Source organism: Luteimonas rhizosphaericola, assembly GCF_029888045.1.
Taxonomy (GTDB): Bacteria; Pseudomonadota; Gammaproteobacteria; order Xanthomonadales; family Xanthomonadaceae; genus Luteimonas; species Luteimonas rhizosphaericola.
On the sequence record NZ_JARXRN010000020.1, the window covers coordinates 128,283 to 240,436 of the forward strand.

Sequence of the window (112,154 nt, forward strand, 5' to 3'; positions counted from 1 at the left end):
CACGACATCCGCGCCACCCCTGTCCGCCGCCCGGCGCGGCGCGCGCGTATCGACGCGCCGTCCCGCACGCACGCCGCGCGTGACGCACCCGCGCCGGCGCGATCGCCGCGCCGGCCGGGACGTTGCATTCCGCGGCCGCCGCCGCTCGCGGCTGACGACCGCCGCACCCACGCGCCACAATGCGCGCAACGCTCGCCGTTGCTTCGCCTGATGTCCGCCCAGCCCGTCCGCGCGCTCTGCCGCTCACTCCGAATTACAGGCCGCTCGGCAGCGGGGTTCGCCCGGTGAGCGGGCGTGCGTACCGTTTCGGGGCGTTCCTGCTCGACGCGGACACGCGCGAACTGCATCTCGGCGACGCGGCGGTGGCCCTGCCGGCGCGGGTGCTCGATTGCCTGGTCTACCTGATCGAGCGCCGCGAACGCGCGGTCGGCCGCGACGAACTGATCTCGGCGGTCTACGGACGCGTCGACGTATCGGATGCGCAGCTCGGCCAGCTGATCGTGCGCGCCCGCCGCGCGGTCCACGACGACGGCCAGGAACAGCACACCATCCGGACGATCCCGCGCTTCGGGTTCCGCTGGGTGGCGCAGACGCGGGCGGTCGACGCCGACGCGAACCGGGCGCCCCCCGTGCCCGCACTCGCGCCTGCGTTCGCCCAGCCCGCGGACCTGGAAGGCAGCCGCGAGGCGGCGCCCGGACGGGAGGATCACGCGTCCGCCATGACGCCGTCCGCGACCCGGACGCCAGGTGCAATGGCGTCGGCCGATCACGCGCAGCCGATGCCTGCGGGCGATGTTCCGCAGGCCGAGGCGGTCCACGCCATCGAGGCCGCCGGTGCGGCGAACGCGGAGGACGCGCGGCCCGGCTCGCGCCCCATCGCGCCTGCGGCCACCCGGGCCGACACGCACCTGGCCACCGCACCCGCCGGCAGGCGGCGGGTGGCGTCCGGATTCCGGCGTGCGCGTCTGCTGCGGTGGGGAGCGGTCGCCGTGCTCGGGTGCGGGCTGGTGGGCCTGGCGATCTGGCACCACGCCTCGACCCAGGTTTCGATCGCGACCCTCGACACGCGCGCACCGCTGGCGGTCCTGCCGACCGACGTCAAGCCCGGCGATGAGGACTGGATGCGCCTGGGCCTGATGGAGTTCGTCGCCGACCGGCTGCGCCGCGGCGGCGTCCCCGTCGCGCCGAGCGACACCACGCTGGCGCTGTTGCCGCGGGAGGGTGCCGATGCTACGGGCGCCGACGCGCACCTGCGCCAGCGCACCGGCGCCGACCGGATCATCGCCCCCCGGCTGCGGCGCGGCGACGACGGCTGGCGCATGGAACTGTCCGCCACCGATCGCGACGGCCTCCGCCTGCAGGCGACCGCAACCGACCCCGACGTCATGGTGGCGGCGCGCCTGGCCAGCGACCGCCTGCTGGCCGCGCTCGGCCACCCGCCGCCCCTCGGCGAGGACGATCCGGGCCTGGACGAGCACCTGCAGCGGGCACAGGCGGCGATGCTCGCCAACCAGCTCGAGGCCGCGCGCGAGATCCTCGTCACCGCCACCCAGTTGCGCCAGGGCGATCCCCTGCTGCGCTACCTGCTGGTCCAGGTCGATTTCCGCGAGGGCCGCTATGCCGAGGGACTCGCGGAGCTGGACGCGCTGCTGTCCGACGCGGAGGTTGCGCGCGACCGTCTCCTGCGCGCCCGCCTGCTCAACACCCGCGGCGTGTTCGCGATCCGCATCGACCGCTATGCCCAGGCCGAGCGCGATTTCGAGGCGGCCCTGCAGCTGCTCGACCGCGAGCGCGACGCGGCCGAATGGGGCCGCGCCATGAACGGGCTGGGCATCACCAGGATGGCGCAGGGCCGCGTGGAAGAGGCCGCCGCCGACCTCGGCGACGCGCGCGAACAGCTGCTGCGCACGGGGGATGCATTGGGGCTGGGGCGGCTGGACAGCAACCTCGGACATGTCGAACGCCTGCGCGACCGCCCGGCCCAGGCCGTGGCGTATTTCGCCAAGGCCGCCGAGGACTTCGAATCGCTCGGGGCGATCAATGAGCTGATCAGCGTGCAGTCGATGCTGATCGAGATGCACCTTCAGCTGCTGCAGTACGAGCAGGCGGGGCTCGCGATGCAGCGCTACTGGGCCTGGCGGCCGCGGGTACGCGACCCGGCCCAGCTGGCGCAGATCGACCTGGCGCGCGCGAAGGTCCTGCTGCGCGCCGGCCGGCTGCGCGAGGCCGCCGGGCTGCTCGACCCGCCCCGGTCCGACACCCGTCCCACCGCGTTCCAGCTGCACCAGTACGAGCTCTACCGCGCCGAACTGGCGCTGGCCTCCGGGCAGCCGGCGCTGGCGCTGCGGCTGGCCGACAACACCTTGCGCCTGGGCGACGAGCTGGCCCAGCCCGTGCGCGACTGGCTGCAGCTGCAGCGCGAGCGCGCGGCACTCGCCGCCGACCTGCCGCACGGCTCGGCCATCGTGCTGCCGGCCGGCGCCGACGCCTCCATCCCCGCCCGCCTGGCCACCGCGATCGTCCAGGCACGCTCCGGGCAGGCCGCCGCCGCGGACGCCAGCTTCCGTGCCGCGCTGGCCCAGGCGCAGGCGAGCGGCTCGCCGGCACTGCTGGTCGAAGTGGCCAGCGACTACGGCCCCTGGCTGATCGAGCGCGGCCACACCGGGGAGGCGGCCCGACTCGCCGGCCTGGTCGCGCCCTGGTCGCGCAGCGACTACCACGCCGCCAGGGTGCTGGGCCTGATCCACCGCGCGCTGGGCCACGCGGCGTCGGCCGAGCAGGCGGCCGGGGACATGGCCCGCCTCGCGGGCGAGCGCGAACCCCGGATCCGGGACCTCCGCTAAGTTCCTGATTCGACGCGACGCGCTGCGCCGGTCATCGAAACGTCATGGAAATGGAGTGCGACGCCGGGCGCCGCGCGACGACGTTGCCCGTGCGGTCCGGCCGCCCGGCCGACGGCCCCCGCCATGACGCTGTTCCCCGTTCCCTCCTTGTCGAGACCACCATGACCCCAGAACCGATCCGATCGGAGCGCCGACAGACGGCGCCCGGCGACGTGTCCGTTTCGCGGACCCGCTGGCCCGCGCGCTGCCTCCTCTCCACGATGCTGGTCGCCGCCCTGGCCATGCCCGCCTACGCGCAGGACGCGACGCCCCCGGATGCGTCGGGCACCGGCGCAGGCGCTCCCGGCGCCGCGGACGCGCGCATGGACGACGGCGCCGCAGCCGCTCCCGATGCCGACGCTTCCGAAGACGAGGAACCGGCGCAGGCGCTGGGCCTGGATGCGGCCGAACGCTACTTCGACGGCGTCGGCGACCCCGCCGGCGGCGACGAGGCGCTTGCCCTCGGCGAATACTCGCTGGCGGTGGGTTCCAGTGCCCTGGCCCTGGGCAACGACACGATCGCCATCGGGCACCTGGCCACCGCGATCGGCGATTTCAGCACCGCCATCGGCTACGGGGTCAGCACCGGCGGCCTATCCGCGGTGGCCCTGGGCGGCGTGGCGCTGCTGCCGGACGCCAATACCCTCACCCCGACGCTGGTGGAGATGGTGACTTCCGCCAGCGGCGAGTACGCCACCGCCGTCGGTGCGGGCGCCAGCGCCGCCGGCGACGCGTCCCTCGCCATGGGTCCGGGCGCGGAAGCCACCGGGCACGTCTCGACCGCCATCGGCATGCGCTCGCAGGCGAGCGGCGGGTTCTCGGTCGCGCTCGGCGCATGGAGCGAGGCCAGCAACCTGGGGGCGACGGCGGTCGGCGTGGCCTCGGAAGCCAACGGCCGCGACTCGACCGCGCTGGGCGCGGGCGCCCTCGCCGACGGCATCGATGCTACCGCGCTCGGACAGGGCACCTATGCCAACGCCAGCAGCGTCGCGGTGGGTTCGGTGGCGCGGGCCTCGGGCGAGGTGTCGACCGCCGTCGGGCCGGGCAGCAGCGCGCTCGGCGACCTGTCGATCGCGGTGGGCGGCGCTTCGCATTCCTACGGCCACCGTTCGGTAGCCACCGGCTTCCATACCTCGGCGCGCGGCGATTTCGCGATCGCGATCGGCGACAACGCCACCACCGGCGGCTACCTGCCGGAGCCGCCGCCGGACGACGACGACGACGATCCGTGCTGGATCTGCATGCCGGGCGACGACACCGCCGCGACCGCCGACGTGCCGATGCCGCGCGATGCGGTGGGCGCGATCGCCCTGGGCCAGTTCGCGCAGGCCTACAGCGACCGCAGCCTCTCCCTGGGGGCCTACTCCCAGGCCACGGGCGAGAACAGCGTGGCGCTGGGTGCCGGATCGCTGGCCGACCGCGACAATGTCGTCTCGGTGGGCGCCTCGCACCGCTGGATCGGCATGGCCGACGAGGATGCCAACCAGTGGCGCGATCCGATCCAGCGCCAGCTGATCAACCTCGCCGCGGGTACCCAGGGCCACGACGCAGTGAACGTGGACCAGCTCGGCCAGTTCGCCCCCGTGCTCGGCGGCGGCGCGGCCCTGGTCGATGGCGTCCTGATCCAGCCGACCTACGTGATCGGCGGCCAGAGCCACTTCGACGTGGGCTCGGCATTCGCCGCGGTCGACGCGCGGCTCGACGCGCTCGACGGCGCGATCTCGGAACCGCCCCCGGGTCCGCCGGGCCCGCCCGGCCCCCCGGGCCCTCCGGGAGACCCTGGCCAGGGCGGCATCGGCTACGACGACGGCAGCGGCGACACGCTCACGCTCGAGGGCGAAGGCGGGACCCGCGTGCGCAACGTCGCCGACGGCACCGCGGCGACCGACGCGGTCAACAAGCGTCAGATGGACGCCGGCGACGCCGCCACCCTGGCCGACGCGCGCGGGTACACCGACACCGTCGCGGTACGCACGCTGGATTCCTCCAAGGCCTATACCGACCAGCGCTTCGACGTGCTCGACGACAGCTTCCGCTCGCTGGAGCGCGAAGTCGGCGCGCGCCTGGACGGACAGGACCGGCGCATCGACCGGCTCGGCGCGATGAGCACCGCGATGATGAGCATGTCGATCAACGCCGCCGGCAGCCGCAGCCCGCGCGGACGCGTCGCGGTGGGCGCGGGCTGGCAGGGCGGCGAAAGCGCGCTGTCGGTGGGCTACGCCAGATCGATCGGGCGCGCGTCGTTCAGCGTCGGCGGCGCCTTCACCAACCACGACAGTTCGGCCGGCGTCGGCTTCGGCTTCGACCTGTGACATCGTCCCCAAGGAGCGTTCCCATGAAACTGCTTCCCCTCGCCTGCAGCACGCTGGCGCTCGCGGTCGGCCTGGCCGTCGCGGCGCCCCGCCCGACCCCGCTGCCGGTGCGCGCGCACACGGGCTGGACCCCGCTCGCCGCCGCCGGCGCGCAGCGGGCGCCCGCGCAGACCCGCTTCGACCGCTTCATCGTCCAGTACCGGCCCGGTGCCGCGAGCGCGACCAGCCAGGCCAGGGTGGTCGACCATGCCGCGGCAGCGGTGAGCCGGGCCGGTCTGAAGGCCGCCGGCGGCAAAACCCTGCGCATGCGGGCGGTGCGGCGTACCGCGGCGGGCAGCCAGGTGCTCGCCAGTTCCCGTCCACTCGACGGTGCCGAGACCTCGCGCCTGCTCGCCGCGTTCGCCGCCGATCCGCAGGTGGCGTGGGTGCAGCCGGACTACATGAAGTATCCGCTCGCCGCCGTGCCCAACGATCCGCGCTATGCCGACCTGCAGTGGGACATGCACCATCCGTTCGGGGGCGTGCGCGCGCCGGCAGCCTGGGCGCTCAACGCGGGTCGCGATATGGTGGTGGCGGTCATCGATACCGGCTATGTCCCGCACCGGGACCTGTCCGCGAACCTGCTTCCCGGTTACGACTTCATCAGCTGGTACGGGCAGACGGTCGACGGCACGCTCTACCCCGACATCGCCGGCGACGGCAACGGGCGGGATTCCGATGCCCGAGACCGCGGCGACTGGACCGACGCCAGCATGGACGGCTGGTGCGGAAGCCGCACGTCCAGTTCGTGGCACGGCACCCACGTGGCCGGCACGGTGGCCGCGGTCGCCAACAACGGCATCGGCATCGCCGGGCTGGCCCATGCGGCCAAGGTCCAGCCGGTCCGCGCGCTGGGCCACTGCGGCGGCACCACGTCGGATATCGTCGATGCGATCGTCTGGGCCTCCGGCGGCAACGTGCCCGGCGTGCCGGCCAATCCCACGCCGGCCGACGTGCTCAACCTCAGCCTCGGCGCGGCCGTGCGCTGTACCCAGGACCCGGCGACCCAGGCCGCCATCGACGATGCGCTCGCGCGCGGCGTGACCGTGGTGGTGGCGGCCGGCAACGCCGGCATCGATGCCGTCTCGTTCTCGCCGGCCAGCTGCGCAGGCGTGATCACCGTCGGCGCGACCGACGTCGACGGCGGCAAGGCCGGCTACAGCAACTACGGGCAGGTCGTGGCGCTGTCGGCCCCCGGCGGTGGCGGCTTCGGTCCGGAACAGACCGGCTTCGTCTGGTCCACCGGCAACAGCGGCACCACGACCCCCGTCGCCAGTCCTGGCGGCGACGTGCTGCTGGGCATGGTCGGCACCTCGATGGCGGCCCCGCACGTGGCCGCGGTGGCCGCGATGATGCAGGCGGCGGCACTGGCCAACGGCCACGATCCGCTGACGCCCGGGCAGATGCGGGCGGTGCTAAAGGGCACGGCGCGGCCGTTTCCGTTGCCCCCCGCCGCGAGCCAGTCCATCGGCGTCGGCATCGTCGATGCGGGCGCCGCGGTCGCCGCGGCGGCGGAGGGCTACGACGAGGCCGCGATCGCCGTGCCGCTGGGCAACCGGACGCCGACGTCCGGCGTGGCCGGCGGCGCGCGCGAGGATGCGCTGTTCAAGTTCACCGTGGCCGCGGGCACGCGTCAGCTGCAGCTGCGCAGCTACGGCGGTCAAGGCAACGTCGCGCTCTATGTCGCGCGCGACCGGGTGCCGACCACGGCCAGCTACGACCGTGTCTCCAGCAATCCAGGCAATACCGAATCGGTGGCGTTCTCCAATCCGGCGCCAGGCACCTACTACCTGCGCCTGAGCAGCCCCACGCTGTACCGCAACCTGTCGGTCATCGCAGTCGCGCAGTGAGGCGACGTCCGGCCCGTCGTACCGTGAGGAGCGCCCTGCATGGGCGCTCTTCGCGTCTGCGGCGACAGGCGGCGGCGGCGCCGGCCGCGGGCCGGCCGCCGCCCGACGCTACAGCACCTGCGATGGATCGATCAGCCCGTACTGGCTCGCCAGCCGCGCCAGCGCGATCGTGTCGTCGATGTGCAGCTTGCCGAACAGGCGCGACTTGTGCGTGTTCACCGTCTTCGGGCTCAGGCTCAGGCGGCGGGCGATCTCTTCCTGTCGCAGGCCCTGCACCAGCAGCATCGCGATCTCGAGCTCCCGCGGCGTGATCTCGTCGAAGGGCGAGCGCTGCCCGTCGAGCCCCGACAGCGCCAGCTTCTGCGCGATGCCCGCGGCGAGATAGCGCTTGCCGCGCGCGACATCGCGCACCGCACGCAGCAGTTCGTCCGAATCGCCGCCCTTGCCCACGTAGCCGGATGCACCGGCCTCGATCAGCTTGCGCGGCATCGGCCCGTCCTCGAGCACCGACACCACGATCACCTTCGCGTGGCGGCCGCGCACGATGCGCTCGGTGACCTCCAGCCCGCTCACGCCGGGCAGGTGCAGGTCGCACAGCACCACGTCGGGCTTGAGCTTGCGGATCAGCGGCAGCGCGGCCTCGCCGCTCTCGGCCTCGCCGACCACCTCGATGTCGGTTTCGCCCGAAAGAATCATGCGCATCCCGGCGCGGACCAGCGCATGGTCGTCGACCATGAACACCCGGATCGTCATCCCTGTCATCCCTCGTCATGCATCCCCGCCCGGAGGCTAGCGCCATGCACCGGGCAGGCGCAACCCGCCGGCCCGCCATGGTGACCTGCGGCCCTTGCGAACTCCCGCCCGCCGGGGAAACTGCGGAGGCGCACGACACGCTGCGCGCCACCACCGGAGTCCGCGATGGAACCAGACGATGCGTTCGAGATCCGGCGCCTGGAGTCAGGGGATACGCGCCTGCTGCGCGACATGCTCACGATGATGGGCGAAGTCTTCGACGAACCCGCCACCTACACCGCCGCGCAACCGGACGACGCCTATCTGGACGGGCTGCTCGGCGGGCGCCAGTTCATCGCCATCATCGCAACCGCGGGTGGGCGCGTGGTCGGAGGGCTGGCCGCTTACGAACTGCAGAAGTTCGAGCAGGCGCGCAGCGAGATCTACATCTACGATCTCGCCGTCGACGCGGCACACCGCCGCCTGGGCATCGCCACCGGGCTGATCGACCGGCTGCGCGGCGTGGCGCGCGAGCGCGGCGCCTGGGTGATCTCCGTGCAGGCCGATCCGCCGGACGCGCCCGCCGTGGCGCTGTACACGAAACTCGGCGTGCGCGAAGAGGTGCTTCATTTCGACATCGGCGTGGGCTGAGCACCTCTCCGCCTCGCAGGCTCGCACGCAGCCTCCGCAGCGGCGCGTGCGAAAACGTCCGCCGCTCAGCGCGGCTGGAACATGATGATGCCCATGCCGAACAGCACCACCGCCACGCCGCCGACATCCCACGCGGTCGGGCGCACGCCGTCGACCAGCCACAGCCACGCCAGCGCGGTGGCCACGTAGACGCCGCCGTAGGCGGCATACACGCGCCCGGCCGCGGTGTCGTGGAAGGTCAGCAGCCAGGCGAACAGCGCCAGGCTCAGCGCGGCCGGCACCAGCAGCCAGGCCGAGCGGCCCTGCTTCAGCCACAGCCACGTGAGATAGCAGCCGATGATCTCGGCCAGCGCGGTCAGCAGGAACAGGCCGAAGGTCTTCATCCGGCAATCGCGCCGCGCACGGCAGGCGACTGGCGGAAGGGGTGTCCCCCTCCGCCATGTTTCTGGCCGTTTCTGGCGGTTTCATAGCCGCCGGCTAGCGCGATTTTCCCGGGCATTTGTTGCGTCCTGTTGTGTCTAGTCGTATCTTCCCATTGCACCCTGCCATGTGGGCCGGGATGATGGGAACGCGAGATGCCCAAGCGATCACGAGAGCTCAAGCCCGTCGAGGTGAAACAGAAGCCCGACGGCATGCACGCCGCTGGCGGCGTCACCGGACTCTATCTTCGCGTGTCCGGCGATGCGCGCAACTGGATCCTGCGCGTCGTGATCGGCGACCGCCGACGCGACATGGGGCTGGGTGGCTGGCCCGACGTGCCACTGGCCGAAGCGCGAGAGCGCGCCCGTGAGGCGAGGCGAAAGATCCAGGACGGCATCGACCCGATTGCAGAGCGCCAGGCGAAGCGCGCGGCGCTGGTCAGCGTACCGACGTTCCGCTGGTGTGCCGAGCAGACCATCGCGGCCAAGCGGCCGGAGTGGAAGAACGCCAAGCACGCTTCGCAGTGGACCAACACGCTCACGACCTACGCCTACCCAAGACTGGCGAGCGTGCCTGTCGACCAGATCGAGGTCGGGCACGTGCAGCAGGTGCTCGCCCCCATCTGGACCACGAAGACGGAAACAGCCTCGCGCGTGCGGATGCGGATCGAGGCCGTGCTCGACTGGGCCACGGCAAGCGGGTATCGCAAGGGCGACAACCCCGCGCGCTGGAAAGGCAACCTGCAGCCGCTGATGCCGGCGCCGGGCAAGGTGCGCGGCGTCAAGCATCACGCCGCCCTGCCCGTCGACGACATGCACGGATTCATGGTCGCGCTTCGTGATCGCGACGGCATGGCCGCACGCGCGCTCGAGTTCGCCATCCTGACCGCGGCGCGATCGGGAGAGGTGCGCGGCGCGCAGTGGAGCGAAATTGACCTGGATGCCGCTACGTGGACGGTGCCGGGCGAGCGCATGAAGGCCGGCAAGGATCATCGCGTGCCGCTGTCCGATCGTGCCGTCGCGCTGTTGCAGGCGCTGCCACGCATGGCGGGAACCGACCTTGTGTTCCCCGCTCCACGCGGCGGCCAGCTGTCCGACATGAGCCTGCTCGCCGTGATGAAGCGCATGAAGGTGCCAGCCGTGCCCCACGGCTTCCGCTCGACCTTCCGCGATTGGGCCAGCGAGCGCACGGCGTACCCGCACGAGATGGCCGAGATGGCGCTGGCGCACGCGATCGACAGCAAGACGGAAAAGGCCTACCGCCGCGGCGACATGCTCGCCAAGCGCGCCAGGATGATGCAGGACTGGTCCAACTTCATCGACACACCGCCGGCCACGGGCAACGTGGTCAGCCTCAACCGGAGCAAGTCGGCATGAGCAACGTCATCGCATTCCCCCGCACCCGGCCGCTGGCCGCGCACGAACTGCCGGCGCACTGGTCGCCGAGCCTGCGGATCACCTACGGCAACCTGACGGACGCGGGCTACCTGTCGCATGCCGAGGCCCTGGACCACTGCGAGCGGCTGGCGCAGACAGACGACGACGTGTGGGCGCAAGCGCGGGCCGCCATCGCGGGACTGCCGCGGGTTTGACATTGGCGGACACGGAGTGGAACGTATTGAAGCGCGGAGACATTCCGCCAACCGAGGACACCTATCTAACCCGCACCTGACAATCTGATTCGCTGAGCGGACAGGAGCACCCCCGAAGCATTGCCTTCGGAGAGGAACGCGATGGGAGCCGCTTAGGGTCGAAGGGCCGGCGCATCGAGCAGGTATCGCAGCAACCGCTGCGGTCACTCGCTTGCGCTGGCCTTTTCGTTTCCGGCGCAGGCACCCAATCGAGTGCTTCGCCATGCCCAAGACCAAACCGAGGTCTACACCCCTCCCTCTATCGGACCTGCCCGACTGCGCCCTGGTGCGCGAGCGGCAGCTGTTACCCGTGCTCCCCTTCGCGCCCGTCACCCTGTGGCGCAAGGTCAAAGCCGGCGCATTCCCCAGCCCGCATCGACTCGAAAACGGTCGCATCACCGCTTGGCGGTGGGGCGACGTTCGCCAGTGGCTCGAAGCGCAGACGCGCCAGGAGGCCGCATGAACCGTCGCCGCTTCCAGCCGCTCACCACCCGGGGCAAGTCATCCGTCGCGAAGGCACCGCAGCTGAACCTGGAGGCCTTCCAGGCGATGGCAGCGCAGCCCGGCGGCATCGAGACCCTCAAGCGTCGGCGCGAGGAACTGCGGCGCGTCCACGCCGAGCAGCAGGAACGCATGCGCGCGCAGTTCGCGGAGTCCGAGCGGATCCTGCGCGACCTGGACCTGGCGATCGATGGAGGGATCAGCGCATGACCGCCCTCGAACGCCGCCAGCGCATGCTGGAACAACTGGCCGGCCTGGACGATGCCGCCCGCCTGGACATGCTGCGCGCCGTCATCGACGACATGTGGCGCTTCGGCCTCGCGCTCACTGACGTAGGCGAGTGCATGGCCCGCAACGTCGACGACATCACCCGCGCACGACCGGGGGTGGACGGATGAGCAAGCGACCCCGCTCAAAGAAAAGCCGCCCTGGCGGGGGCGGCTTCAATCGGCACAGGAAAAAGCACGGACCCTTGGAGTTTAGGCCGCAGGAGCAAGCAGTCAACCTGGCCAGTTCAGGCTTGGTCGTCGCGACCTGGAAGCCCGGGCAGGTGGGGCCGCGGTACTGGTCAGCGCAGATGCTGCCCCAGCTGATGGCCGATCCGTCCATCCACTACATCCTGGCGCATGCGGAGAACTTCCGGCTCGCTTGCCGCGTACTGCGGAGCTCGAACGGGGAGATCGGCCTTATCCCGCTGCCCGATCGGCCGCTGCCGCCCGAGGAATTGCTGATGCATATCAGCCTCGACCGCGGGAGGCGCGCAGCATGAGCGACGCCGCGATTCTCACCGTACACGCGAGGCAGGCAGCGCGCGCCGTCCGCTCGCAGATGTTCACCGAGGAGCTAGCGCTGCAGATCCTCCTGCAGCGCCGTAATGAGGGGAAGCTCCCCTTCCTCCTGCCTGCGGACGAGATCGAGGCCGCGTTCCGCGCGGAACTCGAAGGGCTCGCCGTCGACTCACGACTGCAGGGGTTCACCTGGGGGGACGCGCTGACGTCCCCTGCCAACCTCAAACCTAGCAGCTGGGCGATACACAAGGTGCTGCCGACAGAATGCACTGGGCTGCTCTACGGGAGCTGGGGCACTTGCAAGACGTTCCTCGCGATTGACTGGGCGGGCGCCATCGCCAACGGCTCGCCGTGGCAGGGCCGCGCCACGAAGCCCGGCACCGTGTTCTACCTCGCGGGCGAGGGCGAAGGCGGCTTCGCCCGCCGGCTGCGCGCGTGGGAGATCGGAAACGGCGGCGCCATGGCCAACCTCGCGTTTCGGGAGATGCCCAACGTCCGCAACGCTCACGAACTGGCCGCCCTACTTGTCGACATTGACCAGCTCGCCGTCGAGCGTGGCGATCCTGCGTTGATCGTGCTCGACACCCTGTTCACCGCGCTCAATGGCGGCGAGGAGAACAGCGGCAAGGACATGGGGGAAGTGTTCCAGGCAATGCGTGCAATGCGCCAGCGGTTCAAGTGCGCGGTGCTCGCGGTTCACCACACCGGTCACGACGGGGATCGTGCCCGCGGCCATAGCTCCATGCCCGCCGGCGTCGACGTGCAGTTCTACATCAAGCGACTCAAGTTCGATGGTCCTGGCCACGCGCTGGAACTCACCAACCCGAAGCAGAAGGATGGCCGCGAGGGCGACCCCATCCTGCTGTGCACGGAATCGGTCCCGCTCCCTGGCCTGGTCGATGAATGTGGGAACGTCGAGTCCAGCCTCGTGATTCGATCGCCTACGCAGAAACTGGTCGAGAACATGAAGGCCAAAGCCGATGGGGCCCGGGAAGACTTGGCGGTGATGCAGGCGCGAGCGGTCGAGCTCAAGGCGCAGGGCTACACGCTCAAGCAGATCGGCGAGGAGCTTGGGCGCGACAAGGCCACGATCAGCCGATGGCTCAAGGACTGACCGCTGTTGCATGTTGCATGCATGGCCCCCTAAGGGGGGCCAGTGCAACGCAACAGCGCAACACGATGCGCAACCAATGCAACGCAACGCAACGCAACGAGCGCAACAGCGGTGCAACGGCCAGGGGGTTCCGCACCCCCATTCAGGGAGTCGGCCTGTCACTTGTGCGCCTTCGCGCCCTGCTCTCACGCTGCAAGGCGGAGGCTCTCTCCGCCACAACCCGCGGAAATGAACGCTTCCGGCGTTCGGGATTTGAGTTTCCCCACATAGCGGCCAACACTGGCCGAGACGCAACGGCGGTGTGCACTACCGCCCCAACCCGAGACCGACCCACATGCCCACCGACCACGCCATCCGCCGCGCCCTGCCCGCAAAGGCGCAACGCGCCTACGACGAGAGCGACCTGTCCCCCACCACGCTGCGCCTCAAGTTCGGCCCGCAGCTGCGCATGGACGGACCCGAGGGCACCGAGCCCTACGCCCCGCCGCCAGCCACGCAGCTGGGGCGGGAGATCGCCGAGCACGCACAGCGGTGCCAGAGCACCTGGACGCAGATCCGGGATGCGCACTTCCGCTCCCTGGCCGACAAGTCCGTCGACCACACCACGGCCTTCGTCCGCAGCGCGAAGGCGGCCAAGGCCAAGCTCGGCCAGCTGGACGCCAACTCGCAGCGCCTGATGGCCGAGCTGGACGCCCGTACGCAGCACATCGCCACCCTGCAGGCCAACGCCCGCAAGCCGCCCACCAGCGTGGGCGAGGCACAGATCGACGCCGAGGTCCGCGCGATGATCCGCGCCGAGGCCGACCCCAACAAGGCCGCGGCACTGGCCCGCGCCCACCCGCGCGCGCTCGCCACGGCGCCGGCCGTCGCCCTGGGTCTGTCCGACGACTCGCCCCTGTACCGCGAGGCGATCAACGCCCACCTGCGCGCGACCATCCCCGACGTGATGGCGGAGGCCGACGAGATCCACGCGGCGATCGACCAGTTCACCCGCGCCGACAAGGCGGTCGTCGAGCTGTCGACGTCCATCATCGACTTCGACTTGGCCGCCAACCTGGAGAGCGGGTCCAACTGGGAGGAGGCGGCATGATGCTTCGGCGAGCCATGATGGCAGGCGCATCGGGCGGCGTCACCGACCCGTATTGGGCAAATGTGGTTTCGCTGCTCCACCTGGACGGGGCGGATGGAAGCACTAGCACAACTGATCAGAAGGGGAAGAGTTGGACCTTCTTTGGTTCTGGCAGCGCGCTTGATACGGGCCATGCGGCGTTTGGGCCTTCGAGCCTGCTGCTATCGGGCGGGGGAAACTCGCGCGTCGAGGCCGCCTCCACGAGTACCGATTTCGACCTTTCGGGAAACTATTGCGCTGAGGGCTGGATTCGCCCGGCGAGCATCGGCAACAACGCGATCATCACGATCGGAACATCCAATAGCGAGCGCATCACTATCGGCGTCTCCTCCACGCTCGGCTTGTACCTGTACACGGCCAGCGGCGGTAGCGGCGCCGTGCGAATTTCAAGCGGAGCCGGAACGGTCTCGACGGGCGTGTGGCGCCATTTTGCGGCCACAAAGGACTCGGGTGTTTGGTGGCTTTTCCTGCACGGCGCATTGAGTGGCACGTCTTCGACTACCGTATACCCTTCTGGCAGCCTGAAGGCATACATTGGCGCCGGTGCAGTCTCCGACTCCCTGTTCCATGGCCACATCGACGAGGGGCGCTTCACCAAGAGTGTCGCGCGTTACACGTCGGCATTCACGGCGCCTACCGCTCCGTTCCCGAATAGCTAAGGGCGGCAGACCGGTAATGGCACGCACCGACTTCGGCAAGGCGCTGCACAAGTTCGCCGAGAAGGTGGACGGCGGCATCGCCACCGTGATGCGCAAGTCATCGATCGACCTGCTGTCGTCGATCGTGATGAAGACACCGGTCGGCAATCCGACCCTCTGGAAGTCGAAGGGGCCGCCGGGCTACGTGGGCGGTCGCCTGCGTGCGTCGTGGACGGTCGATTTCGACCAGGCCGTATTCACCGCCACGCTCAAGCCGGACCCGTCCGGCGCGCTGACGATCGCCAACGGCGCCACGAAGCTGCAGCAGTGGGAACCGGGCCTGCCCATCGTCATCTCGACCCGCCTGCCCTACGCGCCCCGCATCGAGTTTCAAGGCCATAGCGGCCAAGCACCCGCGGGCATGGTCCGCGTTTCCGTCGCCGAATGGCACAGCTTCGTCGAGCGCGCCGCGCGCTCTCTGGATTGATTCATGGACATTGCAACCCTTTCCGTCCGCGTCACTGACGACGGCGCCAAGGTCGCCACCGGCAACCTGGAAAAGCTCGCGCAGGCCGGCGACAAGGCCGCCGTCGCCACCCAGGCACAGGGCAAGGCCTACAAGCAGACGGCGCTGTCGGCGGCGCAGCTCACGGCCGCGCAGCGTCAGCTGCCCATGCAGTTCACGGACATTGCGACGGGCCTGGCCAGCGGCCAGAAGCCGCTGCAAGTTCTGCTGCAGCAAGGTGGCCAGCTGAAAGACGCCTTCGGCGGTGTGGGCGCAGCCCTGCGCGCCACTGCGAGCTACGTGGTCGGGCTGATCAACCCCTTCACCCTCGCGGCCGGCGCGGTTGGCGGCCTGGTCCTGGCGTTCACGCAGATGGAGGAACGGCAGAACTCGATCGACCGCGCGCTGATCCTCACCGGCCGCTACAGCCGCGAGGCCGCGGACGCGCTGCGCGACTACTCGCGGGAGCTGGACGGTATCGCGGGAGTCACCGCGGGCAGCGCCGCGCGTGCGATCGCGGAAGTCGCAGCGACGGGGCGCTTCACGGCCGAGCAGTTCAGGACGGTCACGACGGCCGCGGAAACATGGCGCGTTGCGACCGGCACCGCAGTCGAGGACACGGTCAAGCAGTTCGCGCGGTTGCAGGACGATCCGGTGAAGGCCGTGCTCGAACTCAACCGGACCTACAACTTCCTGACGGAATCGACCTACGACCAGATTCGTGCCCTGCAGGCGCAGGGCCGTGACGTGGACGCAGCGACCAAGGCGATCGAGGCGTATGCGAACGCGATCAACACGCGCGCGCCGCGCATCGCGGCCGAGGTCGGCGCCATTTCGTCGGCCTTCCGCGGACTCGGCCGCATCGCCGGCGAGACGTGGGACCAGGTGGTCGAGGGCATGGACAACGCGCTCGACCAGATGATCGCCAGGGCGGGCCAGTTCGGCGGCCTGCCCGGCCTGCTGCTGCAGTCGAGTGCACTCGGCCTGCAGCGTGCAGGTGGCCGGGGCGGCTCCGACCGCCCTGATTTCTCCAACGTCACCACGGGCCCGATCGTCGACAGCGCGCGCGCCATTGCTGACCAGGACTGGCAGCGCAGTGCGATTCGCTATGCGACCGAGCGCGAGAAGCTCGAGCGGGACATTGCGGAGGCGCGCCGGCAGGGCACCGCGGCCGGACGGTCGGAGGCGGAGATCCAGGCGCGCATTGCCGCCATCCAGGCGGATTACGCCCGGCGCGGTGCGCGCAGCGGCGGCCGCCAGGCCCGCGGCGCCAAGCTGCCCGACTTCTCGCGCAAGGCTGCCGAGGAACTGCGCGAGATGGTGGCTGCGACGACCGCGGCGCGCGACAGCTTCGAGGCGATGGCCGCGAGCCTGGCCGGTCCGGTAGCCGAGGCGGCGTATCGCTTCTCCGTCGACCAGGAACGGCTCAACGAACTCGCACGCAAGGGCGAGATCGCCGCTGGTGCGCTGGCGACCGCGCAAGCCAACCTGCGCCGCGAGTACGAGGCCGAGGCCGAGGCGATCGACCGCCGCTTGAATCCACAACGCGAAATCATCGCGGGACTGGAGGAGGAGGTCCGGTGGCTCCAGGCGTCGGCCGTGGAGCAATACCGCCTGACAGCTGCCCGCATGGCCGGCGCGACCGCGACCGACGCGCAGGTCGCATCGATCGCGGACCTGCTGCAGACCCGCGACCAGCTGATGGAAGCGGAGTACCGGTGGCAGCAGTTCGGCGGCACCATCTCCGATTCGCTGTTCGACATCGTGACCGGCGCCGAGTCGGCCACCGAGGCACTGCGCAACCTGTTCGACAACCTGGCCGCGCAGGTCACGCGCAACATCTCCGACGACTGGGCCGACAGCATCACCGGCTGGCTCAAGGGAGCGTCGAGCGGCGGTGGCGGCGGGTCTGGTGGCGGCTGGGTCAACGCGCTTTGGTCTCTGTTCGGCGGCGGCAACGCCGGCTGGGGCTGGTCCGAAGGCGGCTACACCGGCGACGGCGGAAAGCGCGAGGTCGCCGGGCTGGTGCACCGGGGCGAGTACGTGATCCCGGCCGACGCCACCCGGCGCCTGGGGCGCGGGATGCTCGACCAGATCGCCAACGGGCGGATGCCGGGTTACTCCGGGCCGCCGCAGGTCCACCAGGTGATCCAGGTGCAGGGGCTGATGACCAGGGAGACCCCGACGCAGATCGCGCGCAAGTCTGCGGCCGAGATGCGCACCGCGACGGCAAGGCTTGGCTAATGGCACGCGCCTGCTCAACCTGCAGCCACCCCGACCGGGCCGCGATCGAGATCGGCTTGGCGAACGGCATCGCCTGCCGCGTGCTCGGCAAGCGATACGGGCTGGATCCGTCGCAGCTGTCGCGGCACCGTTCGAATCACATGAAGCCTGAGCTCCTGACGAAGCTGGCGGTCCGCCCCAACCGCAGCGACGAGGAACTGGCCCACATCCGTGAGGTCGAGAGCAAGAGCTTGCTCGACAACCTGGTCTGGCAGCGGTCGCGCATGTACGCCAACGCCGACCAATGCGTCCGCATTGGCGACGGCGCCGGCGAGCGTGCGGCGATCGCGGAGGCGGGCCGGTGCACCGAGCGCATCGCCAAGCTGATGGGCGAGCTCGGCGCAGTCATCCGTCACGACCACCGGCACGTCCACATCGCCTCGATGCCCGAATACCACGCGCTGCGCACGGAGCTTGTGCGCGCGCTGCGGCCGTTCCCGGAGGCGCACCAGGCCGCCATCGCAGCATTCCACCGGGCCGAGACGCTGGCCGCCCAGGCGTCAACCGTGCTCGAAGGCGAGGCGCAGCGCGTGAGGCAGCAGGTCGAGTCGCGGGCCACGGAGATGGTCCCGCGTGTCTAGCCTTGCGGCCGAGTTCGAGCGCGCGCTGGATCCTGCGGCCATCTTCACCGGCGCCGGCATGGCGGCGGACCCTTGGCAGGCCGGCGTCCTGCGCAGTTCGCACCCGCGCCAGCTGCTGCTCTGCAGCCGGCAGTCGGGCAAGTCCACCACTGTCGCCTCGCTGGCGGTCCACTCGGCGTTGTACGACCCCGGCCTGGTCCTGCTGTTCGCGCCGGCGCAGCGCCAGTCGACCGAGCTGTTCAAGAAGGTGTCCGCGTTCTATCGCGCGCTGCCCGACGTCCCCACGCCGGTCGCGGTCACCGAGACGAAGATGGAGCTTCCCAACGGGAGTCGCATCATCGCCCTGCCCGGCAGCGAGGCCACGACGCGCGGCTACAGCGCGCCGCGGCTGATCCTGGTGGACGAAGCCAGCCGCACCGAGGAGGCGCTGTACGGCGCCCTGCGCCCGATGCTCGCCACCACGAGCACGCAGCTCGACCAGGGGCGGATGCTCTGCCTGTCCACGCCCTGGGGCAAGCGTGGCTGGTTCTATGAGCAGTGGGCGCACGGCGGCGACCGATGGCAGCGCACGAAGATCACGGCGCACGACTGCCCGCGCATCTCCGCGGAGTGGCTGGCCGAGGAACGCAAGCTGGTCGGCGACTTCATCTTCCGCCAGGAATATCTGTGCGAGTTCGTCGACACCGAGGAACAGCTGTTCCCCACCGAATTGATCGAGCGGGCCGTGAGGCCGGCGGGAGGCCCGTTGTGGCAATGAAGTTCCAGGAGCTCCGCGAGTTCGTGGTCGGCGTCGACTTGGGCCAGGCCCACGACCCGACCGCAATCGCAGTCATCGAGCACGTGCATTGGCGCGTGAACCCGGAGGCGCGCAAACACGCCCACTACCACGACAAGGGCCGGCGCCTGGCGCTGGAATGGGAACAGGAGCTGCGGCAGGACGAAGCCTTCCGGCAGCAGTTCAACGTCCGCCACTTGGAGCGCCTGCCGCTGGGCACGCACTACCCGGCGCAGGTAGCCCACATCGCGGACCTGGTGCGCCGTGCGCCGCTGAAAGACGCGCGCGTGTTCTACGACTGCACCGGCGTCGGCCGGGCCGTCGGCGACCTGCTGCACCAGGCGCAGATCCGCCGACTCAACCGCGTGCACCTGACCGGCGGGCAGGACTCCAAGGCCGAGGGCGCGCGCCACGCGGTGTCGAAGGTCGACCTTGTGAGCCGGCTGCAGGCGGTGCTGCACACCGGCCAGCTGGCGATCGAGGAGACGCTACCTGACGCCGCGGTGCTTGCGCGCGAGCTGGCGGACTACCGCCTGAACTTCACCGCGGCCGGCAACGCGCAGTTCAATGCCCGCAGCGGCGCCCACGATGACCTGCTGATTGCCACCGGGCTGGCGGTATACGGGTGCCAGCGACAGCCCGTGCAGGCGATCCACATGCCCTTCGCGGCTTAGGCCATTCAATGTGGGTTCAGATGTGGGGAAGCCCCTTACGATTGACGTAAAGCGTTGATTTATAAGGGCGACTGGCGGAAGGGGTGGGATTCGAACCCACGGATGCTTGCGCATCGGCGGTTTTCAAGACCGCTGCAATCGACCACTCTGCCACCCTTCCGCGTGTGGACCGCGCGCCCGCGGCATGCCTCACGCCAGCCCGCGACCCGCGGCGTCCGGCACCTACGCGCTCAGCGCATTGTCGCATGCGTTGCGGCAGGCAACGGCTTGCGTGCCGGGGCCGCGGCGCGCGCGCCGGCCGCCTCACCGTCCTTGCCGCAGTGCCTGCAGTTGAGGCTGGACTCCTCGATCAGCGGCGGCAGCTTCTCGGCCAGGAAGTCGATGAACACGCGCACCGCCGGCAGCATCCCGCGCCGCGAGGCGAATACCGCGTGGGCCACGCCCTGCGGCAGGCGCCAGTCCGGCAGCACCACCTCCAGCTCGCCGCTGCGCACCGCGTCGGCGCACATCGTCTCGGGCAGCATGGTGATGCCCAGGCCCTGCTTGGCCAGGTCCATCAGCATCGGGAAATCGAAACCCGACACGCGCGGCTTGAGCTCGACGCGGCGCACCTCGCCATCGCGCCCCTGCAGCTCCCAGCGCTGGCGGCCCTCGTCCTCGCCCATCGTCATCGAGGTGTGCGAGGCCAGGTCCTCGGGCGCGGTCGGGCGCCCGGCCTTGTCGAGATAGCGCGGGCTCGCCACCAGCAGCTCCTGGATCTGACCGAAGCTGCGCATCACCAGGCTGCCGTCGTCGTCGAACTTGGTGCGCACGCGGATCGCGATGTCGAAGCCCTCGTTGATCACGTCCACGCGCCGGTTGCTGACGTGCATCTGCACGCGCACTTCCGGGTAGCGGGCCAGGAACTCGGGCAGCAGCTTGGGCATCAGCTGCTGGGCGACGCCGACCGGCACGCTGACCTTGACCACGCCACGCGGCTCGGCGCTCAGGCGGTCGACCACCTCGCGCGCGGCGGTGGCCTCGGCCAGCATCGACTGGGCGTGGCGATGCACGCTCTGGCCGACGTCGGTGACCGCGAAGCGGCGCGTCGAGCGCTGCAGCAGGCGCACGCCGAGATCGGTCTCGAGCTGGCTGATGCGCCGGCTCAGGCGCGACTTGGGGATGCCCAGCGCGCGCTCGGCCGCGGCGAAACCGCCGTGGTCGACCACCATGGCGAAGTAGTAGAGATCGTTGAGATCCTGCACGATGGCATCCTCGATGGAACGATGCGTGGCATTTCAGCACGTTTATTCCACTATCGCAACAACCTATGGTGTCCGGGTGTCGGCGTTCCGCCGGCGAAACGGAGCCACCGCCATGAAGCTGCTGCACATCGATTCGAGCATCCTCGGCGACCAGTCGGTCAGCCGCGAACTCACCGGCGCCATCGTCGCACGCTGGCGCGACACCGCGCCGGACCTGGACGTCGTCGCCCGCGACCTGGGCAGCGAGCCCCTGGCCCACCTGTCCGGCGCGGCGCTGGCCGGCCAGGACGCCGCCGAGGCGGCGCGTGGGGAAGCGGCGCTGCGCGAGTTCCTCGATGCGGACGTCGTCGTGATCGGCGCGCCGATGTACAACTTCGCCATTCCCTCCTCGCTCAAGGCCTGGATCGACCGGATCGCGGTGCGCGGGCGCACCTTCCGCTACACCGCCGATGGTCCGGAAGGCCTGGCGCGGGACAAGCGGGTGATCGTGGTCGCCTCCGCCGGCGGCATCCACGACGGCCAGCCGAGCGACTTCGTCGAGCCGTACCTGCGCCACGTCTTCGCGTTCCTGGGCGTGGACGACATCGAGTTCGTGCGCGCCGAAGGCATCGGCCTGTCCCCCGAGCATCGCACCGCCGCCATCGGGCGCGCGCATGCGACGCTGCCGGTCCCGCTGCGCAAGGCCGCCTGAAAGTCCGGGCCCGCGACGGCGGGCCGCCAGGTCAGGCGATGCGTTCCAGCCCGCCCATGTAGGGACGCAACGCCTCGGGCACCCGCATCGAGCCGTCGGCCTGCTGGCCGTTCTCCATCACCGCGATCAGGGCGCGGCCCACCGCCACGCCCGACCCGTTGAGCGTGTGCACCGGCTCGGGCTTGCCGGTGTCCGGGTTGCGCCAGCGCGCCTGCATGCGCCTGGCCTGGAAGTCGCCGCAGTTCGAGCACGAGGAAATCTCGCGGTAGGTCTGCTGCGACGGCAGCCAGACTTCCAGATCGAAGGTCTTGCGCGCCGAGAAGCCCATGTCGCCGGAGCACAGCAGCATGCGCCGGTACGGCAGGCCGAGGCGTTCGAGCACGGTTTCCGCGCAGCGCGTCATGCGCTCGTGCTCGGCGTCGCTGTCGGCGGGCGCCGTGATCGACACCAGCTCGACCTTCTCGAACTGGTGCTGGCGGATCATGCCGCGCACGTCGCGCCCGCCGCTGCCGGCCTCGGAGCGGAAGCACAGCGAATGCGCGGCCATCCGCAGCGGCAGCCGGTCGGCCTCGAGGATCCCGTCGCGCACGGTGTTGGTCAGCGGAATCTCGGCGGTGGAAACCAGGTAGCGCCGATGCTCGCCCAGCTGGGTGGCGAACATGTCGTCCTCGAACTTCGGCAGCTGGCCGGTGCCGAGCAGACTGTCGGCATTGACGATCACCGGCACATTCGTTTCTTCGTACGCGTGTTCGCCCACGTGCAGGTCGAGCATGAACTGCGCCAGCGCGCGGTGCAGCCGCGCCAGCTGGCCACGCAGCACGGTGAAACGCGCGCCGGACAGCTTGGCCGCGGTGTCGCCATCGAGCCAGCCGTGGCGCGCGCCGAGCTCGACGTGGTCGCGGACCTCGAAATCGAAGCTGCGGGGTTCGCCCCAGCGGTGCAGCTCCACGTTGCCCGATTCGTCGCCGCCGACGGGCACGGACGCGTCGGGCAGGTTCGGCACGCCCAGCGCGATCGCCTCCAGCTCGCCGCGGATCGCGTCGAGCCGCGCCTCGCTGGCCTTGAGTTCGTCGCCCAGCCCGGCCACTTCTGCCAGCAGCGGCGCCACGTCCTCGCCCCGCGCCTTGGCCTGGCCGATCGCCTTGCTGCGCGTGTTGCGCAGGTTCTGCAGTTCCTGGGTGCGCACCTGGATCTGCTTGCGCTCGGCCTCCAGCGCCTGCAGCTGCGTCACCGGCAGCGCGAAGCCGCGCAGTTCGCGCAGCTGCGCGGCGGTGTGGTCGAGGTGCTGGCGAAACAGGCTGGGATCGAGCATGGCGGGAACGGCGCTGGAAAACGCCGATTATCGCCGAGTTGCGCGCACGCTGCCGGCGCGCGGCCCGGCGCAGGGCATGTGCCAGAATCCCGGTGTCCCTGTCGTCGCCAGGCCATCGCATGACCGCACCGCCCGCCTCCCCGTCGCCGCTGCAGCGCTTCGCCCGCTTCCTGCCCGCAGGCCGCGGCTGGTGGCTGGTGCTGGGTGCGATCGTGGCCGGACTGCTGCTGTTCGCACTGGTGCTGTCGAACAAGCGCGACGAATTCGAATTCCACCGCGCCGGCGAAGCTCCGCCCGGCGTGCCGGGGCAGGTGTTCGAACCCCTGCCGGCACCGCTGCCGGCGGGTGAGTCGGGCGCCAGCGGCATGGACGATCGTCCGCCACCGCGCGACGAGGCGCCGCGCATCGACCAGCAGGCGCAGTCGCCGGTCCCGCCGCCGTCCGCGCAGCCGCCGGCTGCGGACGCCGTGCAGGCGCCGCCGGACGCCGGACCCCGGGTGGACGCGGGTGTGCCGCGCCCGATTTCCACGCCCTCGCCCGACTATCCGTCGGCCGCCCTGCGTGCCCGCGCCTCGGGCGATGTCGTGCTGCGGATCGAGGTGGGCACGGACGGGCGCCCCAGCGATGTCACCGTGGTCGGCAGCAGCCGCAACCGCGCACTGGACCGGGCCGCGGTGCAGACCGTGCGCCGGTGGCGCTTCGAGCCGGCGCTGCGCGACGGCGTCCCGGTGCCTGCCACCGTTCAGCAGGTCATCAGATTCGAACCGCCGGGCTGACCTGCACTCACTTGCCGTTGACGCGGCGGCGACGCGCCATCGACGCGGCGCGTGGAATCGTCGGCCTCGACCCATCATGAGGACCCTCAGATGTCCGATCCGATGATCCAGCGTCCCGCTCCCACGCCCGGCCACGAGCCGCGTCCCGACGACCTCCCGCCCCGCCGCGGCGGAGGCGCCAACGCCCTGCTGTGGATCCTGCTGCTGGTGGCGATCGTCGCCACCGCCTGGTACTTCCTCGGCCGGCGCGATGCGACCGAAATGCCGCCTGCGGCCACGCCGATCGGGGAGACGACGCCCGCGCCTTCCGAGTCGCCGGTGTCCACCGAACCCGCGTCCCGCGACCAGACCGCGCGCGAGCGTGCCGCGCCCGTGGTGGCCGATCGCGTCGCGCGCCCGCTCTCGCAACCGGCGCCCGAGTATCCGGGCGCCGCGGTGCGGGCGGGCGACGAAGGCACGGTGATGCTGGAAGTCGCGGTGGGGACCGACGGCACGCCGACCGATGTGTCGATCGCCCGCCGCAGCGGCTCGCGCGAGCTGGACCGCGCGGCGCTGCAGGCCGTTCGCGGCTGGACGTTCGAACCGGCGATCCGGAACGGACAGGCCGTCGCGTCGACCGTGCAGGTTCCGGTGGATTTCCGTCTCGACACGCAGTAATCGCGCGCCGCGGCCGGCGGAGGAGGTCCCCTCGGCCCCCAGGAACGCAACGACGACGCGCGCCCCAGGGGCGCGCGTTCTTCGTTCTGGGTGTCGCGCGCCATCCCTGCATCCGACGCCCGCGACGGGGTCGCGCCACGGCGGTGACCTGAGCCGGTGTCGCGGTCGTTCGTCAGGCGCCGCGCGACGCGACGAGGCCGAAGCCTGCGCCACGTGCCAGGGAATCGAACCCCGGGAAGGACGTGGCGACGTTGTCGACGTCGCGGATGCGGACCTCGCCCGTTGCCCGCTGCGCGGCGATGGCGAAAGCCATGGCGATGCGATGGTCGCCGTGGCTCTCGATCGTGCCGCCCTGCAGCGCAGCGCCACCCTGGATGGTGGCACCGTCCGGCGCTTCGTCCACGTCGACGCCCAGCGCCCGCAGGCCGTTCGCCATCGCGGCGATCCGGTCGGACTCCTTGACCCGCAGTTCGGCGGCGCCGCTCACCACGGTGGCGCCGGTGGCGCACGCAGCGGCGACGAACAGGGCCGGGAACTCGTCGATCATGTCGGCCACATGCTCCGTCGGCACGTCGATGCCGCGCAGCGGCGCGTGGCGCACGCGCAAGTCGCTCACCGGCTCCCCGCCCTGCTCGCCCGCGGGCGTTTCCTCGATGTCAGCGCCCATCGCCCGCAGCACATGCAGCAGCCCGGTGCGCCGCGGGTTCATGCCCACGCGCTCGAGCAGCAGATCGGAGCCCGGTACCACGCTCGCGGCCACGATGAAGAACGCCGCCGAGGAGAAGTCCGCAGGCACCACGATGTCGCGCGCCGCCAGCCGGTGGCCGCCTTCCAGCCGTGCATACCCCGGCGAGAACACGATCGGCCAGCCCAGCGCCTGCAGCATGCGTTCGGTGTAGTCGCGGGTCGGATGCGGCTCGCGCACGGTGGTGGTGCCGCGGGCGTACAGCCCGGCCAGCAGCAGCGCGGACTTCACCTGCGCGCTCGCCACATCGGTCACCAGTTCGATCCCCTGCAGGGCGGATCCGCCGTGGATGTGCAGCGGCGGCATGCCGCCATCGGCGGTATCGATGCGTGCGCCCATCCGCGCCAGCGGCACCGTCACGCGCTTCATCGGGCGCCTGGACAACGATGCATCGCCGACCAGCACGCTGTCGAACGGCTGGCCCGCCAGCAGCCCAGCCAGCAGGCGCATGCCGGTGCCGGCGTTGCCGCAGTCGAGCGGGCCGTCCGGCGCGCGCAGCCCATCGATGCCGACGCCGTGCACCACGCGCTGCCCGGGGCCCGGGGCCTCGATCGAGACGCCCAGCCGCCGGAAGATCGCCTCGGTCGCCCGCGCGTCCTCGCCCTCCAGGAAGCCCTCGATCCGCGAGGTGCCATCGGCGAGCGACGCCAGCATGATCGCGCGGTGGGACACCGACTTGTCGCCCGGCACCACCAGGGTGCCGCGGAGCGGCGTGCCCTGCGATGCGATCCAGTCCGTGCCCGTGCCGCTGCTGCTCATTGCCGTCTCCCGGAAGAGTGAGGAAAGGGGGTGCGATCACGCCGGTGGCGCGTCGCGTACATGCGCAAGGTGGCGGCACCGCGGCCGCCGCGCCCGGTGCCGCGGGGTCGGATCAGGGCACCGCGACCGGGTAGGAACCCAGCACGTGCACGTCGCCGGCGAAATCGTCGATCTCCGCCAGCGCATCCTTCAGCGGCGATTCGTCGACGTGGCCCTCGACGTCGATGAAGAACGCGTACTGCCACAGGGCGCCGTGCGCGGGCCGCGACTCGATCCGGTTCATGCTGATCGCGCGCCGCGCCAGCGGCTCCAGGATCTTGTACAGCGCGCCGGGCTGGTCGCGGATCGACACCATCAGCGAGGTGCGGTCGTTGCCCGAGGGCGGGAACGACGCCCGACCCACCACCAGGAAGCGCGTGGTGTTGTCGGTGCGGTCCTCGATCGGGCCGGCGACGACCTTCATCCCGTAGACGTGGGCCGCGTTCTCGCCGGCGATGGCCGCCGCGTCGTCCGACTTCTTCGCCCGTCGCACGGCTTCGGCATTGCTCGACACCGCTTCCTTGTGCACGTCCGGCAGGTTCTGGCGCAGCCAGTTCTTGCACTGCGCCAGCGACATGCCGTGCGAATACACGCGCTCGACGTCCTCCAGGTGGCCGGTGCGCGAGAGCAGGTACTGGTGCACGCGCAGCTCCACCTCGCCGCAGATCTTCAGCGGCGAGGTCAGGAACATGTCGAGCGTGGACTGGATGGTGCCCTGGCCGGAGTTCTCCACCGGCACCACGCCGAAGTCCGCGTTGCCGGCGGCGACCTCGTCGAACACCTCCTCGATGCTCACCAGCGGCAGCCCGCGCGCGGAATGGCCGAAGTGCTTGTGCACCGCCTGCTGCGAGAACGTCCCTTCCGGGCCGAGGTAGCCGATCTTCAGCGGCTCCTGCTGCGCCAGGCAGGCCGACATGATCTCGCGGAACAGCCGCACCAGCACCTCGTCCGAGAGCGGGCCGTCGTTGCGGTCGACCACCCGCCGCAGTACCTGCGCCTCGCGCTCGGGGCGGTAGTAGTCGATCGCGGCCGCCAGCTTGCCCTTGGCCTTGCCGACCTGGTGCGCCCACAGCGCGCGCTCGGCGATCAGCGACTGGATCTCGCGGTCGATGCCGTCGATCTGCGCGCGCACCGCGGCGAGGTCGGGTTTCGCCTGCCGGGCGAATTCGACCCGGCTGCGCGCCGAGGCGTCCGCGCCGGAGACGGCCGGGTCGGCTCCGCCGGAGGCCGGCACGCTTGCGTCGGAGCGCGCGGGGACCCGCTTCGCCGCCGTCCCCCGCGACGCGCCACCGGCACGGACGCGGCTCTTCGCGGCGGCCGCCTGGGTTTTGCCGGCCCTGGCCGGCGTGCGCTTGTCAGCCATGTCGCGTCTGGAACTCCCGCATGTAGTCGACGAGGGCCTGCACTCCCTCCACCGGCATCGCGTTGTAGATCGACGCGCGCATGCCGCCGAGCACGCGATGGCCCTTGAGGCCCATCAGCCCGGCCTCGCGCGCGCCGTCGAGGAACGCGGCATCGAGCGCCGAATCGGCGAGGAAGAACGGCACGTTCATGCGCGAGCGCACGGTCGGGTCGACCTCGTTGCGGTAGAAGCCACCGGAGCCGTCGATCGCCGCGTACAGCAGGGAGGACTTGCGCGCGCTGCGGCGGTCGAACTCGGCCGTGCCGCCCTCCTCGATCATCCAGCGCACGGTCAGGCCGAGCACGTACCAGTTCCAGGTCGGCGGCGTGTTGAGCATCGACTCGTTCGCCAGCTGCGAGCGGTAATCGAAGATGTCGGCACGCGGCTGGCCGGCGCGCTCGAGCAGGTCGCGGCGCACGATCACCACGCTGATGCCGACCGGGCCGAGGTTCTTCTGCGCGCCGGCGTAGATCAGGCCGTACTTCGACACGTCGACCGGTTCGGAGGCGATGCTGGAGCTGAAATCGGCGAACAGCGGCACGCGGCCGGTGTCCGGCGGCACCTGGCCCCAGGCGGGGCGGTACTCGACCCCGTGGATGGTCTCGTTCGCGGTCACGTGGACGTAGGCCGCGTCGTCGGACAGGCGCCAGGTTTCGCGCGCGGGAATGCGACGGAAGCCGTCCGCCTCGCCGCTCGCGGCCACGTTCACCGCGACCGAGGGCACCTGCTTGAGCGCGGTCTTGCCCCAGTGGCCGCTGACCACGTAGTCCACCCGCTGGCCGGCGTCGGCGAAGTTCAGTGCGATCAGGGCCTGCTGGGTGGTGGCGCCGCCGGCGGGGAACAGCACCGCGTAGTCGTCGGGTACCGCGAGCAGGCTGCGCAGGTCGGCCTCGGCCTGGCGCGCGACCTGCAGGAACTCCGGGCCGCGATGGCTGATCTCCACGATCGACGCGCGCGCGTCGCCCCATTCGAGCATGTCCGCCTGCGCCTGGCGCAGGACCGGTTCGGGCAGAGCGGCAGGGCCGGGACTGAAATTGTAGGCGCGCGACATCGGGCTTCACGGAACCGGAGGGGAACGCATCCTAGTATGCCGCAGTGCACCAGCGATTCCCGCGGCGACGCAACTTTTTGCGCGCCGCGTGCTCCAAGATGCAGTTCCGGAGGAAACCTTCCATGTCCCTGCGCAGCGTGCTCGCCGTTCCCGATTCCGCGGTTACCGATGAAACCGTGTACCACGCACGACGGCGCCTGCTCGGCGCGTTCGCCGGCGCCTCGCTGCTGCCGCTCGCCGGATGCGCCGAGGCCGAGCCGCCACCGCCTTCGAACGCGACGGTCATGCCTGCGCAGGCGAAGTCCGGCTTCCGCACGGACGAGACGCCGACGCGCTACGAGGACATCACCAGCTATAACAACTTCTACGAGTTCGGCACCGACAAAGGGGATCCGTCGAAGGCGGCGAAGACGCTGAAGACCTCGCCCTGGAACGTCGCGGTGTCGGGCGAATGCGCGAAGCCCGGCACGCTCGCGCTCGACGACCTGCTGCGCGGGATCACGCCCACCGAGCGCATCTACCGCCTGCGCTGCGTGGAGGGCTGGTCGATGGTGATCCCCTGGCTGGGCGTGCCGCTGGCTGACGTGCTCGGGCGCTTCGAGCCCACCTCGAAGGCGAAATACGTGGCCTTCACCACCCTGGCCGACCCGGCGCAGATGCCCGGCCTGCGCTTCCGCTCGATCGATTGGCCCTACCGCGAGGGCCTGCGCATCGACGAGGCGATGCACCCGCTCACCTTCCTCGCCACCGGGCTGTACGGCAAGCCGCTGCCGCAGCAGAACGGTGCGCCGCTGCGCCTGGTGGTGCCGTGGAAGTACGGCTTCAAGAGCATCAAGTCGATCGTGGAGATCCGCTTCGTCGAGAGGATGCCGGCCACCGCCTGGAACCAGCTGCAGCCGAGCGAATACGGCTTCTACAGCAACGTCAATCCGGACGTGGACCACCCGCGCTGGAGCCAGAAGACCGAACGCCGCATCGCCGGCACCGGCAACCGCCTGTTCGCCGACCGCATCCCCACCCTGCCCTTCAACGGCTATGGCGAACAGGTCGCGGCGCTCTACAGCGGCATGGACCTGAGGAAGTGGTACTGACCGCCGGTCGCTTCGCGTCACTGCCCGGCTCCACGTCTTCCGCCCCTTCCCCGGATCGCCCGCCTTGCCGTCCACGTCCAAGTCCCTGATCGCGGCCAAGGCCGTCGTCCATACCCTCGCGCTCACGCCGCTGGCGCTGCTGGCCTGGAAGTTCTGGCAGGTATTCAGCGAACGCGACATCGACGCCCTCGGCGCCGACCCGGTCGCCGCGATCGAACACGAGCTGGGGCTGTGGGCGCTGCGCCTGCTGCTGCTGACCCTGGCGATCACGCCGCTGCGGCAGCTCACCGGCAAGCCGGCGCTGCTGCAGTTCCGGCGCATGCTGGGCCTGTATGCGTTCGCCTACGCCAGCCTGCATTTCGCGGCCTGGCTGGGACTGGACCTGCGCGGCTACTGGTCCACGCTGTTCGAGGAGATCGTCAAGCGCCCCTACATCACCGTGGGCTTCGCCGCCTGGTTGCTGCTGGTGCCGCTGGCGGTGACCTCGACCCGCGGCTGGATGCGGCGGCTGGGCCGCAACTGGGGGCGGCTGCACAAGCTCGTCTACCCGGTCGCGGCGCTCGCGGTACTGCACTTCTGGTGGATCGTGAAGTCCGACTATCGCGAACCGCTGCTCTACGCCGCGATCCTGGCCGTGCTGCTGGGCTGGCGGGTGTGGAAGCGGTTCGGCCGGCGGCCCTCGCCGCGCGCGCCCTCAGCCTGAGCCGAACAGCAGCAGCGCCGCGAGCAGCGCGGCGATGCCCAGGGCCGCGAGCAGCAGCCAGGGCAGCCGCGAGACGTGGCCGCGGTGGCCGGCGTCCGGCGACAGGGCCACCGGCAGGGGCGCTTCGGCGGCGGCAGCCGCGTCGGCTGCGGCCGGCCTGCGTCGCGGGGCCTCGACCACGAACCGGTGGTGGCCGTCGAACACCACCTGGTCGCCGGCCGAGAGCAGCGCATCGCGCACGTGCTCGCCGTTGACCACGCTGCCCTCGGCCGAGCCCAGGTCGCGCAGCACGACCTGGTCGCCCGCGAGCTCGAGGCGCGCATGGCGGTCGGCGAAGGCCGGATCGTCGATCCGGATGTCGGCCTCGGCGTGACGGCCCACCAGGCGAGGCCGCTCGAGCGTGAAGCAGCGGCCGTGGAAGCGGCCGCCCACGCCCCGCAACACCACCCGCAGGTCGGGCGGCTCGTCGGCCGCGGGCGCAGGCAGGTCGGCGGGCAGCGCCTCGACCGGAGTCGCGGACACCAGCCGCAGTTCGACCCCGTCGACATAGATCGCATCGCCCACGCGCAGCATCGCCATGCGCCGCACCTGGCGGCCGTTCACGTGCACCCCGGGGCCGCCCTCGTCGACGTTCAGCCAGACGCCGCGCCGGTCCACGCACAGGCGCACGGCTTCCCCGCCGCCCTCGACCAGGTCCAGCACACCGCCCGCGCCGCGGCCGAGGCCGTGCACGCCGATGGCCAGCGGACGGTCCTCGCGCCCCTGTCCGGCGAATCGCAGTCTGACGGAGTCCATAGGCGCGGCAATCTATCACGCACGCCTCACGCACCGCGTCGCGGCTTCCCGCAAAATGGCGCCCTTCCCGCTTCCAGGCCACGCCATGTCCGCGATCGACATCCGCCACGCGCACACCCTGCCCATGGACGAAGCGCGCCAGTCGGTCGAACAGGTGGCCGGCACGCTGTCCGAACGTTTCGGCGTCACCTGCGACTGGCAGGGCGACACCCTGCACTTCGCCCGCTCGGGGGTCGACGGCCGGATCGCGCTGGAACCCAACCAGCTGCACGTGACCGCGAGCCTGGGCTTCCTGCTGTCGGCGATGAAGGGGCCGATCGAGAGCGAGATCCGCCGGGTACTGGCCGAGAAGTTCTAGCCGCCGGCGCGATACGGGTCCGGATCGCCCCCGAACACGCGGCGCGAGGCCCGCAGTTCATCGCGTTCGATCTCGGCGACGAACGCGTCCGCGTCGTCCAGCGCCGCGAACGCGGCGTGGCCGCGCTGCAGGAATCCCTGCAGCTCGCTCAGCCCGGCCAGCCGCGCGGGGCCTCGCGAGAACGCCAGCAGCGCCGACACGCCAGGCAGGTGCAGCGCATTGCCGAAGCCCCGGCCCACCTGCGCGACCAGCGCGATCTGCCGGCGTCGCTGGCCCGGCCGCCCGACCGCGCGGTAGGCCTTGGCGTAGAGCGGCAGGTCGAGCCGGCGACGCCGCGGCGCCAGGTCGTGCAGACGCTCGGCCATGTCCAGATCGAGCGCCTGGGTGAGCACGCCCAGCTCGATGGCGTCGGCCACGGTGACCAGCAGGCGCTCGGGCAGCAGGCGCCGCATCACCGGCACCACGCGCGCGATGTCGGCGTTGCGGCGGGTGAAATCGCGGTCCCCGTACACGTCGCCGAGGAAGAATTCCGCCGCCGGCGCGCGGCGCGGGTCGTCCAGGAAGTGGCGAAAGCTCTCCTCCAGGCGCGCCGCCTGCCAGCGCCGCAGTTCGGGCAGCCAGCGCAGCGCGTTGCGCGGCTCGCTGGCGGGATCGTGCAGCGCCTGGTGGCGGGCCAGCTGCTGGCCGAGCCGGTCCATCTCGTCCGACGTCATGCCGCCATCGTGCGGCGCATGCCAACGCGGGGCAAGCCTCGACCGGGGTCTGGCGCGCCAGCCGTGTGTAAGCGATGCGGCGATCGATGCACGCGGCACGTGCGCCGCCGCGGCCGCGCCGCTCCCGGCGACGGGACACGCAACGCCGTCGCGGCCCTGCCCGCATCCTGCACTGGCGCGAGGACTGCGTTTGCCCACGGCGCCGCACCCGTCATCCCACCGGCGCCGTCGCGTCCGGTCCACATCGACGGTGGTGTGATTGCTCTAGCGGGCGTTGCCACGCTCGATCGCCCACCCCGCAACGGAGCATGTATGGCCAGGTCCAAGCCGTCCGCGAAACGCCCCGCGTCCGCGCGCAAGTCCGATGCGCAGGCCCGGGCCGAACAGCTGTCGAAGTCGCTCAGCGAATCCGCGCAGCAGATCTGGCTGGCGGGCGTGGGCGCCTTCGGACGCGCCCAGGCCGAAGGCAGCCGCCTGTTCGACAGCCTGGTGAAGGAAGGCGCGAGCCTGGAAGACACCGCGCGCCGCTTCGCCGGCCAGGGCGAGGCGGTGCGCGAGGCCGTCGAACAGCGCGTCGGACAGGCGCGGGAGCGCGCCAGCGACACCTGGAACCGCCTGGAGAAGGGGTTCGAGACGCGCGTGCACCAGGCGCTGGCATCGATGGGCGTCCCGGGGCGCGACGAACTGCACGAACTGTCGCAGCGGGTGGACGAACTGACGGCCGAACTGCGTCGCGAGCGTGGCGCCGCGTCCCGCAGCCGGGCGAAGGCAAAGCCGGCGGCGACGGCGGCCAAGCCGCGTGCCGCGCGTGCGAAGGCGGCGCCCGCGGCGCCGAAGGCGACTAGGGCACCGCGCAAGACCGCGACGCGCAAGGCGACGAAGCCGCCCGCACGCTGACGCCCGGGCCATCCGCACGCGCCCGCGCGGCCGCCGGGTGCCGTCCGGCGCGCACGCGCCGCGCCTGGCGGCCGCGCCGGCTGCACACCGTGGGTCGACGGCGATTCCGCTATGCTTTGCCGCCCTCCGCACCCTGGTTTCCGATGTCGAACTGGCTCATCGCGATCGGCGTGACGCTGCTGATCGGCGGCCTCGCGACGTTCTATTTCCGCACCGTGCAGCTGCACCGCGACGAGACTCGGGCCGGAATCGCGGCGCTGTCGGGGGTGTCTTGGCGTTCGTTCATCCACATGGTGCTCGATGCGCTGGCCCGACGCGGGTTCACGCGCCTGGTCGACAGCAACAACGCCGCCGACGACACCGACTACGTGCTCGAGCGCAACGGCGAGCACTGGCTGCTCTCGTGCAAGCACGGCAGCGCCTTCGTGCTCGGCCGCCTGACCGTGAACGAGCTGGCGCGCGCGATCGGCGTCAAGGGCGCCGCGGGCGGCTTCCTGCTGACCCAGGGCCGGATCACCGAGGACGCGCGCCCGGTCGCCGCGCTGCAGCGGATCGAACTGCTCGACGGCCCGACGCTGTGGCCGCAGCTGCGCGACTTCCTGCCCGCTGAGCAGCGCGCAGGCATCCGTGCCGGCGCCTCGCAGCTGGCGCGCCAGCGCGTGCTTGCCTCGTGGCTGTTCGCGCTGCTGGCGGGCGTCGCGGTGTGGCTGGCGCTGCCCGCGCCGCCCGCGTCGTCTGCGCCGGCCCCGCGCCCCGCAGCGATAGTGGAGCCGCAGCCCGCCCCGCCGACGCCCGTGACCGGCACTCCGGCGCCCACGCCGGCGGACACGGCGCCGGCCCCGTCGACGCCCGCGCAACCGGTGGCACCGTCCGCGCCATCGACAGCGGCCGCACCGGAGGCGCCCGCCGCCGCCGACGTTCCCGCCGGTTCGCTGCCGATCGAACGCCAGCGCGCCGACGTCGCCGCCGCCATCTCCACCCTGCCCGACGTGAACCGCGCGGTCTGGTCCAGCGAATCGACCCTGCAGGTGATCCTGTCGACCATCGACGGCGATGCGTTCGTGCGTATCTGCCCGCTGATCGAGCGCTACGACGACCTGGCCTCGTCGCGGATCCAGCTCACGCCACCGCCCGACAGCGGCCGCAGCGTGCGTTTCCGCCAGTGTCGGTCCTACTGACCGCGCACGTCTGAGCTCTGCGGAAACCTCGTCCGTTGGCGCCGCCGGCGCCGTGGAATGCCGTGTCGGCACCGGTCATGCGCGCCGGATCGCGCGGAAGCGCGTGACCGCACGGGAGATGTTCCGCATCGATGACAGCGCCCGTCGCGCGCGAGCGGCAGCGCGTGTCGATGCGCGCGCAGCGCACCGCCCGCCGCCGTATTGACCGCTTCCGGAGCGCGTGCTGTCATGTCCATGGACCCGAGGGGAGGCAGACGATGCCCACGTCCGACATGAGTTTCGAGCAGGCCGCCCGGGACGTGCAGTCGCTGCCCGAGCGCCCCGACAACGAGACGCTGCTGCAGCTGTACGCGCTCTACAAGCAGGGATCGGAGGGCGACGTGAGCGGCGACAAGCCCGGGTTCTTCGATTTCGTCGGCACCGCCAAGTTCGAAGCCTGGACCCGGCTCAAGGGCATGCCGCGCGACACCGCGCGCCAGCAGTACGTCGAACTGGTGCGGCGGCTCAAGGGCTGAGCGGCCCGCGGTTCGCCCATGGCCCGCGACACGCGCCAGCGCATCCTCGACTGCGCGCTCGCCATGTTCAACGCGCAGGGCGAGCCCACCGTCACCACCAACCACATCGCCGACGAGCTGGGGATCAGCCCCGGCAACCTGTACTACCACTTCCGCAACAAGGACGACATCATCGAGCAGCTGTTCACGCGCTACGAGACGCGCATGGACGCGGCGCTCGCGCCGCCCGATGGCCGCCTGCCCGGCCTGGAGGACATCTGGCTGCAGCTGCACGGGGTGTTCGAGTGCATCTGGGACTACCGCTTCCTCTACCGCGACCTGCTCGAGATTCTCAGCCGCAGCCGGCGCCTGCGCATCCGCTTTGCCCGCATCCTCGGCCGGGCCGACGATCGCGCGCACGTGGTGCTGCGCGGCCTGGCGCAGGCCGACGTGATCCGGGCCACGCCCGCGGAGATCGACGCCGCCGCCACCAGCCTGCTGGTGCTGGCCACGTTCTGGCTCAACTACGCCACCCTGCGCGGCGACCGCGACGAACGCCGCGCGATCCACGAGGGCATCGTGCAGGTGATGATGCTGATCGCCCCGTTCCTGCGCGACGCCGAGCGCGTGCACCTGAACCAGCTGATCCGCGCGTATACCGGCTGAGCCCTGCGGCCTGCGGGCCGGCCGCGCCACTGGGGCCTCACGCTGGCGGCCACGGCATGCGTCATACGTCCGAGCCCGCGCACTGCCGGCGCCGGGGCCCGGCGGCCCGCCTCGCCGTGCCGGCCGGAGCCGCAAGCGCCTGCGGGCTTGCCGTGCCACCGCCCGAATGCGTAGAATTCGCGTCCCGTTTCCGCCCCTGCACCTGCAGCTCCGCGGCGGCGGCGCCTCCCCGGACCCGACTCCGGTGGCGAGACCGGGCGGTTAGCTCAGCGGTAGAGCATTGCCTTCACACGGCAAGGGTCGCAGGTTCGAACCCTGCACCGCCCACCACACAAGACCTTGAAATTGTTCGAAACGATGATGAACCGGCCCGGCGCCGGTTTTTTCATGCCTGCACGGCGCTGGCTGATCCAGTGGCCGGAACGTGCGGATGTCGCGCCGCCGGCACCCTGGCCCACCTCGACCTCGTCGCGCCCACTGCGGCCGTGCACCACGCACGCCCGCTGCATCCGACCGCCTGCGCGCCCTGCCCCCACCTCGACCTGCAGCGCGTGGCAGGGGCGGCGCGACGGAAGTGGCGCCGCAGCTGGATGCGTGGAAGAAGGGCGTCGGAGGCACTGAATACGTTGCGGTGGTTGCGGGGTGAACCCGTGGCGGACCATCCCGTCCGCCACCGGCCGAAGCGGGACGGCTAGTCCCCCATCGTGATCAGGCTCTTGCCGCGCGTGCGGCCCTGTTCCAGGAATTCGATGGCCTGGGGGACCTGTTCCAGGGGGAAGCGGCGGTCGATGACCGGGCGCACGCGACCGCTTTCGAGCATGGTGCGCAGCACGGCCAGGTCGTCCCTGTTGGCGCTGGCGAACAGCGTCACCTGGGTCTGGCTGGCGAAGGATGCGGTCAGCCGGGTGGCCAGCATGCGGCCCAGTGGACCGATCCATGGGTTGTTCTTCGGCCCGGTCACCATGACCAGGATGCCTTCCGGCTGCAGGGCAGCCCGCAGGGCCGAGACCGGATGGTTGCCGACGTTGTCGATCACCAGGTCGTAGCGCGGGCCGCCGCGAGTGAAGTCCTCCTGCGCGTAATCGATGGTGTGGTCGGCGCCGAGCGAGCTCACCAGTTCCGTGTTGCGCGCGCTGCTGACGCCGGTCACCTCGGCGCCGAGGGCCTTGGCGATCTGCACCGCGAAGGTGCCGACGCCGCCGGAGGCGCCATTGACGAGGACCTTCTGCCCGGGCTGCAGCTGGCCGGCATCGCGCAGCGCCTGCAGCGCGGTGATCGCCGCGATCGGAACGGCGGCGGCCTGTTCGAAATCGATGTTGTCGGGCATGTGCACCACGGTCCGGCTTGCGCCCACCACGACATACTCGGCAAACGCGCCGCTGGCGACCCCGAAGACCCGGTCGCCGGGCCTGAAGCCGTCCACGGCAGCCCCCACCGCTTCGACCGTGCCGGCGAAATCCACGCCCGCGCGCGGATCCTCCGGCCGGCCGAGGCCCGTGGACAGCCGCATCACGTACGGCTTGCCGTGCAGGTAATGCCAGTCCAGGGGGTTCACGCCGGCTGCGCGCACGCGCACCAGCAGTTCGTCCGCGGCCGGAACCGGCCGCGGCACGTGCTCGAGCCTCATCACCTCGGCGCCGCCATAGCAATGCACGCGGATCGCCCGCATCGAGTCGCCGGTCTGCGGAAGTGCGGCAGGAGGCGGGCAGGCCGCATCGCGACTGAGGGCCACGGCGAACACCGCGCCCGCGGCGATCAGCATGCCAGCGAGCCCCAGCAGCACCTTGTTGCGTCGACGCATGTTGATTCCCCGGGATCAGCCCCCTTGGCACCCAAAGTGCGCCGCTGGCCGCGCGCCCGCACGTGCCGATGGTCCACGTGCCAATCGTCATTGCGTTGCAGAGTCACGGCGACGACGTCGACGTGTTCGCGAAGGCAACAACAATCGCCCTGCGCGACGGCACCAACCCTCCACTGCCCTCGTCGCTAGGCGCATGAGAAGGGGTACAACAAGCTGTTCAAGAGCGCTGCGATCCGCAATCTGTCCAACGAGGACACGGCAATACGGGGGCCGGCTGGACGCGGTGGCTATCTGCGCGAGGCCGGCGGCGAAGGTATCGAAGGAGGTCGCGCCGCAGCTGAAAGTGTTTGAAGAATGGGACGGCGGAGAAGCTAAAGATCTGCGAGAGTTGTTGGGTTGAGTCAGCTGCCTCTATGGAAACTCGACTCTGACCCATTTTTTTTCGGCGATTGGGGCTGGTGGCAAGCTTAACCTGCCGCTTAGCCCAAGCGACGATGCAACGTCGGTTGCAACGACTCGGTTAGGCGCCGGCCTCCGGAAGTCGTCCGCCATTCTCTACGAGGAAGACGAGTCGGTTATGAAGTCGCACAAGCTCATCGGACAACGACTGCACCTCAAACTCCTCGCCGAGAATCTTAAAAACACCTGAGTCAATGAAGTACGCGCGGAAGAAGTGTGCCTCGACCTTCCCCTTGTAGCTGGGGCCGAACCACTCCGGCATGATTACGCCGACTATGCCGCCAGACAGATGCTTATCCAATCGCTCATCGAAGTGCTCTGATGCGTCTCTCAGCACACGGGCTCTGAGCGGAGAGTCATCGTTGATCCTCAGCGCTCTCTTTAAAAAATCACCGCGAGCCTGGTGAGCCTTCCTGACTGGCCAAAAGTATCGCGACAGTGCACCCGCGGCGAGGACCATTCTCTGCAGGTTATCGAGTGCCATGGAGCAGTCAAACTCGGGAGTCTTTCCAGCTTCCATTTCCGAGTCGATCTTCTTGATCAGCTCGCAAACGTACTCAATTGAGGAGCACGCTTGCCGCGTGTGAAACAGCATGCTCTCAATGTAAAATACTTCATGCTGCGGCCAGATTGGCAGCGACTCTTCCATATGCGCCTAACGCTTAAATTAGTCCGTGCCGCGGAGCGGCATCGGCTTGAACGAATTGCGGGCCTACAATGCTGCTATGGCGTCATTAGGCTTGACATCTTTTCCAGCGGAGTCTTTCAGGCCATATACTTTTTCGCAGCTATTGCAGAAATAGCCCAACTGACCGTAGTTCCACTCACCATAGTCCAGGCCGGCGTTCTTGCAGATCGGGCAATGTGGATTTTTCTCGCTATCCCAGAGGATTCCGTATTTCAACTTTAGGGCTTGAAGCTTTGGAGAAAGGCGCCAGATTGCTACCGCAAAGCCGACATTGACAATGAGGGAAAGTGCGAGGATGGCAAGCACGACCCTTACGGGAAGCGCTGATTCCACCGCTGGCGCAACAATCGGTGCCGCCTCGAGCGCAAGCCAGCCGATCAGGCCGGTAACAACGAGCGCTGCTGCCGTCCCGATATGACCGAAAAACCCTTCCTGAATTTTCTCAATTGGCGACATTCTTCACCTGTAGGCCTAAAGCCTTACTCAAGCCGGAACGCTGCGCGGCACGGCATGATGGCACATGCAACTAGTTGAGGCGAGCCGCGAAGCGGTCTCGGCTTGAGCGATCTATTAACCGTCAAACGATGACTGTGTCCACATGCTCCACTACGCGCCGCGCATAATCAAAATGGCGAAGTACGTCAGAAATGCTTAGCGTGGGGCTTCCACCGTGTGCGAATTCATTTCGCGCATCCACCAGAGATTGAAGTGATACAAGAAGTTTTTGTTTATCCGGGTCTGCTTTCAAGTTGGCTTTGAATTTTTTGCTCCATGCCTCGTCGAACGCATGCAAGGTATTCATAATGTTCTGTTGCGAGGGGTTGGCGGAACCCTTTCTAACTCTCAAGTGAATAAATCGTTTAACCTGTGCTTTGCTTCTCTTTGAGCAGAAGTCAGCTATCAATGCCTTGAACGAGACTTCAATTGAGCCACATGCCCTTATAACTGCGTATTTTGTAAGGTACGGAACCATTGGTGACATGATGCCAACCGTAGCAATAGTCGCTTCTACATGGACGAGCTCAGACCGGCATTGCGTAAGTTGAGAATCAACGTCTGCATTATTCATAGTCCACACCAAAAAGATGCCTGCTTGCGAGTTGAATGCGCAAGTTGATGTTGGATTTCCGCATAGTCTCTTGAGCAATCGCGGAGCGATAGGCGTCGTTCTGAAGAAGTGCAGATTTATTTCCACCTGGATCCTGCGAGGGGGCGATGCCACGCCTAGTCGCGCTATCTATGGCTATTAGAATGGAGTCGAAGATTGTTGGGCTAAATTTTGGGACGTACTTCTTGTTGTTTGATGGCGAAATATTGTGGAACGCATTGACACCAAACATTTCATGGGCCAAGCGGATCGCGGCAATGAACCTCTGCGCCATTTCCCCAGCGGTTGTGTCATTGATACTGGAATGATTTTTCATGTACAGATCAAGCAGACGCTTGAGTGACAAACTTTCTTGTTTGATCTGCTTAAACTGTTCAGAACTTAGGGCAAAGAACCTGAGAATAAATTCCATGTCTCTCATTCGAGGCTCTGCAGATTCAAGCCCAAACAAGATTCGCCAGACAACATCCTCATTCAGCCGGAATAGCAATGTATTCAATGCGCCTTGCGCGACGCAGTTCCGGATCTCTTGAGCGGTCAGCGTTCTGCCCGATGTATTGATGCGTTCGAAGACTTGAAAAAGGCTTGTGTCGTCGCTCTCGGGTTCCTTCTGCTGTGCGAACACGATTGCGTGAATCGTAGTGTTCTTGATTCTGCGTTGCTCAGTGTCAGTCAACTCAGCAAACTGCTTGCCGCGCCAGCGCTTATTGATCTTATCAGTACGTGAGAGCGCGAAGCTCTTCTGATCTTTGCTGAATATACCACGCACGTAATCTCGAACGGTCATGATTCGTTGGAAGCCATCAATGATCAGGAGTTTTTCATTCCGCGTCTGAGCAAGAAATATGCTGGGTACTGGAAGTCCTAGCAACAGGGAATCGATGAAGCGTGACGCCTCGCGTCTGTCCCACACGTAGTTTCTCTGGAGTTCCGGTTTAACGAGTTCATCTTCGTCGTACCGTTCAATCAATTCTCGAAAGGAAAGGTCAGCGCCCCAGGGTTTGATGTTGAAGAGACTATCGTCAGAGTAGCCATCTTCTTGCTCAGACTTGATGCTCTGGATTATGGAAGTCGAAGTAGCCATGAACTCTCCTAGGGACGACTAACACCAAGTAGACCCCACATCCGGGGCTTTTGTAGCCAGATGTTCGCGCACAGCGGTGAGATAGGAATATCCCCTTGCTTTTGCCGACATGCAAGGCACAGTAGCGGACGCTCTTTTTCCTCCCTCCACTGCCGCCCAATCTCTGGCAAACTCACCCCGCACCCGCCGCCGGCCCTGCCGGCGCGCAGATCGTTCACGCCACAGGGAAGCGGCGGGGCGGTGCCGATGGGCTTGCAGGCACGCAGGGCGTGCCGGCCCCGGCATCCCACATGGAAGGCAAAGGAGAATGCAGTGACCCAGGATCTGATCAACCTCACCCTGTCCGAGGCGCAGTTGGCCGCCGTGGACAATGCCGTGTTGGAGCTGGAAACGCAGCTGTCGGGCCTGATCGCGATGAGCGTGCAGCAGCGGCGCAAGCTGATGCGGATGGGCGACAAGTCCGAATCGTTCTGCCGGCAGACGCTGAGCGTACCGGCGCGAAACCCGCCGATGGTGCCGCTCCGCGTGCCGCTGGCCGCCGCGCAGATCTGACCAGGCTGGACGGAGGCCCCTACTCCTCGCCAGCCGGCGGCCCACGCCTGACCGCCCGGGCGCCGCGAAGCGCGTCGAGCTTCTCTTTCAGCTTGAGCTCCATCCCGCGCGCCACCGGCTGGTAGTACACGCGCTCGCCCATGGCGTCGGGGAAGCCGGTCTGGTCCAGGGCCACGCCGCCTTCGCTGTCGTGGTCGTACTGGTAGCCCTTCGAGTAGCCGAGTTCCTTCATCAGCTTGGTCGGTGCGTTGCGCAGGTGCATCGGGACGTCCTGGGTGCCGTACTCGCCGACGTCCCGCTTGGCCGCCTTGAAGGCGACGTAGCCCGCGTTCGACTTCGCGGTGCTGGCGAGGTAGATCACCAGCTGCGCCAGCGCGAGGTCGCCTTCGGGGCTGCCGAGGCGGTCGTAGGTGTCCCAGGTGTCGATCGCCATCTGCAGGGCGCGCGGGTCGGCCAGGCCGATGTCCTCCACCGCCATGCGCGTCATCCGCCGCGCCAGGTAGCCCGGGTCGCAGCCGCCGTCGAGCATGCGCGCGAACCAGTACAGCGCGGCATCGGGATTGGAGCTGCGCACCGACTTGTGCAGTGCCGAGATCTGGTCGTAGAACTGTTCGCCGCCCTTGTCGAAGCGGCGGGTGCGGTCGGCCAGCACCTGTTCGAGCATCGCGTCGGTGACGGTGCCGCCCTCGCCCGCCAGCTCGGCGGCGATCTCCAGCAGGGTCAGGCCGCGGCGCACGTCGCCATCGGCGGCGACCGCGATCAGGTGCAGCTGTGGCTGGCCGATCTGCAGGCCGCGCCCGCCCAGGCCGCGCTCGCTGTCGTCCAGTGCCTGCCTCAGCGCGCCTTCGATGTCCTCGGGCGACACCGCTTCGAGCACGTGCACGCGGCAGCGCGAGAGCAGCGCGGAATTGAGTTCGAACGAGGGGTTCTCGGTGGTGGCGCCGACGAACACGATGGTGCCGCGCTCGATGTGCGGCAGGAACGCATCCTGCTGCGCCTTGTTGAAGCGGTGCACCTCGTCGACGAACAGCACCGTGCGGCGCCCTTCTGCGAAGCGATGCCCGGCTTCGGCCAGCACCTGGCGCACTTCGGGCAGCCCGGAGAGCACCGCCGAGACCGAGCGGAAATCCGCGTCCGCGTAGCGCGCCAGCAGCAGCGCCAGGGTAGTCTTGCCGCAGCCCGGCGGCCCCCACAGCACCATCGAGTGCACGCTGCCGGCCTCGATCGCCTTGCGCAGGGCCGAATCGGGCGACACCAGGCGGCGCTGCCCCACCATCTCCTCGAGCGTGCGCGGGCGCATGCGCTCGGCCAGCGGCCGCAACGCGGTGCGGTCGGTGCTCAGCAGGTCGCCGCGGTCGTCGGGCGGGGAGGCTTTGGCGCGGGGCACGGGGCTCGGGGACTGGCCGGAAAACGGGCGGCCACCATACCAAGGCGGAGGCGCAGGCCGTGAGAAGGCGGACCGCCCGCGGATCGGAACGCGGGGCGCGGTCGCGCGCCCGGGACAGGGCTCAGCGTGCGGCGACGCCCAGTTCGTAGTTCACCCGCTGCCAGGCGTTGGCCACCTGGTCGTACAGCGCCTCGATCCGCACCGGGGTATTGCCGTTGCGGCCGAAGTCGGCGATGCCGGCGGCGCTGATGCGCAGCAGGCGCGCGCCGCCCTGGACGGTGCTGATGTCGTCGAGCTGCAGGCGCGAGGAGTCGGCGCCGAACTGGCGGTCGAGTTCCACCGCCACGCGGTCTTCCAGCTGCTGCACCAGGCCGGCGTCGTTGGGCACTTCGCGTTCGCTGGCCGCCACCCCGCCGATGGTCAGCCGCGGATAGCCGGCGCTGGAGAAGCTGGTGTCGTACGGCACGCTGTAGCGGAAGCCGATCCATTCGGCGTCGTCGCCCACGCGCAGGCGGCCGGTGCCGCTGACGGTGCGGTCGCGCACGCTGGCGATGGCGACGTCGAACGAGTCGATGTTGACCGCGATGGTCGCGGTATTCAGCTGTTCCGAGAGCGCCGCCACGACGACCGCGGCGACGGCGTTGTCCATGGTCTCGTCGCCGCTGGTGGCGGCACCCTGGCGCGGCTCGCTCGTCGCCGGCGTTCCCGGCGGCGTGGCCACCGGGGCGGACTGCGCCAGCACGGGCACCGCCCCCAGGCACGCCGCCAGCAGCAGCGCGCGGGCGCGGGCGGCGGTGTGGCGGGAGGTCGTGGAAGCGGGCGCGTGCATGGCGGTGGATCCTTGTGAGGCCGTGGAGCCGACGGGTCAGCCTTCGCCGACCACGTCGACACCGGGCGGCGGCGTGAAGGTGAACGTGGCGCGGGAAAACTCCGGATTGCGCTTCCACTCGGTGAAGCGGATCTCGGTGCGCTGGCCCAGCGCGTCGACGATTTCCATCCGCGCCAGGCCGGAGCCCGACAGCCCCAGGCGGGCGGACTGGAACGCGGCGTCGTCGCCGCCCTGCTTGGGCTTGAGCAGCAGCCACTGCAGGCCGTCGGCGGAGCCGGCGTCCTCGACGATGAAGTCGCGGTCGAGCTTGCCTGGGTCGATCAGGGCGGCCAGCGGGCTGTCCTGCTCGGCACCGCCCTGCGGGCGGCGGCTGACCTGGTCGAGGTCGGGATCGTGCACCCACACGGTTTTGCCGTCGGCCACGATCAGCTGCGGGTAGGGCTTCTCGTACTCCCAGCGGAACAGGCGCGGGGCCGACAGCGCCACGCGGCCGCTGGACGACTCGCGCACGCGGCCGTTGTCGTCGAACACCTGCTGGGTGAAGCGGCCGTCCAGGCCCTTGAGGCCACGGGTGAAACCGTCGAGCTGGTCGCGGGCACCAGCCTGCGCCAGGCCGGCGACGGCCAGGGCGACGAGGGCGAACAACCAGCGGGAGTGGCGGATCATCGGAAATCGGTCCTTGGGCGGATGGGGCGGCCAGTCTGCAAAGGCTAGGCTGAACACGTGCCGTGCCATCCCTGCCCTGTTGAACGGCAAGCGGGCGGCGAAGCGGACGGCCATGGGCGAGCGGGGGCACCGTTCAGTGCGAGGGCGCACCTTCCGTTCACGCAGCAAGGTCGGAAGGGCCGGGATGCGGGCTGTTCACGCGTCTGCGGGGCGCCCGCATCCGCCTTCGGCACCTGCTCCCCATGCAATGGACCGAGGTCCCGCAAGCGGGAGAAGAATAAGCACGCGGCGCGGCTTGTGGCTTCATCTCCCGCGAACCGGGAGAGCGTCGGGAGGCGGGGAAGCCGCGAAGCTTCCACGCCCCTGCTGCGGAACTACTTCGGCGGGGGCGGGGCCAGGACGCTGCGGTCGCCGTTGTGTTCGGGCGCGGAGACCACGCCAGCAGCCTCCATCGCCTCGACCAGGCGCGCGGCGCGGTTGTAGCCGATCTTGAGCCGGCGCTGGACGCCGGAGATCGAGGCGCGGCGGGTTTCGGTGACGATCTTCACCGCCTCGTCGTACAGCGGGTCGGACTCGTCGCCGGCGCCGCCGCCGGCCTCGGGCAGGCCGGTCGCGCCGACGGTGGTGCCGTCGTACATGGTCTGCGATTCGTCCAGCACGCCCTCGATGTAGTCCGGGCCGCCGCCGCTCTGCTTGAGATGTTCGACCACGCGGTGCACCTCCTCGTCGGACACGAACGCGCCGTGCACGCGCTCGGGCAGCGCGGTGCCCGGCGGCAGGTAGAGCATGTCGCCGTGGCCGAGCAGGGTTTCCGCGCCGGACTGGTCGAGGATGGTGCGCGAGTCGATCTTGGAACTGACCTGGAACGCGATGCGGGTGGGGATGTTGGCCTTGATCAGGCCGGTGATCACGTCCACCGACGGGCGCTGCGTGGCCAGGATCAGGTGGATGCCGGCGGCGCGCGCCTTCTGCGCCAGGCGGGCGATCAGCTCCTCCACCTTCTTGCCGACGATCATCATCATGTCGGCGAATTCGTCGATGAAGATGACGATGAACGGCAGCGTCTCCAGCGGCTCGGCGACCTCGCTGGACTCGGGGTTCGGGCGGAACAGCGGGTCGAGCAGCGGCTGCCCGGCCTCCTGCGCGTCGCGCACCTTCTTATTGAAGCCGGCGAGGTTGCGCACGCCTACCGCGCTCATCAGCTTGTAGCGGCGCTCCATCTCGGCCACGCACCAGCGCAGGCCGTTGGCGGCCTCCTTCATGTCGGTGACCACCGGCGCGAGCAGGTGCGGAATGCCCTGGTAGACGCTGAGCTCGAGCATCTTCGGGTCGATCATCAGCATCCGCAGGTCCTTCGCGGAGGCCTTGTACAGCAGGCTGAGCACCATCGCGTTCACGGCCACCGACTTGCCCGAGCCGGTGGTGCCCGCGACCAGCAGGTGCGGCATGCGCGCGAGGTCGGCCACGGTCGGGCGGCCGGCGATGTCCTTGCCCAGCGCCAGGGTCAGCGGGCTGGTGGACTTGTCGTATTCCTTCGAGCGCAGCAGTTCGGACAGGTAGATCATCTCCCGGTGCGTGTTCGGCGTTTCCAGGCCGATCACCGACTTGCCCGGGATCACGTCGACCACGCGCACCGATTTCACGCTCAGGCCGCGGGCGATGTCCTTGTCCAGCGTGCTGATCTGGCTGACCTTGATGCCCGGCGCGGGCTCGATCTCGAAGCGGGTGATCACCGGCCCGGGATAGGCGCCCACCACCTGGGCCTCGATGCGGAAGTCCTTGAGCTTGAACTCGATCTGGCGCGAGAGCGTCTCCAGCGTGTCCTCGTCGTACCCCTTGGGCTGCGGCTTGGGGTCGTCGAGCAGGGCCAGCGGCGGCACGCCGCTGCCGTCGGCGACATGGAACAGCGGGATCTGCTGCTCGCGCTTGGCGCGCTCGCTCTTCTCCACCGTGGGCGCCGGCGGGGGCTCGATCTTGACCTTCTCGCGCTTGGCGCGCAGGCCCAGGTCGACCTTGCGCGTTTCCTCGCGCTCGACCCGCATCTCGCGCGCCTCCATCCGCTCCACCGCCTGCTTGCGGCCGCGCCGCAGCAGCGCGGGCAGCAGCAGCACCCAGCCGCCGATGCGGTCGGCGACCGCCAGCCACGACAGGCCGGTGGCCAGGGTCACCGACACCAGCAGCAGCGCCAGCAGGAACAGGTTGCCGCCGAGCGCGCCGAAACCGCGGTCGAGCGAATTGCCCACCAGCCGCCCCAGCACGCCGCCGCCACCGGCGGGCATGTTCTCCACCGCCGCCATGCGCAGGTACAGCAGGCCGGTGGCCGAGACCAGGAAGCCGACGATCCCGACCAGCCGCAGCGCGGGGCCGAAATCGACCCGGCCGTCGCCGTCCGAATCCATGCCGAACAGCGCGATCCACGCCACCGCGCCGAGGACCAGCGGCAGCAGGTAGGCCACGAAGCCCGTCAGGTACAACAGCACGTCGGCGATCCAGGCGCCGACCGGCCCGCCGGCGTTGTTGAGTTCGGCGGTGATGCCGCCCGAGGCGGTCGACCAGCCGGGGTCGTCCGGCGAATAGGTGGCCAGGCACACCAGCAGGTACAGCAGTAGCGGCGCGATCAGGATCATCGCGATATCGCGCAGCAGCCGCTGGCGGCGCGGATCCGGCGGCGCGGCCTCCCGGGCCGTCGCGCGCTGCCGCTTGCCGCGTTCAGGAACCGCCCGAGCCACCGTCATGCACTGCCTTAGGAAACCGACCCAATGCCTTGATCTTAATTCAAAGGTTCATCGATTGCAGGGCCGGATGCACCAGCGCCCCGCCCTCGACGTTGATCCCGCGCACCAGCGGCGCGTGGTGGCGCCAGTCGCCGGACGCCAGCCGGTCCACCCAGGGCAGGATGGCCGCGCAGATCGCCTGCGACGAGGTCTGCGGCACCGCGCCGGGCATGTTGGTCACGCAGAAGTGGGTCACGCCCTCCTCCACGTAGGTGGGCTCCTTCCAGGTCGTCGGGCGCGAGGTCTCGAAACAGCCGCCCTGGTCGATCGAGATGTCGACCAGCACGCTGCCATCCTCCATCGATTCCATCATCGCGCGCGTGACCACGTGCGGCGCCACCGCGCCGGTGACCAGCACCGCGCCGATCACCAGGTCGGCCGACGCGACCTCGCGCGCGACCACGTCGTCGTACGGGTACAGCGTGGTGACGTTGTGCCCCAGCCGCATCATCTCGTCCATGCGGTCGATGCGCTTTTCGAACACCACCACCCGCGAGCCGCCGGCCGCGGCCAGGGCCGCCGCCGCGCCGCCCGCCTGGCCCGCGCCGAACACCACCACCTTGCCGCGCGTGGTCGACGGCAGGCCGCCGAGCAGCTTGCCCTTGCCGCCCAGCGGCTGGTGCAGGTAGTGGGTGCCGACCTGGACCGCAATCTTGCCGGCGATCACCGACATCGGCGCCAGCAGCGGGAGTTCGCCGTCGTCGAGTTCCACCGTCTCGAAGGCGATCCCGGTGAGGCCGATGTCCAGCAGCCGGCGGGTGAGCGCGGGCTCGGGCGCCAGGTGCAGGTAGCAGAACAGCAGGTGGTCCTCGCGCAGCAGCGCGAGGTCGCCCTCGATCGGTTCCTTGACCTTGACGATCAGTTCGCCGCGCGCGTACAGCGCCGCGGCGCCTTCGGCGATGCGCACGCCGAGGCGTTCGTAGTCGGCATCGGCGAAGCCCGAGCGCAGCCCGGCCCCCTGCTCGACCCACACTTCGTGCCCGCGCGCGACCAGGTCGCCGGCGGCAGCGGGCACCAGCGCGACGCGCCCTTCCAGGGTCTTGGTTTCCTTCGGTACGCCGATGCGCATTCGGAGCTCCTCGCAGGTCAGGTGCGGCGCCGGCGCTGCATGAAAAAACCCGTGCAGTGCCTGCACGGGTTGGACCGGAACCGCGGGCCCGCCATCGCGGGCCGTGGATGCAGCGTTCCGCGGCGAAGGGCCGCGCGCGCCTTGTGTTGCCGCCGTCGCGCCGCCAAGCTATGGGCCTCGATACGCCGCAACTTCATGACCCGCGAGTATACATGACGCCTTCTTCGCCCCGGCACATCCGCCTGATCATCCTCGGCTCCGGCCCCGCGGGCTGGACCGCCGCCGTGTACGCCGCGCGCGCCAACCTCAAGCCCGTGGTCATCACCGGCCTGCAGATGGGCGGCCAGCTGATGACCACCACCGAGGTCGACAACTGGCCGGGCGACGCGCACGGGCTGCTGGGCCCGGACCTGATGGCGCGGATGCAGGCGCATGCCGAACGCTTCGAGACCGAAGTGGTGTTCGACCACATCCATACCGCCGACCTTTCCCAGCGCCCGTTCCGGCTCAAGGGCGACAGCGGCGAGTACACCGCCGACGCGATCGTGATCGCCACCGGCGCGACGGCGAAGTACCTCGGCATCCCGTCGGAGGAAGCGTTCAAGGGCCGCGGCGTATCCGCGTGCGCGACCTGCGACGGCTTCTTCTACAAGGACCAGGACGTTGCGGTGGTCGGCGGCGGCAACACCGCGGTGGAGGAGGCGCTGTACCTGTCCAACATCGCGCGCAAGGTCTACCTGGTGCATCGCCGCGACACCCTGCGCGCGGAGAAGATCATGCAGGACAAGCTGTTCGCCAAGATCGCGGCCGGCAAGATCGAGCCGGTGTGGCACCACGTGGTCGACGAGGTGCTCGGCAACGAGGCGGGCGTCACCGGCATGCGGCTGAAGTCGGTGCAGGACGGGTCGACGCGCGAGATCGGCGTGCACGGCTTCTTCGTCGCCATCGGCCACACGCCCAACACCACGCTGTTCGAAGGGCAGCTGGCGATGAACAACGGCTACCTCGAGATCCGCTCGGGCCTGGGCGGCAACGCCACCGAGACCTCGGTGCCCGGCGTGTTCGCCGCCGGCGACGTCGCCGACCAGCACTATCGCCAGGCGATCACCTCGGCCGGCTTCGGCTGCATGGCCGCGCTCGATGCCGAGCGCTTCCTCGACAAGGGCCAGTAGCCGCTGGCGGGCTGCCCGATCGGCAGTCCGCGCGGCGGCCGGCACCTGACCGCGGATCACGGGGCCGCACATCCCGGAGCCGGTCCGGCCGCACCAGGGCAGGCGCGGCCACGGGTCCAGCCGGACCATCGACCCTTCGCATGACCAGCCTGCCCTCACCGCTTCCGTAACGGTTCGTCGATCTCGCGGAGGAAAACTGCATGGACCTCCGCATACACCGTGGGCTCTCCGGGATCCCGGCCGAATGCTGGGACGCGCTGCACGACGGACACCCGTTCGTGTCGCACGCGTTCCTGCACGGCCTGGAAGCGCATGGCTGCCTGCGGCCGGACTGGGGCTGGACGCCGCACCACCTCGGCCTGTGGGATGGCGCGCGGCTGCTGGCCGCGGCGCCCGCCTACCTGAAGACCAATTCCCACGGCGAGTTCGTGTTCGACCACGCCTGGGCGCACGCCTATGCGCGCCACGGGCTGGACTATTTCCCCAAGCTGCTGTGCGCGGTGCCCTACTCGCCGGTCACGGGACCGCGCCTGCTCGCGCCGACGCCGGAATTGCGCCACGCGCTGGCCGACGCGCTGGCGACCGAAGCGGCGCGCGCCGGGCTGTCGTCGGCGCACGTGAACTTCCACGCGGCCGATGACGATGCCGCCTTCGACGCGCGCTGGCTGCAGCGGATCGACCTGCAGTACCACTGGCGCAACGACGCCGGCTGGGCCACGTTCGAGGATTACCTCGGCGCGATGGACCACAAGCACCGCAAGAACATCCGCCAGGAGCGGGCGAAGGTCGCGCGCGCGGGCGTGCGCGTCCGCGTCGTGCACGGCGACGAGGCCAGTGCCGACGACCTGGCCACCATGCACCGCTTCTACCTGCAGACCTTCGCCGAATACGGCAACTCGCCGGCGCTGACGCTGCCGTTCCTGGCCCACCTGGCGCGCGCGCTGCCGCGCGCGCTGGTGCTGGTCCTGGCCGAACACGACGGCGAGCCGGTCGCCGGCGCCCTGTGCCTGCGCGGGCCGGACACGCTGTACGGCCGCTACTGGGGCGCGTCGGTCGCCCTGCCCGGCCTGCACTTCGAGACGTGCTACTACCAGGGCATCGACTACTGCCTGCGCGAAGGCCTGCGCGTGTTCGAACCGGGCGCGCAGGGCGAGCACAAGATCGCGCGCGGTTTCCTGCCCAGGTACGTGCGCAGCCGCCACCACGTGACCGACCCGCGCTTCGCCGAAGCCCTGGAACCGTGGTGCGCCGAGGAGCGCCGGGTGGTGCGTGGCAATCACGCCTGGCTGCAGCAACGCTCCCCGTTCCGCGCCGACGTGGCGCCCGAGGGCGGCTAGAGGATCGGAACCGGGGATCACATCGACCCGTCGACCCGGCCGCGCTTGGACGATCGCGACCCTACAATGCCGCCGTGAGCCTGCAGGTGCCCCGCCTGGACGACGACCCGGACGCGCCCTTTCCGCATCCGGACGCCAGCCTGCGCCTGCCGGACGGTCTGGTGGCGCTCGGGGGCGATCTTTCCCCCGCCAGGCTGCTGAACGCCTATCGCCACGGCATCTTCCCCTGGTATTCCGAAGGCCAGCCGATCCTGTGGTGGTCGCCGGATCCGCGCACCGTGTTCCGCACCGACGGCATACGCCTGTCGTCGCGCTTCCGCCGCAGCCTGCGCGCCTCGCCCTGGGTCGCGCGGGCCGACACCGCCTTCGTGCACGTGGTCGAACGCTGTGCCCGTGCCCCGCGGCCGGGCCAGCGTGGAACCTGGATCACGCCGGCGATGCAGGCAGCCTACGCCCGCATGCATGCCCTCGGGCACGCGCACAGCGTCGAGATCTTCGCCGGACCTGAGGACGACGCGGCCCTGGTGGGCGGCATCTACGGGATCGCGCTGGGGCGGATGTTCTTCGGCGAAAGCATGTTCAGCGCCGTCTCCGGGGGCTCGAAGGTCGCCCTCGCCGCCCTGGGCGGCTGGCTGCATGCGCGCGGCTGGCCATGGATCGACGCGCAGCTGGAGAACCCGCACCTGGTCTCGCTCGGCGCGGTGACCATGCCCCGTCCCGCGTTCCAGGCGATCCTGGGGACGCTGGTCGAGGCGCCGGAGCCGCCCGGCGCGTGGACGGCCGACTTCGGTGTGCAGCCGGTCCGCGCACTGGCCGGATGAACCCGCTGACTGCGCGGCCTTTTTGCATCGATCGGGCCCGCGTGCCAGAATGGCGCGCTTTTTCGCGGCAATGACGCCGCTCCCGCAACCACCGGCAACAGGACGAATGGCGAAAGACGACGTCATCGAATTCGAAGGCACGATCTCCGAGACCCTCCCGAACACCATGTTCCGGGTGAAGCTGGAGAACGGCCACGAAATCATTGCGCACATCTCCGGACGGATGCGCAAGAACTACATCCGCATCCTGACCGGCGACCGGGTCAAGGTCGAGATGACCCCCTACGACCTCACCAAGGGTCGCATCACCTACCGCATGAAGTAGCGCGGCGCGCCCGGCGCCCCGCCCTGCCGGCCCAGCGGCCGGACCGCATGTGCTGATCCGCACATGCACGAGCCCCGCAACGGACCTATGCTTCGGACACCACCTTGTCCGGAGTCGTTCCGATGCGCCTGCCCGTTGCCGCCCGCACGCTCGCCCTGTCCATCGCGTTCGCCCTGTCGGGCGGCGCGGCGTCCGCCCAGGACGCGCCCGCCAGCCCCGTCGCCGCCGCCGCGCCCGCGGGCCAGGCCGATGTCCAGGCCCGCCTGGACGCCTGGTTCGCCGAGAAGTACCAGGAGCAGCTGCGCTTCAGCCCGATCTCGCTGACCTTCCTCGGCCGCAAGGAGCTGTACGACCAGCTCGACGACATGTCCTACGAGGCCGCCGACCGCCAGCTGGCCTGGCAGAAGGCCACGGTCGACGAGCTGGAGCGCGAGTTCGACCGCGACGCGCTCGATCCCGAGGCGCAGCTGTCCTACGACCTGTGGAAGCTGCAGTACGAGAACGCGCGCGACGCGATGCGCTTCCGCGACAACGTCTATGTGTTCAACCAGATGCAGGGCGCGCAGTCGTTCCTGCCGACGTTCCTGATCAATTTCCACAAGGTCGAGGACGAGTCCGACTATCTCGCCTACCTCAAGCGGATCGAGGCGGTGCCGCGCGCGTTCGGCCAGATGCTGGACCGCGCGAAGCGCAACGCCGAAGCCGGCTACCGCATGCCGCGCTTCGCCTACGACGGCGTCCTGACCGAGGCCCGCAAGGTGGTCAGCGGCGCGCCGTTCGGCGAGGGCGAGGATTCGGCGCTGTGGGCCGACCTGCAGGCCAAGGCCGATGCACTGGTCAAGGCCGGCAAGATCGACGCCGCGCGCGCCGACGAGCTCAAGTCGCAGGCCCGCGCCGCGCTGGTGGCGCACGTGCAGCCGCCCTACGCCGAACTGATCGCCTGGGCCGAGGCGGACCGCGCCAATGCCGCCGAGAACCCCAGCGGCGTCGGCAGCACCCAGCCCAATGGCGGCGAGTACTACCGCCACCAGCTGCGCATGCACACCACCACCGACCTGACCGCCGAGCAGGTGCACCAGATCGGCCTGGACGAGGTGAAGCGCATCCACGGCGAGATGGAGGCGCTCAAGGACAAGGTCGGTTTCGACGGCGACCTGCAGGCGTTCTTCAAGCACATCGGCACCGATCCGCAGTTCAAGTTCCCCGACACCGATGCCGGCCGCCAGGCCTACATCGACGAGGCCACGGCCGCGATCGCCAACATCAAGCGGGTGCTGCCGCAGTACTTCGGCCTGCTGCCGAAGGCGGACCTGGTGGTGAAGCGGGTCGAGCCGTTCCGCGAGCAGCCGGGCGCCGCGCAGCACTACTTCCCCGGCACGCCGGACGGCTCGCGTCCGGGCGTGTACTACGCGCACCTGTCGGACATGAACGCGATGCCGAAGCCGGAACTGGAGGTCATCGCCTATCACGAGGGCCTCCCGGGGCACCACATGCAGATCTCGATCGCGCAGGAACTCACCGGCGTGCCCGAGTTCCGCACCCAGGCGCGTTCGACGGCGTATTCCGAGGGCTGGGGCCTGTACTCGGAATGGCTGGCCAAGGAGATGCCGGGCACCTACCAGGACCCCTATTCCGAATACGGCCGCCTGAGTTCCGAGCTGTGGCGAGCGGTGCGGCTGGTGGTCGACACCGGCCTGCACGCCAAGGGCTGGACCGAGCAGCAGGCGGTGGACTACTTCAAGGCCAACACGGCGATCCCCGACGCGTCGGTGCGTTCGGAAGTCCAGCGCTACATCACCTGGCCCGGCCAGGCCACCGCCTACAAGATCGGCATGATCCGGATCCAGGAACTGCGCCGGAAGGCCGAGGAGCAGCTGGGCGAGCGCTTCGACATCCGCGGTTTCCACGACGCGGTGCTCGGCGGCGGCGCCCTGCCGATGACCCTGCTGGAGCGCCGCGTGGACCAGTGGATCGAGTCGCGCAAGCAGGTCTGAGGCATCGATGCCCCCGGGCCATTCCCGGGGATCGATTGGAACCAAATGCCCGATGACGCGGAGACGTGCCTGTCGGGCTCCGGAGGGACGCCTGCTCGCGCCGGCGGCAGGCCGCTTCTCCCTCGGTCAGGGCATCCTGCCCTGACTCGGGCGCGCGCCATCCATGGCGCGCTGGTCGCGGCCCACCGCCGGCGCAAGCAGGCTCGTCCGACTCCGGTTTTCGAGTCTTCGTCGAACAGCAAAGCGCTGCGGCGTTTCCTCCCCGCGCGCACCTGACGCGGAGCAGCGCGGAAGAAGCGGTCGTTGCGATGAGGCGCCGAACCGAAGACCGGACACCGTCCGCCGCGCGCCGCGGGGACCCGGCCGGGGATTGCGCAAGCGGCACAGGGATGTGCCGCGGCCGCGAGTGCGGGCATGGACGTCTGCCCGAGCGGTGCGCGATCCCCGGTCGGGGCACCGCGGCCCTCCCGGAGGCGTGCGCCGAAGCCCGTATGCACCGGTAAAAAAAGGGCGGCCATGGGCCGCCCTTCGTTCAACACGCGCAGTCGCGGGTTACTCGACCGTCGCCGGCAGCAGCTTCTCAGGCTCGGCCGAGGCCTCCACCACCAGCTCGTCGTCGCGCACGTCGATGCTGACGCGGCCGCCGTTGACCAGCTTGCCGAACAGCAGCTCGTCGGCCAGCGGACGCTTCACCTTGTCCTGGATCACCCGCGCCATCGGCCGCGCGCCCATCAGCGGATCGAAGCCGTGCGAGGCGAGCCAGTCGCGCGCCGCCGGGGTGGCGGCCAGGCTCACGTTCTTCTCGTGCAGCTGCGCCTCCAGCTCGATCAGGAACTTGTCCACCACGCGCAGGATGTGGTCCATCCCCAGCGCCTGGAACTGCACGATCGCGTCCAGCCGGTTGCGGAATTCCGGGGTGAAACCCTTGCGGATCACCTCCATCGCGTCGGTGCTGTGGTCCTGGCGGGTGAAGCCGATCGAGCGCCGCGACGCCTGCGCCGCGCCCGCGTTCGTGGTCATCACCAGGATCACGTTGCGGAAGTTCGCCTCGCGGCCGTTGGTGTCGGTGAGCACGCCACGGTCCATGACCTGCAGCAGGATGTTGAAGATGTCCGGATGCGCCTTTTCGACCTCGTCCAGCAGCAGCACGCAGTGCGGCGTCTTGACGATCTTCTCGGTCAGCAGGCCGCCCTGGTCGAAGCCGACGTAGCCCGGGGGCGCGCCGATCAGGCGCGACACCGAATGCGGCTCCATGTACTCGGACATGTCGAAGCGCACCAGCTCGATGCCCAGCTGCAGCGCGAGTTGCTTGGTGACCTCGGTCTTGCCCACGCCGGTGGGGCCGGCGAACAGGAAGTTGCCGATCGGCTTGTCGGGATTGGCCAGACCCGAGCGCGCGAGCTTGATCGCCGACGTCAGCGTCTCGATCGCAGGATCCTGGCCGAAGATGACCATCTTCAGATTGCGCTCCAGGTGCTCGAGCACGTCCTTGTCCGACGCGCTGACCTGCTTGGTCGGAATGCGCGCCATCTTGGCCACGATCGCCTCGACCTCCTCGACGTCGATCAGCGTCTTGCGCACGTCGTCGGGCAGCAGGCGCTGGCGCGCGCCGGCCTCGTCGATCACGTCGATCGCTTTGTCGGGCAGCAGCCGGTCGCCGATGTGCTTGACCGACAGGTCCACCGCGGCCCGCAGTGCGTCGTCCTCGTAGAGCACGGCGTGGTGCTCCTCGTACTTGCCCTTCAGCCCGCGCAGGATCTCGTAGGCCTCGCCCACCGTCGGTTCGACGATGTCGATCTTCTGGAAGCGCCGCGCCAACGCGCGGTCCTTCTCGAAGATGCCGCGGTATTCCTGGAACGTGGTCGAGCCGATGCAGCGCAGGTCGCCCGAGGCGAGCGCCGGCTTGATCAGGTTCGAGGCGTCCATCGTGCCGCCCGACGCCGAGCCGGCGCCGATGATGGTGTGGATCTCGTCGATGAACAGGATCGCGCCGGGATGCTTCTTGATCGCGCCCAGCACCGCCTTGAGCCGCTTCTCGAAATCGCCGCGGTACTTGGTGCCAGCGACCAGCGCGCCTAGGTCGAGCGAATAGATCGTCGCGTCGGCGAGCACCTCGGGCACCTGGCCGTCGACGATGCGCCGCGCCAGGCCTTCGGCGATCGCGGTCTTGCCCACGCCCGCCTCGCCCACGTACAGCGGGTTGTTCTTGCGTCGGCGGCACAGCACCTGGATCGTGCGTTCGATCTCCTCGGCGCGGCCGACCAGCGGATCGATGCGGCCTTCCATCGCCATCGCGTTGAGGTCGGTGGCGAACTCGGCCAGGGCATCGCCCTTGCCCTCGCCCGCCTCGCCGCCCTCGGCGCGCGCGGCGGCATCCTCGGCGGCGTGCGTGGCATCCTCGCCGCCGGTCTTGGCGATGCCGTGCGACATGTAGTTGACCACGTCGAGCCGGGTGACGTCCTGCTGGTTGAGGAAGTACACCGCGTGCGAATCCTTCTCGCCGAAGATCGCCACCAGCACGTTGGCGCCGGTCACCTCCTTCTTGCCCGAGGACTGGACGTGGTAGACCGCCCGCTGCAGCACGCGCTGGAACCCGAGCGTGGGCTGGGTGTCGCGGCCGTCGTCGTCGGGCAGCTTCGAGACCGAGGTCAGGATGGCCTGCTCGAGGTCGCTGCGCAGGCGGTGGAAGTCGGCGCCGGTGGCCTTGAGCACGGCCTCGGCGGAGGGGTTGTCGAGCAGTGCAAGCAGCAGGTGCTCGACCGTCATGTACTCGTCGCGCGCCTCGCGGGCGCGCTTGTAGCACTGGCCGATGCTGTACTCGAGATCCTTGCTGAACATGGGGCTGAAGCCTCCGGGGAACTGCTGCCTGTATGGGGCCGCGATTCCGGCTTTTCCATGCCCCGGCCTTGGCCCCTTTTAGGCCTTTTCCATGGTGCAGAGCAAGGGGTGCTGGTTGAGCCGGGCGTATTCGTTCACCTGCGCCACCTTGGACTCGGCCACCTCGCGGCTGTACACCCCGCAGACCCCGCGGCCGCGGGTGTGGACGTGCAGCATGACCTGGGTGGCCTTCTCCAGGTCCATGGCGAAAAAACGCACCAGCACGTCGATCACGAAGTCCATCGGCGTGTAGTCGTCGTTCAGCAGCAGGACGGAGTACAGCGGCGGGCGCGCCAGTTCGGGCTTGCCGGTCTCCACCACGGTGCCGTGCTCGTGGTCGGGCGCGTGCTTTCGGGTCATCGCCCCATTATACGAAGCCGCGGTGAGTCTCCGGTCCACGCCGGCGTGGACGGCCCGGCGCCCGCCGCGAGACAATCCGGGGTTCCACACCTTCGGAACCCCGCCGATGCCGTTCCACGCCCGCCTGGCGCTGTGCGCCGCCCTGATGCTCTCCACCCTGCCCGCGGCCCGGGCCGTGGCCGAGGATGCGGCGGTCGCCTCCCGGCTCGACGCGCGGGGGATCAAGTACGAGGTCGACGAGGACGGGGACTACCGGGTGACCTACAACTACGCCGAGGAAGGCAGGACGCAGCTGGTATTCGTCTCGGGCCGGACCGAATCCATCGGCGGCTTCCGCGTGCGCGAGGTGTTCGCGCCGGCGGCGTGGGTGGACAAGGACCGGGTGGACGGCGCGCGTGCGCTGGCGCTGCTGGAGGACAGCCGGCGGCAGAAGATCGGCGCCTGGGAGATCGGCGGCGATGCGCTGTACTTCGTGATCAAGCTGCCGGACAACGTCGACGCCGCGCAGCTGGAGGCGGCGATGGACATCGCGGCCGAGGTCGCCGACAACAAGGAAATCGAGTTGAGCGGCGACCGCGACGAGCTGTGATCCGGACTCCCGACCCATGAGCTACCGCGAAGGCCGGTTCTGGCAGCCCGACGTCACCGTGGCCACGGTGGTGGTCGACGGCGGCCGCCTGCTGTGCGTGGAGGAGCACGTCCAGGGCCGGCTGGTGCTCAACCAGCCCGCCGGCCACCTGGAGCCCGACGAGACCCTGCTCGACGCCGCCCTGCGCGAGACCCGCGAGGAAACCGGCTGGGACGTCCGCCTGACCGCCTTCGTCGGCGCCTACCAGTGGAAGGCGCCGGAAACCGGCCGCCACTACCTCCGGTTCGCCTTCGCTGCCGAGCCGGTGGCCCACGACCCGGCCCGGCCGCTCGACGAGGGGATCGTCCGGGCGCTGTGGATGACGCCCTCGGAGCTGCGCGCGGCCAGCGACCGCCATCGCAGCCCGCTGGTGTGGCAGGTCGTGGCCGACCACCTCGCCGGACGGCGGCATCCGCTGTCGCTGGTCTCGCAGCTGGGATGAATGCCCCGCGGACCATCGTGGGCATGTCCGGCGGCGTCGATTCCTCGGTCGCGGCCCTGCTGCTGCGCGACGCCGGCGAGTCGATCGCCGGCCTGTTCATGCAGAACTGGAACGAGGACGACGACGGCGAGTGCCGGGCCGAGGACGATCGCCGTGACGCGGTCGCGGTCTGCGGCCGTCTCGGGATCCCGATCCATTTCCGCGACTTCTCCCGGGAATACTGGAGCGGCGTGTTCGAGCATTTCATCGCCGAATATGCCGCCGGCCGCACGCCCAACCCGGATGTGCTCTGCAACCGCGAGATCAAGTTCAGGCATTTCCTCGATGCCGCGCATGCGCTCGGCGCCGAACGCATCGCCACCGGCCACTATGCCCGCGTGGCGATGGCCGGCGACCGCTGGCGACTGCTGCGCGCCGCGGACCGCGGCAAGGACCAGAGCTATTTCCTGCACCAGCTCGGCCAGGCGCAGCTGGCGGCCACGGTGTTCCCGCTCGGCGAGCTGGCCAAGACCCGCGTGCGCGAGCTGGCGCGCGAGGCCGGCCTGCCGACCGCGGCCAAGAAGGATTCGACCGGCATCTGCTTCATCGGCGAACGCGATTTCCGCGGTTTCCTGGCGCGCTTCCTGCCGGCGCGCGAAGGCGAGATGCAGACCCCCGACGGCCGCGTGGTCGGACGTCACCCGGGCGTGTTCTATTTCACCCTGGGCCAGCGCGAAGGCCTGCAGATCGGCGGCGTGCGCGGATTCGACGCCGCGCCCTGGTACGTGGTGGGCAAGGACGTCGCGCGCAACGTGCTGCTGGTTGACCAGGGCGCCGACAGCCCCTATCTCCATTCGACCCGTCTGTGGAGCGAACCGGCACACTGGGTCGACGGCGCGCCGCCGGCCGGGCGCTTCGACTGCACGGCCCAGACCCGTTACCGGCAACAGGAGGAACCCTGCCAGGTGAGCATCGACCAAACCAGTGGACAGCTCGAGATCGCATTCCCTCGTCCGCAGCGCGCGGTGACGCCCGGCCAGTCCGTGGTCCTGTACGCCGGCGACGTGTGCCTGGGTGGCGCGGTGATCGCCGCCACCGACGCGCCGCTGGAACGGCAGCTGCGCGGGGCGGCGGCATGAGCGACGACCGCGTCCTCGCCCTGGCCGGCCTGGTGCAGGCGCTCAAGCAGGTGCGCCGCATCGCCGAGACCGGCCAGGCCGATGCAGCCGTGCTGGGCACCTGCCTGGACAGCGTGTTCCGGATCGACGCCGCCTCGCCCGAGGACGTCTACGGCGGCGCCCACAACCTGCGTCCCGGGCTGCTGCTGCTGCGCGACTACCTGGCCAGCCAGGGCGACGACCCGCAACTGCCCAAGCTGGCGCTTGCCGTGACCCAGCTCGAACGCCGCTTCGTCTCCAACGACGCAGTCGCCGAGCGCGTGCACGAGGGCATCCTGGCGTTGAAGCCGAAGGCCGATGCGCTGGGCAGCATCCACCCCGACGTACTGGCCGCACTGGGGACCCTGTACGCGGACACCGTGAGCCACCTTCGCCCGAAGGTCATGGTGCAGGGCAACCCGCACTACCTCGGACAGGCAGGCGTGGTGGCCGAGATCCGCGCGATCCTGCTCGCGTCGCTGCGCTCGGCGGTGCTGTGGCGCCAGCTGGGCGGGAGCATCTGGGACCTGTTCCTGCGCAAGCGCGGCATGCAGCAGTCGATCGAGAGCTGGCTCGACTGAAGCGCCGGCCAGGCGTATCCGGCGTCAGCGGGCCGACAGCAGCCCGCGGCGCCGGAACCAGACCTCCACCGGCAGCGTCGCCAGCGGCGGCACTGCCGCCACCAGCGCCACCAGCAGCGCCCACAGCGGCCAGCGCAGGCGCACGCCAGCGCCCACCGCGACCACCACGTACAGCAGGAACGCCGCCCCGTGCAGGCGGCCGAACAGCCACACCCCCAGGTCCGTGGTCCCGGTGCCGTACTTGAGCAACATCCCGATCAGCAGGCCGGCCCAGGTGGCCGCCTCGATGAAGGCGACGATGGCGAACACCCGTCCGGCGGGGGCGAGTCGGTCGAAACGGGTCATGTGGTCGGGGTTCCCGGCATGCGCCACTCCCGGTCGGTCGGCGGCGCGCTCGTCATGGTGACGACGGGCGCGGCCCAGGGTCCGGCGCCCGTCACAAGGTCGACACGCCCGCCGCAGGGCGGCGGGTCGGGTCCTGGTCTCAGGCCGCGACGCCCGCGGCCGTCTCCCGGTACTCGTCGATCTGGTCGAAGTTCATGTAGCGGTAGATCTCCGCGCCCTGATCGTTGATCACGCCGATGTCGGCCATGTACTCCTCGCGTGTCGGGATACGACCCAGGCGCGAGCAGATCGCCGCCAGTTCCGCCGAGCCGAGGAACACGTTGGAGTTGCGGCCCAGGCGATTGGGGAAGTTGCGCGTGGAGGTGGAGAACACCGTCGCGCCCTCGCGCACCTGTGCCTGGTTGCCCATGCACAGCGAGCAGCCCGGCATTTCCATGCGCGCACCGGCGGTGCCGAAGGTGCCGTACACGCCTTCCTTGGTGAGTTCGGAGGCATCCATCTTGGTCGGCGGCGCGACCCACAGGCGGGTCGGGATATCGCGCTTGCCTTCCAGCAGCTTGGCCGCGGCGCGGAAGTGGCCGATGTTGGTCATGCACGACCCGATGAAGACCTCGTCGATCGCGGTGCCGGCCACGTCCGAGAGCGACTTCACGTCGTCGGGATCGTTCGGGCAGGCCAGCAGCGGCTCGTGCACCTGCGCCAGGTCGATCTCGATCACCGCGGCGTACTCGGCGTCGGCGTCGGGTTCGAGCAGCTGCGGGTCGGCCAGCCACGCTTCCATCTTCGCGATGCGGCGCGCCAGCGAGCGGGCGTCCGCATAACCTTCCGCGATCATCCACTTCAGCAGCGTGATGTTGCTGGTGAGGTACTCGATGATCGGCTCCTTGTTGAGCCGCACCGTGCAGCCGGCCGCCGAACGCTCGGCCGAGGCGTCGGACAGCTCGAACGCCTGCTCCACCTTCAGCTCCGGCAGTCCCTCGATCTCGAGGATGCGGCCGGAGAAGATGTTCTTCTTGCCCTGCTTGGCCACCGTCAGCAGGCCCTGCTTGATGGCGTAGTACGGGATCGCGTTGACCAGGTCGCGCAGTGTGACGCCCGGCTGCATCTGGCCCTTGAAACGCACCAGCACCGACTCGGGCATGTCCAGCGGCATCACCCCGGTGGCCGCCGCGAACGCGACCAGGCCGGAGCCGGCCGGGAACGAGATGCCCACCGGGAAGCGCGTGTGCGAGTCGCCGCCGGTGCCCACCGTGTCGGGCAGCAGCATGCGGTTGAGCCAGCTGTGGATCACGCCATCGCCCGGGCGCAGCGAGATACCGCCGCGGGTGGAGATGAACTCCGGCAGGGTGTGATGAGTCTTCACGTCCACCGGCTTCGGATACGCGGCGGTGTGGCAGAACGACTGCATCACCAGGTCGGCGGAGAAGCCCAGGCAGGCCAGGTCCTTCAGCTCGTCGCGGGTCATCGGGCCGGTGGTGTCCTGTGAGCCGACCGAGGTCATCTTCGGCTCGCAGTAGGTGCCCGGGCGCACGCCTTGGCCTTCCGGCAGGCCGCAGGCGCGGCCAACCATCTTCTGCGCCAGCGAATAGCCCCTGCCAGTGTCGGCCGGCTGCTGCGGCTGGCGGAACAGGTCGGTCGCCGGCAGGCCCAGCGACTCGCGCGCCTTGGCGGTCAGACCGCGACCGATGATCAGCGGGATGCGGCCACCGGCGCGCACCTCGTCGAAGAGCACCTCGGACTTGACCTGGAACTCGGCAATCACGAGCCCGTCCTTCAGCGCCTTGCCGGCGTAGGGGCGCAGCTCGACCACGTCGCCGTGGTGCATCTGAGAGACGTCGAGCTCGATCGGCAGCGCGCCGGCGTCCTCCATGGTGTTGTAGAAGATGGGCGCGATCTTGCTGCCCAGGCACACGCCGCCGGCGCGCTTGTTGGGGATGTACGGGATGTCGTCGCCGGTCCACCACAGCACCGAGTTGGTCGCCGACTTGCGGCTCGAACCGGTGCCGACCACGTCGCCGACGTAGGCGACCAGGTGACCCTTGTCCTTGAGCGCGAGGATCTCCTGGATCGGACCGCGCCTGCCGTCCTCCTCCGGCACGAACGGGGCGTCGGGACGCCGGTTCTTCAGCATCGCCAGCGCGTGCATCGGAATGTCCGGGCGGGTGGTGGCATCCGGCGCCGGCGACAGGTCGTCGGTGTTGGTCTCGCCGGGCACCTTGAACACGGTGATGGTGAGCGACTGCGGCACTTCGGGCTTGCTGGTGAACCACTCGGCGTCGGCCCAGCTCTGCAGCACGGCCCTGGCGTTGGCGTTGCCGGCCCTGGCCTTCTCCTCCACGTCGTGGAAGGCGTCGAACACCAGCAGGGTCTTCTTCAAGCCCTCGGCGGCGATCGTTCCCATCGCAGCATCGTCGAGCAGGTCGACCAGCGGCGCGACGTTGTAGCCGCCGAGCATGGTTCCCAGCAGTTCAGTGGCGCGCTCGCGCGTGATCAGTGGCGTCGACTCGGTGCCGAACGCCACGGCAGCCAGATAGGAGGCCTTGACCTTGGCGGCGTCGTCGACGCCGGCCGGAACGCGGTGGCTGATCAGGTCGACGAGGAAGGACTCCTCGCCGGCCGGGGGCTGCTTGATCAGTTCGATCACGTCCCCAGTCTGCTGCGCGCTCAGCGGCAGCGGCGGGATGCCTAGCGCTGCGCGCTCGGCGACGTGGTGGCGGTAGGCGTCCAGCATCGGGGTCTCCGGGAATGGTGTGGAATGGAGTGGAACCGGTCAGGCCTTGGGCACGATGAGCTTCAGGCCCTTGAAATAGTCGCGGTGGAAGGCGGCGTCGAAGGTCACCAGCCCGTCGCACTGCAGCAACGCATGCGCACCCACGAGGAAATCGGCGAGCGGCCTGGGTTCGCCTCCGCGCTGGCGGAGCCGGCGCAGCATCTCCCCCGCGCGCAATGCGGACTTGGACTCGACCGCGCTGAAATGCACGCCCATCTCCTCCAGCGCCGCCAGCGCCTCGGCGCCGTTGCGCAGCGCGGCGCTCACCTGCGCCAGTGCCGCGTCGCAGACCACCACGCGCCCGCCGCCCAGGCACTGGCGCAGGCTGGTCTCGACCGCATCGGCGCGCGGGCCGTCGGCCAGCAGCTCGACCAGGACCGGGGCGTCGACCGCGATCATCCCTTCGCCTTGGCCGGCTCGCTGCCCGCATCGAGCGCGAACTTGCCGCGCACGCGGGAGATCGCGTCGTCCACGTGCTTGCTCAGGACGATGCGGCTGCCCTCCAGTTCGACCTTGAGCACGCTGCCCTTGGTCAGCCCGAGCGCATCGCGCACCGCCTTGGGCAAGGTGATCTGGCCGCGTTCGGCAACGGTGGCTTCCATCGCATGCTCCACGGACGTGGCGGTATGGACAGATTATACATACTTCATGCTCCATACTGACGCGCCCATACCCGGTTTCGCCCCCGGGTCGCGTCGCCGGCCCGACACACCGACCGGCGTAGACTCGGGCCCAGCCTGAAGCCCGCAGCCACAGGAGCCCCCCGTCATGGCCGATTCCTTCTCCACCCGCCGCACGCTCGAAATCGGCGGACAGTCCTATGCCTACGCCAGCCTGCCCGCGCTGGGCGAGCGCTTCGACATCGCCCGCCTGCCCTACTCGCTGAAGATCCTGCTGGAGAACCTGCTGCGGCACGAGGACGGCGTGACCGTCCTGCCCCAGCACGTCGAGGCGCTGGCGCGCTGGAACCCGGACGCCGCGCCCGACACCGAAATCGCCTTCATGCCCGCGCGCGTGGTGCTGCAGGACTTCACCGGCGTGCCCTGCGTGGTCGACCTGGCCGCGATGCGCGACGCCGTGGTCAGGCTGGGCGGTCGCCCGGAACAGATCAACCCGCAGATCCCGTCCGAACTGGTCATCGACCACTCGGTGCAGGTCGACGTGTTCGGCCGGCGGGACGCGCTGGACCTCAACGGCAAGATCGAGTTCGAGCGCAACAAGGAACGCTACGGCTTCCTGCGCTGGGGCCAGAAGGCCTTCGACAATTTCAAGGTGGTGCCGCCCAACACCGGCATCGTCCACCAGGTGAATCTCGAGCATCTCGCCCGCGTGGTGATGGTCGCCGAGCGCGAGGACGGCGTGCAGTGGGCGTATCCGGACACCGTCTTCGGTACCGATTCGCACACCACGATGATCAACGGCATTGGCGTGCTGGGCTGGGGCGTGGGCGGGATCGAAGCCGAGGCCGCCATGCTCGGCCAGCCCTCCTCGATGCTGATTCCGCAGGTCGTCGGCTTCGAGCTGACCGGCCGCATGCCAGAGGGCGCGACCGCGACCGACCTGGTGCTCACGGTCACCGAGATGCTGCGCAAGCACGGCGTGGTCGGCAAGTTCGTCGAGTTCTTCGGCGACGGCCTGCAGCACCTGCCGCTGGCCGACCGCGCGACGATCGGCAACATGGCGCCCGAGTACGGCGCCACCTGCGGCATCTTCCCGATCGACCGGGAGTCGCTGAACTACCTGCGCCTGTCGGGTCGCAGCGAAGCGCAGATCGCGCTCGTCGAGGCGTATGCGAAGGCACAGCAGCTGTGGCACGAACCCGGTGCGCCCGCGGCGCGCTATAGCAGCGTGCTGACGCTGGACATGGGCGAGGTCCGTCCTTCGCTGGCCGGCCCCAAGCGCCCTCAGGACCGGGTGCTGCTGGAGCACGTACAGCAGAACTTCCGCGACAACGTCGGTGCGCTGACCGCGCGCCGCGACGCCACCAGCGACCCGCAGATCGACCGCTTCGAGAAGGAAGGCGGCGACCAGCCCCAAGCCGAACGCCTGGCGGCCAGACCGGTCTCGCGGATCACCCTCGACGACGGCGAGCACGAACTGACCGACGGTTCGGTGGTGATCGCCGCGATCACCTCGTGCACCAACACCTCGAATCCGGCGGTGATGCTCGGCGCCGGCCTGCTCGCGCGCAATGCCGCGGCCAAGGGGCTGAAGGCCGCGCCGTGGGTCAAGACCTCACTCGGCCCGGGCTCGCTGGTGGTCACCGACTACCTCGAGAAGGCGGGCGTGATGGACGATCTGGAGAAGCTGGGCTTCTACGTCGTCGGCTACGGCTGCACGACGTGCATCGGCAACTCGGGGCCGCTGCCCGAAGCCGTGTCGAAGGGCATCGTCGCGAACGACCTGGCCGTGGCCTCGGTGCTGTCGGGCAACCGCAACTTCGAAGGACGCATCCACGGCGAGGTCAAGATGAACTACCTCGCCTCGCCGCCCCTGGTGGTCGCCTACGCGATCGCCGGCACCGTCGACATCGACCTGACGAACGATCCGCTGGGCAAGGATACCGACGGCAACCCGGTCTACCTGCGCGACATCTGGCCCTCGAACAAGGAGATCGGCGACTTCATCGCCCGGACCATCGGCCCGGAGATGTTCGCCAAGAACTACGCCGACGTGTTCAAGGGCGACACCCGCTGGAACACGATCGCATCGCCCGACGGCGATCTGTATGCATGGGACGAAGCCTCGACGTACATCAAGAATCCGCCCTACTTCGACGGCATGACGATGGAGCTCGGCAGCATCGACGACATCCATGGTGCGCGCGTCATGGGGCTGTTCGGCGACTCGATCACCACCGACCACATCAGCCCCGCCGGCAACATCAAGAAGGACTCGCCGGCCGGCCGCTTCCTGCAGGCGCGCGGCGTGCAGCCGGCGGACTTCAACAGCTACGGCTCGCGCCGCGGCAACGACGACGTCATGGTGCGCGGCACGTTCGCCAACATCCGCATCAAGAACCTGTTCTTCGGTGGCGAGGAAGGCGGCAACACGCTGTACTTCGGACCGCCCGGCAGCACCGCCGCGCCCGAGAAGATGCCGATCTACGACGCGGCGATGAAGTACATCGAGGCCGGCGTGCCGACCGTGGTGTTCGCCGGCAAGGAGTACGGCACCGGGTCGTCGCGCGACTGGGCGGCCAAGGGCACCAACCTGCTGGGCATCCGCGCGGTCGTCGCGCAGAGCTTCGAGCGCATCCATCGCGCCAACCTGGTCGGCATGGGCGTGCTGCCGCTGCAGTTCCGCGACGGCGAGAGCGCGGCCGGCCATGGCCTGGACGGCTCCGAGGTGATCGAGATCACCGGACTGGACGACGGCAAGGCGAAGACCGCGACCGTGCAGGCGACCCGCGCCGATGGAACGCAGGTGCGCTTCGAGGTCCACGTGCTGCTGCTGACGCCGAAGGAAGTGGAGTACTTCCGCCACGGCGGCCTGCTGCACTATGTCTTGCGCCAGCTCGCGGCGCGCCGGTAACGGCCCGTCGCATCACCGGCGCAGGCCCCGCCCGGCGCAGCGCGCCGGGCGTTCGGACATGGCACGCGTCAGCGTGGCGGACAGCTAAAGTCGCGGGGTCCAGCGGGCGCTGGTGAGCAGCCACTCGCCTTCGTCCCGCCGCCAGCCGGTTTCGACTTCGTAGATGCGCGCGCTCTCCGGCAGCAGGCCTCCGGATCCACCGCGCAATGCCGCGGTGAATCGGACGATGGCACTCGTCTCCTCGATGTCCACCTGCAGCGGCCCGGTGTCGATCGCCAGATCGCGGTAGCGCAGGCGGATCGCGGCGGCCAGTCGCCGCGCACCATCGCGGTCGAGGCCGTCGTTGCCGATGAAGTCTTCCGCCAGGTGCTGCTGCATCGCAGCAGGATCGTGCTCTTCGATCGCGGCGTGCAGCTCGGCCACCGTCGCGCGCAGGGCCTGTTCCGGATCGGTACGCGCACAGCCAGACGCCAGCACCAGGCACCACGCGCACGCGAGCCATGCCCAGCGCAGCCCGTACCTGCGTGGTGCTTCCATGCGACACGCGCCTTGCTTGCGGTCTGGATGACCTGCCATGCGATGTTCTCCTCTGTCCTCGCAAATGTACGGCAATGCGGTACCCGCCCGCCCCCGATCGCGCGTCCCGCAAGCATGTGCGGGGCGCCTTGCCAGCCTCTGGAGCCTATGCTCCAATCGATACCCAACGGTATCGCACGAGTGCCGGCCAACAGTTCCGTGGAGGGGATGGAATGACGATCGAACGCCCGTGGCTCGCGCAGTATCCCGCCGGTGTCCCCGCGGAAATCGACGTCGACGAATTCCCGTCCATCCCCGCCGTGATGGAGCAGTCGATCCGCCAGTTCGGCGATCGACCGGCCTTCTCCAGCATGGGCAAGGTGCTCACCTATTCCGAGGTGGATGCGCTGAGCCGCCGCTTCGCGGCGTACCTGCTCGGCGAACTCAGGCTCAAGAAGGGTGATCGCGTCGCGATCATGATGCCCAACTGCCTGCAGTACCCGATCGCCACCTTCGGCATCCTGCGCGCCGGGCTCACGGTGGTGAACGTCAATCCGATGTACACCCCGCGCGAGCTGCGCCACCAGATGGTCGACTCCGGCGCCAGCGTGATCCTGGTGCTCGACAACTTCGCCCGCGTGGTGCAGGACGTGCTGCCCGACACCGCCATCCGCCAGGTGATCACCACCGGGCTGGGCGACATGCTCGGCTTCCCCAAGGGCGCGATCGTCAACTTCGTGCTGCGCAACGTGAAGAAGATGGTGCCGGACTTCGACATCCCGTCGGCGATCCGCTTCCGCGCCGCGCTCGAGGCCGGCGACCGCCACGCGCTGCCCGAGGTCGCGATCACCCACGAGGACATCGCCTTCCTGCAGTACACCGGCGGGACCACCGGCGTGGCCAAGGGCGCGATGCTGACCCACCGCAACCTGGTGGCCAACATGCAGCAGGCCTCGGCCTGGATCGGGACCAACGTCCGCCTGGGCGAGGAAGTCATCGTCACCGCGTTGCCGCTGTACCACATCTTCGCGCTGACCGCCAACGGCCTGGTCTTCATGAAGTACGGCGCGAAGAACATCCTGATCACCAATCCGCGCGACATGCCCGGGTTCGTGAAGGAGCTCAAGCGCGAACCGTTCACCGCGATCACCGGCGTCAACACCCTGTTCAACGGGCTCCTCAACACGCCCGGTTTCGACACGATCGATTTCTCGAAGCTGCACCTCACCCTGGGCGGCGGCATGGCCGTGCAGCGCGCGGTGGCCGACCGCTGGAAGAAGGTCACCGGCGTCACCCTGGTCGAAGCCTACGGCCTGACCGAGACCTCGCCGGCCGCGTGCATCAATCCGATGGACCTGGCCGACTACAACGGCGCGATCGGGTTGCCCGTGCCGTCCACCGACGTGTGCGTGAAGGATGAGGACGGGCGCATGCTGCCCGCCGGCGAAGTGGGCGAACTGTGCGTCAAGGGCCCGCAGGTGATGAAGGGCTACTGGAACCGCCCGGAGGAGACGGCCGCCGCCATCGACGCGGACGGCTGGCTGCACACCGGGGACATGGCGAAGATGGACGAGAAGGGCTTCTTCTACATCGTCGACCGCAAGAAGGACATGATCCTGGTCTCGGGTTTCAACGTGTACCCGAACGAGATCGAGGACGTGATCGCGATGATGCCCGGGGTGCTGGAGGTCGCCGCGGTGGGGGTGCCGGACGAGCGCTCGGGCGAGGCGGTCAAACTGGTCATCGTGCGCAAGGACCCCGCGCTGACCGCCGACCAGGTCAAGGCCCACGCCCGCGAGAACCTGACCGGCTACAAGCAGCCCCGGACCGTTGAATTCCGTGACGAACTGCCCAAAACCAATGTGGGTAAGATCCTGCGCCGGGCGCTGCGCGACGAATCGGCGTGAAAACCGGGTGAGGCCCTCCCGCCCGCGAGGCAGGTTCTGCCGCAGAGGGGCAGATAGCGCTTGCAAGCGGCGCCAAATGGGCGCATAGAATCGTGCGGTCGGACGTACTTCACATTTCCGGCCGCCATCCACCCCCGGTCCGACGTGACCCTGGCGGCCCCCCAGGGGACCCTCATGACCAACGTCGAGCTGCTGCACCGCGACCATTCCTTCAATACCATCCGGGTCGAACACGACCCGTCCAACGACAGCCTGTGGTGCTTCATGCACGCCCAGCAGGCGTTCGCGGACCCGACCTACAGGGCCTGCTTCTCGCCGAAGATGTTGCGCGAGCTGCGCCTGTTCGCCCGCCATGCGATCGACACCATCGACCGCTCCGCGAAGGAATCGCCGACGCATCTCGCCCACGTGGTCCTGGGCTCCGATACCCACGTCTTCAACCTCGGCGGTGACCTGGGGCTGTTCCTCAAGCTGATCCGGGCGCGCGATGCCGACGGCCTGCTGCACTATGCCAGCGAGTGCGTGGACAGCATCCACCTGCTGCACAGCCGCATCCATCCCAACGCGCATACCATCGGCCTGGTCGAGGGCGACGCCCTGGGTGGCGGGCTCGAGCTCGCCCTCGCCTGCCAGACCATCGTCGCCGAAAAGGGCGTGCAGATGGGCTTCCCCGAAGTCCTGTTCGGCCTGTTCCCGGGCATGGGCGCCTATTCCCTGCTCACCCAGCGCGTCAGCCCCCGGGTCGCCGAGGAGATGATGCTGTCCGGAACGATGTACAGCAGCGACGAACTGCACCGCATGGGCCTGGTCGACGTGCTGGTCCCCAAGGGCGAAGGGGTGCGCGCGGTGCACGAGCTGATCCGGCAGAACCGGCGCTCGGCCGGGGCCCGGCTGGCCCTGCACCGGGTCCGCGAGGGCGCCCATCCGGTCAGCCACGACGAATTGATGCGGATTACCCGGATCTGGGTCGATACCGCGCTGCAGCTCGGCGACCGCCAGCTGCGGACCATGGAGCGCCTGGTGCGCGCCCAGCTCAAGCGGCCCGCGGACGACGAAGCCGCGACCGGCAGCGACATCGTCGGCGGCCACGCCCAGCGCTGACCCGGCGTCGCCACCGGCGGCGTGGCTCAGGCGTCGGCGTCCGCTTCGGTGGGCACCAGGTCGCCCTGCTCGCGCAGGGCGGCCAGCGCCTGCTCCAGCTGCTGGCGCAGGCGGTTGCTCAATCCAGCCCAGTCGCGGGACAGCTGGTCCACGGGCATGCGCATGCCGGCAGATGCGGTCTCGCTCATGCGCATCGCGCCCATGTTGGCGGCGGTGCCCTTGAGCGCGTGGCAGACGTCGCGGAACTCCTCCCAGCGCGCGGCATTCCCCGCGAGCTCGATGTCGGCGATGCATTTGCGCGCATCGCGCGCGCACTCGCCGAGGAAGCGCTGCACGAATTCTTCGCCCAGGCCCATCTCGCGCAGTTCGTCGAGGATGTGCTTCGAGACCACGTTTTCCTGCGCCGCGGCGCCCGGCGCCGACGCCGGGGCCACCGCCGCAACCGACGCGTCCGCCTGTCCTTCGGCGATGTCCGCCAGCTTCTGCAGCAGCCGGTCGACCGCGATCGGCTTGGTCAGGTAGGCGAACGCGCCCGCGCGCTCGCACTCGGCCTGGGCCTCGCTGGTGGCGTCGGCGCTGAGCACGATGAAGGGCGTGCGCTTGCGTCCCGCCTCCATGAAGCGCGCCTGCTTGATCACTTCGAGGCCGCTGATCCCGGGCATGTGCAGGTCGGTGATGACGGCATCGAACTGCTGGTTCTCGATCGCGTCGAGGATGTCCTCGCCCGCATTGACGATGTAGGCCCGGTGGCCGGCCTTCTCCAGCAGCTTGCGCATCACCATCAGGTTCGCGGCCTGGTCGTCGCCGACCAGAATCCGCAGCGAACGCACGCGCGCGCGGTGGCGGACGAAGGGGTCAGAGAATGCGATGACGTTGTCGTGCGGGCGGGATTCCGGCGCCAGCTGCACGTCGGCCAGCCGCATCGGCAGTTCGACGTGGAAGTGCGACCCGGCCCCGACCGTGCTCTCGGCCCTGATCGTGCCGCCGAGCAGTTCGGTCAGGGCCTTGGCGATCGTGGTGCCCAGGCCGGTGCCGCCGAAGCGGCGGCCGCGGCCCGACTCGACCTGCTCGAACGCGTCGAAGATCCGCTCCAACGCCGACGCCGGGATCCCGATGCCGGTGTCGTGCACCGAGAACCGCAGCAGCGCGTTGCGCGCGTCCGCGTCCCCGGCCAGCGACACGTCGAGCGTGACCTGCCCTTCCTCGGTGAACTTGATCGCGTTCGACAGCAGGTTGATCAGGATCTGGCGCAGGTGGTTGGCGTCGCTGTGCAGCAGGTCGGGCACGTCGGCGCCGATGTTCAGCTCGAGCGCCAGCCCCCTCGCCTGCGCGCCCGGGAGCAGCATCAGGTGGATCGACTTGAGCTGCTCGCGCAGCGAGAAGTCGGTATCGATGCGGTTGAAGCGCCCGGCCTCGATCGCCGAGAGGTTCAGCACGTCGTCGACCAGCAGCTGCAGCGAGCGCGCCGAGGTCTGGATGACCTGCGCGCTGTCGCGCTGGTCCACGTCCAGCTTCGAGGACATCAGCAGCTCGGACATGCCGACGATGCCGTTGAGCGGGGTGCGGAACTCGTGGCTCATGTTGGCCAGGAACCGGCTCTTCGCCTCGCTCGCCGCCTTCGCGGCGTTGGTCGCTTCGATCAGCGCGCGCAGCAGCGAGATCAGGTACAGCGGCACCGCCACCAGGCCGATCACCAGGCCCCAGCCGAGCCACGAATTGGCCTGCCAGTACGGCGTGTACATCACCACGGTGGAGAACGTCACCGCGGCGAAGCCGATCGCGCCGTACAGGTAGCGCGGGCCGAAGCGCAGGCCGTTGCCGATCGTCACCCACAGCAGGATCACGTACATCGGCGCGAGCTTCTCGCCCAGCAGGTACATGCCCGTGCCCATCAGCACGTTGTCGATCACCATGCCCAGGACGCGACGCGGGTGCGAGATGCCGGGCCGCGCGACGATCCAGGCCAAGATGCCGAAGGCGACCACGAAATCGATGGTCAGGATCGTGCGCGAGGCGAACAGCGGCCCGACCAGCGACGGATCGCCTTCGAACGCGAAGTAGAGATACAGGTACACGACCGCGAGCATCACCAGCCGCACGATCGCCTGGCCGTGCTCGCTGTCCGGGCGGTTGGACAGCCGCGCGCGCACGAGATCGAACAGCGGGACGGCCACGCGGCTCAACGCCGGGCGCCCTCCGCGGCGGGATAGCGGCGGCAGATGTCCTCGATGCGGTCACGGCTCCTGAGCAGGGCGGCCGCGCAGGTCGGGTCGAACAGCTTGCCCGACTGCTCCTCGATGTAGGCCAGCGCCTCGTCGATGCTCCAGGCCCGCTTGTAGGGCCGCTGCGAGACCAGCGCGTCGAACACGTCGGCCACGGCCACGATGCGGGCTTCGAGCGGGATCTGGTCGCCGGCCAGGCCGTCGGGATAGCCGCTGCCGTCGAAACGCTCCTGGTGGCGCAGCGCGATCGTGGCGCCCATCTGGATGAAGCGGTTCTGGCTGCCGGTGAGCAGTTCGTGGCCGATGCGCGGGTGCTCGCGCATCACAGCGGTCTCGGCGTCGTCCAGCGGGCCGGGCTTGAGCAGCACCGAATCGGGGATCGCGATCTTGCCGATGTCGTGCAGCGGCGCGGCCAGCTCGATCATCCGCACCTCGTCCTCGAACATCCCCAGCTGCTCGGCGATCAGGCCGGCGATCGCCGCCAGCCGGGCGAGGTTGGCGCTGGTGCCGGCATCGCGGTACTCGATCGCTCGGGCGAGCCGGTGCAGGGTCTCGCGCTCGCGCTCCTCGACCTCGTGCATGCTCGACAGCAGCCGCTGTTCCAGCGACAGCGCGCGCTGCTTGATCGATTCGGACTGCTGGCGCAGCTGCAGCAGGTTGCGGCAGCGCGCGCGCAGCTCGCGCGGACGCACCGGCTTGACCAGGAAATCGATGACGCCGGCGTCCAGGGCGGCCTGGCGGATCGGCTCGTCGCCGACCACGGTCACCAGCACGATCGGCACGTCGCGGTGCAGCAGCGGCTTGCGGAACCGGCGCGCGAACTCGAGACCGTCGATCACCGGCATCCGGTAATCGAGCAGCAGCAGGTCGGGGCGGTTCTCCTCGCACCAGCGCAGCGCCTGCTGGGGGTCGCCGAAGTCGAGCACCTCCAGCTCGGGACTGATGTCCTCGAGGATGTGCCGCAGCATGGTGCGTGCTGAGGTCTGGTCGTCGACGATGACGATGTTCATATGCGCGGCAGGTCCCCGGGGCGACGGGTCGGTGCGTCCGCGTTCGGACCGCCGCCTGACGTAATCGTAAGCAAGTCCTGTGCCCAAGCCGGATCCCTCCATAATGCGACCTGGTTCACGAAACCAACGGGAATCCGCCCGTCCGCAGGTCAGAAGCTGACCGAATCATGCCCTAAATCCACCACTCGTGCGTCGGCCCACCCCGCCCTGTCCCGGGCTGGCCAGGTGCCGCGGCGGAAGTCCGGCGCGCCCGCAGCCCGCTCAGTGGCCGGCTTCGGGCCGCATGTAGGGGAACAGGAGCACGTCGCGGATCGAGGCCGAATCCGTGAACAGCATCACAAGCCGGTCGATCCCTACGCCCAGCCCGCCGGTCGGCGGCAGCCCGACTTCCAGCGCCCGGATGTAGTCGGCGTCGTAGTGCATGGCTTCGTCGTCGCCGCCGGCCTTGGCCTCCAACTGGGCGCGGAAACGCGCCGCCTGGTCCTCGGGATCGTTGAGCTCGCTGAAGCCGTTGGCGATCTCGCGGCCACCGACGAACAGCTCGAAGCGGTCGGTGATGCCCGGTTCGGTGTCGGACTCCCGCGCCAGCGGCGAGACCTCCACCGGGTAGTGGGTGATGAAGGTCGGCTGCACCAGCCCGCCCTCGACGGTCTTCTCGAAGATCTCCAGCAGCAGCTTGCCCCAGCCCCAGGACGGCCTGACCGGGACCTTCAGCGCCGCGCAGTGGCGCGCGAGCGCCTCGCGGTCGCGGCAGTCGGCCTGGCTGATCTGCGGGTTGAGCTCGCGCACCGCCTCTTCCAGCTTCCAGCGCCGGAACGCGGGGCCGAGGTCGATCGCGTTGCCTTCCCACTGCAGGGCGGTGGTGCCCAGGGTCTCCTGCGCCACGTCGCGGATCAGGCCCTCGGTGAGGTCCATGACCTCCTCGTAGGCGACGTAGGCCTCGTACAGCTCCAGCATCGTGAACTCGGGGTTGTGCCGGGTGCTGACGCCCTCGTTGCGGAAGTTGCGGTTGATCTCGTACACGCGCTCGAAGCCGCCGACCACCAGCCGCTTGAGGTACAGCTCCGGCGCCACGCGCAGGTAGAGCTCGAGGTCGAGCGCGTTGTGGTGGGTCACGAACGGACGGGCCGCGGCGCCACCGGCGATGTAGTGCATCATCGGCGTCTCGACCTCCAGGAACCGGCGCGCGTCCAGCCAGCGCCGGATCGCGGCGATGATGCGCGAGCGCTTGACGAACACCTCGCGCGCCTCCGGCGTCACCACCAGGTCGACGTAGCGCTGGCGGTAGCGCTGCTCCACGTCCGCCAGGCCGTGCCACTTGTCGGGCAGCGGGCGCAGCGACTTGGTCAGCAGGTGCAGGGTTTCGGCCTTGACCGACAGCTCGCCGGTCTTCGTCCGCATCAGGGTGCCTTCCACGGCCACGATGTCGCCCACGTCCCAGGTCTTGAACGCGTCGTAGGTCGCGCCCAGCGTGGTGGACTGCAGGAACAGCTGGATCCGCCCGCCCACGTCCTGCAGCTGCGCGAACGCGGCCTTGCCCATCACCCGCTTGGCGAGCATGCGTCCGGCCAGCGACACGCGCCGGCCCTCGGCCTCGAGCGCCTCGCCGGTCCATTGCGCGGCATCGGCGTACTGCGCCTGCAGGTCGCCGGCCTCGTGATGGCGGCGGAAGTCGTTCGGGAACGCGATCCCCTGCCCCCGCAGCGCGGCCAGCTTGGCGCGGCGCTCGGCGATCAGGGCGTTGTCGTCGACGGGCGCGGGAGGGGCGGACGCGGAATCGGTCATGGTGTGGTCGGGATCTGGAGGGCGGGAATCGGTGAATCTGTCGACAGGCCTCGGCAGCGGGGGCCGAATGTCACGGCGCCGGGCGAACCGGTCGTGCGGCAGGCACCGGGTGGAACGCGGGCGTGGCAAGCCTAGCGCGTGCGGCACGCCCGCTGCAGCGGATCAGCGGGTTGCGGATGGAACCGGACGCGGAACGTGCCGGGCGAGCACCGGGCCGGCACGGCGCCGCGACCCACTCACACTGCATCGGAGCGTTTCGACCCGGCCTCCAGCCCCGCCTTCAGGCTGCCCTCGACGAACTCGTCCAGGTCGCCGTCGAGCACCTTCTGGGTGTCGCTGCGTTCGATCCCGGTGCGCAGGTCCTTGATCCGGCTCTGGTCGAGCACGTAATTGCGGATCTGGCTGCCCCAGCCGATGTCGGACTTGGTCGCCTCCACCGCGTCGCGCTCGGCGTTGCGCTTCTGGACTTCCAGCTCGTAGAGCTTGGCGGCCAGCATCTTCATCGCGTTGTCGCGGTTCTGGTGCTGGCTGCGCCCGGTCTGGCAGGCCACCACGATCCCCGTGGGCACGTGGGTGATGCGTACCGCCGACTCGGTCTTGTTGACGTGCTGGCCGCCGGCGCCGGACGAGCGGTACACGTCGGTCTTCAGGTCGGCCGGGTTGATCTCGATGTCGATGTTGTCGTCGACCTCCGGAGACACGAACACCGAGGTGAAGCTGGTGTGGCGGCGGTTGTCGGAATCGAACGGCGACTTGCGCACCAGCCGGTGCACGCCGGTCTCGGTCTTGAGCCAGCCGTAGGCGTAGTCGCCCTCGACCCGCAGCGTGGCCGACTTGATGCCGGCGACGTCGCCGCCGCTGGCCTCCATCAGCTCGGTCTTCCAGCCACGCGACTCGCACCAGCGCATGTACATGCGCAGCAGCATCTCGGCCCAGTCCTGCGCCTCGGTGCCGCCGGCGCCGGCCTGGATGTCGACGAAGGCGTTCGCCGTATCCATCTTGCCGGAGAACATGCGCTGGAATTCCAGCTGCTCCACGCCCTTCTGGAAGCCGTCGACATCGGCCACCACCGCGACCGCGGTGTCCTCGTCGTCCTCGGCCTCGGCCAGGTCGAGCAGTTCGCCGGCGCCCGCCAGGCCCTCGCTCAGGCCGCGGATGCCGTTGACGGTCTTGTCGAGCAGCGAGCGCTCGCGGCCCAGCGCCTGCGCGCGCTCGGGATCGTTCCAGACGTCGGGGTGTTCGAGTTCGCGCTCGACTTCCTCGAGGCGTTCGCGCTTGGCGTCGTAGTCAAAGAAACCCCCTCAGCGCATCCAGCCGACCGGCGAGGTCGGCGATGCGCTGGCGGACGGGATTGAGTTCGATCATGGCGGGGGCAATCGGCTCGCGAAAACGTGGGATTCTATCAATCTTCCATCGAGCCTCGCCGACACAGGAGTCCCCGTTGCCGACGACATCGCACCGGCGCCCAGCCTCCCTCGCCACCTGCTGCCTGCTGTTCGCCCTGGTGCTGCTGCCGCCGCAGATCGCGGCGCAGGCCGGCGAATGGACCCTGCATCCCGACGCCCTGCGCTGCTACCAGTTGCGCCACAGCGACCCCGAGGCGGCGGCGACGCTGGCCGCGCAGCGCCTGCGCGAGGGCGGGCTGCAGCCGCCGGATGCGCTCGTGTTCGAAGCCTGCCAGGCCGCCTCGCGCGCGCTGATGGGCGAAGCGGACGCGGCCCGGGCCGGGGTGGAGCGAGTGGAGGCCCTGCTCGCTGCGCATCCCATGCCCCCCGGCTACCGGCTGCGTGCGCTGTCCAACGCCGGCCTGACGCTGCAGCTGGCCGGTGACATCCCGGGCGCGCTGGCCGCCTACGACCGTGCGCTTCGCGCCGCGGAGCAGGCCGATGCCTGGGAGGCACAGGTCACCACCCTGGTGAACATCGCCCTGGTCCACAGCGAGGAACTGGCGGCCTACGCCGAGGCCGAGGCGTTGTTCGAGCAGGCGGCGCGGGTCAATGCCGCCCATGGGGCGCCGATGGCGGTGCTCGGCTACAACCGTGGCCTGAACGTTCTGCGCATGGGCCGCCTGGACGAGGCCCGGGATCACTTCGAAGGCGCGCTGGCCGCGGCACGCGGCGCAGACCAGGGCGTCGTGTTGGATCGCGTGGAGGCCGAACTGGCAGCGCTCGACGGCGGCCCGACGGCCCGGCAAAGGCTCGAGCGCGTGTTCGCGCGCCAGCGCGACGGCGGCGACGCGTCCGGGGCCGCGCGCACCGCCCTGCTGCAGGCGCAGCTGGCCCTGGCGGCCGATGCACCGGCGCAGGCGTCGGCTGACGTGCAGCGCGCGCTGTCGCAGCTTCCGGCCAGCGGCTTCCATGCCGAACGCGACCTGGCGCTGCGGCTGCGCGCGGACGCACTGGCGGCCGACGGCGATTGGCGCGCCGCCTTCGCGGCCAGCCGCGACGCCTACGAAGGCCAGCTGGCGCGTTTGCGCACCAGCCAGCTCGACGGCCTGGCGCGGGTACAGGCCAGGCTGATGGATGCCGACAACCGCGAGGCCCTGGTCCTGGCGCGCAAGGAAAATGAACTCGGCAGCCTGCGCGCCTCGCACGAGCGCCGCCAGCGCAACCTCGCGGTCGTGGCGCTGGCGGTGCTGCTGCTGCTGGCCCTGGGCTTCTTCGCGTACCAGCGCAGGGTGACGCGGCGCCTGCGCAACCTCAGCACCCGCGACAGCCTGACCCGACTGCTCAACCGCCACGCCGCCGGCAAGCGCCTGGGCGCGATGGTGCCCGCGCGGGTCGACGCCGGGGACGCGCGGACGGTGGTGTTCCTGATCGACATCGACCATTTCAAGGCGATCAACGACCGCCACGGCCACGGCGTCGGCGACGCGGCGCTGGTGACGGTGGCCCGCGCGCTGACCGAGGCCTGCGGCGACAACGCGGTGGTCGCACGCTGGGGCGGCGAGGAATTCCTGGTCGGCCGGCGCGAACTCGACCTGGCCGGCGCATGCACCGTGGCGGCGCGCCTGCGCGACGCGGTCGCGGCGGCGACGGTCGGCGGCGGCGTGGGCACGGTCGCGGTGTCGATCGGCTTCGCCGCGGTGCCCGTGTTTCCGCCGCGTGCCGGTGGCGTGGCCGGCGCCGAATCCGGCCACTGGCCGGATGCGGTGATCCTGGCCGACCGCGCGCTCTACGCCGCCAAGCGCAGTGGCCGCGACACCTGGGTGGGCCTGTGGGGCCGCGCCGGCGCCGGCGCCGCGATCGACGACGTGCTGGACGATCCGGGCGCGGCCATCGCCGCCGGCGATCTCGAGGTGGCGGCCGCGCGCGAGGGGTTCGCATGGCCGGAGGCGCCATCGCGCTGACGGCCGGGGCCACGACGCGCGCCACCGGCCCCCAGGCGTCTCCGGCACCGGCGGCGCGGCGCCGACGCGCGGACTGCCCGCAGGCCTTCGCCTGGTCGCTGGAGCGCGCCGTGCCCAGTCCAGGAGCCTCGGCGCACGCCGTCGCGGCGGTCAGGCCTCGCCCAGCCGCTCGCGCAGCTCGCCGCGATAGCGACGGCTGGCCGGCAGCACGGTGCCATCGTGCAGGTGCACGCGCGCATCGCCGGTGTCGAGCGGCTCGATCGACGCCAGCCGGTCGAGGTTGACGATGTAGCTGCGGTGGATGCGCAGGAAGCGGCCCGGGTCGAGCCGCTCCTCGATGCCGGAGATCGTGCTGCGCAGCGGATAGTCGTGGCCGCGCACCCGCAGGTTGACGTAGTTGCCGGCGGCCTGCAGCCACTCGATGTCGTTGGCGGCGACCAGGAACTCGCGCCCGAGCTTGCGCACCAGGAAGCGGTCGGGGCGCTCGCCCGGGTCCGCCGGCGGCGCGTCGTCGGGCGCGGCGAGGAAGCTCGCCTCGCCCTGCAGCCGCCGCAGCAGCAGCCGGTAGACCTCGACGATGACCACGATCGAGGCATAGGACCGCACGTCCTTGAGGTACTCGTACAGCAGTTCGCGCGGCCACGGCCCGAATCCGTAGTCCAGCCCCTGCCAGCGGTAGGCCAGCACGCGCAGGCCGATCATCCCGGCCACGTGGAGCAGGCACACCACGGCGCTCGCGAGCAGGTGCAGCGGCAGCCGCTGGCGCCAGTTGTCCCAGTGGGTCGGCCAACGCCGGGTGAGCCAGGCGATCGCCGGGATCAGCAGCGCCCACATCGCGGCGCTGCTGGCCTCCCAGACCACCGGCTCCCACAGCGCCACCGGAGATGGTCCGCCCCGGTTGAGTTCGATCCAGGTGGTGAGGCTGTTCCCCACCACGTTCGACAGCAGCAGCGCCGCGACGAAGCCGGCTTCGGCCCAGTGACGCCACGGCAGGTAGCGTTCGTAGGCGGTGGGCGCGGCGGACATCGCCGCATTCTAGCGGCCGGGTGGCCCCCGGCCGTCCCTGCCCTCCCGCGGTCCGTCACCGGGACGCCGCGATCCGCCCCTTCGCGCTGGCTGCGCCGGGCGCGCGCGGCCCATGCTCCGCCATCGTCCACGCCCGGAGCCCGTCCCGATGCAGCGCCGCCACGACCTCGACTGGGTCCGCACCTGTGCCTTCGCCCTGCTGGTGCTGTACCACGTGGGCATGTACTACGTGACCTGGGAATGGCACGTCGACAGCCCCCGCGCGAGTCCCGCGCTCGAGCCGTTCATGATGCTCAGCTCACCGTGGCGGCTGGGCCTGCTGTTCCTCGTGTCCGGGGTGGCGACCGCCTTCCTGCTGGGCAAGGCGCGCGCGGCGGCGGCCCGCGACGACGGCCGCGTGCGCTTCCTGGGTCCGCGCTCGTGGCGGCTGCTGGTGCCGCTGGCGTTCGGCATGCTCGTGATCGTGCCGCCGCAGTCGTACTTCGAGGTGGTCGACAAGCTGCCCGGCGGCTACCACGACGGCTACCTCGCCTTCTGGGGCCGCTACCTGGCCGCCGACGACAGCTTCTGCCGCGGCGACGACTGCCTCATCCTGCCGACCTGGAACCACCTGTGGTTCGTGGCCTACCTGTGGGTCTACACGGTGGCGCTGTGGGCGCTGGTGCGGTTCGCGCCGCGCGCGCTGGAGCGGGTCGGAACGCGCCTGGCCGCCGCGCTGTCCACGCCGGCGGGGATCGTGCTGTGGCCGGCGGCCTGGTTCGCGCTGGCGCGCATGAGCCTGGTGGGGGTGTTCGAATCGACCCACGCCCTGGTCGACGACTGGTACAACCACGTCCAGTACCTGGCGCTGTTCCTGCTCGGCTTCGCGATCGCGCGCGCCGACGGCGTATGGGACGCCATGGTCCGCCAGCGACGGGTGGCGCTGGCGCTGTGGCTCGCGAGCTGGGTGGCGATCGTGGCCTATTTCTACCACTTCGCCCAGCCCGAGCCACCGCAGGGCCTGCGGCTGGCGATGCGCGCGGCCTGGGGCCTGAACCAGTGGTGCGCGATCGTCGCCATCCTCGGCTTCGCCCGCCGCTGGTCGCCCGGCGACAGCCCCGCACTGCGCTACCTGTCGCAGGCGATCTTCCCGGTCTACATCCTGCACCAGACCATCATCATCCTGCTTGCGGTCGGCCTGCGCCCGCTGGCGCTGCCGCCGCTGCTGGAGGGGCCGCTGCTGGTGGTGGCGACGTTCGCGCTGTGCTTCGCGGTCTATGAACTGGTGCGGCGCATCCCGCTGGCGCGGCCGCTGTTCGGACTCGCCGGCCGGCGCGCCGCGCCCGCGGGCGCCCCCGCCCCCGCCGCGTGAGCGGTCAGGCAGCGGCGAGGTGCTCGACGATCAGCTGCACCGCCTGCGGCCCGCGGTAGTCGTCGGCCGCCAGCCGGAAGCACAGGTGGCAGCGCGTGGCGGGGGCCTCGCCGGTCCAGCCGCCGAAGTGGATCGCATTGAGCGGCGCGGGCACGCCGCCGATCCGCAGCGACAGGCGCAGATGGCGCTCGCCCACCACACGCCAGCCGGCCACGTCGAAGACGTCGTCGAACAGCGGCTCGGCGAAGCCCTGGCCCCAGGGCCCGCCGTCGCGCAGCGCATCGGCGTGGCGGCGGTCGAACTCGTGCGGCGACAGCGGGCCGTCGCTGAGGATCTCCGCGGCCAGCAGCGCCGGGTCCAGCATCTGCCGCACCGCATCGGCGAACGCGCGCTCGAACGCGGGCAGGTGCGCACGCGGCAGGCTCAGGCCGGCGGCCATCGCATGGCCGCCGAACCGGTCGATGAGCCCGGGATGCGCACGGACCACCGCGGCCAGCACGTCGCGGATGTGCAGCCCCGGGATCGAGCGCGCCGAGCCGCGCAGCGACTCGCCACCGGGTTCCGACGGGGCAAACGCGACTGTCGGCCGGTGCAGGCGTTCCTTCGTCTTCGACGCGACCAAGCCGACCACGCCGGCGTGCCAGTCGGGGTGGAACAGGCACACGGCCGCGTCGCCGCCACCGGCCGGGTCGCCGTCCAGCGCCGCGAGCGCGGTCTCGGCATCGGCCAGCATCGCCTGCTGCACGCCGCGGCGTTCGGCGTTGATCGCGTGCAGGCGTCCGGCCAGGCCGCGCGCGACGGCGGGATCGTCGCTGAGCAGGCACTCGATCCCCAGCGACATGTCCTCCAGCCGCCCGGCCGCGTTGAGCCGCGGCGCGACCGCGAAGGCGATGTCGGCCGCGGCCAGGCACGCCGCGTCGCGCCCGGCCACCTCCACCAGCGCCTGCAGCCCCGCGCAGCCCTGCCCGGCGCGCAGCCGCCGCAGCCCGGCGGCCACCAGCGCGCGGTTGTTGGCGTCCAGCGGCACCAGGTCGGCCACGGTGCCGACGGCGACCAGGTCCAGCAGGGCCGACAGGTCGGGCACCGCGGCATCGGCGAATGCGCCACCCCGCCGCAATCGCGCGCGCAGGGCGAGCAGCACGTAGAAGATCACGCCCACCCCGGCCAGGCACTTGCTGGGAAACGCGTCCCCGGCGAGGTTCGGGTTGACGATCGCGTCCGCCGGCGGCAGCGCCGGTCCGGGCAGGTGGTGGTCGGTGACCAGCATGCGCCAGCCGCGCGCCCTGGCCGCGGCGACGCCGGCATGGCAGGCGATGCCGTGGTCGACGGTGACCAGCAGCGGCGGCGGCGCGGCTCCGTCGGGGAGATGCACGGCAAGATCCTCGACCAGCGCCGGCGACAGCCCGTAGCCATGCACCTGCCGGTTCGGCACCGCGTGCCGCACGTCGCGCGCACCCAGCATCCGCAGTCCGCGCACCGCGGTCGCGCACGCGGTGGCACCGTCGGCGTCGAAATCCCCGACCACCAGGATGCGTGAGCCGCGCGCGATCGCATCGGACAGCAGATCGAGCGCGGCCTCCAGCCCACCGAGCGCGTCGGGCGGCAGCAGCTGCGCCAGACGCGGCTGCGCGAGCGCCGGCTCGGTGATGCCGCGCGCGGCGTACACGCGGCGCAGCAGCGGCGGCACGTGCTCGGGCCACGCGCCCGCGACCTCGGCGGCGCGGCGACGGATGCGCAGCGTCATGCGCTGGCGAAGCCGCTGGCGGGGCGGCGCCAGAACCGCCAGCGCTGGCCACGCGTCAGGGTGCGGACGCTGCCGTCGGCGAAATCCAGGTGCAGGGCGTCGAGCGCGCGCGCACGCACCGCGTCCAGCGCGGGCAGGAGCCAGTCGCGTTCGAGCGTCGCCGCGTCGCGCAGCGCCACCAGGTCGAACAGGAGGTCCCCGCCGCCGGCGTCGAAGCGGGCGGGCAGCGGCCGCGCGACACCGGCCGCCGAGGCGAGCGCGCCGGCGACATCCTCGTCGCTGCAGACCTGCGCGTGGTCCGAGCCGACATGGTCGGGCAGCACGCCGCCGCCCCAGAACCACAGCGAATTGATCGCCGGCCGCCCCGCCTCCTGACGCCGCGCGTTCCAGGGATGGTTGTGCAGCACCACCTGCGCTTCGCTCAGCAGGCTGCGCCAGCGTCGACCCTCGGGACCTTGCGCGAGATGCTCGAACAGGTCGGCGCCAAGCGCGTCGTCGGGTTCGGTGAAGGCCGGCAGGCTCGAGGACGGCGGCAGGCGCAGGTACCAGCGCGTGGGCACCGGGGCGTCGATCGGCATGCCGGCATCGCCGAACAGCGGCTTCAGGGCCGGCAGCAGCTGCGCCGCGTCCTGCGCATCGAGGCCGAGCCCCTCGCCGACCGCGAGCAGGCGCGCGCCGTTGATGTCGGGCTGCACCCGGCAGGGATCGGCGCGCAGCCATGCGGCGCCCGCGGCATCGCCGGCGTCGCGCTGGCGCGTGAGCGCCGCCACCGGCCAGTGCTGCGGAACCGGATGCAGGTGCCGAAGCAGCTGCGCCCGGCGTCCCGCATCGAGCCCGATGCGAAGGTCGCCCCGGCCGAGCGCGGTGGCCACCGGCGCGGACGGCGCCGCGGCACCGAGGCGCCGCACGGACGGAAGCAGCAGCGTCGCGACGCCGGCCGGCACGCGGCTCAGCCGCCGTAGCTCACGTCGACGATCTCGTACTCGCGCGCGCCCGCGGGCGCCTCGATCGTGACGCTGTCGCCCTCGTGCTTGCCGATCAGCGCGCGCGCCACGGGCGAGGAGATCGCGATCAGGCCGAGCTTGATGTCGGCTTCGAGGTCGCCGACGATCTGGTAGCGCTTCTCCTCGTCGGTCTCGACGTCGGCGATCGTCACCGTGGCGCCGAACACGACCTTGTCGCCGGCATCGAGCCTGGCCACGTCGATGATGTCGGCGTGCGAGAGTTCGCCCTCGAGCTGCTTGATCCGGCCTTCGATGAAGCCCTGCTGCTCGCGCGCGGCGTGGTATTCCGCGTTCTCCTTCAGGTCGCCGTGCGCGCGCGCTTCGGCGATCGCGTTGATCACCGCCGGGCGCTTGACCGACTTGAGTTCCTCGAGTTCGGCGCGCAGGCGTTGCGCCCCGGCCATGGTCATGGGTGCTCTCATGTGACGGCTCCTCAGGCGTCCTTGCGCAGTTCTTCGTGCAGTTCCTGCAGCGCCCACACCGGGCCGCTGCCGCGATAGTCCAGAGAATGCAGCAGGGCCCGCGCGCCGGCAACCGTGGTCGAGTAGGTCACGCGCTGCTGTAGCGCCTCGCGGCGGATCGAGAACGAGTCGGCGATCGCCTGCCGCCCTTCGGTGGTGTTGACGATGTAGGCGATCTCGCCGTTCTTGATCAGGTCGACGATGTGCGGACGACCCTCGAGCACCTTGTTCACCTGCTCGCACTCGATGCCGTTCTCGCGCAGCCACTTCGCGGTGCCCGTGGTGGCGACGATCGCGTAGCCGCGCGCGACCAGGTCGCGCGCCACCGGCAGCACCCGCTGCTTGTCGGGATCGCGCACCGAGACGAACGCCTTGCCGGTGGCCGGCGGCGCCTTGATGCTGGCCGCTTCCTGCGCGCGCGCGAACGCCGCGCCGAAGTTGCGGCCCACGCCCATCACCTCGCCGGTGGAGCGCATCTCCGGGCCCAGGATCGGGTCCACGCCCTGGAACTTGGCGAACGGGAAGATCGCTTCCTTGACCGAGAAGTAGGCCGGCACGATCTCCTTCGTCGCCCCCTGCTCGGCCAGGGTGCGGCCGGCCATGCAGCGCGCGGAGATCTTCGCCAGCGCCAGGCCGGTGGCCTTGGACACGAACGGCACCGTGCGCGAGGCGCGCGGGTTCACCTCCAGCAGGAAGATGGTGTGGCTGCCGTCGTCCTCGGTCTGCACCGCGAACTGGGTGTTCATCAGGCCGATCACGTTCAGCGCGCGCGCCAGCGCCACCACCTGTTCGCGCAGGCGGTCCTGGACCTCGGCCGGCAGCGAGTACGGCGGCAGCGAGCAGGACGAATCGCCCGAGTGCACGCCGGCCTCCTCGATGTGCTCCATCACGCCGCCGATCAGCACGTTCCCGTCCTTGTCGGCGATCACGTCGACGTCGACCTCGACCGCGTTGTCGAGGAAGCGGTCGAGCAGCACCGGCGAATCGTTCGACACCTTCACCGCGTCGCGCATGTAGCGCGCGAGGTCGGCGTCGGCGTGCACCACCTCCATCGCGCGGCCGCCGAGCACGTAGCTCGGGCGCACCACCAGCGGGTAGCCGATCTCGCGCGCCAGCACCAGCGCCTCCTCGGCGCTGCGCGCGGTGCGGTTGGGCGGCTGCTTCAGGCCCAGGCGGTCGACCAGCTGCTGGAAGCGCTCGCGGTCCTCGGCCAGGTCGATCGAGTCCGGCGAGGTGCCGATGATCGGCACGCCGTTGGCCTCCAGCGCCCGGGCCAGCTTGAGCGGGGTCTGGCCGCCGTATTGCACGATCACGCCGCGCGGCTTCTCCAATTCGACGATCTCCAGCACGTCCTCGAGCGTGAGCGGCTCGAAGTACAGGCGGTCGGAGGTGTCGAAGTCGGTCGAAACCGTCTCCGGGTTGCAGTTGACCATGATGGTCTCGTAGCCGTCCTCGCGCAGCGCGAGCGCGGCATGCACGCAGCAGTAGTCGAACTCGATGCCCTGCCCGATCCGGTTCGGGCCGCCGCCCAGCACCATGATCTTCTCGCGGTCGGTCGGCTCGGCCTCGCACTCGTCCTCGTAGGTCGAGTACAGGTAGGCGGTGGTGGTCGCGAACTCGGCGGCGCAGGAGTCCACCCGCTTGTACACCGGACGTACGCCGTGGGCGCGGCGCAGCGCGCGAACCGCCTGCTCGTCGCTGCCCACCAGCTGCGCCAGGCGCGCGTCGGCGAAGCCCATGCGCTTGAGCGCGCGCAGGCGGCGGGCGTCGAGCGCATCGATGCCCGCGGCCGCGACCTCGCGCTCGGCGGCGACGATGTCCTCGATCTGGTCCAGGAACCACGGGTCGACGAACGACAGCGCGTGCACGTCCTCGACCGACATCCCGGCGCGGAACGCATCGGCCAGGTAGAACAGCCGCTCCGGACCGGCTTCCTTGACCTCGCGGCGCAGGGTGGCCAGGTCGGCCTCGTCGGACAGGTCCAGGCCGGTCGGGTCGAACCCGACCTTGCCGGTCTCCAGCCCGCGCAGCGCCTTGTGCACCGACTCGGAGAAGGTGCGGCCCATCGCCATCACCTCGCCGACCGACTTCATCTGCGTGGTCAGGCGCGCGTCGGCCTGGGGGAACTTCTCGAACGCGAACCGCGGGATCTTGGTCACCACGTAGTCGATCGAGGGCTCGAACGAGGCCGGGGTCTTGCCGCCGGTGATCTCGTTGCGCAGCTCGTCGAGCGTGTAGCCCACCGCCAGCTTGGCCGCGACCTTGGCGATCGGGAAGCCCGTCGCCTTCGACGCCAGCGCCGAGGAGCGCGACACGCGCGGATTCATCTCGATCACCACCACGCGCCCGGTCTGGGCGTTGATGCCGAACTGCACGTTCGAGCCGCCGGTGTCGACGCCGATCTTGCGCAGCACCGCGATCGAGGCGTCGCGCAGGCGCTGGTATTCCTTGTCGGTCAGGGTCTGCGCCGGGGCGACGGTGATCGAGTCGCCCGTGTGCACGCCCATCGGGTCGAGGTTCTCGATCGAGCAGACGATGATGCAGTTGTCCGCGGTGTCGCGGACCACCTCCATCTCGAACTCCTTCCAGCCCAGCACCGACTCCTCGACCAGCACCTCGCTGGTCGGCGAAAGCTCCAGGCCGCGCTTGACGATGTCCTCGAACTCCTCGCGGTTGTAGGCGATGCCGCCGCCGCTGCCGCCGAGGGTGAAGCTGGGCCGGATGATGGTCGGGTAGCCGACCGTGGCCTGGATCTCCACCGCCTCGTCGAAGGTCTTCGCGACCGCGGCCTTCGGGCATTCCAGGCCGATCTCGCCCATCGCCACGCGGAACAGCTCGCGGTCCTCCGCCATGCGGATCGCCTCGCGCTTGGCGCCGATCAGTTCGACGCCGTACTTCTCGAGCACGCCGTGGTCGGCGAGGTCGAGCGCGCAGTTGAGCGCGGTCTGGCCGCCCATGGTCGGCAGCAATGCGTCGGGCTTCTCCTTGGCGATGATCTTCTCGACCGTCTGCCAGTTGATCGGCTCGATGTAGACCGCGTCCGCCATCTCGGGGTCGGTCATGATCGTGGCGGGGTTGCTGTTGACCAGCACCACGCGGTATCCCTCCTCGCGCAGCGCCTTGCACGCCTGCGCCCCGGAATAGTCGAACTCGCAGGCCTGGCCGATGACGATCGGGCCGGCGCCGATGATGAGGATGGTCTGGATGTCGGTGCGCTTGGGCATCAGTGCTTCCCGGCGTGCTGGTTCGACATGGACGCCACGAAGCGGTCGAACAGGGGTGAGACGTCGTGCGGGCCCGGCGAGGCTTCCGGATGGCCCTGGAACGAGAAGGCGGGCGCGTCGGTGAGCTCGATGCCCTGGTTGGTGCCGTCGAACAGCGAGCGGTGGATCACGCGCACGTTGGCCGGCAGCGTGGTCTCGTCGACCGCGAAGCCGTGGTTCTGCGAAGTGATCATCACCCGTCCCGTGTCGAGGTCCTGCACCGGGTGGTTGGCGCCGTGGTGGCCGTTGGCCATCTTCACCGTCTTCGCGCCGGCGGCCAGCGCCAGCAGCTGGTGGCCGAGGCAGATGCCGAACAGCGGCACCTTCGCGGCGATGAACTCGCGGATCGCGGCGATCGCGTAGTCGCAGGGCTCCGGATCGCCCGGGCCGTTGGACAGGAACACGCCGTCCGGCTGCATGGCCAGCACCTCGGACGCCGGGGTCTGCGCCGGCACCACCGTCAGCGCGCAGCCGCGCTCGGCCAGCATCCGCAGGATGTTGGTCTTGACGCCGTAGTCGTAGGCCACCACGCGGCAGGTCGACGGCGCGCTGGCGAACGCGTTGGCGTCCAGGTCCAGCGAGCCTTCCGTCCAGGCGTACGCCTCGGTGGTGCTGACCACCTTCGCCAGGTCCATGCCCTTGAGGCCGGGGAACTTGCGCGCGGCTTCCAGCGCCTGGTCGGCGTCGACCGCGCCGGCCATCAGCGCGCCGTTCTGGGCGCCGCGTTCGCGCAGCAGGCGGGTGAGCCTGCGGGTGTCGATGCCGGCGATGGCGACGATGCCGCGTGCGCGCAGCCATTCGGGCAGCGCCACCTGGCTGCGCCAGTTGCTTGGACGGCGCGGCACGTCGCGCACGATCAACCCCGCCGACCAGACCTTCGCGGCCTCGTCGTCCTGGTCGGTGCAGCCGGTGTTGCCGATGTGCGGATAGGTCAGCGTCACCAGCTGGCGCGCGTACGACGGGTCGGTGAGCACTTCCTGGTAGCCGGTCATGGCGGTGTTGAACACCACCTCGCCGACCGAAAGGCCGGTCGCGCCCACGGAAACGCCCTCGAATACGGTGCCGTCTTCGAGGACGAGGATTGCGGTTTCGGTCACTGGCTTCGCCTACGTGAGGTTGCAAAAAACCGCCGGAGCGGCGGAGAACCGGTCCGGAGGCAAGTGGAATCAGGCGAGCGGGAATGATACCGGGGGACGCCCCAAAAGGAAAATCCGCTGTACAAGCCCCGGGTTGCGGGACTAAGTTTGGCGACAGGGGGATTCCATGCGCCTGGGGGGGCCATGAACGAGACCACGGTGTATGCCAAGACGCCGGCCGGCCATGAGGAAATCGGCGCGCGCAAGGCCGGGCTCGACGTCCGCCAGCGGCGCCTCCTGATCCTGGTCGACGGCCAGCGCAGCGTTGCCGACCTCCGCGGCGTGTCGGGGCTGCCCGACGCGCTCGCCATGCTCGAACACCTGCAGTCCCGTGGACTGGTGGCCGCGACCGGCGCGTACAGCGCCGCCGCAGCGGCCGTCGCCGCCGCCCGCTCGCCTGCGCCCGCGGCCAGCCCGGTGGCCGCCGCGACGCCCGCCGGCGCCGATGTCCGCGAGCGCGGCCGGCGCGCCGCCCATGCCATCACCGAACTGCTCGGTCCGATGGGGGAGGATTTCGCGCTGAAACTGGAGAGCGTCAAGTCCGGCGAGGCGCTGGACGAGCTGCTCGCCCGCTGCCGGCGGATGCTCGGCGAAGTACGCGGCAAGTCGGCGCTGGAGCGCTTCGAACGCCTGCTCGAGGAACGCTGAGCGCGGCTCAGCCGAACAGCAGCTGGCGCAGCCCGTAGCGACCAGGCGCCCGCCGCGCCAGGCGCACCGCGGCCTCCAGCGCACCCTGGGCGAAGATGTCGCGGTTGCCGGCGCGGTGCACCAGCTCGATCCGCTCGCCCGCAGTGGTGAACTGCACCAGGTGCTCGCCGACGATGTCGCCCGCGCGCAGGCTGGCGTAGCGCGGCTCCGCACCGCCCCGCGATGCCGATTCGCCCAGCGCCAGCGCGGTGCCCGAGGGCGCGTCGCGCTTGTGCACGTGGTGGGATTCGACGATGTCGCAGTCCCAACCCGGCAGCGCGAACGCGGCGCGTTCGACCAGTTCGTCCAGCACCGCCACGCCGACGCTGAAATTGGCCTGCCAGAGCACCGGGATCGCGCTGGCGGCCGCGTCGAGCGCGGCCCGCTGCGCATCGGCCAGCCCGGTGGTGCCCGAGACCAGCGCCGCGCCACGCCCGCGGCACAGGGCGAGCACCGGGTCGAAGCCTTCGGGCAGGCTGAAGTCGACCGCAGCGTCGAACGCGGGCGTACCCGCAAGCTCCGACGCGGTGAAATGCGGGATGCCGTCGACCACGCGCTGGCCGACGCTGCGCTGGACAGCGGCCACCACGGCGACGTCGTCGCGTTCGGCGGCCAGTCGCAGCAGTGCACGCCCCATGCGGCCGGAGGCGCCGTGAACCAGCAGTCGGATGGGTGTGGGCATGGCCGCAGGCTATCCGCGCGCCCGGGTGCCCGGCAAGCCCGGCGCGCGGCACCGCGCTGCGCGTCAGGAGGTCATGCGTTCCCAGAAGCCGCGCACGCCGTCGACGAAGGTGCTCGACTTGGGCGAATGGCGGCGGGCGCCCTCGCCCACGAACGTCGCGTCGAAACGGTCCAGCAGGTCGCGCTGCTCCGGGGTGAGGTTGACCGGCGTTTCCACCACCACCTTGCAGTACAGGTCGCCCGGGGCGCGGCTGCGCACCGAGCGCACGCCCTTGTCGCGCAGGCGGAACACCTTGCCGGTCTGGGTTTCGGCGGGGATGCGGATCTCGGCCTCGCCGCCCAGGGTGGGCACGCGCACCGTATCGCCGAGCGCGGCCTGGGAAATGCGGATCGGCACCTCGCAGTGCAGGTCGTCGCCATCGCGCTCGAAGATCGGATGCGGCCGCACCCGGATCTCGACATAGAGGTCGCCATGCGGCGCGCCGGCGGGGCCGACCTCGCCCTCGCCCGCCAGGCGGATGCGGTCGCCGTTGTCCACGCCGGCCGGCACCTTCACCGACAGCACCTTCTGCTCCTCGACGCGCCCGTTGCCGTGGCAGGTCTTGCACGGCCGGGTGATCGTCTGCCCGCGACCGTGGCAATGCGGACACGGCTGCTGCATGGAGAAGATGCCGCGCTGGAACCGCACCTGTCCGCGGCCGTGGCAGGTGGCGCAGGTCTCGAGCTTGCGGTCTTCCGAACCGGTGCCGTCGCAGTCGCCGCACTCGGCCAGGGTCGGGATCTCGATGCGCTTTTCCAGCCCCGAGACGGCCTCCTCGAGGTCGAGTTCCATCACGTAGCCGACGTCGGCGCCGCGCCGCGGGCCGCCGCGCGCGCCGCCGCCGAAGATGTTGCCGAAGATGTCGCCGAAGATGTCGCCCATGTCGGCGCCGCCGAACCCGCCGGGCCCGGCATTGCCGCCGCCCATGCCGTGTTCGAACGCGGCGTGGCCGTGCTGGTCGTACATGCGGCGCTTTCCGCCGTCCGACAGCACCTCGTAGGCCTCCTTGCTCTCCTTGAAGCGCACCTCGGCCTCGTGGTCGCCCGGGTTGCGGTCCGGGTGGAACTTCATCGCGCAGCGGCGGTAGGCCTTCTTGAGGTCTTCCTCGCTGGCGTCGCGCGCGACGCCGAGGACTTCGTAGTAATCGCGTTTCATGGGCAGGGCGCTGGGATTCCGCTTGGGATGGACCGGAGGGGCAGGAGGCGCGCGGCAGGAGATCGCGATCGCGGGACGGGCGGCATCGCGGTGCCGCCCGTCCCCGTCGCGGACGTTCCGTCAGCGCAGGCCGACGGTCCGGCCGCGGGCCGTCACTGCTTCTTCTCGTCGTCGCGGACTTCCGTGAACTCGGCGTCCACCACGTCATCCTGCTTCGGCGCGCCGCCGGCGCCCGGCTCCCCGCCACCCGGACCCTGCTGCCCGGCCGAGGCGGCCGCGAACAGCGCCTGCGCGGCTTCCTCGAGCGCCTTGGTCTTGGCCTCGATCTGGGCCTTGTCGTCGCCCTTCATCGCGGTCTCGACCTCGGCGATCGCGCCTTCCACGCGACCGATGACGTCGCCCGGCACCTTGTCGCCGTTGTCCTTGATCGCGCTGCGCGCCGAGTGCACCAGCGCGTCGGCCTGGTTGCGTGCGCCCACCAGTTCGTGGAACTTGCGGTCGTCCTCGCGGTGCGCCTCGGCGTCGGCGACCATCCGCTGGATCTCCTCGTCCGACAGGCCCGAGCCGGCCTTGATCTCGACCTTCTGCTCCTTGCCGGTCTTCTTGTCCTTGGCGGTCACGTGCACGATGCCGTTGGCGTCGATGTCGAACGACACCTCCACCTGCGGCATGCCGCGCGGCGCGGCCTCGATGCCGGTCAGGTCGAAGCGGGCCAGCGACTTGTTGTAGCGGGCCTGCTCGCGCTCGCCCTGCAGCACGTGCACGGTCACGGCGGACTGGTTGTCCTCGGCGGTGGAGAAGGTCTGCGAGGCCTTGGTCGGCACCGTGGTGTTCTTCTCGATGATCTTGGTGAACACGCCGCCCAGGGTCTCGATGCCGAGCGACAGCGGGGTCACGTCGAGCAGCAGCACGTCCTTGACGTCGCCGGCCAGCACGCCGCCCTGCACCGCCGCGCCGATGGCCACGGCCTCGTCGGGGTTGACGTCCTTCTTCGGCTCCTTGCCGAAGAACTCGCTGACCGCCGCCTGCACCTTGGGCATGCGGGTCTGGCCGCCGACCAGGATCACCTCGGCGATGTCGCCCGCGCGCAGGCCGGCGTCGTTGAGCGCCACCTTGCACGGCTCGATCGTCTTCTTCACCAGGTCGTCCACCAGCGCCTCGAGCTTGGCCCGGGTCAGCTTGATGTTCAGGTGCTTCGGCCCGGAAGCGTCGGCCGTCACGTACGGCAGGTTGACCTCGGTCTGCTGCGAGCTCGACAGTTCGATCTTCGCGCGCTCGGCCGCGTCCTTCAGGCGCTGCAGGGCGAGCGGATCCTTGCGCAGGTCGATGCCCTGGTCCTTGTTGAACTCGTCGACCAGGTAGTCGATGACGCGCTTGTCGAAGTCCTCGCCGCCGAGGAAGGTGTCGCCGTTGGTGGCCAGCACCTCGAACTGCTTCTCGCCGTCGACTTCCGCGATCTCGATGATCGACACGTCGAAGGTGCCGCCGCCGAGGTCGTAGACCACGATCTTGCGGTCGCCGCCGGCCTTGTCCAGGCCGTAGGCCAGGGCCGCCGCGGTGGGCTCGTTGATGATGCGCTTGACGTCGAGGCCGGCGATGCGGCCGGCGTCCTTGGTCGCCTGGCGCTGGCTGTCGTTGAAGTAGGCCGGCACCGTGATCACCGCTTCGGTGACCTTCTCGCCCAGGTAGTCCTCGGCGGTCTTCTTCATCTTCTCGAGGATGCGCGCGGACACTTCCTGCGGCGAGAGCTTCCTGCCGTCGTTGGTCTGCACCCACGCATCGCCGTTGTCGTGCGCGACGATGCCGTAGGGCACCAGATCGAGGTCCTTCTTGACCTCTGCGTCGCCGAACTTGCGGCCGATCAGGCGCTTGACGGCGTAGAAGGTGTTCTTGGGATTGGTGACGGCCTGGCGCTTGGCGCTCGCGCCGACCAGCACTTCGCCGTCCTTGGTGTAGGCCACGATCGACGGCGTGGTGCGGTCGCCCTCGCTGTTCTCGATGACCTTGGCCTTGCCGCCGTCCATGATGGCCACGCACGAATTGGTCGTGCCCAGGTCGATGCCGATGATCTTTGCCATGGTGGGTTCCCTCTGGAATTCAGTCTGTGTGGCAGCCGGGCCGCCGATGCCGGTGATGTGTGGACGCGGGGGGTGGATTCAAGGGCGAGGCAGCGGACGCGGGGACGGACAGCGGCCGCCCGCGACACCCACCCGACGCCGGGTCCGGCCCCTGCCGCGCGTCAGTCGTGCTTGGCCACCGCGACCAGCGCGGGGCGCAGCAGCTGTTCGTTGAGCACGTAGCCCTTCTGGAACACCTGGACCACGGCGCCGGGGGGCACCTGGTCGGTCTCCACCGCGCTCATGGCCTGGTGGCGCTCGGGGTCGAAGCCTTCGCCCTGGCTGGGCGCGACCTCGACCAGGCCGTTGTTCTCGCACACGCGGGTGAGCTCGCGCAGGGTCAGCACCACGCCGTCGCGCAGCGGATCCTCGGCGGGCGCGTTGACCAGCGCCGCCTCGAGGCTGTCGAAGACGGGCAGCAGGTCGCCCAGCAGCTGCTTGTTGGCGAAGCGGCAGGCGTTGCGCACGTCGCGCTCCATCCGCTTGCGCTGGTTCTCCAGGTCCGCGCGGTCGACCAGCGACTGCGCGCGGAGCTGTTCGAGTTCGGCCTCCAGGGCCTGGATCCGCGCCTCGGGCGCGAGCGTGTCCTCGGCCGCCGGGGCGGCATCGTGCATGGGTTCGGTCGTCATGTCCTGGCTGGCTGGGGCGGTCGCGAGGCCGCCGACCCGCCAGCTATGGGGCCGGCGGGTCGGGATTCAAGGCGGCGCCCAGCAGGTCGGCGGTGGCCTGCACCACCGGGATCACGCGGTCGTAGGCCATGCGCGTGGGGCCGATCACCCCCAGCACGCCCAGGACCTTGCCCGGGGCGCCGTAGGGCGCGGTCACCAGCGACACCCCTTCCAGCGGCGCGAGCCCGGTTTCTTCGCCGATGAAGATGCGCACGCCCGGGGCGCGGATGGTGCGCTCGAGCAGCTGCAGAATCTCGCGCTTGCGGGCGAAGGCCTCGAACAGGTCCCGCAGGCGATCGAGGTCGGACAGGTCCTGGACGCCGATCAGCCGGGTTTGGCCGGCCACCAGCATGTCGTCGCTGTCGGCCGGGGCCAGCGCCTGCTCGGCCAGCTCGACGGTGTGCGAGAGCAGCGCCTCCATCTCGTCGCGCGCGGCCTGCAGTTCGCGCACCAGGGTGCTGCGGATCTCGGCGACCGGCCGGCCGGCGAAATGCGCGTTCAGGTAATTGGCCACGCGCTCCAGTTCGCCCGACTCGAAGGGCCGCCGGGTCTGGATGATGCGGTTCTGCACGTCGTTGTCGGCGAACACCAGGATCGCCATCACCCGCGCCCCGTCCAGCGGCACGAAGTCGATGTGGCGGAAGGCGAACTGCTCCCGACGCGGCACCGAGACAACGCCGACGAAATGGGTCATCGCCGAGACCAGCTCCGAGGCGCTGCCGAGCAGCGCCTGGGTGGTGCCGGCGCCGGCGCCGGCCAGTTCGCCGCGCAGCCGCACCAGCTCCGCGCTGGGCAGTGGTTGCACCTGCAGCAGGGAATCGACGAACACCCGATAGCCCTGCGCGGTCGGGATCCGGCCGGCCGAGGTGTGCGGCGCCGCGAGCAGGCCCTGCTCTTCCAGGTCGGCGAGGATGTTGCGGATCGTCGCCGCGCTCACGTCGAGCCCCGAATGCCGGGCCAGGGTCTGCGAGCCGACCGGCTCGCCGTCGCGGATGTGGCGCGCGATCAGGGTCCGCAGCAGCTGGCGGGCGCGTGGATCGAGGGTACCGGCGGGCGGGCGTGCGGCCATCGTCCCGATTAGACCGCCTGAGCTCGGCGGGCCGCAAGCTCGGCGGCCGCGGCGCGAAGTCGAGGCGCCGCACGCGGGCCGTCCGACGACGGCAATGCGGCCCGTGGCGGTCGCGCCCCCGCCGCGGGGCCGTCAGTCCTGCTCCCGTGCGATGCGAAAGACGCGCATTGCGTCTCGGCTGTTGCGATGGCGGCGACTACACTGTGCGGCCATGCTCAGGCGCCTGACCCTCCGCGATTTCGCCGTCGTCTCGGCCTCCGAACTCGAATTCGGCCCGGGCATGACCGTCATTTCCGGCGAAACCGGCGCCGGCAAGTCGCTGCTGGTGGATGCCTTGGGCTTCCTGTCAGGGCTGCGCGCCGATGCCGGGATGGTGCGCCACGGCGCCCCCCGCGCCGAGCTGCACGCCGAATTCGACCCCGTCGACGCTCCCGCCGCGCTCGAGTGGCTGCGCGAGCAGGAGTTCGACGACGGCCAGGCCTGCACCCTGCGCCGCACCCTGCGCGCCGACGGCGGCTCGCGGGCCTGGATCAACGGCCGCCCGGCGACGCTCGCACAGCTCTCGCAGCTGGCCGGACTGCTGGTGGAGATCCATGGCCAGCATGAGCACCAGGCGCTGCTGGAGCGTTCGAGCCAGCTGGCGCTGCTGGATGCCTTCGGCGGCCACGAGGTCGAACTGGCGGCGGTGGGCGCGGCCGCGGCGCAGTGGAACGCGCTGCTGCGCGAACGCGAGTCGCTGTCGCGCACGGGCGACGTCTCCGAGCGCATCGACTGGCTGGGCCACCAGATCGCCGAACTCGAGCGCGAGGACCTGCGCCCCGGGGCGATCGACGCACTGGTGGCCGGCCATCGCCGTCAGGCCCATGCCGCCGGACTGATCGCCGCCTGCGACACTGCGCTGGCCACGCTGGCGGGTGACGACGGGCCGTCGCTGGTGCACGGGCTCGAACAGCTGCGCGGCGGCCTCTCCCGCGAGCGCGCGCACGAGCCGCGGCTGGACGAAGTCGACGCGATGCTCGACTCCGCCGCGATCCAGGTCGGCGAGGCCGCGCTCCTTCTGCAGCGCATCCGCGACGACCTCGACGTGGACCCGGCCCAGTTCGATATCCTCGACGCCACCCTCGCCCGCCTGCACGAACTGGCGCGCAAGCACCGCGTCGCGCCCGCCGAACTGGGCGAGCGGCAGGCGGCCTTCGTTCGCGAACTGGAATCGCTGCGCGACGCCGGCACCCGCCTGCAGGGCCTCGATGGCGAGATCGCCGCCGCCTCCGCCCGCTGGCGGGACGCGGCCGACGCGCTGGGCAAGGCGCGTGGCGCCGCCGCGTCACGGCTGTCGCAGGCGACCACCGCCCTGATCGCTGAGCTCGGGATGGGCGGCGGCCGCTTCGAGGTGGCGCTGGAACCGGTCGAACAGCAGCGCCCCGATCCGCAGGGCGGCGAACGGGTGGAATTCCTGGTGTCGGCCAACGCCGGCCAGCCGCCGAGGCCACTGCGCCGGGTGGCGTCGGGCGGCGAGCTGTCGCGGATCTCGCTGGCGATCGAGGTCGCGGCGCTCGGTTCGGACGCGGTGCCGACGATGGTGTTCGACGAGGTCGATTCGGGCATCGGCGGCGCGGTGGCCGAGATCGTCGGCCAGAAGCTGCGGGCGCTGGGCGCCAGCCGCCAGGTGCTGTGCGTGACCCACCTGCCGCAGGTCGCGGCGCAGGGCCACGCGCATTACCGCGTCAGCAAGGCCGACCGCGACGGGCTGACCCACAGCGCGGTCGAGCGCCTGGACCAGAAGCAGCGCCAGGAGGAACTGGCGCGCATGCTCGGGGGAATCGAAGTGTCGAAGGAAGCGCGGGCGGCGGCGCGCCGACTGCTGGGCGCCGCAGGCTGAGCCGCGGCACCGGGGGCGCGGAGCTCAGCGCTTGCGGCGGACGTAGAGCACCAGCGAATGCTCGTCGAGCACGTAGCCGTGCTCGCCCGCGATCTTGTTCAGCAGCGCCACGATTTCCGGGCTCTCGAACTCGGTGATCTGGCCGCTGCTCATGTCGACCATGTGGTAGTGGTGGTCGCCGCGGTCAAGTTCGTACAGCGCGTGCCCGCCCTCGAAGTTGTGCTTGGTCACCAGGCCCGCGGCCTCGAACTGGGTCAGCACGCGGTACACCGTCGCCAGGCCGATCTCGTCGCCCTGCTCAAGCAGCTGGCGGTAGATGTCCTCGGCGGTCATGTGCTGCCGGGGGGTCTTGAGCTCCAGCAGTTCGAGGATGCGCATCCGCGGATGCGTCACCTTCAGGCCGGCCTTGCGCAGATCCATCGATTCCATGGGGTCTCCCGTTCACAGGCGGTTTAGCGCCAGCTGCCTGGGTGCCGGTCGCGATGCGGCCGGGAGTGTATCATCGCGCCACTCCAGCCGACCCTTGAGCAGGCCCGCGTTCCATGCCCATGTCCCGCTTCGCGCTCGTCGCCCTGATCGCCGTGGCCACCGCCGGCTGCGGCCTGCTGTACAAGCAGCCGATCTACCAGGGCAACCTGATCGAACAGTCGGCCATCGAACAACTCCAGGTCGGCATGGACAAGCAGCAGGTGCTCACCCTGCTCGGCTCGCCCTCGATCGCCGATCCGTTCCACCACCAGCGCTGGGACTACACCGCCACCGAGCGCACCGACCGCCGCGGCCGCACCGAGGTCAAGAACATGACCCTGTGGTTCGAGAACGACCAGCTGGCGCGATGGGAAGGCGAGTATTTCGCCGAGCAGGACAAGGAACTGTCCGAGCGCATGCGCCGCTTCGGCAACCTGCCGCGCGAAAAGGGCAACCAGCGCCGCTAACGGCGCGTCCGGCCGGCCTGCGCCTGGGCGCGGCGGCGGCGGGCATCCTTCGGGTCGGCGAGCAGCGGCCCCAGCAATTCCAGTCGATCCCCGTCCCGCAGCGGCGCGTCCGGCTGCACGCGCTCGCCGTACACCGCGGTGCCCGCCACGCCGGCCTGCGCGATGCGCGTGGCGGCCAGCGCGTCGGCGACGGTCGCGCCCTCGGGCAGGGACAGATCCTCGGTGTCGAAACGGTCCGGCCAGGCGCGGACCACCTGCACCCGCACGCCGGCCACCACGCCTCAGGCCTCGGCGTCGGCCACGCGCACGAAATCGTCGACCATGCGGTCGGCCAGCCCGCGCAGGCCCAGCGACAGCACCGGCAGCATCAGGCTGCTCTGCGGCTCGAACTCGAGCGACAGCGAGACCTTGCACGCGCTTTCGTCCAGGGCGTGGAACCGCCACCGTCCCTGCAGGCGCCGGAACGGGCCGTCGCGCAGCGCCATGTCGATGTGGTGCGGCGGCGAAAGCGTGTTCTCGGTGGTGAACCAGGTGCGAAAGCCGCCGATCCCCAGTTCCAGCCGCGCCAGCATCCGGGTTTCGTCGGCTTCGAGCAGTTCCGCCTGCTCGCACCAGTCGAAGCGGCGCGGGTAGGCGGGGATGTCGTTGACCAGCTCGAACATCCGGGATGCGGAGTGTTCCACCAGCGCGCTGCGTTCGATCGTGGGCATGTGGCTCGCGTACGTGGCCGGCTTCGGGGACAATGGCCGGATGGCAAAGAAGGGCAAGGATAAGGCAAACGGCGACCGGACCATCGCGCTGAACAAGCGCGCGCGCCACGACTACCACCTCGAGCAGCGGTTCGAGGCGGGCATGGCGCTGCAGGGCTGGGAACTGAAGGCGATCCGCGCCGGCCGCGCCAACATCGGCGAAAGCTACGCCGTGGTCCGCGACGGCGAACTGTATCTGTTCGGCGCCCAGATCACGCCGCTGATCCAGGCCTCCACCCACGTGGTCGCCGACGCCTACCGCACCCGCAAGCTGCTGCTGCACCGGCGCGAGATCGACACCCTGATCGGCCGCGTGCAGCGCGACGGCTACACCCTGGTCCCCATCGCGCTCTACTGGAAGGGCAACAAGGTCAAGGCCGAACTGGCGCTGGCCAAGGGCAAGCAGGCGCACGACAAGCGCCAGACCTCGAAGGACCGCGACTGGGCGCGCGACCGCCAGCGGGTGATGCGCGCGCACAACCGCGACGCCTGATCCCGCGCCGGGTCGTCGCGGTGCGGCCTAGCAGTGGCCGTCCGATCCGGGCGCCGGCAGGGTGAAGCGGAACGTGGCGCCCTGCCCCACCACGCCTTCGGCTCGGATCGTGCCGCCGTGGCGTTCGACGATCCGCTTCACCGTGGCCAGGCCGATGCCGTGGCCTTCGTACTCGTCGGCGCCGTGCAGGCGCTGGAACGGGCGGAACAGCTTGGACGCATACGCCGGCTCGAAGCCGGCGCCGTTGTCGCGCACCAGCAGCGCGACGCGCCCGGGCGCGACCTCCGCATGCGGATCGGCATCGAACTCGATCCATGCGTCCGCGCGCGCGCCGGTGAACTTCCACGCGTTGCCGAGCAGGTTCTGCAGCAGGTTGCGCAGCAGCGCCGGATCGCCGCACGCGTGCAGGCCGGGGGCGATGCGCACCTCCACCACGCGCCCGGGATCGGCCTGGCGGAGGTCGGCGATCACGTCCCCTGCGAGCCGGGAGAGGTCGACATCGGCGTGCTGCAGCGGATCGCGCGTGATCCGCGACATCTTCAGCAGTGCATCGATCAGCGCATCCATGCGGTTGGCCGCGTTGCGCACGCGCGCCAGGTAGTCCTGGCCGTCGGGGCCGATCGATGCGGCGAAGCGCTCGCCCAGCAGCCGGCTGAAACCCTCCACGGTGCGCAGCGGCGCGCGCAGGTCGTGCGAGACGCTGTAGGCGAACGACTCCAGTTCGTGGTTGGCGAGCGTCAGCTCGCGCGTGCGCTGCTCGACCCGCGCCTCCAGCGTCCGGTTGAGCAGGCGTACCTCCTGTTCGGCGCGCAGGCGGTCGGTGACGTCGTCCACCTGCACCAGCGCGGCCACGTCGCTGCCGATGTCGCCGGGGACCGCGGTGTGCACCAGCTCCACCAGCCGGATGTCGCCGTCGCTGCGACGCAGCTGCAGGGTGGTCGGTCCCGCCTGCTCCCCGCCCAGTGCCACCTCCACCGCCGGGTCGACGAAGCTGTCGGCAAACGCGGTGCCCGGCAGCGCCTGGGGCGGCGCCCCGACGATGCGCGCCAGCGCCGGATTCGCTTCGACGATGCGCCCTGCCCCGTCCAGCAGCGCGATCCCGCTGCCCGAATACAGCATCGCGTGGCGGAACCGCTGCTCGCTGCGCCGGTAGGATTCGCTCATCGCTTCGGCCAGCCGCTCGGCACGCGACTGCGTATGCGCCAGCGCCAGCACCACCGCGAAAAGCAGCAGCGACACGACCACTCCCGCGGCGACGGTCGTCTGCAGGTCCGACGAGTACCCTCCGACCGCGGCGCCGTCGCCCACCACGGGCGACTGGAAGTCCACCCGCCAGCGCCGGCCGTACACGTCCAGGGTGTCGCTGTGGCGCAGCACCCCCGCCTCCGGCCCGTCGGTGAAGCCGGGGGCGGCATAGACGACCATGCCGGCCTCGCCCTCGCCGATGTCCACGATCCGCAGCGCCTCGCCCGCCCCCAGTTGCGCCAGCGCGCCGTCGATGAAGGTGCGGGCGTGGAACGGGGCGTAGATCCAGCCCGAGATCGCCGCCCGGCGCGCCGCCAGGTTCGAGGGCTGGATGCCGTTGGCGTAGATCGGCGCGTACATCAGCAGACCGTTGCGGCGGCCATCGCGGCCGCGCTGGATCAGGTCCACCGGGGCGCTGAGCCGCACCTCGCCGCTGTCGCGCGCGGCGGCCATCGCCTCGTGGCGCGTGGCCTCGGCGAACATGTCGAAGCCGATCGCGCTGCGGTTGCCGATCGTCTGCGGTTCGAGCATGAGGATCGGGCCGTAGGCCTCGCGCGCGCCATGCGGGCGGATCTGGAACAGTCCCTGCCCCTCCTCGCGCATCGCCAGCTGCAGCGCTTCCAGGTCGCTGCGCCGCAGGTATGGGACGTAGCCCAGCCCCAGCAGGCCGTCGAACTGCCGTTCGATGTCGAGCCCGCCGACGTAGTCCCGCCATTGCCGCGGGGTCGGCCGCGACACGGACCAGTACAGCGAGACGCCGCCGCGCAGAGCCAGCTCGTAGTGCAACAGGCGCTGGCGCAGCAGCATCGCGATCTCGTTGGTCTGGGCGACGAACTCGGCCTGGCGCACGCGCTGCTCGCGCTCGCCGGCCGCCTGTGCGTACAGCCAGACCATCAGCAGCGCGCCGATCAGCACCAGCGCCGCCAGCACGTAGCCGCGTCGCGGCGCCGGGCGGGCGGCGTCCGTCCTGGGCGTGTTCCTGGGCTCCCCGGGCATCCGACGCGGCATCGCGACAGCATACCGGCCCGGAGGCCCGGTCCGCCCGCGCCGGTCGCTGCGGCCCGGCGCAGGTGCGCAGCGAACGGTCGACGCGGCGCATGCCGGCGCGCGCCGGCGGCCCATCTGAACGCAGCGAGGCATTCCCCGGCCGCACCCTTGCACCGCCCCCGGCCGGCCCTATACTCACTGCGTCAGCGTGATGACGTCCCCGGGGGTGCACTGGCTTCGACGGGGGTCGCGAAATCATCTGGTGCATGCCGAGGGGGCAGCTTTCCTCGTAAATCCAGCGGCAAACTCATAGTTGCCAACGACGACAACTACGCTCTCGCCGCTTAAGGCGTAAGCCCCGAACCCACTTGTGCCCGTGCTCGTGGATGTAGGGTCACTATCACGGGAACCAGCCGCGACGGTTGCCTGTCTGCCGCGGTTGAACTCACAGGCTGGTTCCGGGATGCGCTCTGCGCGCCGTGCTGTCCCGGAGCGAGATCCAACGACGCGATAAGCATGTAGAACCGGGGATGGAGTGCCTTCGGACGCGGGTTCAATTCCCGCCACCTCCACCAACACCGAACCCCAGCCGCGGCCCGGCTGGGGTTTTTTGTGTCCGCGTCGCTCGTGCGCGCGCTTCGCCCCGGGACATGGCGGGCCGACCGCCGACCGGCAGCGCGGCTACCGCTTCGGCACCGTCCACAGGTAGATGGTGCTGCTGTCGACCTGGCGCACCTGCTCGGGCGGCCAGTCCTCGCCCATGTCGAAGGCATGGCTGACGATGCGGGTGCCGGGCCGCAGCTCGGCCAGCAGCTTCGGACGCAGCTTCCGGTTCAGGCTCTGCAGCAGGTACAGCGTGACCACCGAGGCTTCGCTGAAGTCGGCTTCGAACAGGTCCTCCTGGCGGAAGGTCACCAGGTCGGTCACGCCGGCGGCGCGCGCGTTGGCGTTCGCTTCGCGGATGCGCACCGGCTCGATGTCGATGCCGACCGCGCGGATGCCGAACCGGCGCGCGGCGGTGATCGGGATGCGGCCGTCGCCCGAGCCCAGGTCGTACAGCAGGTCGCTGCCATCGACGCCCGCGAGTTCGAGCATGGCGTCGACCACCGGCTGCGGGGTGGGCACGTAGATCACGTCAGGTTCGCGGTAGCCGGGCGGGCGCGCCTCGCGGGTGTACGAATCCCGGTAGACCATGCCGGGTGCCTCGCTGGCATCGCCGTCCGTTGCAGGGGGCGCGGACGACTCCGCCCGTGCGGAGGACGCCGCCGGCACCTCCGGCTCCGGCGGCGCATCGGCGCAGGCGCCCAGCAGCGGCAGGCACAGCAGCAGGAGGGCGAATGTCCGGCGGACGGTCATGGCGAAGACTCCCTTGGATGCGGCGACGGATGGAGCAACGGTAGCAGCAGCGCGCCGGCGGCAAGCACAGCCACGCCCACCAGCGCGCCGAACCCGGTGTAGGCCAGGCTCGCGTACAGCAGGTATGCGCTGGTGGCGCAGAACAGCAGCGGCAGCGCCGGATACAGCGGCACGCGGAAGGGACGCCTGGCACCGGGGTCGCGCCGGCGCAGCACGAACAGCGCCACGCCGACCAGCAGGAAGAACAGCCAGAACACCGGCGCGGTGTACTCGACCGCCATGCGGAAGCCGTCCAGCGCGGTGGCGGCCAGGCCCACCAGCGCCAGCGACAGCCCGCCCTGCACCAGCACCGCACCCCGCGGCGACCCGTGGCGGCCGTTCCAGTCGCCGATCATTCCCAGCGCGGGGAAATCCCGCCCGACCGCATACACCCCGCGCGCGCCGGTGATCAGCGTGGCGTTGGCCGAGGTGAGCGCGGCCACCACCACGATCGCGCTCATGACGCTCGCGCCGGTGCCGCCGAAGACCGCGCGCATCATGTCCGCCGCGACCGCGTCCGACGCCGCCATCCCGCCCAGCCCCAGCACCCGCAGGTACGCCAGGTTCGCCAGCACGTACAGCGCGGCGATCGCGATCAGGCTCAGGGTGAGGATCCGCGGCATCCAGCGGCGCGCGTCGCGCACCTCCGCGGTCAGGTACACCGCCTCGTTCCAGCCGCCGTAGGTCAGCAACACGAACACCAGCACCAGCCCGAGCGACCCGTCGCTGGCCTCGGCCGGGCGCGGCAGCGCGCTCGCGTCCGGAGCGAACAGCAGGCCGGCGGCGATCACCAGGCACAGGCCCAGCACTTCGACCGCGGTCAGCACGTTCTGCAATCCCGCGCCCTGGCGCACGCCCCACCAGTTGCACAGCGTCAGCATCGCCACCGTGACCGCGGCATAGATCGACGACGACCATGGCCCGAGATCGAGCAACTGGCGCATGTAGTCGCCTACCACGTAGGCCAGCAGCACGATCGAACCGGTCTGGATCACCGTCAACCGGGCCCATGCATACAGGAATGCGGGGCGCAGGCCGTAGGCGCGCCGCAGGTAGGCGTAGTCGCCTCCCGGCCCGGGATAGGTGGTGGCGAGTTCCGCGTAGCACAGCGCGCCGACCAGCGAGAGCAGGCCCCCGCCGACCCAGGCCAGCAGCATCGCGACCTCGTCCGGCGCCGCGCCAGCCACCAGCGAAGGGGTGCGGAAGATGCCGGCGCCGACCACGATACCGATCGTGACCGCGAATGCCTCGCGCCTGCCGAGGACCGGTCGCGGGCGCGCGGGAGCGGCGGATGACGGGGTCGATCCTGCGGATTGCATGCTCGTCGGACGGGCGCGACGCGCGGCGCGCGTCGCATCCGTTCCGATTGGAGCAAGCGCTCCATTCGCGGAACGTGAATGCCGCCTCGAGCTCCCTTGCGCGCCGGGAAGTGCGAGCGCAGTCGCGGCAATGGCCCCTCAAAAAAAGAGGGCCGCACTAGCGGCCCTCCTACGTTCTAATCGAGACGACGCGCGACGGCGTCGATCCGCTTACGACTGCAGCGGCACGATCCGGATCTCGACCCGACGATTGAGCGCGCGACCCTGCTCGGTGGCATTGTCGGCCACCGGGTAGCGGTAGCCGAAGCCCGCCACCTCGAAGCGCTCGCGCTGCAGGCCCTGGCCGATCAGGTAGGTGGCGACGTTCTGCGCGCGCTGCTCGGAGATGCGCTGGTTCACCGCCTCGCCGCCGACGTTGTCGGTGTGGCCGCTGACCTCGACGATGGTCTGGTTGTACTGGCGCAGCGTCGTGGCGACGTTGTTGAGCGCCGGGTAGAACTGCGGCTTGAGCTCGGTGCGGTTGAAGTCGAAGGTCACGCCATCGGGCAGGTTGAGCTTGATGGTGTCGCCCTCGCGGTCGACCTGGATGCCGGTGCCCGCGGTCTGGCGGCGCAGTTCGGCTTCCTGGCGATCCTGGTAGGCGCCGATCGCACCGCCGGCCAGGCCACCGACGCCGGCGCCGACCATCGCGCGCTGGCGGCGCTCGGTGGCGTCGCCGCCGCTGAGCAGGCCGGCCACAGCGCCGATGCCGGCACCGATCAGGGCGTTGTTCCGGGTGCGGTTGGGATCGTCGGGGGCGTTGGTCTGACCGGTGTAGGTCGCGCAGCTGGTGAGCAGCATCGAGCCGGCGAGGATGGCCGAGGCGGCGATCGCGTTCTTCTGGCGCATGGGTGCGGTCTCCTGGGCGCGGGCGGCGCCCGCGTCGATGTGAAGGGGTCGCCATCACACCACGGCGTCCGCCAACGGCGGGTGACGGGAATCGCCCCGGATCCGCGCCGCACTGTCGCTGTTCAGGAAACCCGTTCGCGCCGTCATCGCGCGACCTGCCGGCGATCGCGCCGGCCGGCGTCGCGGCAACTGTGGATGTTCGGATGGAGCGCGCCAGGGTACGCCGCCAGGACACTCCGCAGGCGCTGCGGATGCGGGTCGGGAACGATCGCTGCCCATCACGGGGCGCAGGGGAGCGACGCGTCGCTCGATGCGCGGCGAACCCGCGGCAGGCGTCAGCCGCCCGCCCCGTCCTTCAGTGCGCGGTAGGCCGCCAGCGCCGCCTCCCGTCCGGCGGCGAGATCCGCGATCGGATGCGGCGGATAATCCGGCGCGTGGCGGCGCAGCTTGCCCGGGTCCGTCCAGGGCGCGTGCCGCAGCGACACCGGCAGCCCGGCCAGTTCCGGCACCCAGCGGGCGACGTAGCGTCCGTCCGGGTCGAACTTGGACGATTGCGTCACGGGATTGAAAACGCGGAAGTACGGAGACGCGTCGGCGCCGGTGCCGGCCACCCACTGCCAGCCGAGGGTATTGTTCGCCAGGTCGGCATCCACCAGCGTGTCCCAGAACCAGCGCGCGCCCTCGCGCCAGTGCTGGCGCATGTGTTTGCACAGGTAGCTGGCCACGATCATGCGCACGCGGTTGTGCATCCAGCCGGTGTGCCACAGCTCCCGCAGCCCGGCATCGACGATCGGCACGCCGGTACGGCCGGTGCGCCAGGCCTCCAGCGTACGGCCGTCGCGCTTCGCCCATGCGAAGTCGTCGAAGCGCGGATTGAAATTACCCTCGGGGGTGTGCGGGAAATGGTGCAGCAGGTGGTGGGCGAACTCGCGCCAGCCCAGTTCGCGGACGTAGGCGCCGTTGGCGGCCGTGCGAACCTCCTCCAGCGCGGACACGACGCGCCACGGCGCGATCTCGCCGAAATGCAGGTGCGGCGACAGGCGCGAGGTGCCGACCTGGTCGGGCCGGTCGCGGCCCTCGCGATAGCCGCGCAGCGCACCGTCGACGAAGACGTCCAGCGCCTCGTGGGCGCCGGCCTCGCCAGGGATCCAGTGGTCCCAGAACGTCGCGTCCCAGCCGCGTGCCGGGCGCAGCTTCAGCTGCTCGAGCGCGATGCCGTCCGGATCCCCGTCGAGGTCGGGCAGCGAACGCGGCGCGTCGATCGTCGCGGGCATGTGCCAGTTCGCCAGCGCCGAGCGCCAGAACGGGGTGAACACGCGGTACGGATCCCCCTGCTTGGTCGCGCGCTGCCAGGGTTCGAACATCAGCGCGCCGTTGAAGCTCTCGGCGCGCAGTCCCTGCTCGCGCAGCGCCCGCTTGATGGTCGCGTCGCGACGTTCGACGGCCGGCTCGTAGCGACGGGTCCAGTACACGGCCTCGGCATCGCACGCGGCCGCCAGCGCCTCGAGCACCGCCCGGCTCGGTCCGCGGAAGATCCGCAGGCGCGAACCGCGCTCGCGCAGGTCGGCATCCAGCGCGGCCAGCGAATGGTGGCGCCACGCGTCCGAGGCCGCGCCGGGCGCCCAGTCGCCCTCCTCCTCCGGCTCGTGGATGTAGATGCACACGGGCACCTGTCCGGCGGCCAGGGCCGCGGCCAGCGCAGGCTGATCCGACAGGCGCAGGTCGTTGCGGAACCAGACGAGGGCATTGGCCATGGCGCAGTATCGGCGGGCGCGGTCGAGGCCGCGTCAATCCGAGGCCGGTCCGGGCGCGGCCCCGACACGATACTCGCGCGGGATGCGTTCGTTGAGCTGCACCAGGATCTCGTACGGAATCGTTCCCGCGTCCACGGCCACCTCCTCCACCCGGATTGCCTCGCCTTCCTGCCCGCCCACCAGGACCACCTCGTCCTCGTTGAAGGCGCTGGCATCGCCGATGTCGACCATGAACTGGTCCATGCATACCCGGCCCGCGATGGGATGCCGCCGCCCGTGCACCAGCACCTGCCCGCGCGAGGACAGCGCCCGCGGCCAGCCGTCGCCGTAGCCGATCGGCACGGTGATCACGCGGGTGTCGCGCGGCGCAGTCCAGGTGGCGCCATAGCTGACCGTCGAACCTGCGCGCACCACCTTGAAGTACACCACCTGCGAGACCAGCGACAGCGCCGGCCGCACCGCGACCGCCGCCCGCGCCGCGGCGTCGGGCAGCACGCCGTAGAGCAGGATGCCCGGCCGCACCATGTCCAGGTGCGTCTGCGGGAAGTGCAGGATCCCGCCGGAGTTGGCGAGGTGGCGCGCCGGCATCGGCGCCCCGATGCGGTCGAAGTGCGCACAGGCCTCGAGGAAGCGTTCGAGCTGCAGCGCGGTCATCGGCGAGGCGGGATCGTCGGCGCACGCCAGGTGTGAATAGACTCCGACGACCTCGCACCAGCGCGAACCCGCCGCCGCCTCGACGAATGGCCCGGCATTGGCGTGCTGCACGCCGATCCGGCCCATGCCGGTGTCGATCTTGAGGTGGATCGCCGCGCGACGCCCCATCGCCTCCGCGAGCTGCTCGACCTGGCGCAGCTTGGACAGCGACGACACCGTGATCTCCAGGCCATAGCGCAGGAACAGTTCGACCTGCGGCCCGAAGATCCCGCCGAGCACCAGGATGGGCAATCCGACACCGGCCTCGCGCAGCGCGATCGCCTCCTCCACGAACGCCACCCCGAATCGGGTCGCGCCATGCGCCTGCAGGTGCCGCGCCACCGGTACCAGCCCGTGGCCGTAGGCGTTCGCCTTGACGATCGGCATGACCGGCACGCCCGCATGGGCACCGATCGCCCGCAGGTTGCCGGCGATCGCGTCGAGGTCGACCACGATGCGGGTGGGCCGCCGGGTGAAGGTCGTGCTCAAGCTGGCATGTCCTGACGTCGAGTCGTCCGCGGCGCCGCCGCGCACCCGGATTCTAGCCGCCGCACGCCCGTCGACTCGGCACCGGGCGGCCTCGGCGCGCTGCCCCGCCGTTCCCGACCGCGACCAGCGCCTGCCGCCGCCCGGCGATCACCCGCGTCGCCTGCGCGCAGCGTCGCTCGGCGGGTCCGCGGCCGCGTCGCCCGGCCGGCTACTCGAAGCTTCCGATCGAGTCGTGCGCCAGGTTGTCGAAGCGGGTGTACTCGCCGAAGAACTTGAGCTTGAGCGAGCCGGTCGGGCCGTTACGCTGCTTGCCGATGATCACTTCGGCCAGGCCTTTATCCGGCGAGTTTTCCTTGTTGTAGTACTCGTCGCGGTAGATGAAGATGATCACGTCCGCGTCCTGCTCGATGGCGCCGGATTCGCGCAGGTCGGCCATCACCGGGCGCTTGTCGGTGCGCGTTTCCAGCGAGCGGTTGAGCTGCGACAGCGCGATCACCGGCACGTTGAGCTCCTTGGCCAGTGCCTTGAGCGAGCGGCTGATCTCGGAGATCTCGGTGGCGCGGTTCTCGCTGTTGCCGGGGACCTGCATCAGCTGCAGATAGTCGATCACGATCAGGCCCAGGTCGTGCTCGCGCTTGAGCCGGCGCGCCTTGGCGCGCAGCACGTCGGGCGAGAGCGCGGGCGTGTCGTCGATGAAGATGCGCGCGTCCTTGATCAGGCGGATCGCGCTGGTCACGCGGCTCCAGTCCTCGTCCTCGAGCTGTCCGGTGCGCAGGCGGGTCGCGTTCACGCGTCCGACCGACGAGATCAGGCGCAGCGCCAGCTGGCTGGCCGACATTTCCATCGAGAACACGGCGACCGCCTTCTTGGTCTTCATCGCCGCGTACTCGGCCATGTTCAGCGCCAGCGTGGTCTTGCCCATCGACGGACGCGCGGCCAGGATCAGCAGGTCGGTCGGCTGCAGGCCCGCGGTCATCTCGTCGAACTCGGTGTAGCCGGTGGGCATACCGGTGATGCCGCCGCCGTTGGCGTGGCGCGTCTGCAGGATGTCGAACGCCTCGCGCATGGCGTCGTTGACGGCGGTGAAGTCCTGGCGCCCGCGCGCGCCGAGTTCGGCGATCGCGAACACCTCCTGCTCGGCCTTGGCCAGCAGTTCGCTGCTGTCGCGGCCTTCGGGCTGGAAGCCGTCGTTGACGATGCCGGTGCCGACCTCGATCAGCTGGCGCAGGATCGCCTTGTCGCGCACGATCTCGGCGTAGGCCTTGATGTTGGCCGCCGACGGCGTGGTGCTGGCCAGCTCCACCAGGTACGCGCCGCCCGCCACCTGTTCGGCCAGGCCCTGCGATTCGAACCACTCGCCCAGGGTGACGGCGTCGAACGGCTTGTTCTTCTCGGCCAGTTCGCGGATCGCGCGATAGATCAGCTGGTGGTCGCGACGGTAGAAATCGACGTCGGCCAGCAGGTCGGCGATGCGGTCGAACGCCTCGGGCGCGAGCATCAGCCCGCCGAGGACGGCCTGTTCGGCTTCCACCGACTGCGGCGGAATGCGCAACTGTTCGATACGGCTGTCTTGACGGGCTTCCTGACGGAAGCCGGGGCGTGCGGACATCAGCGGGGTGACTCCCGGCGGCGGACCTTGGAAGCGGTCCTGTTGTTGTTCTGAAGCGGTCATCGTAGCGGCGGCGGCTGTGGAGTCGCGACGGAACAAGCTGTGGATAACACTTCTATCGTCGTTGCGTCGCAGCAGGCGAGATCGTCCGCGCCAGCGAGACCCCGGCTCTGCCGACTGCAACGAGCCGGTCGTCTCGCCCAGGCGCGCCGACTTCGGACGGACGCCACATCCTGCCGGCGGCACGCCGCTCTTCCCTCGGTCAGGGCTCCTGCCCTGACTCGGGCGCGCGCCATCCATGGCGCGCTGGGCCGCGACCCACCGCCGCCAGGATGCGGCTCATCGAGTCGTCCAGCGCTTGGTATCGACAGGCCGCACTCCAGCAAAGCATGGTCCGCCCTCCGTAGCCCGTAGCCCGTAGCCCGTAGCCCGTAGCCCGTAGCCCGGATAAGCGAAGCGCATCCGGGAAGCGTGTCCTCCACAGCGCACCAGCACGTGGCCGGGCACCGCGATCGGCAGCGAGCTTTGCGCAGCGGCTCGTTCATGAACTCGCTCGTCACGCTTACTCCACGCGATCGGAGCGACGTCATCCAATACCGTCGTAGCCGCGTTCCGAAGCCCGCATCCTGCTTTCAGCGAGCCAGAAACGCGAAAGGCGCCCCGGAAGGCGCCTTCGCGTACGGCCTGGAGGGCGGTTCAAGCCGCTTCGGGCTCCACCACCACCTTGACCGTCGCTTCGGCGTCGGCGTGCAGGTGGATGGTGATCTCGAACTCGCCGGTGTTGCGCAGCGGGCCTTCGCCCAGCACCACTTCCGACTTGTTGACCGGCGTGCCGGCCTTGGTCAGGGCTTCGGCGATGTCGCGCGGGCCGACCGAGCCGTACAGCTTGCCCTCGGTGGACGCGTTGGCGTAGATAGTCACGCTCGCGCCTTCCAGCTTCGCCAGGCGCGACTGCGCCTCGTCGGCGATCGCCTGGGCCTTGGCCTCGTAGTCGGCGCGCTTGGCCTCGAACTCGGCCAGGTTGGCGGCGGTGGCCGGCACGGCCTTGCCCTGGGGCACGAGGAAGTTGCGGCCGTAGCCCGGCTTCACGCTGACCTTGTCGCCAAGGTTGCCGAGGTTGGTCACGCGCTGGAGCAGGATCAGATCCATGGGGTGTCTCCGTATTCGTTAGCGACGCCTCGCGCCGCAACGGTTGCTGTCCGAATCGGACGGATAGGGTCGAATCGACGTCTTGCGCGACGCCCTGCCCGACCGGGCGGGACGTCGCGAAGCGCCTCCCTCGGGAGGCGACCGGTCAGACGTTGTGGTTGTCGGTGTACGGGATCAGCGCGAGGAAACGCGCGCGCTTGACCGCGAGCGCCAGCTGGCGCTGGTAGCGCGACTTCGTGCCGGTGATGCGGCTGGGCACGATCTTGCCGTTCTCGGTGAGGTTCTGGCGCAGGGTATTGAGATCCTTGTAGTCGATCTCCTTGACACCCTCGGCGGTGAACTTGCAGAACTTGCGGCGGCGGAAGAACTTGGACATGTGCGTGCTCCTCAGGCGGCTTCGGCGTTGTCGGCCTTGTCGCCGTCGTTGTCTTTGTCGTTGGAGGACGACGGGGATTCCTCGTCGTCACGGCGGCGGCGGTCGCCGCGCTCGGGCTTGTCGCCCTTCTCGTCCTTGTTCTTCATGATCAGCGACTGCTCGGTGTCGGCCTCGTCGCGGCGCATGACCAGATGGCGCAGCACGGCGTCGTTGAAGCGGAAGCCCTCGACGAGCTCGTTGAGCACGTCCTGGCCGGCCTCGATGTTGAACAGCACGTAGTGGGCTTTGACCAGGTTGTTGATCGGATAGGCCAGCTGGCGGCGGCCCCAGTCCTCGAGCCGGTGGATCTTGCCTTCGCCGCCTTCGATGAGCGACTTGTAGCGCTCGATCATGGCCGGCACCTGCTCGCTCTGGTCCGGGTGGACCAGGAACACGATTTCATAGTGGCGCATCGGTTTTCCTTTCGGGTATCGGGCGCCCTCGCGGGCCGCCCTGGACAGCCCCCCGACGCCCGGACGGGCGCGGTGGAGCAAGGGCTCCCGGCGGCCGGGCCGCAGGGAGCCGCGCATTATGGCGGATCAATGACTTGCGGGCAAGCCAGCCCGGAAGACGGCCACCCCATGGGGCGAGCGCCCCGGCCCTCAGGCGGCCTTGTCGGCGTCGGTGGTGAAGCTCTCGCCGCAGCCGCATTCGGCCGCGGCATTGGGGTTGGCGAACACGAACTCGTGGTTCAGGCCCCGGCGGACGAAGTCGATGGTGGTGCCGTCGACCATCGGCAGGCTGGTCGCATCGACGTAGATGCGCACGCCGTCCTGCTCGCTCACGCGGTCGCCCTCGCGGGTGTCGCGGGCCAGGTCCACCGCGTACCCCCAGCCCGAGCACCCGGTGCGCTGCACGCCGAAGCGCAGGCCGAGCGCATCGGGCTCGCCCGCGAGGAACTGGCGGACGCGGTCGAAGGCGGCGGGCGTGAGCTGGATGGCCATGCGGGGATTCTATCGTGGGGCCGCTGAAACCGGCATGAGGACGCGCGGGGCCGCGCTAGACTGTGCCATCCGAACATCGGGTCCCTCCTCCAGGATTCAAGGCATGACGGTTTCCAGCGTCGAACACGCGCTCGCGGGCAGGATCCCCGCCGGCGGCGAAGTCACGGTCCGCGGCTGGGTGCGCACCCGGCGCGATTCCAAGGCCGGGCTGAGCTTCGTCAACGTCAGCGACGGCTCGTGCTTCGCGCCCATCCAGGTGGTGGCGCCGGTGACCCTGGCCAACTACGAATCGGAAGTGAAGCGCCTGACCGCCGGTTGCGCCGTGATCGCGCGCGGCACCCTGGTGCCCTCGCAGGGCCAGGGCCAGAGCTTCGAGATCCAGGCCGACGCGATCGAGGTCGTGGGCTGGGTGGAGGATCCGGAGACCTATCCGATCCAGCCCAAGGCGCATTCGCTGGAATTCCTGCGCGAGGTGGCGCACCTGCGCCCGCGCACCAACCTGTTCGGCGCCGTCACCCGCATCCGCCACTGCCTGGCGCAGGCGGCGCACCGGTATTTCCACGAGAACGGCTACTGCTGGATCAACACCCCGGTCATCACCACGTCCGACGCCGAAGGCGCCGGGCAGATGTTCCGGGTCTCGACGCTGGATCTGGCCAACCTGCCGCGCGGGGAACGTGGCGAGGTCGACTTCTCGCGCGATTTCTTCGGCAAAGAGGTGTTCCTGTCGGTGTCGGGCCAGCTCAACGTCGAGGCCTTCGCGCTGTCGATGAGCAAGGTGTACACGTTCGGGCCGACGTTCCGCGCGGAGAACAGCAACACCACGCGCCACCTGGCCGAGTTCTGGATGATCGAGCCGGAAATCGCCTTCGCCGACCTGGCCGAGGACGCGCGGGTGGCCGAGGAATTCCTGAAGTACCTGTTCCGCGCGGTGCTCGACGAGCGCGGCGACGACATGGCCTTCATCGCCGAGCGCGTGCAGAAGGACGCGATCACGCGGCTGGAGCGCTTCATCAATGCGCCGTTCGAGCGGATCGAATACACCGACGCGGTGGCGCTGCTGCAGAACTCGGGGCAGAAGTTCGACTTCCCGGTCGAATGGGGC

General features: G+C 70.1%; 103 protein-coding genes, 2 tRNA genes and 1 other RNA gene (1 of these 106 only partly in view). 50 read left to right on the forward strand and 56 right to left on the reverse strand.

The window, feature by feature from the left end:
- The first annotated feature begins 284 nt into the window (after positions 1–284).
- The 3 genes from QFW80_RS04515 (at position 285) to QFW80_RS04525 (ending at position 7,083) form a co-directional block, all read left to right on the forward strand.
- A complete protein-coding gene (locus tag QFW80_RS04515; protein WP_280600133.1) occupies positions 285–2,843 on the forward strand; it encodes a winged helix-turn-helix domain-containing protein in 2,559 nt (852 codons plus the stop codon).
- Positions 2,844–3,103: 260 nt separating this feature from the next.
- Positions 3,104–5,194 (forward strand): hypothetical protein, encoded by a 2,091-nt coding sequence (locus QFW80_RS04520; protein WP_280600135.1) that lies wholly within the window; start codon positions 3,104–3,106, stop codon positions 5,192–5,194.
- 23 nt (positions 5,195–5,217) lie between these two features.
- Positions 5,218–7,083, forward strand: coding sequence for a S8 family serine peptidase (locus QFW80_RS04525; RefSeq protein ID WP_280600137.1), 1,866 nt, complete (start codon positions 5,218–5,220; stop codon positions 7,081–7,083).
- 108 nt (positions 7,084–7,191) lie between these two features.
- On the opposite strand, the gene QFW80_RS04530 is transcribed toward QFW80_RS04525, so the two are convergent.
- Positions 7,192–7,836, reverse strand: coding sequence for a response regulator (locus tag QFW80_RS04530; protein WP_280600139.1), 645 nt, complete (start codon positions 7,834–7,836; stop codon positions 7,192–7,194).
- A gap of 165 nt (positions 7,837–8,001) precedes the next feature.
- Here QFW80_RS04530 and QFW80_RS04535 point away from each other — a divergent pair, with 165 nt between their 5' ends.
- Positions 8,002–8,466, forward strand: coding sequence for an AAC(3)-I family aminoglycoside N-acetyltransferase (locus QFW80_RS04535; RefSeq protein ID WP_280600140.1), 465 nt, complete (start codon positions 8,002–8,004; stop codon positions 8,464–8,466).
- Positions 8,467–8,531: 65 nt separating this feature from the next.
- Here QFW80_RS04535 and QFW80_RS04540 read toward each other — a convergent pair whose 3' ends face one another.
- Complete coding sequence (locus QFW80_RS04540; RefSeq protein WP_280600141.1) at positions 8,532–8,849, reverse strand: YnfA family protein; 318 nt, start codon at positions 8,847–8,849, stop codon at positions 8,532–8,534.
- Positions 8,850–9,041: 192 nt separating this feature from the next.
- On the opposite strand from QFW80_RS04540, the gene QFW80_RS04545 reads away from it, so the two are divergent.
- From QFW80_RS04545 to QFW80_RS04610, 14 genes are all read left to right on the forward strand, one after another.
- Complete coding sequence (locus QFW80_RS04545) at positions 9,042–10,262, forward strand: tyrosine-type recombinase/integrase (RefSeq protein WP_280600142.1); 1,221 nt, start codon at positions 9,042–9,044, stop codon at positions 10,260–10,262.
- Complete coding sequence (locus tag QFW80_RS04550) at positions 10,259–10,477, forward strand: hypothetical protein (RefSeq protein WP_280600143.1); 219 nt, start codon at positions 10,259–10,261, stop codon at positions 10,475–10,477. Before QFW80_RS04545 ends, QFW80_RS04550 begins: the two co-directional genes overlap by 4 nt.
- A 262-nt stretch (positions 10,478–10,739) precedes the next feature.
- The gene (locus tag QFW80_RS04555; RefSeq protein ID WP_280600144.1) at positions 10,740–10,979 is read left to right on the forward strand and encodes a helix-turn-helix transcriptional regulator; all 240 of its coding nucleotides are present in this window, start codon (positions 10,740–10,742) and stop codon (positions 10,977–10,979) included.
- The gene (locus QFW80_RS04560; RefSeq protein WP_280600146.1) at positions 10,976–11,227 is read left to right on the forward strand and encodes a hypothetical protein; all 252 of its coding nucleotides are present in this window, start codon (positions 10,976–10,978) and stop codon (positions 11,225–11,227) included. Before QFW80_RS04555 ends, QFW80_RS04560 begins: the two co-directional genes overlap by 4 nt.
- Positions 11,224–11,415 (forward strand): hypothetical protein, encoded by a 192-nt coding sequence (locus QFW80_RS04565; RefSeq protein WP_280600148.1) that lies wholly within the window; start codon positions 11,224–11,226, stop codon positions 11,413–11,415. Before QFW80_RS04560 ends, QFW80_RS04565 begins: the two co-directional genes overlap by 4 nt.
- 179 nt (positions 11,416–11,594) lie before the next feature.
- Complete coding sequence (locus QFW80_RS04570) at positions 11,595–11,786, forward strand: hypothetical protein (RefSeq protein ID WP_280600149.1); 192 nt, start codon at positions 11,595–11,597, stop codon at positions 11,784–11,786.
- Positions 11,783–12,919, forward strand: coding sequence for an AAA family ATPase (locus QFW80_RS04575; protein ID WP_280600150.1), 1,137 nt, complete (start codon positions 11,783–11,785; stop codon positions 12,917–12,919). Before QFW80_RS04570 ends, QFW80_RS04575 begins: the two co-directional genes overlap by 4 nt.
- 334 nt (positions 12,920–13,253) lie before the next feature.
- The gene (locus QFW80_RS04580; protein WP_280600151.1) at positions 13,254–14,009 is read left to right on the forward strand and encodes a hypothetical protein; all 756 of its coding nucleotides are present in this window, start codon (positions 13,254–13,256) and stop codon (positions 14,007–14,009) included.
- Positions 14,006–14,707, forward strand: coding sequence for a LamG domain-containing protein (locus tag QFW80_RS04585; protein WP_280600152.1), 702 nt, complete (start codon positions 14,006–14,008; stop codon positions 14,705–14,707). Before QFW80_RS04580 ends, QFW80_RS04585 begins: the two co-directional genes overlap by 4 nt.
- Before the next feature lie 16 nt (positions 14,708–14,723).
- Entirely contained in the window at positions 14,724–15,173 is a 450-nt protein-coding gene (locus QFW80_RS04590) for a hypothetical protein (RefSeq protein WP_280600153.1), read from the forward strand.
- A gap of 3 nt (positions 15,174–15,176) precedes the next feature.
- Entirely contained in the window at positions 15,177–17,435 is a 2,259-nt protein-coding gene (locus QFW80_RS04595) for a phage tail length tape measure family protein (protein ID WP_280600154.1), read from the forward strand.
- Complete coding sequence (locus QFW80_RS04600; protein WP_280600156.1) at positions 17,435–18,055, forward strand: hypothetical protein; 621 nt, start codon at positions 17,435–17,437, stop codon at positions 18,053–18,055. The genes QFW80_RS04595 and QFW80_RS04600 overlap by 1 nt, the downstream gene beginning before the upstream one ends.
- Positions 18,048–18,812, forward strand: a complete 765-nt coding sequence (locus tag QFW80_RS04605) for a phage terminase large subunit (protein ID WP_280600157.1) — start codon at positions 18,048–18,050, stop codon at positions 18,810–18,812. Before QFW80_RS04600 ends, QFW80_RS04605 begins: the two co-directional genes overlap by 8 nt.
- Entirely contained in the window at positions 18,803–19,504 is a 702-nt protein-coding gene (locus QFW80_RS04610; protein WP_280600159.1) for a hypothetical protein, read from the forward strand. The genes QFW80_RS04605 and QFW80_RS04610 overlap by 10 nt, the downstream gene beginning before the upstream one ends.
- Before the next feature lie 72 nt (positions 19,505–19,576).
- Here the strand turns inward: QFW80_RS04610 and QFW80_RS04615 are convergent.
- A tRNA-Ser gene (locus tag QFW80_RS04615) sits at positions 19,577–19,664 on the reverse strand.
- A 70-nt stretch (positions 19,665–19,734) separates the two neighbouring features.
- Positions 19,735–20,748 carry a LysR substrate-binding domain-containing protein gene (locus tag QFW80_RS04620; protein WP_280600161.1) on the reverse strand — a complete coding sequence of 338 codons (1,014 nt, stop codon included), beginning with the start codon at positions 20,746–20,748 and terminating at the stop codon, positions 19,735–19,737.
- Positions 20,749–20,860: 112 nt separating this feature from the next.
- Between QFW80_RS04620 and QFW80_RS04625 the strand changes: the two genes are divergently transcribed.
- Positions 20,861–21,439 carry an FMN-dependent NADH-azoreductase gene (locus QFW80_RS04625; protein WP_280600162.1) on the forward strand — a complete coding sequence of 193 codons (579 nt, stop codon included), beginning with the start codon at positions 20,861–20,863 and terminating at the stop codon, positions 21,437–21,439.
- Between the two features lie 31 nt (positions 21,440–21,470).
- On the opposite strand, the gene serS is transcribed toward QFW80_RS04625, so the two are convergent.
- Positions 21,471–22,751 carry a serine--tRNA ligase gene (gene serS, locus QFW80_RS04630; protein WP_280600163.1) on the reverse strand — a complete coding sequence of 427 codons (1,281 nt, stop codon included), beginning with the start codon at positions 22,749–22,751 and terminating at the stop codon, positions 21,471–21,473.
- A gap of 119 nt (positions 22,752–22,870) precedes the next feature.
- On the opposite strand from serS, the gene QFW80_RS04635 reads away from it, so the two are divergent.
- Both QFW80_RS04635 and QFW80_RS04640 read left to right on the forward strand, forming a co-directional pair.
- Positions 22,871–23,527: an energy transducer TonB gene (locus QFW80_RS04635; protein ID WP_280600165.1), complete on the forward strand. Its 657-nt coding sequence runs from the start codon at positions 22,871–22,873 to the stop codon at positions 23,525–23,527.
- A 90-nt stretch (positions 23,528–23,617) separates the two neighbouring features.
- Positions 23,618–24,184: an energy transducer TonB gene (locus QFW80_RS04640; RefSeq protein ID WP_280600166.1), complete on the forward strand. Its 567-nt coding sequence runs from the start codon at positions 23,618–23,620 to the stop codon at positions 24,182–24,184.
- Between the two features lie 172 nt (positions 24,185–24,356).
- Here QFW80_RS04640 and aroA read toward each other — a convergent pair whose 3' ends face one another.
- The 3 genes from aroA to serC form a co-directional block, all read right to left on the reverse strand.
- The gene (aroA, locus tag QFW80_RS04645; RefSeq protein WP_280600167.1) at positions 24,357–25,688 is read right to left on the reverse strand and encodes a 3-phosphoshikimate 1-carboxyvinyltransferase; all 1,332 of its coding nucleotides are present in this window, start codon (positions 25,686–25,688) and stop codon (positions 24,357–24,359) included.
- A 112-nt stretch (positions 25,689–25,800) separates the two neighbouring features.
- Positions 25,801–26,961 (reverse strand): prephenate dehydratase, encoded by a 1,161-nt coding sequence (gene pheA / locus QFW80_RS04650; protein WP_280600169.1) that lies wholly within the window; start codon positions 26,959–26,961, stop codon positions 25,801–25,803.
- A gap of 121 nt (positions 26,962–27,082) precedes the next feature.
- Positions 27,083–28,180 carry a phosphoserine transaminase gene (gene serC, locus QFW80_RS04655; protein ID WP_280600170.1) on the reverse strand — a complete coding sequence of 366 codons (1,098 nt, stop codon included), beginning with the start codon at positions 28,178–28,180 and terminating at the stop codon, positions 27,083–27,085.
- 122 nt (positions 28,181–28,302) lie between these two features.
- Here serC and msrP point away from each other — a divergent pair, with 122 nt between their 5' ends.
- Positions 28,303–29,271 (forward strand): protein-methionine-sulfoxide reductase catalytic subunit MsrP, encoded by a 969-nt coding sequence (gene msrP / locus QFW80_RS04660; RefSeq protein ID WP_280600172.1) that lies wholly within the window; start codon positions 28,303–28,305, stop codon positions 29,269–29,271.
- Between the two features lie 64 nt (positions 29,272–29,335).
- Positions 29,336–29,974, forward strand: a complete 639-nt coding sequence (msrQ, locus tag QFW80_RS04665; RefSeq protein ID WP_280600174.1) for a protein-methionine-sulfoxide reductase heme-binding subunit MsrQ — start codon at positions 29,336–29,338, stop codon at positions 29,972–29,974.
- Here the strand turns inward: msrQ and QFW80_RS04670 are convergent.
- Positions 29,966–30,769, reverse strand: coding sequence for an FHA domain-containing protein (locus QFW80_RS04670; protein WP_280600175.1), 804 nt, complete (start codon positions 30,767–30,769; stop codon positions 29,966–29,968). The genes msrQ and QFW80_RS04670 overlap by 9 nt on opposite strands.
- Positions 30,770–30,854: 85 nt before the next feature.
- Here QFW80_RS04670 and QFW80_RS04675 point away from each other — a divergent pair, with 85 nt between their 5' ends.
- A complete protein-coding gene (locus QFW80_RS04675) occupies positions 30,855–31,127 on the forward strand; it encodes a polyhydroxyalkanoic acid system family protein (RefSeq protein ID WP_280600176.1) in 273 nt (90 codons plus the stop codon).
- Here QFW80_RS04675 and QFW80_RS04680 read toward each other — a convergent pair.
- Positions 31,124–31,840 carry a DUF8198 family protein gene (locus tag QFW80_RS04680; protein WP_280600177.1) on the reverse strand — a complete coding sequence of 239 codons (717 nt, stop codon included), beginning with the start codon at positions 31,838–31,840 and terminating at the stop codon, positions 31,124–31,126. The genes QFW80_RS04675 and QFW80_RS04680 overlap by 4 nt on opposite strands.
- Before the next feature lie 312 nt (positions 31,841–32,152).
- On the opposite strand from QFW80_RS04680, the gene QFW80_RS04685 reads away from it, so the two are divergent.
- The 5 genes from QFW80_RS04685 to QFW80_RS04705 all read left to right on the forward strand — a co-directional run bounded on the left by QFW80_RS04685 (position 32,153) and on the right by QFW80_RS04705 (position 35,405).
- Complete coding sequence (locus QFW80_RS04685) at positions 32,153–32,737, forward strand: phasin family protein (RefSeq protein ID WP_280600178.1); 585 nt, start codon at positions 32,153–32,155, stop codon at positions 32,735–32,737.
- Between the two features lie 143 nt (positions 32,738–32,880).
- Positions 32,881–33,915 (forward strand): restriction endonuclease, encoded by a 1,035-nt coding sequence (locus QFW80_RS04690; protein WP_280600180.1) that lies wholly within the window; start codon positions 32,881–32,883, stop codon positions 33,913–33,915.
- Positions 33,916–34,172: 257 nt separating this feature from the next.
- Entirely contained in the window at positions 34,173–34,430 is a 258-nt protein-coding gene (locus QFW80_RS04695; RefSeq protein ID WP_280600182.1) for an acyl-CoA-binding protein, read from the forward strand.
- Between the two features lie 18 nt (positions 34,431–34,448).
- Positions 34,449–35,075, forward strand: a complete 627-nt coding sequence (locus tag QFW80_RS04700; protein WP_280600184.1) for a TetR/AcrR family transcriptional regulator — start codon at positions 34,449–34,451, stop codon at positions 35,073–35,075.
- A gap of 255 nt (positions 35,076–35,330) precedes the next feature.
- A tRNA-Val gene (locus QFW80_RS04705) sits at positions 35,331–35,405 on the forward strand.
- 361 nt (positions 35,406–35,766) lie between these two features.
- Here QFW80_RS04705 and QFW80_RS04710 read toward each other — a convergent pair.
- The 5 genes from QFW80_RS04710 to QFW80_RS04730 form a co-directional block, all read right to left on the reverse strand.
- Positions 35,767–36,876, reverse strand: a complete 1,110-nt coding sequence (locus QFW80_RS04710; RefSeq protein ID WP_280600186.1) for an NAD(P)-dependent alcohol dehydrogenase — start codon at positions 36,874–36,876, stop codon at positions 35,767–35,769.
- 520 nt (positions 36,877–37,396) lie between these two features.
- Positions 37,397–37,984: a hypothetical protein gene (locus tag QFW80_RS04715; RefSeq protein WP_280600188.1), complete on the reverse strand. Its 588-nt coding sequence runs from the start codon at positions 37,982–37,984 to the stop codon at positions 37,397–37,399.
- A 63-nt stretch (positions 37,985–38,047) separates the two neighbouring features.
- Complete coding sequence (locus tag QFW80_RS04720) at positions 38,048–38,479, reverse strand: hypothetical protein (RefSeq protein WP_280600189.1); 432 nt, start codon at positions 38,477–38,479, stop codon at positions 38,048–38,050.
- Positions 38,480–38,600: 121 nt separating this feature from the next.
- Positions 38,601–39,092: a HEPN domain-containing protein gene (locus QFW80_RS04725; protein ID WP_280600191.1), complete on the reverse strand. Its 492-nt coding sequence runs from the start codon at positions 39,090–39,092 to the stop codon at positions 38,601–38,603.
- The gene (locus tag QFW80_RS04730) at positions 39,085–40,215 is read right to left on the reverse strand and encodes a GmrSD restriction endonuclease domain-containing protein (RefSeq protein ID WP_280600193.1); all 1,131 of its coding nucleotides are present in this window, start codon (positions 40,213–40,215) and stop codon (positions 39,085–39,087) included. Before QFW80_RS04730 ends, QFW80_RS04725 begins: the two co-directional genes overlap by 8 nt.
- Before the next feature lie 312 nt (positions 40,216–40,527).
- On the opposite strand from QFW80_RS04730, the gene QFW80_RS04735 reads away from it, so the two are divergent.
- On the forward strand, positions 40,528–40,767 hold the full coding sequence (locus tag QFW80_RS04735; RefSeq protein ID WP_280600195.1) for a hypothetical protein: 240 nt from the start codon (positions 40,528–40,530) through the stop codon (positions 40,765–40,767).
- 19 nt (positions 40,768–40,786) lie between these two features.
- Here QFW80_RS04735 and QFW80_RS04740 read toward each other — a convergent pair whose 3' ends face one another.
- From QFW80_RS04740 to QFW80_RS04760, 5 genes are all read right to left on the reverse strand, one after another.
- Positions 40,787–42,154, reverse strand: coding sequence for an AAA family ATPase (locus QFW80_RS04740; protein WP_280600198.1), 1,368 nt, complete (start codon positions 42,152–42,154; stop codon positions 40,787–40,789).
- A 121-nt stretch (positions 42,155–42,275) separates the two neighbouring features.
- Positions 42,276–42,983, reverse strand: a complete 708-nt coding sequence (locus tag QFW80_RS04745) for a hypothetical protein (RefSeq protein ID WP_280600200.1) — start codon at positions 42,981–42,983, stop codon at positions 42,276–42,278.
- 36 nt (positions 42,984–43,019) lie between these two features.
- Positions 43,020–43,649 (reverse strand): outer membrane lipoprotein periplasmic chaperone LolA, encoded by a 630-nt coding sequence (gene lolA / locus QFW80_RS04750; protein ID WP_280600202.1) that lies wholly within the window; start codon positions 43,647–43,649, stop codon positions 43,020–43,022.
- Between the two features lie 374 nt (positions 43,650–44,023).
- On the reverse strand, positions 44,024–46,378 hold the full coding sequence (locus QFW80_RS04755) for a DNA translocase FtsK (RefSeq protein ID WP_280600619.1): 2,355 nt from the start codon (positions 46,376–46,378) through the stop codon (positions 44,024–44,026).
- Positions 46,379–46,424: 46 nt separating this feature from the next.
- Positions 46,425–47,492 (reverse strand): alanine dehydrogenase, encoded by a 1,068-nt coding sequence (locus QFW80_RS04760; RefSeq protein WP_280600203.1) that lies wholly within the window; start codon positions 47,490–47,492, stop codon positions 46,425–46,427.
- Between the two features lie 212 nt (positions 47,493–47,704).
- Between QFW80_RS04760 and trxB the strand changes: the two genes are divergently transcribed.
- From trxB to QFW80_RS04785, 5 genes are all read left to right on the forward strand, one after another.
- Positions 47,705–48,664: a thioredoxin-disulfide reductase gene (gene trxB, locus QFW80_RS04765; RefSeq protein WP_280600205.1), complete on the forward strand. Its 960-nt coding sequence runs from the start codon at positions 47,705–47,707 to the stop codon at positions 48,662–48,664.
- 200 nt (positions 48,665–48,864) lie between these two features.
- Entirely contained in the window at positions 48,865–50,001 is a 1,137-nt protein-coding gene (locus tag QFW80_RS04770) for a GNAT family N-acetyltransferase (RefSeq protein ID WP_280600206.1), read from the forward strand.
- Positions 50,002–50,075: 74 nt separating this feature from the next.
- Entirely contained in the window at positions 50,076–50,822 is a 747-nt protein-coding gene (aat, locus tag QFW80_RS04775; protein WP_280600208.1) for a leucyl/phenylalanyl-tRNA--protein transferase, read from the forward strand.
- Between the two features lie 106 nt (positions 50,823–50,928).
- Entirely contained in the window at positions 50,929–51,147 is a 219-nt protein-coding gene (gene infA, locus QFW80_RS04780) for a translation initiation factor IF-1 (protein ID WP_133322078.1), read from the forward strand.
- Positions 51,148–51,269: 122 nt separating this feature from the next.
- A complete protein-coding gene (locus QFW80_RS04785) occupies positions 51,270–53,141 on the forward strand; it encodes a DUF885 domain-containing protein (protein WP_280600210.1) in 1,872 nt (623 codons plus the stop codon).
- 552 nt (positions 53,142–53,693) lie between these two features.
- Here the strand turns inward: QFW80_RS04785 and clpA are convergent.
- Positions 53,694–55,979 (reverse strand): ATP-dependent Clp protease ATP-binding subunit ClpA, encoded by a 2,286-nt coding sequence (gene clpA / locus QFW80_RS04790; RefSeq protein WP_280600211.1) that lies wholly within the window; start codon positions 55,977–55,979, stop codon positions 53,694–53,696.
- Between the two features lie 78 nt (positions 55,980–56,057).
- A complete protein-coding gene (gene clpS / locus QFW80_RS04795) occupies positions 56,058–56,378 on the reverse strand; it encodes an ATP-dependent Clp protease adapter ClpS (RefSeq protein ID WP_280600213.1) in 321 nt (106 codons plus the stop codon).
- Between the two features lie 106 nt (positions 56,379–56,484).
- Here clpS and QFW80_RS04800 point away from each other — a divergent pair, with 106 nt between their 5' ends.
- Genes QFW80_RS04800 through hflD form a run of 4 tightly spaced genes read left to right on the forward strand, consistent with a single transcriptional unit; the run spans position 56,485 to position 59,165 of the window.
- Complete coding sequence (locus QFW80_RS04800) at positions 56,485–56,967, forward strand: hypothetical protein (protein ID WP_280600215.1); 483 nt, start codon at positions 56,485–56,487, stop codon at positions 56,965–56,967.
- Positions 56,968–56,983: 16 nt separating this feature from the next.
- Complete coding sequence (locus tag QFW80_RS04805; protein WP_280600217.1) at positions 56,984–57,448, forward strand: NUDIX hydrolase; 465 nt, start codon at positions 56,984–56,986, stop codon at positions 57,446–57,448.
- Positions 57,445–58,566 carry a tRNA 2-thiouridine(34) synthase MnmA gene (gene mnmA / locus QFW80_RS04810; protein WP_280600218.1) on the forward strand — a complete coding sequence of 374 codons (1,122 nt, stop codon included), beginning with the start codon at positions 57,445–57,447 and terminating at the stop codon, positions 58,564–58,566. The genes QFW80_RS04805 and mnmA overlap by 4 nt, the downstream gene beginning before the upstream one ends.
- Entirely contained in the window at positions 58,563–59,165 is a 603-nt protein-coding gene (hflD, locus tag QFW80_RS04815) for a high frequency lysogenization protein HflD (RefSeq protein ID WP_280600220.1), read from the forward strand. Before mnmA ends, hflD begins: the two co-directional genes overlap by 4 nt.
- A gap of 24 nt (positions 59,166–59,189) precedes the next feature.
- On the opposite strand, the gene QFW80_RS04820 is transcribed toward hflD, so the two are convergent.
- From QFW80_RS04820 to QFW80_RS04835, 4 genes are all read right to left on the reverse strand, one after another.
- The gene (locus QFW80_RS04820; RefSeq protein WP_280600221.1) at positions 59,190–59,510 is read right to left on the reverse strand and encodes a DUF3817 domain-containing protein; all 321 of its coding nucleotides are present in this window, start codon (positions 59,508–59,510) and stop codon (positions 59,190–59,192) included.
- Positions 59,511–59,649: 139 nt separating this feature from the next.
- Entirely contained in the window at positions 59,650–62,241 is a 2,592-nt protein-coding gene (acnB, locus tag QFW80_RS04825) for a bifunctional aconitate hydratase 2/2-methylisocitrate dehydratase (protein ID WP_280600223.1), read from the reverse strand.
- Between the two features lie 39 nt (positions 62,242–62,280).
- Positions 62,281–62,679, reverse strand: a complete 399-nt coding sequence (locus QFW80_RS04830) for a type II toxin-antitoxin system VapC family toxin (RefSeq protein WP_280600225.1) — start codon at positions 62,677–62,679, stop codon at positions 62,281–62,283.
- Positions 62,676–62,882: an AbrB/MazE/SpoVT family DNA-binding domain-containing protein gene (locus tag QFW80_RS04835; RefSeq protein WP_280600226.1), complete on the reverse strand. Its 207-nt coding sequence runs from the start codon at positions 62,880–62,882 to the stop codon at positions 62,676–62,678. The genes QFW80_RS04830 and QFW80_RS04835 overlap by 4 nt, the downstream gene beginning before the upstream one ends.
- 166 nt (positions 62,883–63,048) lie before the next feature.
- On the opposite strand from QFW80_RS04835, the gene acnA reads away from it, so the two are divergent.
- The gene (gene acnA, locus QFW80_RS04840) at positions 63,049–65,814 is read left to right on the forward strand and encodes an aconitate hydratase AcnA (RefSeq protein ID WP_280600227.1); all 2,766 of its coding nucleotides are present in this window, start codon (positions 63,049–63,051) and stop codon (positions 65,812–65,814) included.
- Positions 65,815–65,898: 84 nt separating this feature from the next.
- Here the strand turns inward: acnA and QFW80_RS04845 are convergent, their stop codons facing one another.
- Entirely contained in the window at positions 65,899–66,351 is a 453-nt protein-coding gene (locus QFW80_RS04845; RefSeq protein ID WP_280600228.1) for a nuclear transport factor 2 family protein, read from the reverse strand.
- Between the two features lie 212 nt (positions 66,352–66,563).
- Here QFW80_RS04845 and QFW80_RS04850 point away from each other — a divergent pair, with 212 nt between their 5' ends.
- Both QFW80_RS04850 and QFW80_RS04855 read left to right on the forward strand, forming a co-directional pair.
- A complete protein-coding gene (locus QFW80_RS04850; protein WP_280600230.1) occupies positions 66,564–68,237 on the forward strand; it encodes a long-chain fatty acid--CoA ligase in 1,674 nt (557 codons plus the stop codon).
- Positions 68,238–68,411: 174 nt separating this feature from the next.
- The gene (locus QFW80_RS04855) at positions 68,412–69,338 is read left to right on the forward strand and encodes a crotonase/enoyl-CoA hydratase family protein (protein ID WP_280600232.1); all 927 of its coding nucleotides are present in this window, start codon (positions 68,412–68,414) and stop codon (positions 69,336–69,338) included.
- Positions 69,339–69,364: 26 nt separating this feature from the next.
- On the opposite strand, the gene QFW80_RS04860 is transcribed toward QFW80_RS04855, so the two are convergent.
- From QFW80_RS04860 to prfB, 4 genes are all read right to left on the reverse strand, one after another.
- On the reverse strand, positions 69,365–71,512 hold the full coding sequence (locus QFW80_RS04860; RefSeq protein ID WP_280600621.1) for an ATP-binding protein: 2,148 nt from the start codon (positions 71,510–71,512) through the stop codon (positions 69,365–69,367).
- Positions 71,513–71,517: 5 nt separating this feature from the next.
- Positions 71,518–72,570 carry a two-component system response regulator gene (locus tag QFW80_RS04865; RefSeq protein ID WP_280600234.1) on the reverse strand — a complete coding sequence of 351 codons (1,053 nt, stop codon included), beginning with the start codon at positions 72,568–72,570 and terminating at the stop codon, positions 71,518–71,520.
- A 261-nt stretch (positions 72,571–72,831) separates the two neighbouring features.
- On the reverse strand, positions 72,832–74,355 hold the full coding sequence (lysS, locus tag QFW80_RS04870; protein WP_280600235.1) for a lysine--tRNA ligase: 1,524 nt from the start codon (positions 74,353–74,355) through the stop codon (positions 72,832–72,834).
- 236 nt (positions 74,356–74,591) lie between these two features.
- A protein-coding gene (prfB, locus tag QFW80_RS04875; RefSeq protein WP_280600236.1) for a peptide chain release factor 2 occupies positions 74,592–75,720 on the reverse strand; the annotation gives its coding sequence in 2 pieces (ribosomal slippage) (positions 74,592–75,644 and positions 75,646–75,720; 1,128 coding nt in all).
- A gap of 76 nt (positions 75,721–75,796) precedes the next feature.
- Between prfB and QFW80_RS04880 the strand changes: the two genes are divergently transcribed.
- Positions 75,797–77,704 carry a GGDEF domain-containing protein gene (locus QFW80_RS04880; protein ID WP_280600237.1) on the forward strand — a complete coding sequence of 636 codons (1,908 nt, stop codon included), beginning with the start codon at positions 75,797–75,799 and terminating at the stop codon, positions 77,702–77,704.
- Positions 77,705–77,854: 150 nt separating this feature from the next.
- On the opposite strand, the gene QFW80_RS04885 is transcribed toward QFW80_RS04880, so the two are convergent.
- The gene (locus tag QFW80_RS04885) at positions 77,855–78,730 is read right to left on the reverse strand and encodes a LytTR family DNA-binding domain-containing protein (protein WP_280600238.1); all 876 of its coding nucleotides are present in this window, start codon (positions 78,728–78,730) and stop codon (positions 77,855–77,857) included.
- Positions 78,731–78,878: 148 nt separating this feature from the next.
- Between QFW80_RS04885 and QFW80_RS04890 the strand changes: the two genes are divergently transcribed.
- Positions 78,879–80,081 (forward strand): acyltransferase family protein, encoded by a 1,203-nt coding sequence (locus tag QFW80_RS04890; RefSeq protein WP_280600240.1) that lies wholly within the window; start codon positions 78,879–78,881, stop codon positions 80,079–80,081.
- Positions 80,082–80,085: 4 nt separating this feature from the next.
- On the opposite strand, the gene recJ is transcribed toward QFW80_RS04890, so the two are convergent.
- From recJ to carA, 5 genes are read right to left on the reverse strand one after another with little or no spacing between them, the layout of a single operon-like run.
- Positions 80,086–81,825, reverse strand: a complete 1,740-nt coding sequence (gene recJ, locus QFW80_RS04895; protein ID WP_280600242.1) for a single-stranded-DNA-specific exonuclease RecJ — start codon at positions 81,823–81,825, stop codon at positions 80,086–80,088.
- On the reverse strand, positions 81,822–82,769 hold the full coding sequence (locus QFW80_RS04900) for a phosphoglycerate mutase (RefSeq protein ID WP_425603498.1): 948 nt from the start codon (positions 82,767–82,769) through the stop codon (positions 81,822–81,824). The genes recJ and QFW80_RS04900 overlap by 4 nt, the downstream gene beginning before the upstream one ends.
- 5 nt (positions 82,770–82,774) lie before the next feature.
- Positions 82,775–83,239, reverse strand: a complete 465-nt coding sequence (gene greA, locus QFW80_RS04905; protein WP_280600623.1) for a transcription elongation factor GreA — start codon at positions 83,237–83,239, stop codon at positions 82,775–82,777.
- Positions 83,240–83,262: 23 nt separating this feature from the next.
- Positions 83,263–86,514, reverse strand: coding sequence for a carbamoyl-phosphate synthase large subunit (gene carB, locus QFW80_RS04910; RefSeq protein ID WP_280600244.1), 3,252 nt, complete (start codon positions 86,512–86,514; stop codon positions 83,263–83,265).
- The gene (gene carA, locus QFW80_RS04915) at positions 86,514–87,650 is read right to left on the reverse strand and encodes a glutamine-hydrolyzing carbamoyl-phosphate synthase small subunit (RefSeq protein WP_280600245.1); all 1,137 of its coding nucleotides are present in this window, start codon (positions 87,648–87,650) and stop codon (positions 86,514–86,516) included. The genes carB and carA overlap by 1 nt, the downstream gene beginning before the upstream one ends.
- Positions 87,651–87,833: 183 nt before the next feature.
- Here carA and QFW80_RS04920 point away from each other — a divergent pair, with 183 nt between their 5' ends.
- A complete protein-coding gene (locus QFW80_RS04920) occupies positions 87,834–88,337 on the forward strand; it encodes a hypothetical protein (protein WP_280600246.1) in 504 nt (167 codons plus the stop codon).
- Between the two features lie 7 nt (positions 88,338–88,344).
- On the opposite strand, the gene dapB is transcribed toward QFW80_RS04920, so the two are convergent.
- The 5 genes from dapB to hrcA form a co-directional block, all read right to left on the reverse strand.
- Positions 88,345–89,058, reverse strand: coding sequence for a 4-hydroxy-tetrahydrodipicolinate reductase (gene dapB / locus QFW80_RS04925; protein ID WP_280600247.1), 714 nt, complete (start codon positions 89,056–89,058; stop codon positions 88,345–88,347).
- A 63-nt stretch (positions 89,059–89,121) separates the two neighbouring features.
- Entirely contained in the window at positions 89,122–90,252 is a 1,131-nt protein-coding gene (gene dnaJ / locus QFW80_RS04930; protein WP_280600248.1) for a molecular chaperone DnaJ, read from the reverse strand.
- Between the two features lie 152 nt (positions 90,253–90,404).
- Positions 90,405–92,330 (reverse strand): molecular chaperone DnaK, encoded by a 1,926-nt coding sequence (gene dnaK / locus QFW80_RS04935; protein WP_280600249.1) that lies wholly within the window; start codon positions 92,328–92,330, stop codon positions 90,405–90,407.
- A gap of 161 nt (positions 92,331–92,491) precedes the next feature.
- The gene (grpE, locus tag QFW80_RS04940) at positions 92,492–92,998 is read right to left on the reverse strand and encodes a nucleotide exchange factor GrpE (protein WP_280600250.1); all 507 of its coding nucleotides are present in this window, start codon (positions 92,996–92,998) and stop codon (positions 92,492–92,494) included.
- 43 nt (positions 92,999–93,041) lie between these two features.
- Complete coding sequence (gene hrcA, locus QFW80_RS04945; RefSeq protein WP_280600251.1) at positions 93,042–94,106, reverse strand: heat-inducible transcriptional repressor HrcA; 1,065 nt, start codon at positions 94,104–94,106, stop codon at positions 93,042–93,044.
- Between the two features lie 211 nt (positions 94,107–94,317).
- Here hrcA and recN point away from each other — a divergent pair, with 211 nt between their 5' ends.
- Positions 94,318–95,985: a DNA repair protein RecN gene (recN, locus tag QFW80_RS04950; RefSeq protein ID WP_280600252.1), complete on the forward strand. Its 1,668-nt coding sequence runs from the start codon at positions 94,318–94,320 to the stop codon at positions 95,983–95,985.
- A gap of 24 nt (positions 95,986–96,009) precedes the next feature.
- Here the strand turns inward: recN and QFW80_RS04955 are convergent, their stop codons facing one another.
- Positions 96,010–96,414 (reverse strand): Fur family transcriptional regulator, encoded by a 405-nt coding sequence (locus QFW80_RS04955; protein ID WP_280600253.1) that lies wholly within the window; start codon positions 96,412–96,414, stop codon positions 96,010–96,012.
- 119 nt (positions 96,415–96,533) lie between these two features.
- On the opposite strand from QFW80_RS04955, the gene QFW80_RS04960 reads away from it, so the two are divergent.
- Positions 96,534–96,920: an outer membrane protein assembly factor BamE gene (locus QFW80_RS04960; protein ID WP_280600624.1), complete on the forward strand. Its 387-nt coding sequence runs from the start codon at positions 96,534–96,536 to the stop codon at positions 96,918–96,920.
- Here QFW80_RS04960 and QFW80_RS04965 read toward each other — a convergent pair.
- Both QFW80_RS04965 and QFW80_RS04970 read right to left on the reverse strand, forming a co-directional pair.
- The gene (locus QFW80_RS04965; protein WP_425603499.1) at positions 96,917–97,195 is read right to left on the reverse strand and encodes an RnfH family protein; all 279 of its coding nucleotides are present in this window, start codon (positions 97,193–97,195) and stop codon (positions 96,917–96,919) included. The genes QFW80_RS04960 and QFW80_RS04965 overlap by 4 nt on opposite strands.
- Before the next feature lie 6 nt (positions 97,196–97,201).
- A complete protein-coding gene (locus QFW80_RS04970) occupies positions 97,202–97,630 on the reverse strand; it encodes a type II toxin-antitoxin system RatA family toxin (protein WP_280600255.1) in 429 nt (142 codons plus the stop codon).
- 40 nt (positions 97,631–97,670) lie between these two features.
- Between QFW80_RS04970 and smpB the strand changes: the two genes are divergently transcribed.
- Positions 97,671–98,162 carry an SsrA-binding protein SmpB gene (smpB, locus tag QFW80_RS04975; RefSeq protein ID WP_280600256.1) on the forward strand — a complete coding sequence of 164 codons (492 nt, stop codon included), beginning with the start codon at positions 97,671–97,673 and terminating at the stop codon, positions 98,160–98,162.
- Positions 98,163–98,189: 27 nt separating this feature from the next.
- Here the strand turns inward: smpB and QFW80_RS04980 are convergent, their stop codons facing one another.
- The gene (locus QFW80_RS04980) at positions 98,190–100,415 is read right to left on the reverse strand and encodes a CHASE domain-containing protein (protein WP_280600257.1); all 2,226 of its coding nucleotides are present in this window, start codon (positions 100,413–100,415) and stop codon (positions 98,190–98,192) included.
- Positions 100,416–100,616: 201 nt separating this feature from the next.
- On the opposite strand from QFW80_RS04980, the gene ssrA reads away from it, so the two are divergent.
- Positions 100,617–100,969: a transfer-messenger RNA gene (gene ssrA / locus QFW80_RS04985) on the forward strand.
- Between the two features lie 106 nt (positions 100,970–101,075).
- Here the strand turns inward: ssrA and QFW80_RS04990 are convergent.
- The 10 genes from QFW80_RS04990 to QFW80_RS05035 form a co-directional block, all read right to left on the reverse strand.
- The gene (locus tag QFW80_RS04990) at positions 101,076–101,750 is read right to left on the reverse strand and encodes an SAM-dependent methyltransferase (RefSeq protein ID WP_280600258.1); all 675 of its coding nucleotides are present in this window, start codon (positions 101,748–101,750) and stop codon (positions 101,076–101,078) included.
- Entirely contained in the window at positions 101,747–103,108 is a 1,362-nt protein-coding gene (locus tag QFW80_RS04995) for an APC family permease (RefSeq protein WP_280600259.1), read from the reverse strand. Before QFW80_RS04995 ends, QFW80_RS04990 begins: the two co-directional genes overlap by 4 nt.
- A 210-nt stretch (positions 103,109–103,318) precedes the next feature.
- Positions 103,319–103,996 (reverse strand): YiaD family glycine zipper/OmpA-like lipoprotein, encoded by a 678-nt coding sequence (locus tag QFW80_RS05000; protein WP_425603500.1) that lies wholly within the window; start codon positions 103,994–103,996, stop codon positions 103,319–103,321.
- Positions 103,997–104,331: 335 nt separating this feature from the next.
- A complete protein-coding gene (locus QFW80_RS05005; protein ID WP_280600260.1) occupies positions 104,332–105,750 on the reverse strand; it encodes a cryptochrome/photolyase family protein in 1,419 nt (472 codons plus the stop codon).
- Positions 105,751–105,783: 33 nt separating this feature from the next.
- Positions 105,784–106,932 (reverse strand): alanine racemase, encoded by a 1,149-nt coding sequence (gene alr / locus QFW80_RS05010; protein ID WP_280600261.1) that lies wholly within the window; start codon positions 106,930–106,932, stop codon positions 105,784–105,786.
- A gap of 208 nt (positions 106,933–107,140) precedes the next feature.
- The gene (locus tag QFW80_RS05015; RefSeq protein ID WP_280600262.1) at positions 107,141–108,541 is read right to left on the reverse strand and encodes a replicative DNA helicase; all 1,401 of its coding nucleotides are present in this window, start codon (positions 108,539–108,541) and stop codon (positions 107,141–107,143) included.
- 696 nt (positions 108,542–109,237) lie between these two features.
- Complete coding sequence (rplI, locus tag QFW80_RS05020) at positions 109,238–109,690, reverse strand: 50S ribosomal protein L9 (protein ID WP_280600263.1); 453 nt, start codon at positions 109,688–109,690, stop codon at positions 109,238–109,240.
- A 145-nt stretch (positions 109,691–109,835) separates the two neighbouring features.
- Positions 109,836–110,066, reverse strand: coding sequence for a 30S ribosomal protein S18 (gene rpsR, locus QFW80_RS05025; RefSeq protein ID WP_146385085.1), 231 nt, complete (start codon positions 110,064–110,066; stop codon positions 109,836–109,838).
- Positions 110,067–110,077: 11 nt separating this feature from the next.
- On the reverse strand, positions 110,078–110,518 hold the full coding sequence (gene rpsF, locus QFW80_RS05030) for a 30S ribosomal protein S6 (protein WP_280600264.1): 441 nt from the start codon (positions 110,516–110,518) through the stop codon (positions 110,078–110,080).
- Between the two features lie 189 nt (positions 110,519–110,707).
- On the reverse strand, positions 110,708–111,049 hold the full coding sequence (locus QFW80_RS05035; protein ID WP_280600265.1) for a HesB/IscA family protein: 342 nt from the start codon (positions 111,047–111,049) through the stop codon (positions 110,708–110,710).
- A 103-nt stretch (positions 111,050–111,152) separates the two neighbouring features.
- On the opposite strand from QFW80_RS05035, the gene asnS reads away from it, so the two are divergent.
- Positions 111,153–112,154: the 5' portion of an asparagine--tRNA ligase gene (gene asnS, locus QFW80_RS05040; RefSeq protein ID WP_280600266.1), read on the forward strand. Its footprint extends 399 nt past the window's final position; the window shows 1,002 of its 1,401 coding nt (coding positions 1–1,002); it begins with the start codon at positions 111,153–111,155; its stop codon lies beyond the right edge, outside the window.

What these genes read in the sequence shown, in the direction of transcription:
- QFW80_RS04555 (WP_280600144.1), top strand. Translation starts at nt 10,740, where the DNA reads ATGCCCAAGACCAAACCGAGGTCTACACCCCTCCCTCTATCGGACCTG.
- QFW80_RS04530 (WP_280600139.1), bottom strand. Translation starts at nt 7,836, where the DNA reads ATGACGATCCGGGTGTTCATGGTCGACGACCATGCGCTGGTCCGCGCC.
- QFW80_RS04540 (WP_280600141.1), bottom strand. Translation starts at nt 8,849, where the DNA reads ATGAAGACCTTCGGCCTGTTCCTGCTGACCGCGCTGGCCGAGATCATC.
- QFW80_RS04570 (WP_280600149.1), top strand. Translation starts at nt 11,595, where the DNA reads ATGCTGCCCCAGCTGATGGCCGATCCGTCCATCCACTACATCCTGGCG.
- hrcA (WP_280600251.1), bottom strand. Translation starts at nt 94,106, where the DNA reads ATGGCCGCACGCCCGCCCGCCGGTACCCTCGATCCACGCGCCCGCCAG.
- QFW80_RS04745 (WP_280600200.1), bottom strand. Translation starts at nt 42,983, where the DNA reads ATGCACGCGCCCGCTTCCACGACCTCCCGCCACACCGCCGCCCGCGCC.
- QFW80_RS04520 (WP_280600135.1), top strand. Translation starts at nt 3,104, where the DNA reads ATGCTGGTCGCCGCCCTGGCCATGCCCGCCTACGCGCAGGACGCGACG.
- QFW80_RS04575 (WP_280600150.1), top strand. Translation starts at nt 11,783, where the DNA reads ATGAGCGACGCCGCGATTCTCACCGTACACGCGAGGCAGGCAGCGCGC.
- QFW80_RS04845 (WP_280600228.1), bottom strand. Translation starts at nt 66,351, where the DNA reads ATGGAAGCACCACGCAGGTACGGGCTGCGCTGGGCATGGCTCGCGTGC.
- QFW80_RS04970 (WP_280600255.1), bottom strand. Translation starts at nt 97,630, where the DNA reads ATGCCCACGATCGAACGCAGCGCGCTGGTGGAACACTCCGCATCCCGG.
- QFW80_RS04635 (WP_280600165.1), top strand. Translation starts at nt 22,871, where the DNA reads ATGACCGCACCGCCCGCCTCCCCGTCGCCGCTGCAGCGCTTCGCCCGC.
- msrP (WP_280600172.1), top strand. Translation starts at nt 28,303, where the DNA reads ATGTCCCTGCGCAGCGTGCTCGCCGTTCCCGATTCCGCGGTTACCGAT.
- QFW80_RS04850 (WP_280600230.1), top strand. Translation starts at nt 66,564, where the DNA reads ATGACGATCGAACGCCCGTGGCTCGCGCAGTATCCCGCCGGTGTCCCC.
- QFW80_RS04595 (WP_280600154.1), top strand. Translation starts at nt 15,177, where the DNA reads ATGGACATTGCAACCCTTTCCGTCCGCGTCACTGACGACGGCGCCAAG.
- QFW80_RS04565 (WP_280600148.1), top strand. Translation starts at nt 11,224, where the DNA reads ATGACCGCCCTCGAACGCCGCCAGCGCATGCTGGAACAACTGGCCGGC.
- clpS (WP_280600213.1), bottom strand. Translation starts at nt 56,378, where the DNA reads ATGACCCGAAAGCACGCGCCCGACCACGAGCACGGCACCGTGGTGGAG.
- QFW80_RS04680 (WP_280600177.1), bottom strand. Translation starts at nt 31,840, where the DNA reads ATGACGTCGGACGAGATGGACCGGCTCGGCCAGCAGCTGGCCCGCCAC.
- greA (WP_280600623.1), bottom strand. Translation starts at nt 83,239, where the DNA reads ATGACCATGGCCGGGGCGCAACGCCTGCGCGCCGAACTCGAGGAACTC.
- serC (WP_280600170.1), bottom strand. Translation starts at nt 28,180, where the DNA reads ATGTCGCGCGCCTACAATTTCAGTCCCGGCCCTGCCGCTCTGCCCGAA.
- QFW80_RS04550 (WP_280600143.1), top strand. Translation starts at nt 10,259, where the DNA reads ATGAGCAACGTCATCGCATTCCCCCGCACCCGGCCGCTGGCCGCGCAC.
- QFW80_RS04785 (WP_280600210.1), top strand. Translation starts at nt 51,270, where the DNA reads ATGCGCCTGCCCGTTGCCGCCCGCACGCTCGCCCTGTCCATCGCGTTC.
- QFW80_RS04715 (WP_280600188.1), bottom strand. Translation starts at nt 37,984, where the DNA reads ATGGAAGAGTCGCTGCCAATCTGGCCGCAGCATGAAGTATTTTACATT.
- recN (WP_280600252.1), top strand. Translation starts at nt 94,318, where the DNA reads ATGCTCAGGCGCCTGACCCTCCGCGATTTCGCCGTCGTCTCGGCCTCC.
- QFW80_RS04855 (WP_280600232.1), top strand. Translation starts at nt 68,412, where the DNA reads ATGACCAACGTCGAGCTGCTGCACCGCGACCATTCCTTCAATACCATC.
- QFW80_RS04670 (WP_280600175.1), bottom strand. Translation starts at nt 30,769, where the DNA reads ATGGACTCCGTCAGACTGCGATTCGCCGGACAGGGGCGCGAGGACCGT.
- QFW80_RS04580 (WP_280600151.1), top strand. Translation starts at nt 13,254, where the DNA reads ATGCCCACCGACCACGCCATCCGCCGCGCCCTGCCCGCAAAGGCGCAA.
- QFW80_RS04720 (WP_280600189.1), bottom strand. Translation starts at nt 38,479, where the DNA reads ATGTCGCCAATTGAGAAAATTCAGGAAGGGTTTTTCGGTCATATCGGG.
- QFW80_RS04690 (WP_280600180.1), top strand. Translation starts at nt 32,881, where the DNA reads ATGTCGAACTGGCTCATCGCGATCGGCGTGACGCTGCTGATCGGCGGC.
- QFW80_RS04820 (WP_280600221.1), bottom strand. Translation starts at nt 59,510, where the DNA reads ATGACCCGTTTCGACCGACTCGCCCCCGCCGGACGGGTGTTCGCCATC.
- infA (WP_133322078.1), top strand. Translation starts at nt 50,929, where the DNA reads ATGGCGAAAGACGACGTCATCGAATTCGAAGGCACGATCTCCGAGACC.
- QFW80_RS04625 (WP_280600162.1), top strand. Translation starts at nt 20,861, where the DNA reads ATGAAGCTGCTGCACATCGATTCGAGCATCCTCGGCGACCAGTCGGTC.
- QFW80_RS04920 (WP_280600246.1), top strand. Translation starts at nt 87,834, where the DNA reads ATGAACGAGACCACGGTGTATGCCAAGACGCCGGCCGGCCATGAGGAA.
- QFW80_RS04725 (WP_280600191.1), bottom strand. Translation starts at nt 39,092, where the DNA reads ATGAATAATGCAGACGTTGATTCTCAACTTACGCAATGCCGGTCTGAG.
- QFW80_RS04830 (WP_280600225.1), bottom strand. Translation starts at nt 62,679, where the DNA reads ATGATCGCGGTCGACGCCCCGGTCCTGGTCGAGCTGCTGGCCGACGGC.
- QFW80_RS04545 (WP_280600142.1), top strand. Translation starts at nt 9,042, where the DNA reads ATGCCCAAGCGATCACGAGAGCTCAAGCCCGTCGAGGTGAAACAGAAG.
- QFW80_RS04590 (WP_280600153.1), top strand. Translation starts at nt 14,724, where the DNA reads ATGGCACGCACCGACTTCGGCAAGGCGCTGCACAAGTTCGCCGAGAAG.
- QFW80_RS04800 (WP_280600215.1), top strand. Translation starts at nt 56,485, where the DNA reads ATGCCGTTCCACGCCCGCCTGGCGCTGTGCGCCGCCCTGATGCTCTCC.
- QFW80_RS04675 (WP_280600176.1), top strand. Translation starts at nt 30,855, where the DNA reads ATGTCCGCGATCGACATCCGCCACGCGCACACCCTGCCCATGGACGAA.
- QFW80_RS04525 (WP_280600137.1), top strand. Translation starts at nt 5,218, where the DNA reads ATGAAACTGCTTCCCCTCGCCTGCAGCACGCTGGCGCTCGCGGTCGGC.
- QFW80_RS04710 (WP_280600186.1), bottom strand. Translation starts at nt 36,876, where the DNA reads ATGCGTCGACGCAACAAGGTGCTGCTGGGGCTCGCTGGCATGCTGATC.
- QFW80_RS04980 (WP_280600257.1), bottom strand. Translation starts at nt 100,415, where the DNA reads ATGCCGCGTCGGATGCCCGGGGAGCCCAGGAACACGCCCAGGACGGAC.
- recJ (WP_280600242.1), bottom strand. Translation starts at nt 81,825, where the DNA reads ATGACGCTGCGCATCCGTCGCCGCGCCGCCGAGGTCGCGGGCGCGTGG.
- dapB (WP_280600247.1), bottom strand. Translation starts at nt 89,058, where the DNA reads ATGCCCACACCCATCCGACTGCTGGTTCACGGCGCCTCCGGCCGCATG.
- dnaJ (WP_280600248.1), bottom strand. Translation starts at nt 90,252, where the DNA reads ATGAAACGCGATTACTACGAAGTCCTCGGCGTCGCGCGCGACGCCAGC.
- acnB (WP_280600223.1), bottom strand. Translation starts at nt 62,241, where the DNA reads ATGCTGGACGCCTACCGCCACCACGTCGCCGAGCGCGCAGCGCTAGGC.
- lysS (WP_280600235.1), bottom strand. Translation starts at nt 74,355, where the DNA reads ATGACCGATTCCGCGTCCGCCCCTCCCGCGCCCGTCGACGACAACGCC.
- grpE (WP_280600250.1), bottom strand. Translation starts at nt 92,998, where the DNA reads ATGACGACCGAACCCATGCACGATGCCGCCCCGGCGGCCGAGGACACG.
- aroA (WP_280600167.1), bottom strand. Translation starts at nt 25,688, where the DNA reads ATGAGCAGCAGCGGCACGGGCACGGACTGGATCGCATCGCAGGGCACG.
- QFW80_RS04730 (WP_280600193.1), bottom strand. Translation starts at nt 40,215, where the DNA reads ATGGCTACTTCGACTTCCATAATCCAGAGCATCAAGTCTGAGCAAGAA.
- lolA (WP_280600202.1), bottom strand. Translation starts at nt 43,649, where the DNA reads ATGATCCGCCACTCCCGCTGGTTGTTCGCCCTCGTCGCCCTGGCCGTC.
- QFW80_RS04890 (WP_280600240.1), top strand. Translation starts at nt 78,879, where the DNA reads ATGCAGCGCCGCCACGACCTCGACTGGGTCCGCACCTGTGCCTTCGCC.
- QFW80_RS04640 (WP_280600166.1), top strand. Translation starts at nt 23,618, where the DNA reads ATGTCCGATCCGATGATCCAGCGTCCCGCTCCCACGCCCGGCCACGAG.
- rpsF (WP_280600264.1), bottom strand. Translation starts at nt 110,518, where the DNA reads ATGCGCCACTATGAAATCGTGTTCCTGGTCCACCCGGACCAGAGCGAG.
- QFW80_RS04865 (WP_280600234.1), bottom strand. Translation starts at nt 72,570, where the DNA reads ATGAACATCGTCATCGTCGACGACCAGACCTCAGCACGCACCATGCTG.
- QFW80_RS04805 (WP_280600217.1), top strand. Translation starts at nt 56,984, where the DNA reads ATGAGCTACCGCGAAGGCCGGTTCTGGCAGCCCGACGTCACCGTGGCC.
- smpB (WP_280600256.1), top strand. Translation starts at nt 97,671, where the DNA reads ATGGCAAAGAAGGGCAAGGATAAGGCAAACGGCGACCGGACCATCGCG.
- QFW80_RS05035 (WP_280600265.1), bottom strand. Translation starts at nt 111,049, where the DNA reads ATGGCCATCCAGCTCACGCCCGCCGCCTTCGACCGCGTCCGCCAGTTC.
- QFW80_RS04695 (WP_280600182.1), top strand. Translation starts at nt 34,173, where the DNA reads ATGCCCACGTCCGACATGAGTTTCGAGCAGGCCGCCCGGGACGTGCAG.
- QFW80_RS04955 (WP_280600253.1), bottom strand. Translation starts at nt 96,414, where the DNA reads ATGGAATCGATGGATCTGCGCAAGGCCGGCCTGAAGGTGACGCATCCG.
- QFW80_RS04995 (WP_280600259.1), bottom strand. Translation starts at nt 103,108, where the DNA reads ATGCAATCCGCAGGATCGACCCCGTCATCCGCCGCTCCCGCGCGCCCG.
- QFW80_RS04885 (WP_280600238.1), bottom strand. Translation starts at nt 78,730, where the DNA reads ATGTCCGCCGCGCCCACCGCCTACGAACGCTACCTGCCGTGGCGTCAC.
- QFW80_RS04990 (WP_280600258.1), bottom strand. Translation starts at nt 101,750, where the DNA reads ATGACCGTCCGCCGGACATTCGCCCTCCTGCTGCTGTGCCTGCCGCTG.
- rpsR (WP_146385085.1), bottom strand. Translation starts at nt 110,066, where the DNA reads ATGTCCAAGTTCTTCCGCCGCCGCAAGTTCTGCAAGTTCACCGCCGAG.
- QFW80_RS04535 (WP_280600140.1), top strand. Translation starts at nt 8,002, where the DNA reads ATGGAACCAGACGATGCGTTCGAGATCCGGCGCCTGGAGTCAGGGGAT.
- trxB (WP_280600205.1), top strand. Translation starts at nt 47,705, where the DNA reads ATGACGCCTTCTTCGCCCCGGCACATCCGCCTGATCATCCTCGGCTCC.
- QFW80_RS05000 (WP_425603500.1), bottom strand. Translation starts at nt 103,996, where the DNA reads ATGCGCCAGAAGAACGCGATCGCCGCCTCGGCCATCCTCGCCGGCTCG.
- dnaK (WP_280600249.1), bottom strand. Translation starts at nt 92,330, where the DNA reads ATGGCAAAGATCATCGGCATCGACCTGGGCACGACCAATTCGTGCGTG.
- mnmA (WP_280600218.1), top strand. Translation starts at nt 57,445, where the DNA reads ATGAATGCCCCGCGGACCATCGTGGGCATGTCCGGCGGCGTCGATTCC.
- QFW80_RS04560 (WP_280600146.1), top strand. Translation starts at nt 10,976, where the DNA reads ATGAACCGTCGCCGCTTCCAGCCGCTCACCACCCGGGGCAAGTCATCC.
- clpA (WP_280600211.1), bottom strand. Translation starts at nt 55,979, where the DNA reads ATGTTCAGCAAGGATCTCGAGTACAGCATCGGCCAGTGCTACAAGCGC.
- QFW80_RS04585 (WP_280600152.1), top strand. Translation starts at nt 14,006, where the DNA reads ATGATGCTTCGGCGAGCCATGATGGCAGGCGCATCGGGCGGCGTCACC.
- QFW80_RS05015 (WP_280600262.1), bottom strand. Translation starts at nt 108,541, where the DNA reads ATGTCCGCACGCCCCGGCTTCCGTCAGGAAGCCCGTCAAGACAGCCGT.
- QFW80_RS04600 (WP_280600156.1), top strand. Translation starts at nt 17,435, where the DNA reads ATGGCACGCGCCTGCTCAACCTGCAGCCACCCCGACCGGGCCGCGATC.
- QFW80_RS04835 (WP_280600226.1), bottom strand. Translation starts at nt 62,882, where the DNA reads ATGGAAGCCACCGTTGCCGAACGCGGCCAGATCACCTTGCCCAAGGCG.
- hflD (WP_280600220.1), top strand. Translation starts at nt 58,563, where the DNA reads ATGAGCGACGACCGCGTCCTCGCCCTGGCCGGCCTGGTGCAGGCGCTC.
- rplI (WP_280600263.1), bottom strand. Translation starts at nt 109,690, where the DNA reads ATGGATCTGATCCTGCTCCAGCGCGTGACCAACCTCGGCAACCTTGGC.
- QFW80_RS04770 (WP_280600206.1), top strand. Translation starts at nt 48,865, where the DNA reads ATGGACCTCCGCATACACCGTGGGCTCTCCGGGATCCCGGCCGAATGC.
- acnA (WP_280600227.1), top strand. Translation starts at nt 63,049, where the DNA reads ATGGCCGATTCCTTCTCCACCCGCCGCACGCTCGAAATCGGCGGACAG.
- QFW80_RS05005 (WP_280600260.1), bottom strand. Translation starts at nt 105,750, where the DNA reads ATGGCCAATGCCCTCGTCTGGTTCCGCAACGACCTGCGCCTGTCGGAT.
- QFW80_RS04685 (WP_280600178.1), top strand. Translation starts at nt 32,153, where the DNA reads ATGGCCAGGTCCAAGCCGTCCGCGAAACGCCCCGCGTCCGCGCGCAAG.
- serS (WP_280600163.1), bottom strand. Translation starts at nt 22,751, where the DNA reads ATGCTCGATCCCAGCCTGTTTCGCCAGCACCTCGACCACACCGCCGCG.
- carB (WP_280600244.1), bottom strand. Translation starts at nt 86,514, where the DNA reads ATGCCCAAGCGCACCGACATCCAGACCATCCTCATCATCGGCGCCGGC.
- QFW80_RS04760 (WP_280600203.1), bottom strand. Translation starts at nt 47,492, where the DNA reads ATGCGCATCGGCGTACCGAAGGAAACCAAGACCCTGGAAGGGCGCGTC.
- QFW80_RS04700 (WP_280600184.1), top strand. Translation starts at nt 34,449, where the DNA reads ATGGCCCGCGACACGCGCCAGCGCATCCTCGACTGCGCGCTCGCCATG.
- QFW80_RS04960 (WP_280600624.1), top strand. Translation starts at nt 96,534, where the DNA reads ATGTCCCGCTTCGCGCTCGTCGCCCTGATCGCCGTGGCCACCGCCGGC.